Genomic DNA, 115343 nt, shown 5'->3' on the forward strand with positions numbered 1-115343 from the left:
CATGGGACTTTGTGGCGCATTCCTTACTGGTGATTTATTTAACTTATTCGTATTCTTTGAAATTTTGCTCATGGCATCTTATGTCCTACTTATTCATGGACAAGGCAGAGCACGATTCCAGCTTGGTATTCATTACGTTACCATCAACCTACTTGCCTCTGCCCTCTTCCTTATTGGTTTAGGTATTATTTATGGCAGCGTAGGTAGCCTGAATATGGCAGATGTTGCACGACTAATACCGTTACTTGAACCAGATCAGCATAGACTTGCCGTTGCAGGTGGATTACTTCTATTTATTGTATTTGGTATTAAAGCAGCCATGTTGCCTGTTGGTTTTTGGCTACCAAAAACCTATGCTGTTGCAACCACGCCTGTCGCTGCTATTTTTACCATTATGACCAAAGTGGGTATTTACGCAATTTTACGTGTAAATGGCACTGTGTTTGATGATGAATTAAGCCGCTCAATTTTACAAAATCTATTACTGCCAATTGGTTTAATAACATCAGTTTATGGTGCAATTTGCGCTGTTGGGGCTGAACGTTTAAGACGTTTTGTTGGCTTTATGATTTTGTCATCTATTGGCACAATCTTAATTGCAATTTCTTTATTCAATACACAAGCTTGGGCTGCGGCACTGTACTACTTAGTACACAGCACATTAATTGCTGCTGCATTTTATTTACTATCAGGATGGATTACATCTCAGCGTGGCGAATTTAAAGATCACTTTAAAATTGCACCGCAGATCAAACAACATAAAGTTGTATCTATTACCTACTTTATTATTGCCTTAATGATGGCGGGTTTACCGCCATTCAGCGGCTTCTTTGGTAAGGTATTCTTGTTACAAGCAACAGCTCAATCACCATATCAACTTGTTATTATTATTACTGTTTTAGTGGTGAGTTTGCTTAGCATTATTGCATTCACACGTGTAGGTTTTATTCTGTTCTGGCGTTCGACCAAACCAGAAGTTGATCCTAAAAAGCCTGAATATGCTAAGTATCAAGCATTACCTGAAGTTGCACCAAAACGTAATGATCATGCCATTTACATCTTACTTTCAGCTTTAGTTCTTTATGTTGTATTTGCAAATCCTATTTATCAATACATTTCAAATACGGCTACGCAAATTCAAAATAACGCATTATACGAAGCAACTTTCTTGAAAAAAGATGAGCATGGTGAGTTTATTAGCGTTCAACCTTTTGATGCAAAAAATTTACCTGAAACCAAATATGGTGGTGAAACGGTCGATCCAAATGCACATCTCATTCCTTATGTTATCTCTAAGGAAACGCTAAATGGCGAACACATTTCTGAATACAAAAAGCGTCAAATTTTAGAGCAAGATATTCAAGAAGATCATCCTGAAATAGACCAACTTAAACCTGCGGAGGAGCCATAATATGCAAAAAATATCTTTTGTTGATCGCTGGTTTCCCCACCCTTTAGTATCTGTACTCTGCGGTTTAAGCTGGATTATGCTTGCACAAAGCTTAGAGGCTGCAACCTTAATAATGGCTTTACTTTTAGCTTTTATTATTCCAAAGCTTCTTAGCCCATTCATCGATCGCACACCAAATATTAATTGGATGGAAGCGCTTAAATTATTCTTTGTTGTGGTTTGGGATATTATTATTTGTAATATCAACGTTGCTAAACTTGTACTTGGTCCAACTAAAAATTTACATCCAAAATGGTTCCGTGTTCCATTAGACACAGAACATGAGGAAGTAAACTCCATTCTCGCGATGATTATTACAACCACCCCAGGTACTGTTACCGCAGGTATTGACCAAGACCGTTGTGATATTTTAGTTCATGCACTTAGTACAGATGACATTGAAAATGAAATAAAGACAATTAAAACGCGATATGAACAACCGCTAATGCGCATTTTTGGCGTAAAAGTAGGAGATAAATCATGAGTATATTGCCCTATGCTTTAAGTATTTGCATGATTGCAATTACCATCTCCATGTTCTTATGCCTTGTACGTTTAATTATGGGGCCTTCAATTGTAGATCGCCTTCTAGCTTTAGATACTTTATTCCTTAATGCAATTTGTTTAATTGTCGTTTTAGGTATTTATTGGGCAAGTACTTCATTATTTGAAGGTGCATTATTGGTTGCCATGCTTGGCTTCGTTTCAACTACTGCTTTGGCTAGATATTTTACATCTGGTCATGTAATTGACTAGGAGCACACTATGCAACTTGTAATGGAAATTCTTGTTTCAATTTTTTTACTTATTGGTGCTTTCTTTATGCTTATTGGTGGTATTGGCATGGTCAGACTTCCTGACTTGTTCATGCGCCTACATGCACCAACCAAATCAAGCACTTTAGGCTTAGGTAGCTTCTTAATTGCAGCTATTATTTATTCTGCCTTTCAAGGACGCTTTGGTTTTGCAGAAATTTTAATTACGCTCTTTGCGTTTATCACAGCGCCTGTATCCGCGAACTTAATAGCGCAAGCTGCACTTCACTTACGTTTAAGATCTATGAGTGGTGATGTACCTGAAGCAATTAATCGCCCATTACCTTGGCAACGCACACGCAGACGTGCCTTTCATGCAAAAAGCCAATCTACTAAAGATGATATTAACTAAAAATCACCTTTTATTTAGATCATAAAAAAGCCACCCTAAGGTGGCTTTTTTTATAAATCAAAATGACTTATTCATCATCTTTCTTTGCTTCAGCTGGAGGTAAATCCTTCACAGCTTCTGCAATTAGACCAAACATATAGTTACCATAAGCATTTGTCTTATCGTAATGGAAACGCAAACGCGGTGTAATACGCGTTTTAATACGATGACCTAACTCATGACGCAAGAAACCAGATGCCTTGTTTAAAACATCTAAAGTTTCTTTATTTGCTTCTTCATTTTGGTCATCGCCAAGTTCACGTCCCATCACTGTTACGTAAACTTCAGCATATCCTAAGTCTGGGCTAACCTTCACAGCAGAGATGGTCACAAGACCACCTAAGCGTGGATCTTTAAGCTCCTGACGGATAAGCTCAGACAACTCGCGTTGTACTGTATCCGCCATACGCTTTAGACGTTGACTACCCGCCATTAAAGACTCCGTTTAATTAATTTAACATCGTACACTTCGATCTTATCTAGTGCTTTAATGTCTTTATAACCTTTAACCGCAAGACCACATTCCATACCAGCACGAACTTCTTCAACCACTTCTTTATAGCGACGAAGAGACTCAAGCTCACCTTGGAATACAACCACGTCATCACGTAATACGCGAATTGGTTTATTGCGATGTAATGTACCTTCAAGAACCATACAGCCTGCTGCTGCACCAAATTTACTTGAATGGAATACTTCACGTACTTGAGCAACACCAAGAATTGTTTCACGATGTTCTGGCTCAAGCTTACCGCTCATTGCCGCTTTAACATCATCAATCAATTGGTAAATGATTGAGTAGTAACGAATATCGATACTATCTGCATCTGCTTTTTGACGAGCTGCGTTATCTGCACGGACGTTAAAGCCTAGAAGAACAGCTTCAGAAGATTCAGCAAGTGTTACGTCAGACTCAGTGATTGCACCTACGCCCGAACCAATAATACGTACTTTAACTTCGTCAGTTGCAAGATCAGCAAGCGCAACATGTAAAGCTTCTAACGTACCACGTACGTCTGTTTTCAATACAACATTAACGATAGGCACATCTTTCTTGCCCATAGACGCCATGATGTTTTCAAGACGCATTGCAGATTGACGTTCAAGACGTTTTTGACGTTCACGATCCATACGAGCATCGGCAACTTCACGTGCTTTTTTCTCATCGCTTACAACAAGAACTTCGTCACCCGCCATTGGCGCTTCTGGAAGACCTAAGATTTCAACAGGAATCGAAGGACCTGCAGATTGAATACGTTTACCATTTTCATCTGTCATAGCACGTACGCGGCCGTAAGAAGCACCAGCAAGCACTAAATCACCAACTTTCAACGTACCGTTTTGAACAAGAATAGACGTTACCGCACCACGGCTGTTGTCTACACGAGCTTCAATAACAACACCTTGAGCTGCACCTTCTTCAGATGCTTTCAATTCTAACAATTCAGCTTGAATCGAAATAAGATCAAGTAATTCGTCAATACCCATACCAGAATGCGCAGAAACCATTGCAACTGGAACATCACCGCCCCATTGTTCAGGTACGATTTCTTTTACAGTTAATTCATTCAATACGCGATCTGGATCTGCAGACTCTTTATCCATTTTGTTGATTGCAACAATAATTGGAGTACCAGCAGCACGAGCATGATCAATTGCTTCAGCAGTTTGTGGCATTACACCATCATCTGCTGCTACAACTAAAACAACGATATCTGTTGCTTTCGCACCACGTGAACGCATTGCAGTAAATGCAGCATGTCCCGGAGTATCAAGGAAAGTAATCATACCCTTGTCAGTTGTAACGTGGTAAGCACCAATATGCTGTGTAATACCACCTGCCTCGCCTTGTGCAACTTTCGCACGACGAATACGGTCAAGAAGCGATGTTTTACCATGGTCAACGTGACCCATGATTGTAACAACAGGTGCACGAGTTGACTGAGCACCACGCGCTTCTTCAGCAGCTTCAAATAAGTTATCTTCTGCTTGTGTATCAGAAACTAGAACTGGGTTATGACCCATTTCTTCTACAATAAGTGCAGCAATTTCTTGATCAATCGCTTGGTTTTGAGTAACTAGCTCGCCCATTTTCATGAGTGATTTAATAACTTCACGTACCTTGATTGCCATTTTTGCAGCTAAGTCAGCAACAACAATGGTTTCACCAATTTCTACATCGTAAACTTGTTTCTTAACAGGTTTTTCGAAGCCGTGTTTATTTGAAGAACTTGTTTTCAAACCACGTTTAGGTTGTTTGCTAAAGCTTTGCTCTTCCTGACCACGACGACCACCTTTTTTCGGTGCGCGTGCAGTTGGAGTATTCGTACCACGTTTGATTTCGCGGTCTTCTTTCGCAAATGAATCTTCATATGCTTGACCAACTAAACCAGCCGCTAGTGGAGAATCATCCACTACACGAATAGTTGCAGTTGCATCATCTGAAGAGTACTTAGACGCCATTTGACGCATTTGCTCAAGTGTACGTTGTTGTGCTTCTTCAGCTGACTTACGACGTGCAGTTTCTTCAGCCGCTTTTAACTGTGCAGCTTGAGCTTCACGAGCACGCTTTTGTTCAGGTGTTTCTACTTGCTTAACTTGTGCTTTAACAACAGGTTTATTTGTAGATTTACGCGTAACAACAACAGCAGCTTTAGATACTTCTTGCTTTTCAGTTGTTTGTTTTGCAGCAGCACGCATCGCTTCTAATGCTTTACTTGCACCAGAAGATTGTGATGGTTTCTCAGCTTTCGCTGTAGATTTATTCGCAACATTTTGAGTTGCTTGTTTCGCTTGTTCTTCAGCTTTAGCCAAAGCTTCTGCTTTAATTTGTTCAGGATCTGGCTTAACAAATGTATGCTTCTTACGAACTTCTACATTAATTGTTTTAGCTTTACCTGATGTACTCGCCACTTTAGCGGTACTCGTAGTTTTACGTTTCAACGTGATTTGTCCTGCATTACCTGAGTCTTGACCATGAATTTTCTTCAAATGGTTGACTAAGGTACTTTGTTGTTCAGTAGAAATAATATCGTCAGCTTTACTTTGCGGTAAGCCAGCGTCACGAACCTGTTCCAGGAGCTTTTCAACGCTACGATTCACGCTGATAGCCAACTCTTCAATCGACTTGTCCGTCATATATTACCTCCTAGTTAAACCATGATTCGCGCGCTTTCATAATGAGTTGACCTGCTTTTTCAGCACCTAAACCGTCGATATCTTCGATATCATCAGTTGCTTGATCAGCAAGATCATCAATTGTTACTACACCACGAGCAGCAAGCGCATAAGCGATCTCTTGTGTCATACCTTCCATTGCTAGAAGTTCATCACTTGGATCTTGGATATTTTCTTGTTGTTTCAATGCGTCAGCTAAAGTAATTTCTTTCGCACGACTTTGTAGCATTTCTACAACTTCAGCATCCAATTCGATTTCATCGAATGTTTCAGCTGGTACATAAGCAATCTCTTCTAAAGAAGTGAAGCCCATTTCAACCAATGCCATCGCAAGATCTTCAGCAATATCAAGGCGACCAACAAACATATCTAAATACTGTTGAGCTTCGTTTTGCTGACGAGCACGATATTCGTCTTCAAGCATCATATTTAACTTGTAGCCAGTCAATTCAGAAGCTAAACGTACGTTTTGACCTTGTGAACCGATTGCACGAGCTAATTGATCGCTTGTTGCAAAAATAATATCTGCTGTACGTTCTTCTTCATCAATCACAATACCCGATACATCAGCAGGCTCTAAAGCACTTGCAATATATTGAGCAGGATCATCAGACCATACAACAACATCAATACGCTCACCATTTAACTCTGATTGAACTGCTTGAATACGTGTACCACGCATACCAATACAAGCACCTACAGGATCAATACGATGATCGTTTGTTTTCACAGCAATTTTAGCACGAACACCAGGCTGACGCGCAGCAGCTTTAATTTCAATAATTTCTTCAGAAATTTCAGGAATTTCTTTTGTCATTAATGAAATAAGCATTTCAGGTTTAGAACGTGACAATAATAATTGTGCGCCACGACCTTCACGGTTTACGCTATATAAAATTGCATTTACACGTTGCTTAGGACGAAGAATTTCTTTTGCAATCATTTCTTCACGCGCAAGATAACCTTCAGCATTTTCACCTAAGTCAATAATGAAGCCATCTTTGGTTTGTTTTTTAACTTCACCATAGATAAGTTCACCAACTTTAGCTTCATATGCATCAGCAATTAAAGCACGCTCTGCTTCACGAATTTTTTGAACAATTACTTGTTTCGCAATTTGTGCAGCAATACGTCCGAAGTCAATCGATTCAACTTCTAATTCACGAATATCACCAATTGACCATTGTCCAGGATCTACATCAGAAATCGCATCTTGGCATGCAGGCATTTCGTGATCTTCATCAGCTACAACTTCCCATTGACGGAAAGTACTATAGTCACCAGTTTTGCGGTCAATCTCTACACGTAAACGTGCTTCTTCAGAGCGTGTACCTTCATAGAATTTCTTTTTAGTTGCTGCAACTAGAGCTTGTTCGAGCGCTTCAAAAATCGCATCACGAGGTACACCCTTTTCGTTACTAACTGTTTCTACTACAGTAAGAATTTCGCGTGCCATGAGTCACCTATTTCGTCAGATTCTTATTTATTCAATTAATCTTGATAGATCAAATTCGCTTTATCAATATTGTGACTATCAATGTCCAATACTTGCTGCTTTTCAACCTCAACCTGAATCATTTCATTTTCAAGATCAACAGCGATGAGTTTTGCTTGAAATTTACGACGGTTTTCTACTGCACTAATCAAACGTAAGGCAACTTGTTGACCAATATACGCTGACATCTGCTCTAGTTGAAAGAAAGGTCGATCCCAACCTGGAGATGACACTTCAAGTGCATACTCACCAGAAATTGGATCATGTACGTCAAGCATCGCGCCTACTTGTTGAGTAACACGTACGCAATCTTGAACGCCAATACCGCGCCCTTGCTCTTCTTCACCATCTTCATTTGTGGTTGTCGCTACGCTTTCATCAACTGCTTTGTCGATATAAATACGTAGTAAAGAACGTTTACCCTGAGGTGTAAATTCAATACCCCAAAGATCTACATTACATGCTTGTACTGCTGGAGCAATAAGATCCTGAAGTACTTGAGTTTTATTTGATAGCTTCATTTACTCTCGTCAAATTTGTGAAATTAAATGGTCAAACGGCTACTACAAGCCAACACAAAACTATTGTAGTAGTGAAACATGACGATTTGACCAAAAAATTGTCGACACTACACGATAGATAACAAAAAAGGGCGTAATCGCCCCATTATTACACAGAAAACCAAAGTCCACTGTGCAAAAAGGCCCACCTTGTTGTGAGCCTCTCTTTAGAAACTTGGTAGCGGGAGCTGGATTTGAACCAACGACCTTCGGGTTATGAGCCCGACGAGCTACCAGACTGCTCCATCCCGCATCAACGTGCAAAAATTATATACAAAATACTAATCATTTTCAATCAAACTTTCAGTTTTTGCCCAATTAAGTCGCACCTTAATTGGAAGTGGTAGCGGGAGCTGGATTTGAACCAACGACCTTCGGGTTATGAGCCCGACGAGCTACCAGACTGCTCCATCCCGCAACAACATACGTTTTACTTTCAACTAAATTACTTTAATTGCTTTTTAAGTTCGCTTCTTAAAAAGATTGGTAGCGGGAGCTGGATTTGAACCAACGACCTTCGGGTTATGAGCCCGACGAGCTACCAGACTGCTCCATCCCGCAACAACATACGTTTTACTTTCAACTAAATTACTTTAATTGCTTTTTAAGTTCGCTTCTTAAAAAGATTGGTAGCGGGAGCTGGATTTGAACCAACGACCTTCGGGTTATGAGCCCGACGAGCTACCAGACTGCTCCATCCCGCATCAACAAATTTGCCGCTTAACACCAACTTAATTTCTGGATTAAAGTTGGTGCGGAAGGGGGGACTTGAACCCCCACGCCCGAAAGCACTACCACCTCAAGGTAGCGTGTCTACCAATTCCACCACCACCGCAGCAGAGTGGCATTCTAGTCGCATAAAACAAAAAAAGAAAGGCTTAAATAAGATTATTCGCCAGTTTTCGTTGTGTTTGGTGAACTTTCAGGCAATGTTGCTGGAACAGAGGTTGTTGTGTTTACTGATTTTAGACTATACGAATCTGTGGTTTGTTTCTTCGCAAACACAGCCAGTGTAAGACTTGTAACAAAAAACAATGCGGTTAAAACAGCAGTTAAACGAGTTAAAAAATTACCCGAACCAGATGCACCAAAAACTGTTGCTGCACCGCCACCGCCAAATGAAGCACCTGCATCTGCACCTTTACCATGTTGAACTAAAATCAAGCCAATCATTAAAATGGCTAAGATAATATGTACTACCAGCACAAATGTATGCATGCTGAACTCCTAATTATTTTGTATTTGCAAATGCTAGAGCAATTTTATGGAAAGACTCTGCATTTAATGATGCACCACCTACAAGCGCACCATTGATATCTGAACAGGCTGCTAACTCTACTGCATTTTCGGGTTTAACACTACCACCGTACAAGATCGCCATGCTTTTCCCATATGCCGTAATTTGGCTTAAACCTTCACGAATTTGTGCATGCATTGTTTGTGCATCGTCAGGAGAAGCTGTTTTTCCTGTACCAATTGCCCAAATAGGCTCGTAGGCAATAACAATATTGTGCCACTGTTCTGCTTCCACAACCGTTGCAATATCGCAAATTTGTTGTAACACGACTTGCTCAGCTTGACCACTTTCACGTTGTTCTAGGCTTTCACCCACACAATAAATAACTGTCAAACCTGCATTTAGAGCATTTTTAATTTTTTCATTAAGAATTTGAGCAGTTTCGCCAAAAATTTCACGACGTTCAGAATGCCCAACTAAAACATAGTCAATTTGACTATCTTTTAATAATTCAGCACTTACCTCACCTGTATAAGCACCTGTTCCTGCAATACGAGAAACATCTTGTGCAACAGTGTAGATCTCACGGTTAGAATCACTTAAGACAGACTGTACTGTCGTTAGTGCTAAAGTCACAGGTGCAACACCAATATGACATTTAGCAGATTCAATTGGAGTAATATCCAATAAACCCTTGAAATTTTGAATAAGTTGCTGAGCATCGGCTTGCATTGGATTCATTTTCCAATTACCAACTACCCACGGCGTAATCGTTGAACCCGACATACAATAACCTACAAAAAAACTATTTTAAAACCGAGCACATTCTACACGTAAAAATTATTTGTGCTTAAAAATTTATATGACTTTTAATCTATGACTTTATAATTTAATTTTCACGCACCAACCTACCAACTTACAGTTTTAGTATTTTTTCATAAATAGCTCACACTTATATATAAGACTTACTAAAGGATATTCATTTTAGCTGTGGCATTTTTACGTAACAAAAGTATAATTTTAAAATACCAATTATAAACATTATTTTTGAAAGGACCTTGGGGATGTCAGTCATACAATCTACGCCGAAATTCACCGGTTTTATTCGACGCCTTGTTGAAAATGGGGTTGTTGATGCTACATCAATGCAAAATGCCATCATCAATGCAAAAAAAGCCAATCAAGATATCATTCCTTATTTGACCCAAAATTTAAAAGTTTCTTCACTCACCATTGCTGAGACTATTGCTTTAGAATTTGGTGAACCTATTTTCGACTTATCTGTATACAACACAGATATGCTCGCAAAAGATGCTGTTGATGAAAAACTTATAATAAAACATCGTGTTTTACCTATTTTTAACCGAGGTAATCTTCTATATGTGGCAACCAGTAATCCCACAAATATAGAAGCGATAGATGCCATTCGCTTTAACAGTAAAATGAATGTTGAATCTGTTATTGTCGAGTTTGATAAACTAGATAAACTTATTGAAAATTTATTTGCAGATACAGGGAACTTTGAGTTTAGTGATGATGAGTTCGATTTAGATGTTGAAGAAGTTGATCCTAATCAAGAAAATCAAAAAGATGAAGACCCAACAGGTGATGAATCTCCAATTGTAAAATATATCAATAAACTCTTAATTGATGCTATTCGTATGGGCGCTTCAGATTTACACTTTGAACCCTATGAAAAATCTTATCGTGTTCGATACCGTGTAGATGGTGTATTACGTCAAATTGCAACTCCCCCACTACAGTTAGCAAACCGTTTAGCATCACGTTTAAAAGTAATGTCACAAATGGACATTTCAGAAAAACGTGTTCCGCAAGATGGTCGTATTAAATTAAAAATCTCAAAAACAAAAGCTATCGACTTCCGTGTTAACTCACTCCCAACCTTATTTGGTGAGAAACTCGTACTTCGTATTTTAGATCCATCTAGTGCGATGTTGGGTATTGATGCTTTGGGTTATGAGCCTGATCAAAAAGAACTTTTCATGGATGCACTTGATAAACCTCAAGGCATGCTATTAATTACAGGTCCTACTGGTTCGGGTAAAACGGTATCTTTATATACAGGTTTGAATATTCTAAACCGTGAAGATACCAATATTTCAACAGCCGAAGATCCTGTCGAAATTAACTTAGAAGGTATTAACCAAGTTAACGTTAATAATAAAATTGGTTTAACCTTCTCTGCGGCACTTAAATCATTTCTTCGTCAAGATCCAGATATTGTTATGGTCGGGGAAATTCGTGACCTTGAAACAGCTGAAATTGCAATTAAAGCAGCACAAACAGGTCATATGGTAATGTCCACACTACATACAAACAGCGCACCTGAAACATTAACGCGCTTAAGAAATATGGGCGTTCAATCTTTCAATATTGCAACATCTGTTAACCTTGTTATTGCACAACGTTTAGCACGTCGTTTATGCTCCCACTGCAAAGCTCCTGCCGACATTCCAGAACAAAGCTTATTAGAACTAGGATTCACCACAGAAGACTTAGCTGATCCAGAAACTAAAATTTATCAACCTGTAGGCTGTTCTGAGTGTCGTGAAGGTTATAAAGGACGTGTAGGTATTTATGAGGTAATGAAAGTTACACCAGAAATTTCAAAAATTATTATGGAAGATGGTAATGCACTTCAAATTGCAGAAGCCTCTGAAAAAGCAGGTTTTAGAAACTTACGCCGTTCTGGTTTAATAAAAGTCATGCAAGGGGTAACTTCTTTACAAGAAGTAAATCGTGTGACGAGTGAGTAAATAAAGATTTAAAATAAGGATAACGACACATGGCTGTCAAAAAAGCACAGATGATGCCCATCTTCATATATGAAGGAGTTGACCGCAAAGGGGCTAAACTTAAAGGGGAAATTCCAGCTCGCAATATGGCTTTAGCTAAAGTCACCCTGCGAAAACAAGGAATTACGATTAAATCCATTCGAGAAAAGAAAAAGAATATTCTCGAAAGTGTCTTTAAAAAGAAAGTAACAACATTAGATATTACGATCTTCACTCGCCAACTTGCTACCATGATGAAAGCAGGTGTTCCTTTAGTTCAAAGTTTTGAAATTGTTGCTGAGGGCTTAGATAACCCTGCTATGCGCGAAGTCGTATTGGGTATTAAAGGTGAAGTTGAAGGTGGTAATACTTTTGCTGGCGCACTTAAAAAATATCCTCAATATTTTGATAAACTTTTTTGCTCACTTGTTGAATCGGGCGAACAATCTGGTGCGCTTGAAACCATGCTAGACCGTGTAGCTATATACAAAGAGAAAAGTGAGCTTTTAAAACAAAAAATTAAGAAAGCTATGAAGTATCCGCTCACAGTTGTAGTCGTTGCTTTTGTAGTTACCATTATTTTGATGGTTAAAGTTGTACCTGTTTTTGAAGAACTATTTACATCTTTTGGTGCAGATTTACCTGCATTTACCAAAATGGTAGTAAACATGTCTGAATGGATGCAAAGCTATTGGTACATTTTAATTATTGGTATCGCTGCTACTGTAATTGGATTAACTGAGGCGAAAAAACGCAGTAAAAAATTCCGAGATCTTTTAGACAAAATGGCATTAAAAGCCCCAATTTTTGGTGATCTTGTTTATAAAGCAATTATTGCACGTTACAGCCGTACACTTGCAACAACCTTTGCCGCAGGTGTACCTCTGATTGATGCATTGGAATCGACAGCGGGTGCAACAAACAACGTTGTGTATGAAGAAGCTGTAATGAAAATTCGTGAAGATGTCTCAACAGGTCAACAACTTCAATTTGCCATGCGCGCAACTAACGTTTTCCCATCAATGGCAATACAAATGGTCGCTATTGGTGAAGAATCCGGTGCGCTCGATTCAATGTTAGAAAAAGTTGCAACACACTACGAAAATGAAGTTGATAATGCCGTAGATGGCTTAACAGCAATGATGGAGCCATTAATTATGGCTGTTCTTGGTGTACTAGTTGGTGGTCTTGTAATTGCCATGTACCTTCCAATTTTCCAAATGGGTTCTGTTGTTTAATGCACGAATTAATCTCTTATTTTATTTTAAATCCAACTGCACTTTATATTGCAGTTGGAGTTTTTAGTTTATGCATTGGTAGTTTTTTAAATGTTGTTATTTATAGAACGCCTAAAATGATGGAACAAGAATGGCGTACAGATTGCCAATTCTTATTACATCCTGAACAACCAATTATTGATGAATCAAAAATTACATTAAGTAAGCCTGATTCAACCTGCCCAAAATGCCAATCCCCTATTCGTTGGTATCAGAATATTCCTGTAATTAGTTGGCTTGCTTTAAAAGGAAAATGTGGGAGCTGCCAAAACCCAATTAGCATTCGCTACCCACTTATTGAAGTGTTAACTGCTGTTGCATCACTTATAGTTGTTGCAGTATTTGGCCCTACACTTCAAATGTTATTTGCTTTGGTATTTACCTGGGTTTTAATTACCCTCACATTTATTGATTTTGACACCCAACTTTTACCAGATCGATATACTCTTACCTTAGCTGCACTTGGCTTAGGTATAAACAGCTTTGCACTTTATACATCTCCCACTTCAGCAATTTGGGGCTATATCATTGGCTTCTTATGTCTTTGGATTGTGTACTACATCTTTAAATTAGTCACAGGCAAAGAAGGTATGGGTTATGGCGATTTTAAATTACTTGCAGCTTTAGGTGCGTGGATGGGACCAATGATGCTCCCACTCATCGTACTACTTTCATCGTTGGTTGGTGCTATTATTGGTATTATTCTAATGAAAGTTCGCAAGGAAAATCTTCCTTTTGCTTTTGGCCCTTATATTGCGATAGCAGGTTGGATTGCCTTTCTTTGGGGTGAAAAAATCATGCAATTATATTTAGGTCAGCTAGGTTAAATATGTCGTTCATTTTGGGTTTAGCAGGCGGTATTGGAAGTGGAAAATCGGCTGCAAGTCAGTGGTTTGAATCTCAAAATATTGTTGTGGTAGATGCAGATATTGTCGCTCGCGAAGTTGTAATGCCTGGACAGCCTACTTTAACTCAAATTCAGAAAACATTTGGAGATTGGGTTCTCCTTGATAATGGTGAACTCAATCGACGTGCTTTGCGTGAACATATTTTTAAAGAACCAACTGCACGTAAAGCCTTAGAAAGCATTACACATCCTGCTATTCGAAATAATATTATTCAGCAGTTAAATGCAGCACAAAGCCCTTATGTCGTTTTAGTTTCTCCACTTCTATTTGAAACGAATCAACATGAATTAACGAATCGTACGTTACTTATCGATGCTTCTGAAGAGCTACAAATTCAACGTGCATCACAGCGTGATGGGCAAAATATCGAACAAATTAAAAATATCATTCACGTGCAAATGCCACGTATTGAAAAACAAAAACGTGCCAATGATATTGTGCTAAATGATGGTCATTTAGATCATTTGTATAAACAATTGATTCCATTACATGAAAAATATTTAGCGCTATCAAAAAAGCAGTCTTAATTAGACTGCTTTTTTTGTTGCTCAAGTTGCTTTTGTAAACTGTCTTTTCGACCAAACCATCGCCAAGGTTGCAATGCACCAATTGCCATTCCAATTAGACCACATACAATTGCTAAACTTAACGGCTCTCCAAGTACAGGAACAGCAATAACCGCAGCAAGAAATGGCGCAAGCGTGACAATACTTCCCGTTTTAAATGCACCTAAGCGTTTAATCGCTTCAACATAAGTAAGCGTTGCAATAATCACAACACAAATACCGTGAAATAGAGTTTGTAATATAAGATGAATTGGCTCAGGTTCAGATAAATGTTTAGGTAAGAACAGTAAATAAATAGGTAAATAAACAATTGCCGACCAAATTGCGACACCTGACATTGCATGCCATGCAGATAATTTCCACTGTCTTAACAATATAGAGAAAATACCCCACCACATTGCGCTCAAAACAAATAGTAAATCGCCAAAGCCAAAAGCAACACCTGTTTCTCTATACATGAGCAAACTCATAGCACTAATAGAGGCAAGCATAATAATGACACTGAGCCATGTATGCTTATCGAAAGCATGCTTAAAAATTAAGAATCCTGCAAATGCTGTACATAAAGGAATAAAGCCATTTAAGAAGATTGCGGCATGCGCGGCAGGTACGTAATGAAATGCCGTATAAGCTGTTAAGCAATAACCAACCCCACCAATCATGGCAAGAATAAATGGCTCTTTTTTCCATAAAAAAGCGAGATCTTTCTTATAAATTAAAATAGGCACCAAAATCACAAAAGCTAAGGCGAAACGTAGCGCTGTAATATCCCACGCTTCAATTCCCCATTTCACATTTAATCTAGATGTTAAAGTGAAACCACCCCAAATCACCATGGTGATCAGGACGTATAAATAGCCTTGTGTTCTTGATGTCATTTACGCTCAGCTTTGAAAATTAAACATTACGTTGGCGGCAAGCTTCATACAAAGCCATACCTGTTGCAACACTTACGTTTAAGCTTTGCAAGTTCCCTGCCATAGGAATATAAACGGTTTGATCACATTGAGACTGTGTAATTGGGCGCAATCCTGTGTCTTCTGCACCCATCACAATACAAATACCCGTACCTGTGAAATCAAAATTCTGTATAGGTAATGCTTTTTCATCAAGCATTGTACCTATTACACGCACATTAAAGTCATCTTTCATTTGACCTAAAGTACGTGCCAAATTAGTCACCTGAATGAACTTCACTTTATCTGCACCACCCGCAGCTACTTTACGCGCTGTTGGAGTTAATGTTGCAGAGCGATCACGTGGAGCAATCACCGCTTCAACACCCATTGCAGCCGCAGTACGAATGCATGCACCTAAATTATGCGGGTCTGTAATATGATCAAGCGCAAGTAAAAGTACTTGTGGCTTTTCGTTTAAAAGTGCTTCAAGATCTTTTTCATTTAACGTTGGATGAGCACGAACAGCAGCAACAACACCTTGGTGGAATGGCTGACCTGCAAGCTTTTCCAATTTATCTCGGCTTGCTTGCTGAACGCTAATACCAAAAGGCTCTGCCAACTCAAGAACGCGTTTTAAACGCTGATCATCACGCCCTTTTAAAGCGAATAAAGTTAAAACTCGCTCTGGCTCAAGCTCCAACAATGACTCCACCGAGTGAACGCCATAAAAATATTCAGTTTTTGCCATGAACGACCTCTAACATTTGACTGATAATACAAAAAGAAAAATCCTGCAAAGCAGACTTTACAGGATTTATGCTGAAGCAATAGTTTAACCGATTTAGGTTGAAATTTCTTTGCTTGATTCTTGATTTAGTAATTAACCACCTAAGTGGCAAACATAATCTACAACTTCATCTGCTTCAATTTTGAAACGGCTGTTGCCAGGCACATAAAATGATTGTCCTGCACGGAACAATTCACTTTCTTCGCTGTCTGCAATACGTACACGACATTCGCCTGAAACAATTTCCATACGCTCAGGAACATGCGTTTCAAAAGTTAATTCTTGCTTACTTGGTAAAAGCACGCCCAAAGTTTTTTTCGTACCATCTTCAAATTGAACTGTATGACTTACGCACAGACCATCGAAGTAGACATTAGATTTTTTTACCACCGATACATGATCAAACTGAGCTGACATGCGTATTCTCCAAGTAACGCGTTTTATATTTTGAATTGATTCGTTTAACACGAACCAATCAATCTCTTTTAGGTAAACTAACACGCTTAAAACTTAAGCATAAATTATGCTTTTGTCTTTGCTTGCCCACCCCAATTTCATGAAATTTTAAAGCAACTACACAATAAGTACAAATCACTTTTTTAACAATCCCCACCAAAGTTTAAAACCTATTTTTAGTGAAAATTTGAATGACAATCATGTTTAAATTTATGTTCTTTAAATGAGTTAAACGCTAAGACTTTAAAATTGATAAAATTGTTAAATCTCTAATATTTTTACAAAGAGATGTTTAAAAGTGATGAAAAAATAAGATTTAAACTCGCTTTATAGCGTATATTTAGAAGGTAATCTCTTATTTTTAAAGGTCTGTTTAATTCTAAGAAGTATTATTTTTAGCACTATTTTAAGATAGAATTAATAGGGTCTTGTGACAAAAACAAAATTTGACGACCTTTAACTAACTCAAACTTTCCGCAGCTTGGATGCGTTTATGCTGACACATTTAACTCTGATTAATTTTGCCTTAGCCGAACACTTAGCTATTGATATTGAAAAAGGTTTCAACGTCTTAACAGGTGAAACAGGCGCAGGTAAATCTTTATTGCTTGATGCACTTTCTGCATGCCTTGGCGAAAGAACAGATACCAATTATGTGCGTTATGGTGCTGAAAAAGCAGATGTAACCGCAACATTCAGCTATAAAGATGGCAGCGCAGAAGCACTTTGGTTAAAAGAACAAGAACTAGATGATGAGTTAGGTGAAATTCATTTACGTCGCGTAATTTTCGCAACAGGTCGTAGTAAAGCATGGATTAATGGCAGACCAAGCAGTTTGTCTGAATTAAAAGAAATTGGACGATTATTGGTTCAACTTTATAGCCAACATAGCCAACAACAACTTTTAGAACCGCCTTATCCTAAACATTGGTTAGATCGTTATAGTAATTTTCATGCCCCTGCTCAAGCTGTTCGAGATGCTTATAGCAAATGGCAAAAAGATATTCGTCAACATCAAGCAGCATTAGACGCTCAAGCGACACGTAAACAACGTATTGATACGCTTAATCTTCAACTTGAAGAGCTTGAAGAAGTTGTTCAAGTGGACTATAGCGAAATTGAACAAGAGTTTGACCGCTTAAGCCATCACGAACATATCATGCAAGATTGCGGTTACGGTTTAACGGCTTTAGATGATGCTGAACAAAATATTAATCAAGAAGTTGCTTCTATTTTAAGACGCTTAGAATCACATTCTGGGCGTAGTGAAAAACTATCTGAAATTTATACATCTTTAGTCAATGCGCAAAGTGAATTAGATGATGCAACGTCTAATTTACGTCATTTCATCGACAAGCAAAGTTTCGACCCTGAACGCATGGAAGAGTTAAACTCTAAATTGGAAGTTTTCCATCGTTTAGCGCGTAAATATAGAACGCAACCTGAAACACTGAAAGAAGAATATGAAGCTTGGCAAACTGAATTAGAACAGCTTCATCAGCTTGAAGATCCTGAAACTTTAGCTGAACAAGTTGAGGCATCACATCAAGACTTCTTAGGAAAAGCACAGCATTTAGATGATATTCGTCGTGAAGCCTCACTTCCTTTAGCAAAACATTTAACAGAACAAGTCAAACAACTTGCACTTCCTGAAGCTCATTTTGAGTTTAAGTTTGAACCTTTAGAACAAGCATCAAGTGAAGGTTTAAGCTTCATTCAACTTCTATTTACAGCCAATAAAGGTATACCACCTCAACCTTTAGCTCGTGTTGCTTCTGGCGGTGAATTGTCGCGTATTGCCCTTGTTATGCAAGTTATGAATGCGGAAAAAACTGAATCTGAAGTTTTGGTATTCGATGAAATTGATGTTGGTATTAGCGGTGGTACAGCAGAAATAGTTGGACGTTTACTTGCAGGTTTGGCACAGCACGTTCAAATTTTATGTATTACGCATCAAGCGCAAGTTGCAGCACAATCAGATCAACATCTACTTGTGAAAAAACGCCAAACTGACCCAGCAAGCAGCACAATTTTAGACTTAGAAGAAGATGATCGCGTTTTAGAACTTGCTCGCATGACAGGTGGTATCGAAATTAACGAAACTACATTGCAACATGCAAAACAACTTCGTCAATTAAAGTTTCAACCTGCTTAAGTCGTTTGAAATAGATGAGAAATCATTTGTTGAAACATCAAAGCTCTTGTAACGTGTAAGTTAAATGACATTTGAACAATAAAATAAGGAGAGCAGCCTAGGTGCCGAAACAATATTTGATGCATCGTTGTCTTATTGCTCCACCAGATATGGATGATGAATTCTTTGCAAATACCGTCATCTATTTAGCTCGTCACGATGAAGATGGTGCTCAAGGGATTATTATCAACCGTCCGTCAGGTCTTCAAATTAAAGAACTTTTAAATGATCTCGATATTGAAGCAGATCATGTAAATCCGCATGAAGTTTTACAAGGTGGTCCTTTACGCCCCGAAGCAGGCTTCGTTTTACATACAGGGCAACCAACTTGGCATTCTTCAATAGCCATTGGTGAAAATGTGTGTATTACCACCTCTAAAGATATTTTAGATGCAATTGCACATAATGAAGGTGTTGGTCGTTACCAAGTTGCGTTAGGCTATGCAAGTTGGGACAAAAACCAATTAGAGCAAGAAATTGCACGTGGTGATTGGCTCATTTGCGATTCCGATATGGATTTAATTTTTAACTTACCTTATGACGACCGTTGGGATGCTGCCTATAAAAAAATGGGCGTAGACCGTACATGGTTATCTTCCGAGATTGGTCATGCCTGATTTATCTGCGCCACAAATGATTATGGCGTTCGACTTTGGTACTCAAAAAATGGGAATGGCCGTTGGTCAATCTCTGATTGAAAGTGCCAATCCCCTTGCTTTATTTCCAATGAAAGATGGCATTCCAAATTGGGATGAGCTTTTAAAAATTGTGAAACAGTATCAACCGACGTTATTTTTAGTCGGTCTACCTTTAAATATGGATGATACTGAATCTGAACTTTCAACGCGTGCGCGTAAATTTGCACGTCGTTTACGTCATCAAACAAACATTGAAACCTTAATGGTTGATGAGCGTTTAACAACTCGTGAAGCACGCGATGAACTGGATCATTACCAAGCACAAGGTCGTGGCAAAAAACTGTCAGCAGATAGTATTGCAGCAGCTTTATTCATTGAGAGTTGGTATCGAAACCCTGAAGGTTTAACGCCTTAAATATTAATTTAGTTATAAAAAAGCATCCAAATTTGGATGCTTTTTATTGCAATAAGCTTATTCTTTATACATTAATTTAATGAAAACTTATAAATTAAATTCTCTTTCAAAAGCAATGTTCGATCTTTATATTTTTGATATATAGTAACTCTTGTTCAGATGTTCTCTAATTTCAACTAAGTAGGTAACTATGGCAATTTCCAGTTTCGGTAAAATTCTCACAGTTTTAGATCTTTTTTCATTATCTCGCCCAATTATTAATGTCGATATTATTAGTGAGGAGCTTGGTTTATCTAAACCAACAAGTTACCGCTACTTAAAAGAACTCGTATCAGCTGAATTATTACAAAGAATTAGTGGTACATCTGGCGACTACACGCTTGGTTCAAAAATTGCCGTACTCGATTATATTTCTCGCACAACAGATCCTTTAGTACAAATTAGCATCCCTTTTATGCGCGAAATTGTAGAATGTACTGAATTTTCCTGCTTACTCACACACTTAAATTATGATTCTTGTATAGACCTTCATGATGAAGTTTATAAAAATGCATCGTTACTTTCATATGGTCGTGGTTGCCCTCGCCCAGTTTTTGTCAGTTCATCTGCAAAAATTATGATTGCGCATTTACCAAAGCAAGGAATTTTAGATTATTACCAACGCTTTTCTAAGCAACTTGCCGAAGTCGATTTCGCACACAGTGCAGATGATTTCTTAATGAAAATGAAAAAAATTAAGAAACAAGGATATTATTTTTCAAATGGCGAGCTCGATCCAAATATTGCTGCTGTTTCTGTTCCTATTAAATTTTCAACAAAAGAAGCACCATTAGCATTAACACTTTTGGCTTCTAAAAATCGCTTTGAATTTGTGAACTTGCAAAAACTCATTACAATTTTGCAGGAAAATGCAGAGTTAATTGAGAAAAAAGTTGCTAGCTCTATGAACATCTCAGAAACTCTAAGCTAGAACCAATGACATATAAATGCAAAAGCCCACGTTTATGTGGGCTTTTTTATGCTTCTGAATTTGGATAAAAATATCGAAATGTTAAATTTACTCTAGGTTCTAAAATTCTGGTCGATTTCATTAAAGCATGCTTCCAATATTTTTGGGTTTGCCCACGCATAACAATAAGTTGTCCACTTTGTAGCAACATATCAACTTTATGATCTTTAAATTTATGCTTAAAACTAAACTTACGCGTAGCGCCAAAACTCAAAGAAGCAATAACTGTTTCCTCGCCTGTTTTCGGTGACAACGCTAATTCATTATCGCTGTGCCATCCCATACCTTGTGTGCCATTTTCATATAAGTTTGCCAAGCACGAATTAAAAGAGTGTCCAACTAATTGCTCAATATGTTTCTTTAAACGAAATAATCCTGCATTCCACACCAAAGCTTCTTTTAATGTGCCTGAATATTGATATTGAAAATGTTCATCGCCATACCAAGCAATTTTTCGATCTGTTTTAAAGTACTTTCCATGTAAATGAACTTCGTCATTTTTCCATGCTAAATGCTGTAGAAAATATTGTAGATATTTCTCGCTTTGTTCTGTATTTAAAATCAAACCAAAATCTTTCACCACGCCATCGCAAGGTAAAATATTTTCTTTATGGTCGGGTTCAAATAGTTCAAAGTTCATTTTCAAATTATTTTCTAGGCTTTCAATTGAGCTTAACGCATTGCCTATTCACAAATCAAAACATCAAGCTAACTTGTCGAAATTCACATTCAGGAATAGACTTAAATTCATGTTTAAAAATAAGAATTATTCATTATGAATTTATGGCATCTCTTTCAAAAACTAAGACCATTTGTTCGACCATATAGACTTCTTGTTATTGCAACACTCATTCTTACACTTATTGGCTCTCTAACCGCTCAGGTGAATGCCCTTACGCTTCAATATGCAGTAGACAGCATAAATAAACTTGTAGAAGCAGGTTTGGGCTTAAGTGAAGGTTGGCATATTTTAATTACAATTACCGCAATATTATTGGGTAAAGAAATATTAAATGCCTTCGTTCAATTTGGACAAAAATTTTATGGCGAAAAATTAAGAATCTTTGTTTCACAAGATTTAGCGCAAGGCATTATTGAAAAATTCCTCACTTACCGACTGTCATTTTTCAATGAAGATAATAATCAGGCAGGTAAACTGCAAACCCGAATAGACCGTGGGATTGGCTCACTTACTCGTTTAGTTCAAATCTTTTTTATTGATATTTTACCTTTATTTACCAGTGCTTTTGTCGCTTTAGGTTTAATGTATTATGCCAATTTTTATGTGGGCTTGGTCGCAACAATTATTGTACCTATTTACTTTTGGCTTACCTATAAACAAGCACAAAAATTGGGTGGATGGCGACGTAATTTACGAGATGGACGTGAAAAAAAGAGCCAAGGCATTTTAGGTATTATTAACTCCATTACGGTCATTAAATCATTTAACCGTGAAAGTATTGAATCATCGAAACAACTTAAATTACAAAAAGAACTAACCGAAAATCAAATGCAAACTCGCCAAGTGAGTTTCTTATTCGATGGTTTAAAAACCTTTATTGAACAAATTGGTATTGTGCTCATTATTATTCTTACAGCTTATTTTGTGCTTGATGGGCAAATGAGTATTGGCATGATTATGTACCACGTTTTGTTATTCAATAACGTATCTGCGCCTATTCGCTCATTGCATCGTATTTATGATGAAGTTAATGACGCTATGATTTACTCAGAAAGCTTCTTTAACATACTAGAAGCAGACCATGAAATTGAATCAAGTGGAATAAAAAAACCATCAATTCAAGGCAAGTTTACCCTTGAAAATGTCAACTTTTACTATCCAAATGGGCACCATGCTTTAAAGAATATCAACATGGAAATTCGTCCCAACAAAATTACCGCATTGGTTGGCTTATCGGGTGCAGGAAAATCGACCCTCATTAGTTTGCTCGATAAATTTTATGAACCTAAAGATGGAAAAATTTGTATCGACGGCATAGATCTTCAAGATATAGATACGCATTATTTACGTGAACATATTGGATTAGTCTTACAAAAGAATCATATTTTCCAAGGTTCAATTTTCGAGAATATTCGTTATGGCAAAACCAATGCGACCTTAGAAGACGTTATTGTTGCGGCAAAAAAAGCGTCTATTCACGAACAAATATTACAGCTTCCAAATGCTTACGATGCCGATGCCTTAATGCTTTCAGGCGGTCAACAACAGCGTATTGCCTTGGCTCGAATGTTCTTAAAAAATCCACCAATTATTTTCTTAGATGAACCCACTGCAAGTTTAGATGCCATTGCAAGTGAGCAAATTAAACAAAGCTTAGATGAAATTAAACAAGGGCGAACTGTGATTATGATTTCACATAGCTTGTCGCAAATTATTGATGCCGATTACACCTATGTGATGAAAGATGGTGCAATTGCAGAACATGGCGAACACGATGCGCTTTATCATCAAGATGGTGTTTATAAGGAAATTTTTGATGCTATGGCAAAGAGCTTAAATATTGAAAAAATTGCCAAAACCTTTGAAGATGACGCTGAAGAAGAAACGCATAGTTAATTCACTATATAATTGAAAGAAATAAAAAAAGCTCCGATATTTCGGAGCTTTTTTACAAAATCTTTTACGGCTGTTTTAGGTACGGCCAAGCTGCTTTTAAGTAAATAAACATTGACCATAAAGTTAGAACAACAGCAGTGTATAACAATGCATATGCCAACATTTCTAAAGGCGGCCAATTCAGTAAAAATACTGAAATTGCAATCATTTGGAATGCAGTTTTATATTTGCCAACTGTAGATACCGCAACATTTGTACGTGCGCCAAGTTCGGCCATCCATTCACGTAAAGCAGAAACTGTAATTTCACGTGAAATAATCACAATTGCAGCAAATGCCATAGAAATAGAAGGTTGCCATTGCACAAGAACAATTAAAGCGGCTGCTACCATCAATTTATCTGCAACAGGGTCTAAAAAGCGCCCAAATGCAGATGTTTGATTCAGTGTTCGTGCCAAATAGCCATCGAACCAGTCCGTTACAGCAGCAACAACAAAAATTGCAGTAAGAATTAAGTGACGAGTCATACCACCAGTATGCTCATTTACACCAATTGCAGGAGGCCAATATGCCACCAATAAAAATACAGGAATAAGAGCAATACGCGCTAAGGTTAATATATTCGGAATATTCAGGATTCGACCTGTGGTCATAGACATCGCCAATTTTTCCCCTTCATGTAAAATTTAATTCACATAAATGCTAAGGTTTTATCCATCGTTAATAGCGCTCACTTTATACGAAATCCCGAACGGTGTCACGAAGAAAACACCCCCAAGCTTTCTGTGATATTTATGCCTTACTCATGCAAAATTTTATAAATTGTACGCGCCATCAAATCGCCCAAACCAGGAACCAAAGTCAGGTCTTTTTCAGAAGCTTTCAACACGCCTTGTATACCACCAAAATGTGTTAACAAATCACGTCGTCGTTTTGGCCCTAAACCCGGAATCACTTCAAGTATAGAAGAGCCTCGTTTTTTATCTCGTTTAGCTCTATGTTTAGTAATCGCAAAACGATGTGCTTCATCCCGAATTTGTTGAATTAAATGCAACGCTTTATGGTCTTCTGCTAATTGAATTTTTTCGCCATCTGTAAAGTGAAGCGTTTCCAAGCCGGGTTTACGCCCCTCACCTTTAGAAACACCCACCATAAAGGCTTCTAAACCTAGCTCTTGCATGACTTCCATTGCCATATGTAATTGCCCTTTGCCCCCATCTATAAGTAGCAAATCGGGCAACATATGTTTTTTATAACGACGCGTTAAAGCTTGTCGCATCGCAGCGTAATCATCGCCTGCGGTAATATCTGTAATAGAAAATTGACGATAATCACGTTTACGCGCACCGCCACTATCAAAAACAACGCAAGATGCGACCGTTTCCTCACCCATCGTATGTGAAATATCAAAGCATTCTATGCTGTCGATGGGTCTGCTAAGCACCTGTTCAAGCTGATGAAAACGCTCATTTAATTCAAAATGATTCGCAAGTTTTCCTTTAATGGCATGTTGCACATTCATTTGTGCAAGCTCGAGCCATTCTGCACGTGTTTCACGCACATTATGCTTAATATGAACTTTCTTTTCGAAGTGTTGATGCAATGCATCTTCTAGTTCTTTTCTATCTGGAATTTCAGTATTTACAATGAGTTCTGTAGGTACTTCATCTGCAACTTGGAAATAAAAGTTGGCTAGAAAGTCAGATAACATTTGCCCTAAATCATCGCCTTGCATATCTGGAAAATAACTTTTTCCACCCAACATTTTGCCATTACGCACATGCATAATTTGCACACATGTCACGCCTGCATGGTAAGCAATGGCAATAATATCTGCCTCACCTTTTACTTTATAAATAGCCTGTTGTGCCTGAACATCACGAAGCAATGCCATGCGATCACGGTAAAAAACAGCTTTTTCAAACTCTAAAGCTTCTGCTGCTGCTTCCATTTTTGAAATTAATTCTTGGTTTAATTCTTTGGTATCACCTTGCAAAAAACGAATCGAGTTATCAATATCTTCTTTATATACTTCTGGTGAAATTAAACCTACACACGGCGCAGAGCAACGCTTAATTTGATACTGCAAACATGGGCGTTTACGCTGTGAAAAATAGCTATTTTCACATTGGCGAACATTAAATAATTTTTGTAAAACAACCAAAGTATCACGTGCATTATAAGCACTTGGATAAGGTCCAAAAAACTTACCAACTTGATGCTTGCCTTTACCTCGCCCACTTGCAATACGTGGATAAGGCTTATCTGCCGAAACAAAGATATAAACGTAAGATTTATCATCCCGCAACATAATATTATATGGCGGACGATGCAGTTTAATCAGGTTTTGTTCAAGCAATAACGCTTCCGTCTCAGAACGGACAATTAGCGTTTCAATGTCATAAATACGAGCGACTAAGGCTTGAGTTTTCGGATGCTCAATGGTTTTTACAAAGTAACTCGATACACGATTTTTTAAATTCTTAGCTTTCCCGACATACAACAACTCACCATCTTTACCTAACATGCGGTAAACACCAGGTAAATTGGTCATATTCGCTAAAATTTTCTCAATATTATTTCGTGCGTTTTCGTTCACTCTGCGCCTTAATTTAGATTTAATCTATCGCTACATGATGTGCTGTTTCCACTCTAAATTTCAAGTCACTTTGAATATCATCATGCGTAAATATAATCTTTTAACGATGATCTGATTGCTAAAAACTATGAGTGATAAATCACGAATTTGATATGCTCAAAATAGCGAGATTTGAGATTTAACCACAATGACCACAGCCAATTCTACGATTCATGTTGTACAACCCAGCACATCCACTTTACGTACATCTGACAAAAATCGTTTGATTGGTCAGCCACGCTTTCACTTTGAACCAAACAAAGTCATGGAATTGCTTCGTTCACAAATTATTGGACAAGACCATGCACTCAATGAAATTGAAAAAATGTTGCATGTGGTTAAAGCTGATTTTTCAAGTCCAGAGCGCCCACTTGCTGTAACGCTGATGCTTGGTCCAACAGGTGTAGGAAAAACGGAAACTGTACGCTTAATTGCTCAAGCAATTTATGGACAACCCGATGCCTTTTGCCGTATTGATATGAATACATTGGCTCAAGAACATTATGCTGCCGCACTCACAGGCGCACCTCCCGGCTATGTTGGCTCTAAAGAAGGACATAGTTTATTTGATGAAACGGCAATTAATGGCAGCCATACTCGCCCGGGAATAATGCTATTTGATGAACTTGAAAAAGCTTCGCCTGAAGTTATTCGTGGACTAATGAACGTATTAGATACAGGAAAACTCACGTTAACTGCTGGTACTAAAACCATAGATTTTAGAAATTGTATGATTTTCATGACCAGTAATATTGGTGCGCAAGCTGCTCAACAATATTTAGATAAACTCAATGTATTGCCACAAAAAATTCAAAACTTATGCTTAAAGCGTGTACCGACTAAAACCATTATCGAAAAAGTCATGCAACGTAAATTTGATCCTGAATTTTTAAATCGAATTGATCGCACATTACATTATCAAGCGGTTTTAGAAGATGCCTTACCACGCTTAGTTGAAATTGAATTAGAGAAACTGAATAAACGCTTACAGCACCAAAATCGTAATATTCAACTGAGTTTAAAAGCCAAAGAATACTTTTATAAAGACCATGATATTCGGTATGGTGCACGACATTTAGCACGTAAAATTCGAACAGAACTCGAACCCATTTTGGCTATTTACTTTTTAAATCATCCAGAAAAAAACCACCTTGAATTAGATTATCAAGGTGGTCATTTTAAAATTATTGAGATGAACTAAAACTTAAATTTTAAGGTGCTAATTGCATATTTAAAGCATCACAAAATGCTTTTTGCTGCTTAGGAGAAACCAAAATAAATTTGTTTTCTCCATTTTTTGTATATTCAACTTTTAAACGATCTAGCGACAACGCTGGTGATGCAACTGAATTATTTGTCTTTGAAATTCGTTGAATATCTGTCAGTTGAATTTTCCACGTTAAAAACATGCAATGAATTGTTAAATATTTTTCATCTACAATATAGCGCGTATTAACGATCGGCCACCACAAAATAAACACCGTAATAACATACGTTGCTGTATGTACAGGATATGCCGCTATATTCCCCTTCGCCTGCATCGTTACAAGCAATTGAATAATTAAGCCTGTCATACAAACAATAAATGCCAACACCCACCATTCTTTTTTTGATCTAAATTTTTGCATGAATATTCACCTTCTTTTACTTCATTCTATACGATAATCCCACATGCTCAAAATGAATCACTATTACAAAAAACGGTTATAAAAAAACGCCCCTAGGAGCGCTTTTAATATCATACAAAGTACAATTTTTTAAAAAACATATGGTCGAACAAAAATCAGGAAGAATAATCCGAACATAATGAACCACTTCAAGAAGTAATAAAGACCTTTATTGGTTTTTTTCAATGCTTTGGCTTTAACACGAATTTGATAAATATAACCAAATGCCTTATTTAAGCCACCTGTTTTATCATTCGATTCATTTGGTGAACTTGCAGCAGTCATTACTTTTTTACCAAACCAATGATTAAAACGTTCCATCACTTTTGACTTTAAAGGACGCTCAACATCGGCAAAGAAAATAATGCGGTTCTGTTCTGTTTTATTTTCAGCATAGTGAATATAAGTTTCATCAAAAACGACACTTTCACCATCACGCCAAGAATAACGCTCGCCATCTACATCAATAAAGCATCGATCATCATTTGGCGTCATTAAACCTAAGTGATAACGCAATGAACCTGCATAAGGATCACGATGTCGCACTAAACGACTATCGGGTGCAAGCTCTGTAAACATTGCAGCTTTAATGCTTGGCAAGGTTCTCAAAAGTGCTGTCGTTTTTGGGCAAAGCTCAGCAGCAGATGGATGCGCAGAATCGTACCATTTTAGGTAAAAACGCTTCCAACCTGTTTTGAAGAATGAGTTAAAACCCAAATCATCGTATTTTTCAGAAGCCTTAATACCACCTTGTTCATACAAGGCTTTCGCTTCATCACGAATCATTTCCCAGTTTTCATCTAACACTTTCAAGTCTTTAAAATGTTGCGTATCGATATAAGGTTGATTAGGCACTTTCGAAAATTTGTACATTAGAAAGTTAATGGGTGCAAGAATTGTTGAATGGTCAAAAAATTGACGATAAAACGTGTGGCGAACCTTGCCCCGACGCTGGATATACAGTGCAGAAGCAACAAAAATTGCCAAAATAATCCACTTAATCATAAAACTACCTAAAGTCTTTTTAATTTGCCTTTAATAAAAGACATGAGTAATTGGTGAAATTATAACAAATTAAGCATGCAAATCGTGTTTGCACTTTTCAAATGCAGTGTTCTATTTTTGATATTCAATACATAATTTTTTATTCTATTGACATTTTTGACCAAAAATATACTCAAATAAAACTTGAATTTTCAGGCTAAATTCCAATATAAAATAGAACGAAACTATTAAAAATTTGAATTGAAACAATTATTTCTTAGTATCTACTTATTAGTGGCTGAATCTTAAAAATATCAATGCAAGAAAAGCTTAAATAAAATTTCATGACCCTTGCGTCACGGCTTGATACAACTTGTTATGTTCTTTTTGGATATAGTTATCGTAAGATTAGCGAAGTATACGATGCGCAGGAAAGCGCATACGCTTCAAAACATCAACTTAGAAGTCCTCCAAAATAAAGGAGATCAGGCATGATCCACGCTGGCAATGCCATTACCGTCCAAATGCTTTCGGACGGAATTGCAGAATTCCGCTTTGACTTACAAGGTGAGTCGGTCAACAAATTTAACCGTGCAACAATTGAAGATTTTAAAGCTGCAATTGACGCTGTTAAAGCAAATAGCGATGTTAAAGGTTTAATCGTAACAAGTGCAAAATCTACATTCATCGTTGGTGCAGACATTACAGAATTTGGTGCTAACTTTGCACAAGGTGAACAAGCAATTGTGGATTGGGCTTTGCCTGTTCATGACATCTTCAATTCTTTCGAAGATTTAAACCTTCCTAAAGTAGCTGCTATTAATGGCATGGCTTTAGGTGGCGGTTTCGAAATGTGCCTTGTTTGTGACTACCGTGTGATGTCTGAACAAGCGCAAGTTGGCTTGCCAGAAATCAAACTGGGGATTTTCCCAGGCTTTGGTGGTACGGTTCGTTTAAGCCGTGTCATTGGTATCGACAATGCAGTTGAATGGATGGCTATGGCTAATCCTAAAAAACCTGCTGCTGCACTTAAAGATGGTGCTGTTGATGCTGTTGTTGCTGCGGACAAATTACAAGATGCTGCTATTGACCTTGTTAAACAAGCAATTGCAGGTCGTTTAGACTGGAAAGCAAAACGCCAAGAAAAATTAGATCCTGTTAAATTAAGCCCTATTGAACAAATGATGGCATTTAACTCATCTAAAGGTGCGGTACTTTCTAAAGCAAATCCTGCGCAATACCCTGCGCCAAAATTACTTTTAGATTCGCTACAAGCAGGTGCAAGCCTTCCACGTGATGAAGCTTTAAAAGTAGAAGCTCAAGGCTTTGCGAAAGCTGCTGTAACTCCACAAGCAGGCGCGTTGATTGGTTTATTCATCAACGACCAAATTGTGAAAAAAACATCGAAGCGTTATGAAAAAGGCGCGCATCCTGTAAACCAAGCTGCTGTGTTAGGTGCTGGTATTATGGGTGGTGGTATTGCTTACCAAGCGGCAAGCAAAGGCACACCAATTATTATGAAAGACATTGGTAATCCACAACTTGCTTTAGGTATGAAAGAAGCAAATGGTTTACTGACTAAACAAGTTGAACGTAAGAAAATGAAGCCTGCTCAAATGGGTGAAACTCTTGCGCGCATTCGTCCTTCATTAAGCTATGACGAATTCAAAGACGTTGATATTGTTATTGAAGCTGTAACTGAAAATCCTAAAGTGAAAGGCATCGTATTGTCTGAAACTGAGAAGAAAGTTCGCGAAAACACGATTATTGCGTCTAACACATCTACTATTTCAATTACGCGTTTGGCTGAAAACCTAGAGCGTCCTGAAAACTTTGTAGGTATGCACTTCTTTAACCCTGTTCACATGATGCCATTGGTCGAAGTGATTCGTGGTGAGAAAACATCTGCTGAAGCAATCGCAACAACTGTTGTTCTTGCTCAGAAAATGGGTAAAACACCAATCGTTGTGAACGACTGCCCGGGCTTCTTAGTAAACCGTGTATTGTTCCCTTACTTTGGTGCGTTCGACCTTCTTCTAAAAGATGGTGCTGACTTCCAACAAATTGATAAAGTAATGGAACGTTTCGGCTGGCCTATGGGTCCTGCTTACCTGATGGACGTTGTTGGTATTGATACTGGCGTTCATGGTGCTGAAGTAATGGCGGAAGGTTTCCCTGACCGTATGAAGCCTGACTACAAAGGCTCTATTCAAGTGATGTATGAAAACAAACGTCTTGGTCAAAAGAATGACGTTGGTTTCTACAAATACGAACTTGACCGTAAAGGTAAAAAAGCCAAAGTGGTTGATCCAACGGCTTACGAGCTTGTGGCTTCTGTTGCAACTTCTGAAAAACGTGAATTTGATGCTCAAGAAATTATTGATCGTATGATGCTTGCATTCTGTAATGAAACTGTTCGTTGCCTAGAAGACAACATTGTTGCGACAGCTTCTGAAGCAGATATGGCGATGATTATGGGTGTAGGTTTCCCTCCATTCCGTGGTGGTCCTGCGCGTTACATCGACCAAACAGGTGTTGCTGAATACGTTGCACTTTGCGACAAATACGCTCACTTAGGTAAAGCTTATGAAGCGCCACAAATGTTGCGTGACATGGCTGCTAACAACAAAAAATTCTACGGTTAAGGAGCAACGTGAATGGCTACTTTAAATCCACGTGACGTTGTCATCGTTGATGGTGTACGTTCAGCAATGGGTAAAACCAAAAATGGTATGTTCCGTAATGTGCGTGCTGACAGCTTATCTGCTGAATTAGTTCGTGCATTGGTTGCTCGTAACCAGTTTGATACGAATGAAGTTGAAGATGTAATTTGGGGCTGTGTAAACCAAACGCTTGAACAAGGGATGAATGTTGCACGTAACATCGCTTTGTTGGCAGATTTACCAAAAACTGTTGCAGGTCAAACTGTAAACCGTCTTTGTGGTTCTTCTATGCAAGCAATTCACACGGCGGCTGCACAAATTGCGACTAACCAAGGTGATATTTTCATTATTGGTGGTGTAGAGCATATGGGTCACGTAGGAATGATGCACGGCATCGACCTAAATCCTGAAGCGTCTAAGCATTATGCAAAAGCGTCTAACATGATGGGCTTAACGGCTGAAATGTTAGGTCGTATGAATGGCATTACCCGTGAAGAGCAAGATGCTTTTGGTGTTGAATCTCATCGTCGTGCTTGGGCTGCAACGCAAGAAGGTCGTTTTAAAAACGAAATTATTGGTGTTGAAGGTCACGATGCTAACGGCTTTAAACAGCTTTGCGATATTGATGAAGTAATTCGTCCTGATTCTAACCTTGAAGCATTTGCTGCTTTGCGTCCTGTGTTTGACCCGAAAGGTGGTTCTGTAACAGCGGGAACTTCTTCAGCGTTGTCTGATGGTGCTTCTGCAATGTTATTGATGTCTGCTGAACGTGCTCAAGCTTTAGGTCTTAAGCCTCGTGCTGTAATTCGCTCTATGGCGGTTGCAGGTTGTGATGCTGCAATTATGGGCTATGGTCCTGTTCCTGCAACTCAAAAAGCGTTGAAGCGTGCTGGTTTAAGCATGGCAGATATTCAAACTATTGAGTTGAATGAAGCGTTTGCTGCTCAAGGTTTGTCTGTAATGAAAGGCTTGGGTATTTACGAGAAGCAAGACATTATTAACTTGAATGGTGGTGCTATTGCGCTTGGTCACCCATTGGGTTGTTCGGGTGCGCGTATTACCACTACGCTTCTAAACGTAATGGAACAACAAGATACGCAAATTGGTTTAGCGACTATGTGTATTGGTTTAGGTCAAGGTATCGCAACCATTATCGAACGTGTTTAATTTTTAAACACTTAGATAAAAATAAACCCCGCTTATTGCGGGGTTTATTATTTTAAATCAAATAGATATTGATAATTAATTGATACTTTTGTATATTTATCAGGCTCATACTATTGAGTATGAGGAAGGTAATCTGTTGTCAAGTATTGTAATCAGAAATGTTAGAGTAATTTCTAGCAGTTCAGATGATATGTTGCATACTGCTTGGAACCAAATACTGAATATAATATATAAAGTACTCCACAGAATGTAATCAATGCTTCTCATAGTATATTCCTTTCGTGATCTAAAGACGATGTAGAAGCTTTCTTCTAGAGGGTACGTAATTTTTGGGTACTTGGGTATGCTCAAGGATCTCTGTTCTTAGAATAGAGCGTTTCTTACGAGGATTATCGTCAGCCTTTCCTTGAGTTTTCTAATAATGAATATAGAGCCAAAATTCTTTAAAGATCGACAGAAAAATTATTTACATTTTGACTATCCTCTTTCTTCAGAAAAAACTTACCTATATGTCACAAATCCAGATAATGTGAAAAAACATGCATTCTACCCATTTATACACTTCAATTTAAAATCACAAAAAATTAAAAAAGATAAGACTCGAAAAATTAAGGAAAATGGCAAAAAAGATAGATACCCAATTGTCAAATGTGAACCCAAAATTAGAGAAATAAAGTACTCTGCACATATAGACGGTCATATTTATGCTTATTACGCATTTCTATTAACACCTCGTTACGAAGAAATGCTGATTCAAAAGCAACTACAAAATTCGGTCTTAGCATTTAGAAAACTTCCTAACTCTCCAAATAACATTAATTTTGCAAAACAAGTTTTTGATGAAGTAAAAAAACGGCAAAACTGTTCAGTAATTTGCTTAGATATAAAGAGTTTCTTTGATGAACTTGATCATGAATTATTAAAAAAAACTTGGAAAGAAATTCTAGATGTGGATACCTTACCAAGTGATCATTACAACGTGTTTAAATCAATAACCCAATATAGTTATGTAGAAAAAAAACTAGTTTATGAAAACCTAAAACTTTCAATCAATAGCCATCACAAAGATCTTAAACGCCTATGCACGAGTCAAGAGTTTAGAGAAAAAGTTAGAAGTAATAAAATCATAATTAAAAATAATAAGAAAAAAGGAATTCCTCAAGGCTCCTCAATTAGTGCTTTTTTATCTAATATTTATATGATGGAATTTGATGAAAAATTGAAAAAAGAGACTGATAAAGTTAATGCTAAATATTATAGATACTGTGATGATATTTTAATAATATGTGATAGAACAAATCAGTATCAACTATTGAGACTTTCTCAAAATCAAATAGCGAAAATGAAATTAATAATTCAAGATAAAAAAACCAAAATAGCTGAATTTTTAAATGGAACACGTATTTCTAAAGATGAACTTCAATATTTAGGCTTTACTTACGATGGCAATAAAGTGCTATTAAGGGATACAGGGTTAGCTAAATATTCTCACAAAGTTAATAAAGCAATTCGAATGACTAATAAACATTTAGTGCGAATTAATACATCAAGAATCAAAAGAGGTTTAGAACCTCTAAAAAGGCATAACAAACATATTTATCGCAGATTTTCATTTATTGGTAAAAGAAATTATATTAGTTATGCACTCAAAGCATCACGAACAATGCATGAACCTGCTATTAAAGAACAAATAAAGTCACATTGGTCTAAACTTAAAAATAAACTTCATGATAAAGAACTTCAAAATCATGAACATTATGAATATGTGATAGAAAAGTCGTAATACAAACAAAAAAGGATGCATCTGCATGAGCCTGTAAATAATTTTGTGTAATTGCTTTTCATAAATTTAAAGGTGATTGCTTAAGCGGTCACCGAATTCAATAATAAAGCGGCTCATGGCTAAACGCCAGTCGCGAATAGGCATATTCCACTTTTTAGACGCTGCATCAATTGCCAGGTAAATCACTTTACGTACAGAATCATCCGTTGGAAAGACTTTACGCTTTTTGATCGCCTGACGTATTACGCTGTTTAATGATTCGATCGCATTGGTGGTATAGATGGCTTTGCGTATCTCGGCTGGATAAGCAAAGAAGGTATTTAGATTCTCCCAGTGTGTACGCCAGCTTTTGCTGATCTGTGGGTACTTGTCATCCCATGTTTGGGCGAATTGATCCAAGGCCATCAAGGCTGCCTCTTCAGTAGGTGACTGATAAACGGCTTTTAAATCCTGAGTGACGGCCTTGTAATCTTTCCATGATACGTATTTCAAGCTGTTACGCAGCATATGGATAATGCACAGCTGGATATGGGTTTGCGGGTATACGCTGTTAATGGCATCAGGAAAGCCTTTTAGTCCATCCACACAGGCGATCAGAATATCCTGCAACCCTCGGTTTTTAAGCTCAGTCAGGACATTCAGCCAGAACTTTGCACCTTCATTCTCAGCCATCCACATGCCGAGCAGTTCTTTCTGTCCATCAAGATTAATGCCTAAGGCAAGGAATACAGCCTTGTTGATAACACTGCCATTATGACGGACTTTAACTACAATACAGTCCATATAGACGATGGGATAGAGTGCATCCAGCGGACGGTTTTGCCATTCAGCGACTTGCTCCTTAACAGCATCAGTCACCTTGGAAATAAGCGTTGGCGATACATCAGCATCGTACATTTCTTTGAAAGTAGCCACGATTTCACGGGTAGTCATGCCTTTGGCATAAAGGGATAGAATTTGGCTATCCATTTGCGTGATACGAGTCTGATTCTTTTTAATTAGCTGTGGCTCAAATGTGCCATCACGATCTCGTGGTGTGGTGATCTCAATCTCACCATCATCGCTCAGCACGGTCTTACTGGAATAACCGTTACGAGCATTTGAACCGTTCTTACGAGCATTCTTTTCATGTCCGAGATGTTCGGTAAGTTCGGCATTGAGAGCCGTTTCAACAGTGAGTTTAGTCAACAATCGGGTGAATTGATTGAGATCGTCTTCTGTTTTGATTCCTTTAGCAAATTCTGCTGCAAGGTCTTTTAGTTTTTGTTCGTTCATCATGTTGCCTGACTCCGTTGTGAATATGAACATAGCAAATTCAGGCAATTACACAATTTAATTTACAGTCTCATCTGCATCCTTTTTTACATCTCAAACTCTACAAACTCGCTTCTATCGCCTTCTGATTTTTCTGACTCACTTTTTTCATTTGCTTATCTAGCTCAAGCATTTCTTTATAAATCTGATTAAACTGTTTCACGTGATCATCCCCCTGAAACATAAACATATTGCTCTTCGCTTGCCACTTACTCTCTTTTAAAATGGCAAATAAAGCCTGCGCTTTCGCAAAACTTTGCTGTTCAAGCTCAAATAATTCTTGCCCATTATTCTGCTTCACCACTTCTTTAAAAGACTCGGTTAAATAACGACGAAAACGCTGGTTCACTTTTAAATGTTTTGCTTCGTTTAATGCCAACTCATCACGATGCACCATACTTTCTTGGTAACGAGTCATCACCTCTTTTACAGCAATAAACATAATTTCCGTTTCTTCATATTTATTCTTTTTGTCTTTATCTAAACGGTTTACATCTAAAAACTTATCCCAATTTAATGCTTTTAATTCACGTAAATACGTATTTCGAGCTTCTGCACTTTGCACCATAAAATTCAGCACAAAATCTGCCATAATTTTATAATCATCATCTAAATTTGAAGTGTTTAAATCTACAGAAATAGGTTTTTGCCACTTTTGCGCAGCCTCAAAAATCAATTGACCTTCATCTTGTATAACAGATTGATAAACCTCTAATTGTGCTAGCTCATTTTGTTGTACTTTATATTGATAAATCATATATCCAAAAATACTGAATGTTGCCGCAGCAATAACCAACACTACACGTTTCATTTTTTCTCCTATACAAAAGTATAGTCAATTTGAGCCTTATAATTGCATGCTTTTTATACAAAACACAATCACCAATCGCAACAACACTTTATTTTTAAAGGTTTTATAAAATTAGAATAAATTGCATATATAAGTTACTTTTTTATGATGATTTGTACGTTTAACATCTAATTATGAATTTCATGCTTTAATTTATACAAACTATCCCCACTTTAAAAATAAGTAATGAAAAGAGAATACTCATGCGCGTAGATATTTGGTCAGATGTGGTTTGCCCATTTTGTTATATTGGTAAAAAAAGATTAGAAAAAGCAGCAACAGAAGCAGGTGTAGAACTCGAAGTTCATTGGCACAGCTATCAATTAGACCCAGAAGCTCCTGTTCGCCAAGAAGTTTCAAACTCTGAACGTTTGGCACAAAAATATGGTCGTACGCTTGCTGAAGTTGAAGAAATGCAACGCAATATTGCAACTATGGCAAAAGAAGAAGGTATTGAATTTAACTGGGAAGGTGCAAACTCAGGCAATACATTCAATGCACATCGTCTTATTCACCTTGCTCAAAGCAAAGGTTTAGGTTCAGAAGCAAAAGAAGCGTTCTTCTTTAGTTATATGACACAAGGTTTAGCAATTGGTGAGCGTGAAACAATTGAAGATGTTGCGTCACGTATTGGTTTAAACCCTGTAGAAGTAGACGATCTTTTAGATTCTGACGCTTATGCAGACTTCGTAAAATTTGACGAAGAAGTTGCTCGTGAACAATTACAAGTAACAGGCGTTCCCTTCTTTGTATTTGACCAACGTGTTGCTTTAGCAGGTGCGCAACCTACTGAAGTATTTAAACAAGTGATGGAAAAAGCATTAGAAGCTCCAGCAACAACAGAAGCAAATACTGAAGATGCACCAACTTGTGTAGATGATGAATGTGAAGTCCCAAAACAATAAGTCTATTTATATAAAAAAAGCCATCAATTTTGATGGCTTTTTCTTTGCATTTTCAAATTGATTGATTATTATAAAAAACGTAACAAAATTTTTCTTAAAAAATACGGTTTGAATTCCTAAGTTTTTATACAAAAACTTAAATTTACTTAATTTTTCAGGTTCATTATGCACTTATCTTTGTTACAAGCACTTATAAGAAATGAAGTTCCACCTCAAACAATTCATATTCAACAATTATTTGAAATGTCTGAAAAATATCAAGATCCTCTTTCTTCAGAATATAAACTGGTTGAATTAGCGTTAAATATTGTTTTGGGTAGTTATCTAGAAAAGGCGCATAAACTCCTTTGAGCTACTGAATATGAATAACATAGAAAAAACAAAGTACATTGAAGAGCTGAAAGAGTTAACGACAAGCTTAGAGCACGGCTCACTTTCACTTTTTGAAACAGCTCAGGCTAAAAAGCGCATTCAAGATATTTGTACTTTGTTTGATGAGCCCATTTTTCAAAAATACCTTCCACAAAATGCTATAAAAAATGAAGTGAAAATTATTGAGTCCACGCTTTCTCAAAGAGGAACTCATAATTACACTTTAGCAGTTCAAGAGCTCAAAAAACCTGAACCAGAGCCACCAATAGAAGAGTCAAAACCATTAACAACAGATGAAGCTTTAAAACCCGAAAATTTACAACAAGAAACCCCAATTTTAAGTGATATTCCACCAATACAAACAGCTACGCCTAAGCTCGAAAATGTAAATATTGATGGTACAAACTATTCTGTTAAACCTATTCTTTTAAAAAATAATGAAACTTCTCTTTATGAGTTTTCAATTTCAGAGCACTCAAACAATATTGTTCTCATCAATGAAGCCAATATCGAAAGCTTAATTAATCATCCAATTTTTATGGCTGAAGAAACAACAGATACAAGAAGCTTCACTCAATATATTATTTATATGGGTGCAGAAAGTGAAATAGAAGCTATTGCGTCACTAAAAGCCTATAGCCAAAGCCTATCTTGTGAAATTTCAGCTATTCGTCAATTAAAGTGGCAAAACTTAAAAAATGCTTTAAATAGCAACGATACGCTTTTTAAAGCATATATTTCATCGAATACGATTGTTTGGCAACAAAGCCAATACCTCCCATTTATTCCTAAAAATTTGGTTTCAAATAGAAAGTTTATTTTCTTTGAAGAAGATGAAGCACAAATAAACACACCTTTATTATTTTTAGAAGAACGTGGGAAAATTCGTTTAATTTGTGGCACAAATCGCTTGCTGCTAAACGAACAAGACCTTGCTTATCCGTTTATAACTTTTACACGGCAGCAAGGTCTAAATTGGCAAATGATTCAAGAAATAATAACGTCATTACCACAACCTATTGTTACGCTAGATTTACTTAATGCCTTACAGAAAAAAATAGAAAATCCTTAAATTTTAGCCCATCAAATGAGATGGGCTTTTGCATATATAACAATCGAACACATTTATATTTTCACAACATGCAACAAGGTGGTTCTAACGAATAGAATGTTTTTTCTGCGAAGATTTTTCATCCATTTTCGCTTTGTCTAAACGTTGATTATCCACAAAAGGGTTAATATCTACATGACTTAATGCTTTACTAGTAGATGTAACTGATTTAGAAACAACATTTTTTTCCGATACATTTGCAAGTGCAGCTTGCATAGAAACCAATGGAATACTAAAAAATGCAACGAGAGATAGAAAAATTTTCATAAATTAAATTCCAAAATTAAAACATCGTTATTATAGATTAATACTTATTTTTTAATCTTATTTTTAGATCTAAGTGTAGACGTATTTTCTTATTATTTACATAGGTAATTTGAATAATATATCGCCAAGAATATTCCATTTTTAACATTTTATTTAATAAAAAAAGCCTCCCTAAGGAGGCTTCTTAAACTCAATAGAACCTAATCATTACTTCAATAAAAGGCTATTAATACGCTTAATATATTCAGCAGGATCATCAGGTAAACCGCCTTCTGCAATTAATGCCTGATCAAAAATCACATTTGCCAAGTCATCAAACTGTTCAGAGCTTTCTAACTTTTTCACCAATGGATGTTCAGGGTTAATTTCTAAAATTGGTTTAATTTCAGGTACTGGCTGTCCTGCTTGTTTTAGCATGCGTAACAACTGCGGAGATAAATCACCATCACTTGTCACTAAACATGCTGGAGAATCGACAAGACGAGTTGTTACACGTACTTCTTTAGTCTTCTTGTTCAATGCCGAAGATAGCTTCTCTACAACAGGTTTAAATTGTTCTGTTGCTTCTTCCAATGCCTTTTTCTCTTCTGCATCTTGAAGATCGCCTAAATCTACCGCACCTTTTGCCACATTTTGCATTGGCGTACCGTCAAATTCATGAACAAACTCCATTGCCCATTCATCTACACGCTCAGACATCAACAATACTTCAATGCCTTTTTTCTTGAATAACTCAAGTTGTGGAGAGTTTTTCGCAGCATTTAAGCTATCTGCAGTCACGTAGTAAATGGCATTTTGCCCTTCTTTCATACGTGCTTTGTAATCTGCCAATGTTGTTGAAACGTCATCATTGGTTGATGTTGCAAAACGTAGAAGTTTTAAAATACGGTCATGATTCACTAAGTCTTGACCCAAGCCTTCTTTCAATACAGAACCAAATTCTGCATAGAAAGTTTTGTATTTCTCTTGGTCTTTTTCGTCTTCAGATTTAGATAAACCATCTAACATTGTGAGAATACGACGTGTGTTACCTTCACGAATTGTCTTAACATCTCGGCTTTCTTGAAGTAATTCACGACTTACGTTAAGCGGTAAATCTGCACTATCTACAATACCTTGAACAAAGCGTAAGTAGTTTGGAATCAGGTTTTCTGCCTCATCCATAATAAATACGCGTTTCACATACAGCTTAATGCCTGGTTTTGCTTCACGTGTAAAAATATTGCCTGGTGCTTTGCTTGGAATATAAAGCAATTGCGTATATTCAGTGCTACCTTCAACACGGTTATGTGCCCACGCAAGTGGCGCTTCAAAGTCATGACTTAGGTTTTTATAAAACTCTGTGTATTGCTCTTCTGTAATTTCAGATTTATTACGTGTCCATAAAGCACTTGCAGAGTTAATTGCTTCCCATTCGTCAGTCTTAACATATTGACCGCCTTGAGGTTCTTCGCCTTCCACAACTTCTTCTTGTTGCCAAACTTCTTTTTGCATTTCAATTGGCAAGCTAATGTGATCTGAATATTTATTAATAATATTCTTCACTTTGTAGCTTTCTAGGTATTCGAGTGCATCATCACGTAAATGTAAAATGATGTCTGTACCACGACTTTCTTTTTCAATTTGCGCTACTTCAAAATCACCTGTTCCGCCACTTACCCAACGAACTGCTTCGTTTGTAGCGGCACCTGCACGACGTGATTCAACCGTAATTTTTTCAGCAACAATAAAACCTGAATAGAAACCAACACCAAATTGACCAATTAATTGCGCATCTGACTTTTGGTCGCCAGAAAGCTTAGACATAAAGTCTTTCGTACCTGATTTTGCAATCGTACCCAAGTTATCAATGGCTTCTTGTTGAGTTAAACCAATTCCGTTATCAGAAATTGTAATTGTTTTATTGTCTTTATTTAGGCTTACACGAACATGTAAGTCAGGATCATTTTCATAATATTCAGGATGATTAATCCCTTCAAAACGTAATTTATCACACGCATCAGATGCATTCGATATCAATTCACGTAGGAAAATTTCTGGGTTTGAATATAGAGAATGCGTCACTAAATGTAATAGCTGAGCCACTTCAGCTTGGAAACTATGTTTTTGTGCGCTTTGCTCGCTCATTCATTACTCCTTAAATTCATTACATTGTTTTGGATACATAATGAATTGGAGCTTAGCGCTTATTTTTCAATAGCAAATTTAAAAAAATTAGAAAGGACCTTTTTTATAAATACGTTGTAAATAAATATCGAGTTGTTGCTGACGCATTTTATAAACTTCATTTAAACAAGCTTCAGCTTTACCACAACGATCACGCATAGCTAACCACTTCACCTGTTCATCTCGAATGACAGATCGGGTTCCCATTGGCACCAATTTATTGACTATTTTATAAGTGGTTGCCATTTTAACATCTGCATCATTCACAGCTAAGCTTTCACAAATTGCATGCTCTGTACTTGTTTTTGCATGATTACAATCGAAACTTGCCGCATAAGTTTGTGTCAGAAAAAAGCTCATTATCATGAGCAGAGATTGAATAAATATTTTCATTATTTCTCTTATCTTTATTTATATATTCTTTAATAAACTATCTGCACATAACAAGATATTCAATACAGCATCTACATCATTTTTGTTTTCTATTTGCAATAAAAAAGCCCCATCAAAAGATGAGGCTTCAAATATTCTACATTTCTAAATTCTTAGAACTTGTAGCTATAACCTAATGTATAGATTACAGGATCGATATCTAAGTCAAACTTAGTAGTTTTATTAACAGTTACTTCTGGGCTTAAATCAGCATAACGCACATCTAGGAAAACACCCCAATTTTTTGCATCTGCAGGTTGGAAGTTAACACCTACCTGTGCAGCATAACCATAGTCTTCTTTAACTTTCACTTTAGCACTAGCTAAATCACCTGAAGTTTCTTCATCCCATGGAATAAATGCCGTAACACCTGCGCCTACATATGGTGTAAAGCCTGTAGAGTTTTTAAAGTGGTATTTAGCAGTTAACGTTGGTGGTAAATGTTTGATGTTAACACCTGCATTTACATCACCCTTAACAGTAATGTCATGATTAATAGGTGTAGCCAATAACAACTCTGCAGAGAAATTATCATTAAAGAAATATTCTACAGACGGAGTAAAAGCAAGTTCGTTATCTGCTTCTACAACACCAACACCAGCAACATTTGTGTTCTGAGTTGGAGCGATTACAGAACCACCTACTTTAACTTGCCATTGACCAGCCATAGCAGAAGCAGACATACCCATTAATGCAATAAGAGCAACTTGTTTTAGCATTTTTAAAATACCCTTGTTATGAATAACATTATAATAAACATGTGTATTAATATTATGCAATAGATATTATTTTGTTAATATTTAATAAGTTTATATCTTATTGTTTTTTATTAAAATTTATTTTAATTTGACTAATAAGGTTGGTTTTAAATCCAACCTTATTAATCTAATATTTTTTATTTTAATCCTACTAAATTTATCAGAAATAAATATATATTCACTTCTAATATATTTATAAAGATTAGATTATAAAACCATTGCTGCAATCCAACCAAAAATCATTAGTGGAATGTTGTAGTGAATAAAAGTAGGTACTACGCTGTCCCACATATGGTCATGTTGACCATCCATATTCAAACCTGATGTTGGACCTAATGTAGAATCTGAAGCTGGCGAACCTGCATCACCTAGCGCTGCTGCTGTACCAATAAGTGCAATTGTTGCAGCAGGGCTAAAGCCAAACTGTAAACATAACGGTACGTAAATAATGGCAAGAATAGGTACTGTTGAAAATGACGAACCAATACCTAATGTAATAAGTAAGCCAATCAAAAGCATCCAAAATGCTGCTAAGCCTTGAGTATCACCAATCCATTGAACAGATGCTTGTACTAAAGCAGGTACCTGATTTGTCGCTTCAATAACTGATGCAAAACCTTGCGCAGAAATCATAATAAAGCCAACCAATGCCATCATACGCATACCACTTACAATTACATCATCTGCTTCTTTCCATTTGAAAATACCTGCACAACTTAAAATAGCAACACCTACAAGTCCTGCTAAAATCATTGAATCAGATATCACTTGTACAAACAGCGTCATAACGACAGCTATAGCCGCCATAATCAGTGTAAATTTAGCAACTAGCGGTTTGCCATTTTCATCACTTTTTACACTATTAGAAATCGTATTCTGCGAAGATTTAACGTTTAAATCTGAATATTCTCTTGGTTTACGATAACTAAAAAATACCGCAATTAATAAACCAATAAACATTCCCAGCACAGGAATAAGCATCGCATGTGGAATTTGATCATATGAAATGCTGAAACCGTATGGCTTACCAAATGTATTGATGTTTTGCCCTAAAATATCATTCAGGAAAATCGCACCAAATCCAAAAGGTACTAACATGTAAGTACCAACAAGACCAAAGGTCAACACACAAGCAATTAAACGACGGTCTAGCTTTAAGTGGTTAAACACGCTAAGTAGCGGTGGAATCAATACTGGAATAAAAGCAATATGCACTGGAATCACGTTTTGCGAGCATATAGCAGCAAGAGCAATAGTACCAAAAATCATATATTTCACACGATTTTGTGCTTTAACATCACTATTACCTTTTAAAGTAGTAATGAGCTTATAAGCAAGCAAATCTGGCAAGCCTGAACGAGCTAAAGCCAATGCGAATGCACCCAACACACCATAGGCAAGCGCAATTTGCGCACCATTACCTAGACCATTATTGAATGCTTCAATTGTTCCATGGATACCAAGTCCAGCTAATAAACCACCAGTTACCGCACCAATAATTAATGCAAATACGACAGGAACACGAGCCAATGACAATCCAAACATGACTGTAATGGCAGCAAGAATTGCAAACATAGAAAATAGTAATTTTTAAAAAAGAAGTATTTTATCAGAGTTTCCTATTAAATTTACTCCAGTTATCTGCTTACAATTTTATATCTAGCTAATATAAAATATTGACGATAAAAGATTCAAACATTCCATTAAATTTCATCAACTAAAATTCATTTTTTGGTAAATATAATTTAAATTGAACAAGTGGTTTTAATATCTATAAACATAAAAAAGCGCAAATCATTGCGCTTTTTTAAAACAAGACTCAAAGAAACTTCTATTTCTTCTGCTCAATAGCAGCACCTGCACCGCCACCCAATGCACCACCTATAGCCGCACCAGAATTACCACCTAGCACTTCTTTTCCTATAATGGCACCTACAGCACCACCAACGCCACTATAAGTTGCATTACGGTTTGAGCCATTCTGAGTTTTGCTACCAACAGCAGAACCTGCGCCAGCTCCTGCAGCAGCACCAACACTACCGCCCACTTTATTTCCCACACCACCACCAACTGCACCGCCTAAAGCTGCGGCACCAATACGTTGTTGGTTTGTACTCATATTTTCACAGCCTGCCAACATAAAAGCTGAAGCTGCAACCACGCTTGTCATCATTACTAATTTTTTCATAGCGCCTCTCCTTTTGTTCAATTTATATTAGCCATTTTTTAAACAATGAATAATGAATTTATGTAAGTAAAATATTGTGAATGTTAAGCTTAAATTCAGAAATAAAACCTTAAAAATTCATCAACATTCACTTATGGATTTTCATTAATAATCAGCATATCACGTGTTTTTTCACCATTTTCTGTTGTTACAACATGTGATACTTTTTTATTCGCCTCTACACCTGTTGCCTCATTCAGTTTAAGTGTACGTTTAACAGGTTCAGATTGATCCTTTTTAAACTCTACACCTTCAGCATCAATTTTCTTATTTTTAGAAAGTACTTCCCCACCTTGTGTAATTGTTGTATTCAGCTCAATTTTTGAAGTTGGTACAATTACACCACCCTTTTTCACAACAGGAATAGATAATTTCTTTTCTGAAAATTGTTGTTGATCATCATTAAATTCAACTTCTCGTGCAACAACATCTTTGCCTTTATTTGTTACTTCAAAAATTGTAGCTTCTACATGGCGCGTTGCATTTTGACCTGCAATTTTACGAATCACTTCTGTTTTAAGCACTGGAACAACAGCTTTATCTTCAACAGTAATGGTATGTGGCATAGGTGCTGCCATTGTAAATGTAGATAAACCCAACACTGCTAAGCCTAAAATTGTTTTATTTAACTTCATGTTTAATCCCTCAATTAATTGTCATGATCTTTTACTTATTTAATATATGAAAAATAACGTATTTTTAAAAGTGTTTATTTTAGATATAAAAAAGGCGCCCTAAGGCGCCTTTTCATTCAATCATTTAACGTTGAATTAAAATTCTTCGTTAAATGCTTGGCTTAATGCTTGATCTACGTCAGAGAAATCATTTACAAGCTCAAACTCAGCAGCTTCAGATTCTTGACGACGACGTTCTAAGTGGTAAGCAAGACCTGTACCCGCTGGGATCAGACGACCTACAACAACGTTTTCTTTCAGACCGCGTAAATCATCTTCTTTACCTGTTACAGCAGCTTCAGTTAACACACGAGTTGTTTCCTGGAACGATGCAGCAGAGATGAACGAGTCGGTAGAAAGCGATGCTTTTGTAATACCCATTAATTGACGTTCAAACTTAGCAGGGAACTTGTTTTGAGCAAGTACAGCTTGGTTTTCGCCAACAACACGGATGTATTCCACTTGTTCGCCTTTAATAAAGCTTGTATCGCCACCGTCAGTGATTTCAACTTTACGCAACATTTGACGTACGATTACTTCAATGTGCTTATCGTTAATTTTTACACCTTGCAAACGGTATACATCTTGAACTTCGTTCACGATGTAGTTTGTAAGCGCAACTTCGCCTTTCAAACGTAAGATGTCATGTGGGTTTTGTGGACCATCAGAAACAGTCTCACCACGGTTCACATGCTCACCTTCGAACACGTTCATCGTACGCCACTTAGGAATTAACTCTTCATAAATTTCAGAGCCATCATCCGGAGTAATCACAAGACGATTCTTACCTTTAGTTTCTTTACCAAAGCTTACAACACCAGAAATTTCAGCAAGAATTGCATGCTCTTTCGGTTTACGTGCTTCGAATAAATCGGCTACGCGTGGAAGACCACCGGTAATATCACGAGTACGTGAAGATTCTTGTGGTACACGACCAATTACATCACCCACACCAATTGTTTCGCCATCACGGACAGAAAGAATTGTGTTTTGTGGTAAGAAGTAGAACTGTTCGCCACCATCTGTAGTATCCAATACAACTGCTGGACGTAAATCTTTACCTGACGCAGGACGTGAAGTCACTGGTAAGATTTCGATTGTTGTCATACCTGTTGCATCATCAGTTTTAGAGGTAACAGTTACACCGTCAGCAATTTGGCTGAAGCGTACTTTACCGGCAACTTCTGTTACAAGTGGATGTGTATGTGGATCCCAAGTTGCAACGATACCGCCAGCTTCAATCGTTTCACCATCTTTAAGTAAGATAGACGCACCGTAAGGAAGTTTATAACGTTCGCGCTCACGACCAATATCATCCGCAATACCAATCTCACCTGAACGTGAAGTTGATACCAAATGACCTTTAGCGTGTTGTACTGTTTTCACGTTGTGGAAACGTACTGTACCTTTATTACGAACTTGTACGCTGTTTGCAGCAGAAGTTCTGCTTGCAGCACCACCAACGTGGAACGTACGCATTGTTAACTGTGTACCTGGCTCACCAATTGATTGAGCAGCCATTACACCCACAGATTCACCTGGATTTACCAAGTGACCGCGAGCAAGGTCACGACCGTAACATTTCGCACATACGCCAAATGTAGATTCACAAGAAACTACTGAACGTACTTTAACTTCATCGACACCAGCTTCTTCTAGGAATGCTGCAATTTTCTCATCGATAAGCGTATTACGTGGAAGAATAACTTCTTCAGAACCTACACGTTTTACATCTTCAGCAACAACACGACCAAGTACTCGGCTACCCAAGTTCTCAATTACATCACCACCTTGAATGAACGGAGTCATTACAAGACCGCCTAAAGTACCGCAATCTGGCTCAGTAATTACTAAGTCTTGCGCTACGTCTACTAGACGACGAGTTAAGTAACCCGAGTTTGCTGTTTTAAGTGCTGTATCGGCCAAACCTTTACGTGCACCGTGTGTTGAAATGAAGTACTGAAGTACTGTCAAACCTTCACGGAAGTTCGCTTTAATTGGTGTTTCAATGATCGAGCCATCTGGCTTAGCCATCAAACCACGCATACCCGCTAACTGACGAATCTGAGCTGCCGAACCACGGGCACCTGAGTCAGACATCATGTAAATCGAGTTGAATGATTTTTGCTTCTCATCTTCACCCTGTTTGTTTTTAACAGTTGTGAAAGATAAGTTATCCATCATCGCTTTCGCTACTTGGTCGTTTGTACGCGCCCAAATATCGACAACTTTATTATAACGCTCACCAGCAGTTACGAAACCTTGTTCAAACTGTTGTTCGATTTCACGAACTTCAGCTTCAGATTTCGCAATAATCGCTTCTTTATTTGGTGGAATTAACATGTCTTCCATACCAACAGAAACGCCTGAACGAGTCGCTTGACGGAAGCCCAAGTACATCAATTGGTCAGCAAAGATAACTGTATCTTTAAGACCTAATTTACGGTAGCAAGAGTTAATTAACTTAGAGATGTTCTTTTTGTTCATCTCAAGGTTAATTTGTTGGAAATCCATACCTTCAGGAACAACTTCCCAAAGTAAGCAACGACCTGGAGTTGTATCTACAACAATCGTTTGCTGTTCACGGTTACCATCTTCGTCAATTACAGTTTGATGTACACGTGCTTTAACACGAGCGTGTAAATCAACTTGACCTGTTGCAAGTGCACGGTTTACTTCGTCAGTATCCGCAAACACCATGCCTTCACCTTTGGCATTGATTGCATCACGAGTGATGTAATACAAGCCTAAGACAACGTCTTGAGAAGGTACGATGATTGGCTCACCGTTCGCTGGAGACAAGATGTTGTTTGTAGACATCATTAACGCACGAGCTTCTAATTGAGCTTCAAGTGTTAATGGAACGTGTACCGCCATTTGGTCACCGTCGAAGTCGGCGTTAAATGCCGCACAAACTAACGGATGAAGACGGATCGCTTTACCTTCAATAAGAGTAGGTTCAAATGCTTGAAGACCTAAACGGTGAAGTGTTGGCGCACGGTTCAACATCACTGGATGTTGACGAATTACAGATGCAAGAACGTCCCAAACTTCTGGAGTTTCGCGCTCAACCATTTTCTTCGCAGCTTTAATGGTTGTTGCTTGACCAGATGCTTGTAGTTTAGCGAAAATGAATGGCTTGAATAATTCAAGTGCCATTTTTTTCGGAAGACCACATTGGTGTAAACGTAATGTAGGACCTACAGTAATTACCGAACGACCAGAATAGTCAACACGCTTACCAAGTAAGTTTTGACGGAAACGACCTTGTTTACCTTTGATCATATCTGCCAAAGATTTAAGAGGACGTTTGTTCGAACCTGTAATTGCGCGACCACGACGACCGTTATCAAGCAATGCATCTACAGACTCTTGTAACATACGTTTTTCGTTACGTACGATAATGTCTGGAGCCGCAAGGTCAAGAAGACGTTTTAAACGGTTGTTACGGTTAATTACACGACGGTAAAGATCGTTCAAGTCAGAAGTCGCGAAACGACCACCTTCAAGAGGAACTAACGGACGAAGATCTGGTGGAAGAACTGGAAGTACAGTCAACACCATCCATTCTGGTTTGTTGTTAGATTCTTTGAACGCTTCCATCAACTTCAAACGCTTAGAAGCTTTTTTAAGCTTAGTTTCTGAAGTTGTATTAGGAATTTCTTCACGTAAACGAGAAATTTCGTTTTCAAGATCGATGTCTTTCAACAAATCTTGAACTGCTTCTGCACCCATTTTCGCAGTGAATTCATCACCGTGCTCTTCTAACGCATTGAAGTATTCTTCATCGTTAAGAAGTTGGTATTTCTCAAATGGAGTCATACCAGGGTCAGTTACAACATAAGATTCGAAATACAATACGCGTTCAATATCACGAAGCGTCATATCAAGTAATAAACCGATACGGCTTGGTAATGATTTCAAGAACCAAATATGTGCAACTGGAGAAGCTAATTCGATGTGACCCATACGTTCACGACGAACTTTCGCAGTTGTTACTTCAACGCCACATTTTTCACAAATGACGCCTTTGTATTTCATACGCTTGTATTTACCACACAAGCACTCGTAATCTTTTACTGGACCAAAGATTTTGGCACAGAACAAACCATCACGTTCTGGTTTGAACGTACGATAGTTAATGGTTTCAGGCTTTTTAACTTCACCATGAGACCATGACTTAATCATTTCTGGTGACGCAAGACCAATACGGATGCGGTCAAACTCTACAGGAGCATGACCGTCTGAATCCGTCTTTTTGCGCATGATATCGAGCAAGTCTTTCAATTTTTTTCTCCGTGTGTTGTGGAGATTTTCACTCAACAACTGGGTCACAAATATTGTTTTTTAACTGAAAATCCACCCTTGCCCCTTTTCAAAGGGTGAGAAGCACTGCTTCGCAAGGGGGATTAAATGGAACTAATTAGTCACCATTTTTCAGTTCAATGTTGATACCTAAAGAACGGATCTCTTTGGTCAATACGTTGAACGATTCTGGCATACCCGGATCCATATAATGGTTTCCATCTACAATGTTCTTGTAGATACGAGTACGACCTTCAACGTCATCCGACTTAACTGTAAGCATTTCTTGGAGCGTGTAAGCTGCACCATATGCTTCAAGTGCCCAAACTTCCATCTCACCGAAACGCTGACCACCGAATTGTGCTTTACCACCAAGCGGCTGTTGCGTAACTAACGAGTAAGAACCAGTAGAACGCGCATGCATTTTGTCGTCTACCAAGTGGTTAAGTTTCAACATGTACATGTAACCAACAGTTACAGGACGGTCAAAACGCTCACCTGTGCGTCCATCATACAATACTGTTTGACCAGTACGTGAAATGCCCGCAAGTTCTAATAACTCTTTGATTTGACCTTCATCAGCACCATCAAATACAGGAGTTGCTAAAGGAACACCTTTACGCAAGTTCTTAGAAAGTGCTAGAACTTCTTGGTCAGTTAAGCTATCAAGATCTTCTTGCTCGCCACCAACTTTGTTGTAAATCTTGTCTAAGAATTCACGAAGTTCCATGATTGTACGTTGCTCTTGCATCATCTTGTCGATTTTTTCGCCAAGACCGCGAGCAGCCATACCCAAGTGAGTTTCTAGAATCTGACCCACGTTCATACGTGAAGGTACGCCTAGCGGGTTAAGTACGATATCAACTGGAACACCATTTGCATCGTGTGGCATGTCTTCTACTGGTAGGATGTTTGATACAACACCTTTGTTACCATGACGACCCGCCATTTTGTCACCCGGTTGGATGCGACGTTTAACAGCTAAGTAAACTTTAACAACTTTCAATACGCCAGTTGTAAGTTCATCACCTGTAGAAAGTTTGCGTTTTTTCTCTGCAAATTTCTCATCAATTTCGAAGCTCTTCTCTTTCAAGAACACTTGAATTTGAGTTAAACGTTCTGCAATTGCTTCATCAACTGGTTGGATATCCAACAAATCAACTAGCTCTAAACCTGCCAACATATCTTCAGAAAGTTTGTCGCCACGTTTAGTTGTACCACCACCGTTAGATTCTTTACCAGTCAATAAACGAATGATACGTTCACGAGCAGCTTCTTCGAAGATTTTGAACTCTTCTTTCAAATCTTTACGGTATGCATCAAGTTGTGCTTTTTCAATTGCTTGAGCACGTTCATCTTTTTCAAGACCGTCACGTGTAAACACTTGAACGTCAATAACTGTACCTTTAACGCTTGAAGATACGCGTAAAGATGAGTCTTTAACGTCAGCAGCTTTTTCACCGAAGATTGCGCGAAGCAATTTTTCTTCAGGTGTTAACTGTGTTTCACCTTTAGGCGTTACTTTACCTACAAGGATGTCACCAGCAGCAACTTCAGCACCGATATAAACAATACCTGATTCATCAAGCTTAGAAAGCGCAGCTTCACCTACGTTAGGAATATCCGCAGTAATTTCTTCTGCACCTAACTTAGTATCACGAGCAACACATGACAATTCTTGAATATGAATCGAAGTTAAACGATCTTCTTGAAGAACACGCTCAGATAATAAGATCGAGTCTTCATAGTTGTAACCGTTCCAAGTCATGAACGCTACGCGCATGTTTTGACCAAGAGCCAATTCACCGCCATCTGTAGATGGACCATCAGCTAATACATCACCACGACCAACTTGATCACCCATGCTTACAAGCACTTTTTGGTTGATACAAGTGTTTTGGTTCGAACGTGTGTATTTGATCAGGTTGTAGATATCTACACCTGCTTCACCAGCGATCATTTCATCTTCGTTTACACGAATAACAACACGAGAAGCATCTACATATTCAATACGACCACCACGGTTCGCGATCACACACACACCAGAGTCATGTGCTACGTTCGCTTCCATACCCGTACCTACGAGTGGTTTGTCAGCGATTAACGTAGGAACAGCCTGACGTTGCATGTTTGAACCCATTAATGCACGGTTGGCATCATCGTGTTCAAGGAACGGAATTAGTGACGCAGCTACAGATACAACCTGCTGAGCAGATACATCCATATGCGTTACTTTTTCTGGAGGCATACGTACGAAGTCACCTTGGTGACGTACAGATACAACTTCTTCCGTTAAGTTACCATCTTTATCCATTGCAGAATCGGCCTGTGCAATTACAGTTCCAACTTCTTCAATAGCAGATAAGTATTCGATATCCATGGTCACTTGACCATTAATAACTTTACGGTAAGGCGTTTCTAGGAAACCAAAGTTATTACATTTCGCGTAAACAGAAAGCGAGTTGATCAAACCAATGTTTGGACCTTCAGGAGTTTCAATTGGACATACACGACCGTAGTGAGTTTGATGTACGTCACGTACTTCAAAGCCCGCACGTTCACGAGTCAAACCGCCGGGACCAAGAGCCGATACACGACGTTTATGCGTGATTTCAGATAATGGGTTGTTTTGGTCCATGAACTGAGATAACTGGCTTGAACCAAAGAATTCTTTGATTGCAGCAGCAACTGGCTTCGCATTGATTAAATCTTGCGGAGATAAGTTATCAGTTTCAGCTTGGCTTAAACGCTCTTTAACAGCACGCTCAACACGAACTAGACCAACACGGAATTGGTTTTCTGTCATTTCACCAACAGAACGAACACGACGGTTACCCAAGTGATCGATATCGTCTACTTCGCCTTTACCGTTACGAATTTCAATTAATGTTTTTAAAACATCAGTAATATCTTCGTTCGATAAGATGCCTTCAACTTCACGTGACTTCTGATCTGTACCAACTTCGTAAGGACGACCTAAACGACGGTTGAACTTCATACGACCTACAGGAGATAAGTCATAACGTTCAGAAGAGAAGAACAAGTTGTTGAATAAGTTTTCAGCAGCTTCTTTCGTTGGTGGCTCGCCCGGACGCATTACTTTGTAGATTTCTACAAGCGCTTCTTCACGACTTGTTGTCGTATCAGCACGTAAAGAATCTGCAATGAATGAACCACGATCGATGTCATTTGTGAACAGAATATTGAACTGCTTAACGCCGCCTTCTGCAATCTTAACCATGATTTCATGGCTCAATACTGTGTTTGCAGCAATAACGTCGCCATCACGTAAAGCGATGTCTTCAGCAGTAATACGCTCGTACAAGTATTCATCAGGAACTGAAAGCTTAGTTAAGCCAGCAGCTTCCATTTGACGAACATGACGTGCATTAATACGTTTACCTTGTTCAACAATCGCTTTGCCGTCAGCATCAAGAATGTCGAATTGAGCCATTTCACCACGTAGGCGTTCAGGCACAAGGTCAATTTGGTAGCTACCCATGTCTAGGTATACAGGAACTTTCTCAAAGAATAAATCTAAGATCTGTTCGTCTTTATAACCTAAAGCACGAAGTACAACAGTTGCTAATAATTTACGACGACGGTCAATACGAACATATACTAAATCTTTCGCATCAAACTCGAAGTCTAACCATGAACCACGGTAAGGAATGATACGAGCAGAATAAAGGACTTTACCACTTGAATGTGTTTTGCCTTTATCGTGATCGAAGAATACGCCTGGCGAACGGTGCAATTGAGATACAATTACACGCTCAGTACCGTTAATAACGAAAGTACCGTTATCTGTCATGAGTGGCATTTCACCCATGTACACTTCTTGCTCACGCACATCTTTAATAGATTTTGTTTCGCGATCTTTAAGGATCAAACGAATTTTTACGCGCATTGGTGCCGCATAAGTTGAGCCACGAAGAATACATTCGCGAACATCAAACTCAGGCTTACCAAGACTATACTCAACAAATTCTAAAGCAGCATTGCCAGAATAACTTTCTATAGGGAAAACTGAACGAAATGCGGCTTGGAGACCGATATCTTCGCGGTTTTTTGGTGTTTTGCCATCTTGAAGGAATGTTCTGTACGAATCGACCTGAATCGAAAGCAAGTACGGAGCATCCATCACACTCGGCAATTTACCAAAATTCTTACGGATCCGTTTCTTTTCGGTATATGAGTATGCCATCTGGAGTCCTCGGAAAGTAAACTAAACCCGCCTGCAGAACGGGTTTAGAAGGAATTACGCAGGTCGATATGACCACCACCTTGTTCAAATGCTGCAATTTTCAGTGGTATTAAAACGCTTAACAATATTTTTAAACATGGAAAAATATTGGTAAGCATTTAATTTTATTCAATTATTATAAATGTGGTGCTTTTTGCATCACGCAAACAAAAATCGAGCCGATTATTGTAACGCAAAAAGGCTGATGACCCAAGAGCCATCAGCCAAATTTCGGGGTTAATTTTTCATTAGCCCCCTAGCGAAATTACTTAACAGTAATTGTAGCGCCAGTTTCTTCAAGTTTCTTCTTAAGTTCTTCAGCTTCTTCTTTAGAAACAGCTTCTTTAAGAATAGCTGGAGCGCCTTCAACCATGTCTTTAGCTTCTTTTAAGCCAAGACCAGTAACTTCACGAACTGCTTTAATTACAGCAACTTTGTTCGCGCCGAAAGAAGTCAATTCTACGTTGAATTCTGATTGCTCTTCAGCAGCAGCAGCAGCAGGACCTGCAGCTACAGCTACAGCAGCAGCAGATACGTTGAATTTTTCTTCGAAAGCAGAAATAAGTTCAACAAGTTCAAGAACAGTTTTTTCAGCTACTGCGTTTAGGATTTCTTCGTTTGTTAAAGCCATGAGATTAACTCCAAATGGGTATTGAATGATGTGTGTTTAAGTTTGAGCTTATGCAGCTTCTGACTCGTTTTTCTCGTTGAGTGCTGTAAGTAAGCGACCCAATTTCGAAATAGGAGCTTGAAGAACGTTTGCAAGCATAGTAAGCGCTTTCTCTTGGTTCGGAAGATTAGCGATAACGCTAACTTCAGCACCTTGATAAAGTTTGCCATCAAATGCAGCAGCTTTAAGTTCAAATGCTTTATTAGTTTTAGCGAATTCTTCGAACAAACGTGCAGCAGCACCCATGTCGTCTTCAGAAGTCGAGAAAGCTAAGATTGTTGGGCCAACAAGAGTTTCGTTCAAGATAGTGAATTGAGTATCTTGAAGAGCACGTTTAGCTAAAGTATTGCGTACAACACGTGTAGCAACACCTAGTTTACGAGCTTCAACACGTAGAGCAGTTAATTGCTCAACTGTTAAACCTTGGTAGTCAGCAACAACAGCAGCAAACGCTGTAGAAGCAACTTCAGCTACTTCAGCAACGATCTGTTTTTTGCCTTCGATAAGAAGAGCCATTGTAAAACCTCCTAACGGTGATTTATGTACTTACTCGAAGTACACTCCCAATTCGTAAATTCATTTCTGAACTTACACGCGGAGGATGAACAAATCACACCACCGCGTCTACGCAGGCTGGAAAATTAAGAAGGAAGTAAACTCCCCTCGCCTGAGGTCTTTGACGCTGATAAACAAATATTTATCAATTCAAAGTTTGCCTAAGTTTGCAAGAAGTCCGAGACCGGTTTCTTCTTGCGTAAAAATCAAAGCGCTGCTTTGATTTTTACTCAGGGCTTTAAAATTCTGTAATAAGTCGAAACTTATTTAGAAACGTTTGCAACATCAACAGTAAGACCAGGACCCATAGTTGAGCTCAAAGTGATCTTTTTGATGTAAACGCCTTTAGATGTAGCAGGCTTCAAACGTTTTAAGTCAGCAATTAAAGCTTCAACGTTCGAACGAACAGCAGTAGCTTCAAAACCTACTTGACCGATCGCAGCATGGATAATACCAGCTTTGTCTACGCGGTAACGCGCTTGACCAGCTTTAGCGTTTTTAACAGCATTAGCTACGTCAGGAGTTACAGTACCCACTTTAGGGTTTGGCATTAAGCCACGTGGACCAAGAATAGTACCCAACTTACCAACAACGCGCATCGCATCTGGAGCAGCAATTACTACGTCGAAGTCAAGGTTACCAGCTTGAATGCTTTCAGCTAGATCATCAAAACCAACAACGTCCGCGCCTTCAGCTTTAGCAGCTTCAGCAGCAGCGCCTTGAGCAAACACAGCAACACGTACAGTTTTACCAGTACCTGCAGGAAGTGTAGTCGCGCCACGAACAACTTGGTCAGATTTACGAGGATCAACACCTAGGTTTACTGAAACATCCAAAGATTCTTTGAATTTAACAGCAGGTAGGCTTGTTAATACTTGTACAGCTTCTTCCAAAGTGTAAACTTTGTTAGCTTCAATAGCAGCTGCAATCGCTTTTTGACGTTTAGTTAATTTAGCCATGTCTTAAAGCTCCACTTCCAAGCCCATAGAACGCGCAGAACCAGCAATGGTACGTACACGTGCGTCTAAATCAGCACCAGTTAAATCTGGCTCTTTAGTAGTCGCAATTTCTTCCAATTGAGCACGAGTCAACTTACCAACTTTAGTTTTGTTAGGTACAGCCGAACCCTTTTGGATACCAGCAGCTTTCTTAAGAAGAATAGCAGCAGGAGGAGTTTTCATGATGAATGTGAACGACTTATCGTTGTACACAGTAATCACTACAGGAATTGGTAGACCAGCTTCAACTTTTTGTGTAGCAGCATTGAATTCTTTACAGAATGCCATGATGTTAACACCACGTTGACCTAGTGCAGGACCAATCGGTGGAGATGGATTCGCTTTACCAGCTGGAACTTGCAGCTTGATATAGCCGTCAATCTTCTTAGCCATTTCAAATTACCTCTGGGTACAAACGCCGATTAAGGCTCCCCAACGTTTTCAAGTAACGATAACCGTTACAACAACAATGCCCGATCTTAGAAAAATCGGGCGTTTTTAACCAATTAAAATTAAACTGATTTTTCGACTTGACGAAATTCCAATTCAACTTGAGTTGGTCGGTTAAATACATTAATAGTCAGTGTTAAACGTGACTTTTCGTATAGAACTTCTTCCACAACACCTTTAAAGTCAGTGAATGGACCGTCCACAACAAGTAATTCTTCGCCTGGTTCAAACATCGTCTTAGGACGAGGTGCTTCACCAGTATTACGCACGCGAGCTAAGATTGCATCAGCTTCTTTTTGAGTAATAGGTGCAGGTTTTTCTGCAGTACCACCAATAAAGCCAAGTACTTTTGGACACTCTTTCACGATATGCCAAGTATCATCATTCATTTCCATTTCGACTAACACATAGCCAGGAAAGAATTTACGCTCAGACTTACGCTTTTTACCTTCCTTCATTTCCACTACTTCTTCAGTAGGGACAAGGACTTCACCAAAGCTATCGGCAACAGCGCTACGCTGGATTCGATCATTAAGCGAACGCATCACTTGTTTTTCATAACCTGAATAGGCATGAATAATGTACCAACGTTTCATAGCTCTCTTACCCGATAATAAACTTCATTAGCCAGCCTAAAATATAATCAAAACACCACAAAACAATTGCAGCAATGATTACAACCAATAAAACTTGCCATGATGTGGTCACAGTTTCATTTTTGGTTGGCCAGGTCACTCGACGCAACTCAATTCGCGAATCTTTTAGTAAGCGAACAAAGCCTTTGCCTTGATGGGTGGCGTATAATAAACCTAAAGCGGCTACGATACAAGCCAAAATCACACCAACCCGAACCCAAACATCATTCGCTGGCGCCCAATATCCTGGCAAATGTTGATTTGTCAGCATTGCAGCGATAAATAAAATTATAGAAAAAATCCATAAAATATAGTCTATCGGCGAACTAGAGCTTACGATTTCAGCAGAATTATTTCTTTGAGGGATTGGCGCTTCGCTTAATGCGTCACGCGATTTATCATTCGACATTTTTGTACTCGTCGTAGAACTCGCGACTTATTATATGACCAATTTAACCAGCATCAAGTTTTTTTTTAAAAATGGCAGGCCAGGAGGGACTCGAACCCCCAACATTCGGTTTTGGAGACCGACGCTCTACCAATTGAACTACTGACCTACAAAACAAGCTGGAGCCGAAGCCCCAACTTGAAATACCATTAGCGATTATGCAGTTACTTTAGCAACTACACCAGCACCAACTGTACGACCACCTTCACGGATCGCAAAACGTAGACCTGGGTCCATTGCGATTGGGTGGATTAATTCTACTGCCATTTCTACGTTGTCACCAGGCATAACCATTTCAACGCCTTCTTGAAGAGAGATAGCGCCAGTTACGTCAGTTGTACGGAAGTAGAACTGTGGACGGTAACCGTTAAGGAATGGAGTATGACGACCACCTTCTTCTTTAGAAAGCACGTATACTTCTGCGTCAAATTTAGTATGCGGCTTGATTGCACCTGGTTTAGCAAGTACTTGACCACGTTGAACGTCTTCACGTTTAGTACCACGTAGAAGAACACCACAGTTCTCGCCCGCACGACCTTCGTCAAGAAGTTTACGGAACATTTCTACGCCAGTTACAGTTGTTTTAACTGTATCTTTAATACCAACGATTTCAACTTCTTCACCAACACGTACAATACCAGTCTCAACACGGCCAGTTACTACTGTACCACGACCTGAGATAGAGAATACGTCTTCGATTGGCATAAGGAATGGAAGATCGATAGCACGTTCTGGCTCTGGAATGTAAGAATCTAGAGCTTCAACAAGAGCTACTACAGCTGGTTCGCCGTATTGACCTTGGTCACCGTTAAGTGCAGCTAAAGCTGAACCACGGATGATTGGAGTGTCATCGCCAGGGAAGTTGTAAGCAGAAAGAAGTTCACGAACTTCCATTTCTACTAATTCAAGTAATTCTTCATCATCCACAAGGTCGCATTTGTTTAAGAATACAACAATGTAAGGTACGCCTACTTGGCGAGAAAGAAGGATGTGTTCACGAGTTTGTGGCATTGGACCATCAGTCGCAGCACATACAAGGATCGCGCCATCCATTTGAGCAGCACCAGTAATCATGTTTTTAACATAATCGGCGTGACCAGGACAGTCTACGTGTGCGTAGTGACGAATTACTGAATCGTATTCTACGTGTGAAGTATTAATTGTAATACCACGTGCTTTTTCTTCAGGTGCAGAGTCAATTGCAGCGTAGTCTTTCGCTTCGCCACCAAAAGTTTTTGCACATACAGTTGCAATTGCAGCTGTTAAAGTTGTTTTACCATGGTCGACGTGACCAATTGTGCCCACGTTAACGTGTGGCTTATTACGTTCAAACTTAGCCTTAGCCATGAGATTCTCCTCGTTTACGTCGACACAACTCTAAGATTGCTAAAATCGACTAATCGCCTAAAAAATAGACACCCTAAATACTTAAAAAGCAGACTAAATAGCCTGCTTTATTTAACTTTGTGACAAAATCACTAAACTGTAATCTGGAGCTCTTATCGAGATTTGAACTCGAGACCTCTCCCTTACCAAGGGAGTGCTCTACCACTGAGCTATAAGAGCAAATTTTCGCTTCAATGGAGCGGGAGACGAGGGTCGAACTCGCGACATGCAGCTTGGAAGGCTGCCGCTCTACCAACTGAGCTACTCCCGCACGATGTTGGCACATCCACTTATTGAAGTCTTAAATTGGTGGTGAGGGAAGGATTCGAACCTTCGAAACTTTCGTAGCGGAGTTACAGTCCGCCCCCTTTGACCGCTCGGGAACCTCACCATTTACACTTACTTCCAGTGTCGTTCTTTTACTTAACTCAAAACTCCTAAGATGGTGCCGGCACACGGATTCGAACTGTGGACCTACTGATTACAAGTCAGTTGCTCTACCAACTGAGCTATGCCGGCGTTTCTTAGCGTTTCGTACGTTTCGTATCGGAACGGTGTGCAGTTTAGCAAAACTTAGAATCCGTGCAAGTGTTTTTTTCAAAAAAAACGTTAAAAACTCACAAAATCAATCCATTTGACGATAATTCAACCGCTTTGATCACTGCGCGAGCTTTTATTTGCGTTTCTTGCCACTCAGATTCAGGATTTGAGTCTGCAACAAGCCCCGCTCCTGCCTGAACAAACACCTTATTTTCACGAATTACGCATGTTCTAATTGCAATAGACATGTCCATTTCGCCATGCCAGCCTAAATAACCAACAGCTCCACCGAAAATTCCACGTTTTACAGGTTCAACTTCGTCAATAATTTCCATTGCGCGAATTTTTGGTGCACCAGAAAGTGTTCCCGCAGGGAAAGTTGCCTTAAATACATCTAAAGCATCTACATCATCTCTAACTTCTGCTTGAACATTAGACACAATATGCATGACATGCGAATAACGCTCGATCACCATTTTATCTGTAACTTGTACCTTTCCAATTTTTGCAATGCGACCCACATCATTTCGTCCAAGATCGATCAGCATCAGATGCTCTGCAATTTCTTTTTCATCTGATAGTAAATCTTGCTCAAGCGCTAAATCTTCTTCTTTGGTTTTGCCGCGTGGTCGTGTACCCGCCAATGGGCGAACCGTTGCAATACCATTTTCCAAACGAGATAAAATTTCTGGTGATGAACCAACAATATGGAATGGTTTTTTATTTTCTAAGGTTTTCCCTTGCACCAAGAACAAATATGGCGATGGATTTAAATGACGTAGGGCGCGATAAACCTGCAATGGCTCACCATCAAAGTCCGAAACCATACGATGCCCAGGAACAACTTGCATCACATCGCCTGCGCGAATGTATTCTTTTACAGTTTCAATTGACTCTAAATACTTCTCTTTACCTGTAAGCGACTCAAAATGCGGTGCTGTGTGCTTTTCTGCTTTAAGGCTAATTGGTGTTGCTAGAAGCTCTTCTAAAGCATCTAACTCCGCCTGTGCTTTTGTATAAGCATCTGTATCGTTCACATCTGCATGAACAATTAAAAACAAGGTATCTTTCAAATTATCAAAAACGATGACGGTTTTAGAAAGCATCATCCAAATATCAGGCAAACCTACAGGATCTGCTTCTGGCATATTCTTTAAACGAGGTTCGATATAACGAACTGAGTCATAACCAAAATACCCAACTAGACCACCTGTAAAGCTTGGTAACGCAGGTAAATCCTTTTGTGTTGGAACTTTATATTGCGCTTGAAAATCACGGATATATTGAAATGGATCTACACATTCTTGTTTTACGATAGTACCATCTGCTTGCTGAACCGTAAGCTGACCTTCATTGCACGAGAAAACTGTAGATTCCCCCAAACCAATAATGGAGTAGCGGGCCCAGTTTTCACCACCCTCTACAGATTCAAAAAGATAAGCCTGTTCGTGAGATTTTAATCGTGCGAATACAGAAAGCGGTGTTTCTGTATCTGCTAAACGCTGACGATATACAGGAATAAGATTGTAGCCTGCATCTTTTAATAAGTTAAATTGAGCTTGAGTAGTCATGTTTTTCTCTAAAAAATTTCTTAATGGACGATGTTCATTTAATTCGGTTTTATTTAACTGAGCTTCGCCATCGAAAAACCACACAAGTACTCATTTTCAATATTCCTTCATTTACCGTTGCTTTACGCAATTAATTCTCTAAGATCATCAACAACTTGCTGTGGCTGACATTCTAAAATATTTTCACCATGATTATAGCCATAGCTAAGCACAATACAATCTACTCCTGCACGGCGAGCGGCTTCGACATCATTGCTTGAATCGCCAATCATGAGTACTTGCTCTTTAGTCACTTGGTAAGTTTCTACACAGTGAAGCAGTTGTTTAGGATGTGGTTTGCGCTCTGCAAATCGATCACCACCAATTACATCTTCAAAATAATGATCTAAAGCCAATTCTTTAATAATTGCTCTTGCAGGCTGTTCAGGCTTATTGGTCACGCAAATTAGTTTTTTATGTTGTGCTGAAGCCCAATCTAGAAATTCAACAACACCATCAAAAGGTAAAGTTTCCACACAAGGTTCTGCATTATAAATTTTTAAGAATGTTGCAAGTAATTGCTCATGTTGTGTTGCATCAACCTGCCCTGTGATATGTTCCAAAACGCTATCACAAAAAATTGCTGTGCCCTTACCCACCCAAACACGAACCTGCTGCTCTGTCACAAGTGGTAAATTCAATTCTTTTAAGCTCAAATTCATTGCACGATATAAATCTGAAGCAGAATCGACCAAAGTGCCATCTAGGTCAAATAAAATTACTTCTCGACTATTAAGCTTTGCGACAGACATTTTCACTCCACAATAAAAAAGGCATGCGATTGCATGCCTTCGATTGTATGCTAAACCAACGTTATTTAAACAATACAAATGCAATAATTGCCAAAATAACAATCGCGATAACAGCCACCAAACCAACTGAAGCATTTTTTTGTGCTTCTTTTTCCTCTTCTACGCAAACCGCAGGAATTTCAACTTCACATTCCTCACGTTTCATAGGCGCAGTTAAATCTACATCAGCAGGAATTGGCGCAGGTTTTGGAATACCAACATTTGTTGGCATACCTTCTTTAGTGACTTGAACACTTGCATCGCGTGCTTTTAAGTCTGGCATACCCTGCTCATTCATTTGCTGTGCAGGTGTAAGTTCCTCTTGCTTAGCCGCAGTTTCAGATGTCGCAATAGCTTCTGACGGCTGTTGAATAGCTTGTTTTACTTCTTCTTTATCTGCCACGACAACAGGTTGAAGTTCTACACCTTGCATAAATGTAGGCTTTTCAATTTTTTGCGCTTCTTGTAGTACAGAAAATTTTAAACTTGCAAACTGAACAATATCTTCAGCTTCAATAAGAGTCTCTCCTTCAATACGGACATCATTTACAAATGTTCCGTTTGAAGATTTCAAATCTTGAAGCCAAAGCTCATTATTTTTCAATAAAAATGCTGCGTGCTTACGTGAAATTTCAGAAGATTGTAAAATAATATCTGAATCTTGATGACGACCAACCAACATATCACGGTCAATGAGAATCTCTTGCCCTGTGAACTCACCTGTAATGGCCTGCAATTTCCAAGTCATAAAAAGCTACTCAATAGTGATTTTGAATTATAATATCACGCTGAATGATTAAAATAGCTTACGGTTTTATAAACTCAATACAATTTAAAACCATCAAACATAAAAAAACCAAGTTCATTAAACTTGGCTTTTAAAATAAATACTTTTCAGCGCATTATTAATTAAAAAATTAGATAAGAAAATCTTCTAACTTTGCACCTTTTTCAAGTTGTGCAACTAACCAGCGAGGTTGTTTACCACGACCAGTCCAAGTTTCTTCAGTATTACCCTTATTGCGGTATCTAGGTTCTACTGCTTTACGTGTGCCTTTTTTACGTTTAACAGAACCAAACTCAACAATTTGCTCTACAGATAAACCAACACTTTCAGCAATTGCTAAAATTTGATTATATGCATCTTCTATTGCTTGATCTTTTTTAGATGCAATTAAAGCTTCAGCTTCAAGCTGTAAACGTTTTAACTGTTCAACAGACATATTACTAATATCTGGCATTATAAACTCCAATTCCTAAATATTGATTTTATTAATTAACTCAGCCATATTATTTATATAAATAAAAAAATTCAATCATTTAAAGTCAACAAACTACAATTAAAAACAATTTATTATTTCTCCAATTTACTCAATTAGGTGATTAATCTCATTTTCTAATTGCTTAATTTTATCTTTAATATAAGTGGGTATTTGTACTTTTTTCATATCATTTTTATTTACACATACAATTACAGCCTCACCCGTTGCAACGATATTACTCAGCTTTTCACTCCAAATAGAATAATGCATTCTAAATGCACTATTTCTTATTTCATCTACACGCGCGCCTATTTTTAACCGATCTGGATATAATACAGGTTGAATATATTTACATTGATTTGATGCAACAACTGTATAAATATCTTGCTCAAAAATATTTAATTTATCCAAATAACATAATCGAGCACTTTCAATATATCGATAATAAATTACATTATTAACATGCCCAAAAGCATCCATATCACCCCAAGCAACTTGTTGCTCATATATCACGGGATAATCTTTAAGTGCAGTCATTATTCACCTTATATTTTAATTGCTACATGATTCGCATTATTCTCAAAAATCAAATTAAGCTGCTGAACTAAATGATCTTGATCTTTTAAAGTCGATTTAATTCTTAAATAGTTCATTAACACATGATCAGGATAAAGTGTTAATAATTGCTCTGCTTCTGCAAAACGACCTTGCTCTTGGAAAACATGCCATTTCACAAAACTTAATACAGGCAATGCAGGATATTTCGCTTCCCAATATTCAATTTTTTGTTCAATCGTTGCATAATCTGGGTTCTGCTTTAATACTTGCTGCTGGAACCATAAGTAGAAAACTTCCTGATCAAATTGAGTTCCTAACAAATATTCTGCAAGCTCTTCATGCTGTTCACTTAGCTCTGGTAAGCGTGAAAGTACTTTTAACCAAAGCACATTCACCTCATAACTTTTTTCAGAAATATTATTAGATAAAGCCAAATAACGTTGCTTTAAATCTTCTAAATTATCAAAACTTGCTTGATCAAACTGTTTAAGTAACTGCTTTAACCAGTCAACTTTTTTATCGATATTTAAATGACCATATTTGGTTGAGCGTAAATAATTCCACGGAAATGCAACTGCAAAAGCGCCCCATAAATCTTGTAATGTGCGCTCATACGAGTTTTTAACATCATTTAACCAAGGTGATAATTCATGCTGATTTAAGAACTCAAGATGCGTTAGCGCCTTCTCAGCATCATTCTGTGCCAAGTAAATACGGATGCGTTGAATTTCCGCCAACTCAAATGCCATTGCATTGGTTTGTTCTAACGATATAAGTGCCTGAGGTAAATTGCCTTGTACATATTCAAGTTGAGAATCAATAACACCCTGCAATAAACCTGAATTTGAAAATACAGTTTGAATGAAATCTTTCTGATCAATTTCCGCATCTAAAAGCGAAATAACAGCCAATTGCTCATATGGATGCAAGTTTTTAAAGTCAAAAATAACTTCATTTTTACGCTTTTCACGCATGAAGTATCTCTTACTTAGCACCCATAATATTTGTATAAATAAACTGGTTAAAATTGTTAAAAAGAAAATAACCCAAGTATTGGTTTGTATTTGTAAGTCACGCCAATAAATATAAACATAACCTGCACCATAGCCATAATTTAATAGGCTCAAAATGGCAGTAAAAATTAAAATAATAAGTGCATAAGCAAGAACAACTGTTTTCATAACTTAGCCCATTAATGCTCGAGTACTTAATACAGGAACTGGAATAGAGGTCATTCCATCAAGCATTTTAATTTGTTGAACAATTTGTTTAGCAACCTGATCTGGTAATTGCTCTAGCAACTGAATAATATCGGTTAATTCTTGATGATATTGAACAAATTGACCTTGAGATAATGCTTCACGTGCAATAAGTAATCTTAACTGTGCTTCTTTTAAAATTACTGAGCGCTGCATTAATTGCTGTGCTGGTTTTTTAGTAGATTCAACAAAAAACCATTTTTGCCAAAAGTATCCATTTTCAGGCTGTGAAATCGTTAAATTAGGTTGAATAATTTCTTGTTTAAGCTCTGAATTTAACTTCAAAATTAACTGATTAATTTGCTGTTGTTGTGCATCACTATTTATTACATATTGCTTAATCGTTTGTACGTCTTTATTAATAACTTGATGCAAACTATTTTTTAATGATGGCGCTAAAACATAATCATTAATTTGTTGATTAAGTACCAATAATTTCTCTACTGCATAATGATATTGATGCTGTCTTAATGCAAATTCAACCAAATTTAATTGCTGTTTAATCATATCATTCGGCTGAATATGCGTATCAACATCGGTTGTTTTTTTAGATTCAATAGAATTGCTTTCATTCGGTTCACGCTTAATTGCCACCAACTGATCATTTAAGCTCGAATTTGTTTTTTCTAACTTATTAACCACTTGCTGCAATTGAATTTGCTGTTCCGATATTTTATATACGTCATAACTTAATTTAGCGACTACAGCCAAAATAATTATGAGCACAAAAATATAAAGCTTTTTCATGATTTCCCTTGAGCAACAATAATTTGTTGCATGATTGAATCTATTTTTAAATTGGCTAATTTTGTAATTTTAAAACTAAGCTTATTTTGCTTTTGATCATTAAGTAACAATTGAAATAATCGCTCCCCAAGTACCCAATAATCAGCTTTATTTAGAATATCACGATTATTTTGAATTAATTCAATCCAATTTAACCAACTTGCCTCACTACTCACCACCATTTTATAACTTGGTGATTGTATTAACCGCTGTTTTATTGTTTCTATATCTTGCTTAGACTGCTCAGGACATTGACGTTCATACAAAATAAAATTAAGAACCTTATGCCCTTCTGACATTAAAGTATCCATCATAAATTGACGACCACCTTCACCACGCCAAAATGCAATCTCAGTTTGAGCATCTAAAGATTTTAAAACCGATAAATTCAGCATACCTTCCGATGTTTCAACATCTGGAATAAAGCTTTCAACACCATAGTCGAGCAAACTTTCAGCAGTCTTTTGACCTACAGCAATCCATTTCAAATGTGCTAAATCAGCCAATTGAATATCTAATTGTTTTAGATATTTCATGCCAATTTCAACAGCAGTTGGACTCACTACTACAATAACTTTTGCAGAGAAAAGTTGCTGATATAAGTACGTTAACTCGCTTGATAAAGGACGTGCAATAAGTTCTAACAATGGAAGTTCAATAACTTCAATAAACTGTTGTTGCAAAGCCACCGTTAATGGCTTTGCACGATCTTGAGGACGGGTATTAATAAAAAGCATATTAATGTAATGCTTTTAAAAGCTCACCTGCACCCAATGCAAGTAATTCTTGAGCCAATTGAACCCCTAGCTTTTCAGCATCTTCAGGCTGACCTTTTAAATTCACTTGAAGTAAGGTTTCACCATCTACGCTACCTACACGACCCTCAATGGTTAATTGACCATCTTGTAATGTCGCATAGCCTGCAATTGGAACTTGGCAACCACCTTCTAAATATGCATTAAATGCACGTTCTGAACGTACACAAACATTCGATTCTTCATGCATTAATGGCAAAATTAAATCTAAGACTGCTTGATCATCTTCACGACATTCCAGACCTAATGCACCCTGTCCAACGGCTGGTAAACTCACAACTGGATCAAGCGTATGGCGAATTCGATCTGCCAACTCCAAACGCTTTAAACCTGCACTTGCAAGAATAATTGCATCATAATTGCCCGCATCTAATTTAGATAAACGTGTACCTACGTTGCCACGTAAATCAATAATTTCTAAATCTGGACGTGCTTTTAAAATTTGGCATTTACGACGCAAGCTAGATGTTCCAACTTTTGCACCTTGCGGTAAATCATCAAAGCTTGCATAAGCATTTGAAACAAAAGCATCTAGAGGATCTTCACGTTCACAAATCACTGCAAGTGTTAAACCTTCAGGCAATGCCATTGGAACATCTTTCATTGAATGTACAGCAAGGTCTGCTCGACCATCTAATAATGCAGCTTCTAATTCTTTTACAAATAAACCTTTACCACCAATTTTTGCCAGTGGCGTATCTAAAATTTTGTCACCTTGCGTAACGAAAGTTACAAGCTCAACGGTTAAATCTGCATGTAACGCCTCTAAACGCGCACGAATATGTTCTGCTTGCCATAAAGCAAGTGGGCTTTGTCGAGTTGCAATTTTAAGGGTTTTCATTATGCCAGCTTAAATAAATGATTGAGTATGCATGTAAACTTAACTTGAAATCTTAAAAATGCAAGTAAATTGAACTTTTGCTTGTGTCAAAATTTATATTTAAGCCAATTAAATTTTTTGTAGACGCTCTCTTAGAAGCGGTAAATGTCGACGACTTACGGATAATTTTTCTTCCAAGCCATGACATCTCACTTGATATTGCCCTGAACTCACAAGCTCTAAACCGCTTAAAAAACTAACAGAAACCAAGGCATTACGATGAATTCGAATAAATTCATCGCCAAACTCTTGCTCTAAATCCTTCAAAGTTTCATCAATAAGAACACTGCCATTCTTATGACGAACGGTGACATACTTTTGATCTGCTAGAAAATAATAAATATTTTCCACAGGAATAAGCTCTACACCTCGAAAGGTCTTCGCCACGATTTGTGTGCGCTGATTATTTAATTCTTCCATATTTTCTTTTTGTTTTATGTTACTCAGCTGAGCTTGAGTAAGCTTGGTTAATTGATCTAACACCAGTTGTAAATCTTGTTTTAGCACAGGTTTGAGCAAATATCCATCTGCTTGAGATTTAAAAGCATTTAGTGCGTATCCATCATATGCCGTACAAAAAACAATCGCAGGCATTAAACCCAATTCACGCAAACGCTTTGCACAGGTTAAGCCATCCATTTCTGGCATTTGAATATCAAGTAAAATAACGTCTGGAGAGTAAATTTGTGTAAGTTCAATGGCTTCTTGACCATGTGATGCAGTCGCAACAACTTTATGTCCAAGCTGCTCAACTAATTTTGATAATCTTTGTACTGCTAAAGATTCATCATCACAAATCAATATATCCATACATTCATCTACCCAATTAATTTTCCAAAATTTAAGAAACCTGAAACGTATTATTTGTATCTGTACTGAACCACTGTTGTGTATATTTGATTGCTTGAAAATGTTCTAAATGTCACAGAACTTCCATAATAGGCTTGCAAGCGCTGTTTAATATTTTTTATTGCTATCCCATGACTTTGACACTGTGCAACATCATTAATTATAAAGGGATTTGTCACCACTATATTGACATGATTATCTAAAACTTCAACCAATATACTAATGGTGCTTTTGGCTAAAATTTTCTCTACACCATGAAAAATACTATTTTCAAGTAGTGGCTGTAAAGTAAGCAGAGGAATTTGTGTTTGATTGAAAAGCTGCTTATTTTCAAATTTCCAATCTACATTTAAGCGATCACCCAAGCGAATTTGTTCTATTTCTAAGTATTTTTGGCAAAGTTCAATTTCATCGGCCAAACTTACAAGCTTGAGTTCTTGCAAGCTTGCACGAAATAATCGAGATAAATTTAAAAGCATTTGCTCTGCTTTATCTGGATCTATCGCAATTAAACTAATAACGTTGTTTAAACTATTAAATAAAAAGTGAGGATGTATCCGTGCTTGTAAGGCATCAACCCTTGAACGTAACTCACTATTTTGCTGTTGCACCCACTGTTCACGCACATATAAGTATCTAAAGCAAAATGCGCCAAGCAATATGCCATAACCCAAGTGCAATCCAATATTATTGAATAATGCATTCAAGCTTAAATTTTCTAAGCCAAGGTTTTCACCTAAATGTATAAAGAAATTAAGCCCAACACTTGTTGAAAAAATAATCAATTGCAACAACAAAAAACCCATAACAAATGATTGTGCCAAATGCACTTTTATAAGCGTTTTCTGAAAGTATTCAACCAAAGTCACAAAGCACAAAAGTACCCAATCTATATAAAGCACATATTGAATAAAACGCTCAAAGCTTAGCCCTGACCATCCCTGCGCTTCTGCCAAGACCAAAACCAATGCCAATAAAACACTGCCAATAAATAATTCAATTAAATATTGCCAACGACCTATTTTCGTTAAAAAATAGATTGAATGATTTTCCCCCTGCATATGTGCAAAAGTTTGATCGACTTGTTTTTCGGTAACTGTTTCCGAATTTGCTATACTACTTTGCATATTATCGCTTTTTATTCTATTGAGCCGACATGACCACATCTTCTAATTCCTCAAATCCGTCACAAACCCAAACATCGGGTATGTGGGGCGGTCGTTTCTCTGAAGCTACTGATGCATTTGTTGCTGAATTTACAGCATCTGTTCAATTTGACCAACGCTTTTATAAACAAGATATTGCAGGTTCTATTGCACATGCAACTATGCTTGCAAAAGTTGGCGTTTTAACTGAACAAGAACGTGATGACATTATTAATGGTTTAACCACTATTAAATCTGAAATTGAAGCGGGCAACTTTGAGTGGCGCATCGATTTAGAAGATGTTCACATGAACATTGAATCTCGTTTAACTCAGCGTATCGGTATTACGGGTAAGAAACTACATACAGGTCGTAGCCGTAATGACCAAGTTGCAACTGACATCCGTTTATATGTACGTGATGAAATTGATGCGATTTTACAATTACTTGAAAAATTGCAAAAAGGTATTTTGAGCTTAGCGGCTAAAAACACCAATACAATTATGCCTGGTTTTACGCATCTTCAAACTGCACAGCCTGTGACTTTTGGTCATCATTTAATGGCTTGGTTTGAAATGTTAGTACGTGACTCTGAACGTTTAATTGACTGCCGTAAACGTGTAAACCGCTTACCGCTTGGTTCTGCTGCGCTTGCAGGTACAACCTACCCAATCGAACGTGAATACACTGCTGAACTTTTAGGTTTTGAAGCTGTTTGTGAAAACTCACTTGATGCAGTTTCTGACCGTGATTTTGGTATTGAATTCAATGCTGCGGCATCTTTAATTATGATGCATTTATCACGCATGTCTGAAGAAATGATTCTTTGGACTTCGGCTCAGTTCAAATTTGTGAACATTCCTGATCGTTTCTGCACTGGCTCATCAATCATGCCACAAAAGAAAAATCCAGATGTTCCTGAATTAATTCGTGGTAAAACTGGTCGTGTTTATGGTGACTTAATGAGCTTATTAACGCTTATGAAAGGTCAACCATTGGCTTACAACAAAGACAACCAAGAAGATAAAGAACCATTATTCGATGCAATTGATACGGTTCGTGGTTCTCTTATGGCATTTGCCGACATGATTCCTGCATTGGTTCCAAACATTGAAATCATGCGTGAAGCTGCGCTTCGTGGTTTCTCTACAGCAACAGACCTTGCTGACTACTTAGTAAAAAATGGCGTTGCTTTCCGTGATGCTCATGAAATTGTAGGTAAAGCTGTTGCACTTGGTGTTCAAGAAGGCAAAGATTTGTCTGAATTAACTTTAGAGCAACTTCAACAGTTCTCTGATTTAATTCAAGCAGATGTGTTTGAAAAAGCTTTAACACTTGAAGCATCAGTAAATGCACGTAACCACATTGGCGGTACAGCACCTGCTCAAGTAGAAGCTGCTATTGCTCGTGCATATACTCGCTTAGAAAGCCTTTACGCTTAAATTTTACGTTTAATTCGGAGTATTGATATGTCTCGACAAGTATTTTGCCGTAAGTATCAACAAGAAATGGAAGCTTTAGATTTTGCACCTTTTCCAGGTGCAAAGGGTCAAGAATTATTTGACACGGTTTCTAAACAAGCTTGGCAAGAATGGTTGAAGCACCAAACGACACTTATTAACGAAAAGCGTTTAAATGTGTTTGAACCAGATGCTAAAAAATTTCTTGAAGAACAACGTGAAAAATTCTTCAGTAATGATGAAACTCTAGAAAAAGCTGAAGGTCTAAAGCCTGAGTAATTTTTAGAGCATCGCTCTAAAATTACGCAAGACAAACACCGAAGGTGTGCGTAGGCTTTAATCTGAAAAGAATCTCCAAATTTGGGGATTCTTTTTATTAACTTATTAAGGCATAAGAAAAATGGATAAAAATCACACTAATCTTAGAACCAAAGAAAAGTCTTTAAATATTTATACCACCTAGAAATTAACGTATATTTTTAACTTAGATAAACAATAAATCCATAAAAATAATATGTGTTTATTCTGTAATAATCAGCAACTTTTATTTATAAAACATTACATTAGAATACAATAAACCACATGATTTAATCTTAGTCCTTTCCTATAATAAATCATATAGACGGTATCTATCTCCATTGATACTGTACTAATTTTAGTCTCAGACTTCCCCCAAAGTCTGGGATTTTTTTTATTCTTTTTTTAGTCATTATAAAAAAGCCTCTAAATAACTAGAGGCCTTAAAAGTGTACTTGGTAATTTTTTAGAATTACTTTTCCTGTACTTTTTCTTCAATTTCTTTAACGTCTGTATGACGCACATCTAAACCTTTTACCATATAAATCACTTGCTCAGAAATATTTCGTGCATGGTCGCCAATACGCTCTAAAGAACGTAATACCCACATAACGTTCATTACACGTGAAATATGACGTGGATCTTCCATCATATAGGTCATTAATGTACGCATTGCAGATTGGTATTCACGGTCAATATCACCATCTGCCAATAACACACGTAATGCTTGGTCTACATCTAAACGTGCAAAAGCATCTAGTGCATCATGAATCATAATGCGGACTTGATTACCAATATGGCGCGTTTCCATGTAACCACGTGGCGAACCACCTTCCTCACATAAATTTTGCGCAATACGTGCAATTTTTGCTGCTTCATCACCAATACGCTCTAAGTCTGTATTGGCTTTAGACATTGCAATTACCATACGCAAATCAATTGCAGCAGGATGGCGTCTAGCTAAAATTAAAGTTAATGCTTCATCAATTTCCGTTTCATATCGATTCACGACATTGTCTTGAAATTGCGTTTCAATTGCTAAGCTAGCATCTGTATCAAGTAATGCACGAATTGCACTTGCGACCTGTTGTTCAACTAAGCCGCCCATCGTCATAAATTTTGTATTTACATCTCTTAATTCTTCGTTAAATTGAGAAGAAATATGATGATTCAGCACAGGATTGGTTGGACTCAAGGAATATACTCCACGACAACAGACTTATAAATTTATAATGAACAATATTAAAGCACATCAATGATGAACTTTTTATGACAAAGCACATCATCTTTTAGACTTATTTAAATTGCCTAAATTTCAAAATTATTTGGCAATCAACCAAGCATTCATTTCTTTCAGCACTTGCTCATTTAACTGACCTATAGATGCTTTAAGCCTTAAGACATTTACCACATAATCATACTTTGCATTTAAATAATCTTGCTTTGTCGAAAATGCATTTCGCTGTGCCAAAAGTACATCAACCATGGTTTTTAAGCCTTCGTTATATTGTGCTTTCGATGCTTTTGACACAATTTCTGAAGATTCCATTGCCGCTTTTCTTGCTTCAAGTTTCGCTTGGTCAGTTTCAACTTGTAGATACGATTTTTTAACATCCGTATTGGCTTTTAAAATGGCTGCATCTAATTGAGCCTGTGCTTTTTTTGCATTTACTGCTGCTTTTTGCACATTCTTTTTGACACGTCCACCGCTAAAAATATTCCAGTTTACTTCTACGCCAATCTGATCAAATTCACCATTTTGAGACATTAAACTTTCTGGACTTTGCTTGTTATATCCATAAGTTCCGACTGCTTCAATTTGAGGATACTTTGCAGCGCGCTCAACACGCACACCATCTTCGGCATATTGATATTGCAAACGTGCTTGTTGCACATTTAAATTTTGACGTTGTGCTAAGTCTGTCCAATCTTGAAGCTTTTCAGGAATCGGTTTTTGAAACTTAAAATCATCTCGAAGAACAGCTAAATTTTCACGATACGGCCCAATCAGTTGTGACAATTGTTCTTGCGCTAAAACCAATTGAACATGCGTTGAAATTCGATTTGCACGTGCATTTTGATATTGAGCATTTGCTTCACTCACATCACTTTTTGCAACCAATCCTTCTTTTAGTTTGGCATTCATCATATTGAGTTGTTCAAGCAAAGCTTTTTCTTCTTGTAAATATGCGGCTGTTAAAGCTTGCTGTCTAAGCACATTAAAATAAGATTCAGACACATTTAAAATATGATCTTGCCGCTGAACTTTTAACGTTACTTCACTTAAATTTACCGAGGTTTTAACCTGTTTCAGCCCTTCCCAAGCATCCCATCTAAACAATGGTTGTCTTGCTGTAATTGAGGCTTGTCGGGTAGTTGAAGATGATGACATCAAATTATCTGAATTTACTTCGGGTGCGCCAGGTATAGAAATGCTATTCATATCCTGACTTTTTCTTGTGATATTTCCAGCTAAAGTAACAGTTGGGAGTAAGTTCCCTTTTGCTAAACCTAAATTCAGTTGATCTGCTTCATATTGAAGAGCATTTGCTTGCCAATTTGGATCTGAATTTTTAGCACGATCGTAAGCACTTACCAAATCTAAAGCATTTACCCACGGGCTTATGACAGCAAGAGATAAAAAGCATAAAAAGTTTTTCTTCATTGTATTGTTTAAACCCTTACGAAATTTAGTCTAGTTGCCAATAACATCTTGTATTCAATCAATAACATCACAATTTTGAAAGCTTAAACATCCTTTTTATGTATATTTTTCATTTATTTTCAAATCTAGACAGGCTTTCACACTCAATTACTACAGCAACAACATTTGTTACATTCACATGCACATACTTACCAAACCAACTCATAAATCCACAATCATTCTTCATGTTTCAAAGCTAAGATTGTTTCAGTTAGTTTTATATTCTTTATGCAAGAGTTATAGTGAAATATAAAGTTTTTTACATCGCAATTATTTTAAGTACTTTGGGCTTTATGCTTAGTTTAGTTGCATGTCAAAAATCTGCTCCTCCGCCTATAAGTGCCGAAGAAAAACACGAGGCTCCTGTACAACTAGACTTGACCCATTTATGTGAAAATTTAAGTAAAGAAATGCAAGAGGTTGATAATACACGTACAACTTTTGCACTTGAACAAATCAATCACGATTTAAAAATTTGTATTCCATTGGTCGATCTAAAACAACAAATGCACTTAATGCATTTAAGCAACCAAATGTACAATAATTTTTTAACCGTTAAACGCTGATGTGGTTCCGTTAATTAGACCACTCAATCTAGTTTTATAAGTGATAAATCCGCTCTAAATATTTAAATTATGCTGCCATTACTTTTGGTAAATGTCGATCATAAAATTCATTTGGTGTTGCCTTATTCAAGCTTGAATGAGGACGTATCGTGTTATAAAAATCCAAATATTCAGCAATTGATTGTTTTGCTTGTTTAACCGTATCGTAAGCCTTCAAATAGACTTCCTCATGCTTCACACTGCGCCATAAACGCTCAATCATTACATTATCCATCCATCGTCCTTTCCCATCCATACTGATACGGATATTTCGCAATTTTAACTCATTCAAAAATGCCTCGCTTGTGAATTGACTGCCTTGGTCTGTATTAAACACCTCTGGACAACCATATTTCACAATTGCTTCTTGCAACGCATCTATGCAAAAGTCTGTTTCCATACTGATCGATACACGATGAGCCAGTACTTTACGACTATGCCAATCTATAATTGCACACAGATAGACAAAGCCTTTAGCCATAGGAATGTACGTGATATCTGTACACCAGACTTGATTAGAGTGATCGATGACCATGTTTTTCAACAGATATGGGAAAATACGGTGTGCAAGATTAGGCTTACTGGTATTGGGTTTTGGATACAAGGCATGTATTCCCATCAAGCGCATTAAACGTCGGACTTTACGCCGACCTATTTTATGTCCTTGACGCTGTAGCATATCTCTTATCATTCGACTGCCCATAAATGGGTAGTCGAGATGAATTTCATCGATTAGACGCATCAAACTCAAATCAGTTGATGAAATCTCTTTGGGCTTGTAATACAACGTACTGCGATTGATTTGAATCAATTGCGATTGTTGTCGTACCGAAAGTTGATGGGTCTTATCGATCATTTTTTGCCGCTCAGCTGCCCTATTTTTCTGAGCGCACCTTCTAAAAAATCAATTTGCAATGCCTGATGTCCTATCTTGGCATGTAGAGCTTTGAGGTCAATCTCAGGTTCTTGTTGTGCTGTTGGTCGTGAAAAAATATTGATTGATTGCTCAAGCAGTTGATTTTTCCAATCAATTATTTGGTTTTGATGTAAGTCGAATTGAGTAGAAAGTTCAGCGAGTGTGTGGTCGCCTTTAATTGCTGCGAGAGCAACTTTAACTTTAAACTCTGCTGAATGATTACGACGTTTTCTTCGTGTCATGGTTGACTCCAAAAACAAGCATTTCCCATGCTTATTGGGGAGTAGATTATCACTTATAGGCGTGGTCTAAAATCCTAGAACCACATCAACGCACATCAAAAGAACAAAAAGCCTTTGAAAGTCATGCTTTAAACATGGCTCAATATCCAACTATTCAACAAAGCCATCATCAAGAATTTAGTTTAAGAGATCAATATTTACTTAAACATAAAGGGCAAGCTTATGTTGAGCTTCATGAAAATACCCAACAAAACTTAGTTTATAGACGAAATCCGCAATATCTTGCTCGTATATTTGCCCCATATTTACCCCAAGCAGAGCGAGTATTTATAGAAAATCTAGCTCAACAAAACATGCAAAACCTATTTTATAATCAAGATATTACTATCGATGCAAATGAGTTATTAGAACGTGCTTTATTTTGGGAGGACTATGTAAATAAGTATCCTAAAAGCCAATTCATTAAAGAAGCTCAATATTTATATCAAGCGTACAGTCAGCTTTTGTTTAAAGGTGTGTCGGTTAATCCTGTTTCCGAATCATATCTAGGTGAATCCTCAATTAAAAGCGATCATTTATCTGCAATAGAAAAGCTATCAAAATTAAATAAATCTCAACTTTCAAATCAAGCAAGACGCTTCCTCAGTTTTATTCAAATGAATCTAAATGAAAGAACAAAATTAACAGGTTTTGAACATCCAAGTGCTCAACTCAATCAATATTTAAAACTCAAATCTGTTCAATTGAATCAACCATTCGATTGCTTTTCAGATGCGATTTGCTACAAAAATTAATCTTATTTTTGAATCTACGCATCCATACATCTATCCATTCATTAAAAGCAGTTGAAGATTAAACGAGCACTGTTTTTCCTTCAGCTTCATGCTAATATCCTCGCATCGCTTGACGGAGCGCGAGTAAAAACTCGCTGAGATCATCTAAATAAAGCCCAAAGCTTTTGTTTGAAGATGAGTACCGTTGAACCTGATCAGGTTAATACCTGCGTAGGAATCAAGCCCATCTAAAAACTTAGCCTCAATTTATCTAAATTTTACAAGATAAAACCGCCACGTTTTTGGTCGCGCTTGATTCGTTGATGTCATTCATAAGGATCATTGCAATGAACCAATTAACGAATCTCACTGCTTCTGAAATTTCTGCTCAACATGAGCAAGATGCAAAAGATTTAACTCGAATTTTACCTGCTTCTAAAAAAGTTTATATCCAAGGTTCACGCCCAGACATTCAAGTTCCCATGCGTGAAATTGAACTTACGGATACACCAACAGGCTTAGGCGGTGAAAAAAATCCACCTCTCATGGTGTATGACACTTCTGGCGTTTATACCGATCCAAACGTAACGATTGACCTTAAAAAAGGTTTACCTAGTGTTCGTGAAGCATGGATTGAAGAGCGCGGAGATACTGAACGTTTAGAAACACTGACATCTCAATTTGGTCAAGAACGCTTAAAAGATATTCGTACTGCTGATATTCGTTTTGCACATATTCAAAAACCAAGACGTGCCAAAGCAGGCAAAAATGTCACGCAAATGCATTATGCAAAACAAGGCATTATCACACCTGAAATGGAATACATTGCCATTCGAGAAAACCAAAGACAACGTGATGGCGTAGATATGCGCCAACATGCAGGGCAAAATTTTGGTGCGCAAAATTTACGTGAAATTACACCTGAATTTGTGCGTCAAGAAGTTGCATCTGGTCGTGCCATTATTCCTGCAAATATCAATCATCCTGAATGTGAACCGATGATTATTGGACGTAATTTCCTTGTGAAAATTAATGCCAATATTGGTAACTCTGCACTTGGTTCAAGCATTGATGAAGAAGTTGCCAAAATGACATGGGCAACACGTTGGGGCGCAGACACCATCATGGATTTATCTACAGGTAAAAATATTCATGAAACACGTGAATGGATTATTCGAAACGCACCTGTCCCTATTGGTACCGTACCCATTTATCAAGCACTCGAAAAAGTAAATGGCGTTGCCGAAGACTTAACTTGGGAAATTTTTAAAGACACGCTCATTGAACAAGCCGAACAAGGTGTCGATTACTTTACTATCCATGCGGGCGTACTTTTAAGATATGTACCTCAAACAGCCAATCGCCTCACAGGAATTGTGTCACGTGGCGGTTCAATCATGGCGCAGTGGTGTTTAGCACATCATAAGGAAAATTTTTTATATACGCATTTTGATGAAATTTGCGAAATTATGAAAGCTTATGATGTTTCTTTTAGTTTAGGAGATGGCTTACGCCCCGGCTGTGTTCAAGATGCCAATGATGAAGCACAATTTAATGAACTTAGAACCTTAGGTGAATTAACACATAAAGCTTGGGAACATGATGTTCAAGTGATTATTGAAGGTCCAGGTCATGTGCCAATGCATATGATCAAAGAAAATATGGACTTACAGCTTGAAGTTTGTAAAGAAGCACCCTTTTATACACTTGGACCATTAACGACCGATATAGCTCCAGGTTATGACCACATTACCTCTGCCATTGGTGCTGCAATGATTGGTTGGTACGGCACCGCAATGCTTTGTTATGTCACGCCCAAAGAACATTTAGGCTTACCAAACAAGAAAGATGTAAAAGACGGCATCATCACCTACAAAATTGCAGCTCATGCCGCTGACCTTGCAAAAGGACATCCGGGGTCTCAAGCACGTGATAATGCTCTTTCAAAAGCACGTTTTGAATTTAGATGGGAAGATCAGTTTAACTTAAGTTTAGATCCTGACACTGCACGTAGTATGCACGATGAAACCATGCCAAAAGAAGCACATAAATCTGCACACTTTTGCTCTATGTGTGGACCTAAATTTTGTTCGATGAAAATCACCCAAAATGTGAGAGAGTATGCTCAAAATCAAAATGCTGAGATTAATTCCGATCAAAATAGTCAAGAAATTGAAACTGGTCTCAAAGCCATGAGTGACGCGTATTTGGAACAAGGACAAAAGTTGTACCATAAAGTGTAAATGATCAGAAAACTGTTTGTATTCATCAAAAACTCAGTTAGGATGAAATAAGATTTTATTTATCCTAATGAATAAATTATGAATATTATTAGACAAGCAACTTATGAAATTAACGACTATAAAATTCATCAACGTGAATACTTATATCGTGGTTTTCTTCAAGTTGAAAAAGTGAGTTTATCTCATCGATTGTTTAATAAGACTTCATATACACCAACCATTCAACGTGAACTTATTCACCGTCCTGAAGCAGCTGGTGTTTTACTCTATGATGATGAACAACAAAAATTTGCTTTAATTGAGCAATTTCGAGTAGGTGCTATGGATGATGAACAATCTCCATGGCAACTTGAAATTATTGCAGGTGTACTCGATGGAGATGAAACACCTGAAAGTTGCATCCGCAGAGAGGCTCTTGAAGAATCTGGATGTGAAGTAGATGATTTAGAACATCTCTTCACATTCTACCCTTCAGCAGGTGCTTGCTCAGAACTTTTTCACTTATATAGTGCAAAAGTAAAATTGCCAAAAGAAGGTGGGATTTTTGGCATGCCCGATGAAGGGGAAAATATTCAACTTCATTTAATTTCATACCAAGATTTAAACACACTTTTAACAAATGGACGCTTGAGAAATGCACCTGTCATCATGGCTTTACAATGGTTAAAACAACATATTAAAACCATAAAGAATGTCTAGAGGGGATGGACATGGCTTTAACAGAAAACAATAAGCAAAATGATTTAACAGTCATACAAATCTCAGATACCCATCTGATGAATAAAGATAATTTAGAATTTTTACAGATGAATCCATCTGCAACTTTTCATGCTGTGATGAAAGATCTTCAACAAAAATATCCACACGTAAATTCTATATTTCATACAGGAGATTTGGCTCAAGCACCTGTTCCTGAAACTTATGAAACGTATATTAATTTTATGAATAGTTTGGGAATTCCGTATTATCAAATTCCTGGCAACCATGACAAAGCTGAATTTTTCCCCTTTCATCACAATCAAAACCAAGTTCATGCCATTAAAATAGGCTTTTGGACTGTTATTTTATTAAATAGTGCTGTTAAAGGTCAGGTTCATGGTTGGATTGAAGATGAACAATTACAACAACTTGATACCCTTTTAGCAGAACATAAAGATCAACACATTATAATTACCTGCCATCACCATCCTTTAGAAATGGATTCTCGTTGGATAGATAATCACAAACTTAAAAATAGTGAAAGTTTCTGTGAAATATTCAAAAAATATTCAAATATTAAAATGGTACTTTTTGGACACGTACATCAAGAATCTATCAACCTTTGGAATAATATCCATTTTTACTCTACGCCTTCTACGTGCGTGCAATTCAAGCCAAAAAGTGAACAATTTGCTTTAGATAGTTCTGCACCGGGTTATCGTGTATTACATTTAAAGGAAGATGGCACTTTTAGCACTGAAATACATAGAATTGATACATTAAATTTGAAAATAAATTTAGAAATTTCAGGTTATTAACTTTTAATTTCATCTCGAATGCTTTATTTTATTGCCTTCAAAAGGAATAATGATGGGTCAAATCCAAAACATCAAAGACTATCAAAATACATAAAAAGTCTATATGATGACGACCCCCAAAGAACGTTTATCTATGTGGGGAGTGTGGAAACAGACACTTGCATATCACCATATTTTTTGCGTATTAATATACGTATATGATGAGGAATGCCTTACATGGCGAATGACAATCAAAATCAAGTCTTGGACGAGCAAACAAATATTGTAGAAGAGAAATCTACAAAAAAAGTGCGTAAACCGAAGTCAAAAGCATCAGAAAGTGGCCCAGCTGCTAGCTTATTTGGTATTGAGCCTTATCAGCCTAAAAAAAATGAAGAGTATATGTCCGAAGGACAGCTTGAACATTTCCGCAAAATTCTTTTGGCGTGGAAAGAAGAGCTTATGTCTGAAGTTGACCGTACTTTGAATACAATGCAGGATGAAAATACTGCCCTTCCAGACGTAAATGACCGCGCGACACAAGAAGAAGAATTTGCGATTGAATTACGTACACGCGACCGTGAACGCAAACTAATCCGTAAAATCGAGCAATCTATTGAAGCGATCAAAAACGATGATTACGGTTTCTGTGAAACTTGTGGTATCGAAATTGGTTTACGTCGCTTAGAAGCACGTCCAACTGCAACACTTTGTATTGACTGCAAAACTTTGGCAGAAATCAAAGAGAAGCAAAATAACGGTTAATCGTGACTGTTGAGAGCTCTTCAACCGAGCACAGCTCGGCTCTTGCGAAGCGGCGAAACGATGTTTCGCTAAATCGCTACTCAGGTCGGTTCGCGCCATCGCCAACCGGCCCTTTGCATTTTGGGTCTTTAATTACCGCAGTTGCGAGCTATTGCGATGCGAAAGCACATCAAGGGCTTTGGCATGTTCGTATTGAAGATACCGACATTCCCCGTATTTACCCCGGTAGTGAAGAACACATTCTTCGGGCAATAGATGCTTTTGAATTTGAGCCCGATTCAGACATCATTTTTCAGAAAGATCGCTTAGATATTTATGAAGATGTCATTCAGCAATTACATAAAAAAAATATGGTCTATGCATGTCAATGCACTCGTAAAATGTTAGGTTCTAACCACATTTATGTAGGAACTTGCAGAGATCTTGCACTTCCATTTCATGATCAAGCAATTCGTGTAAAAGTTTCAGATCATGACATTTGCTTTCAAGATCATCTGCAAGGACAACATTGTTCAAATTTAAAAACAGATCTTGGTGATTTTGTTTTAAAGCGTCGTGATGGCATTATCAATTATCAACTTGCTGTTGTTGTAGATGATTTTTTACAAGGAATGACACACGTTGTTCGTGGTGCCGATTTACTAAACAACACTGAACGTCAAATTTGGCTTGGACAATTACTTGATTATCCGCGCCTTGAATATATTCATTTACCGCTTGCGATGAATGATCAAGGTCAAAAGTTATCTAAACAAAATATGGCTCAAGCACTCGATTTATCAAAACCGTCAGAACTACTACAACAAGCTCTACACGCTTTAAAACAACCTGCTATTGAATTAGATCAGCCACATAAAATGTTGCAACAAGCAGTCGCTCAATGGAATTTAGATCTTATCCCGCATCGTACTCATTTAGATGGTGTTTTTATTTAAATAAAAACATAAAAAAACCGAGCTTAATCGCTCGGTTTTTTTTATTGAAACTTATAACTAACCTGAGTTCGATGAAATCCACTTAACCTTTTAGCATATTTTGGAAAGTTGGCTTATTGGGGTTCAAACAATAAGCCACTACAGCAGCCATGATATTCACCATGAAGTTATTTACCGAACGATGACGTGAATGTTCAAGTTGATGTAAATTTTTTAATTGATCATTCACTGTTTCGATCAATCCTCTTCTGCAAAGTAATTGTTTTTCTTCTTCAGTTTGGATGGGTTTATTTTTCATATTCCGACGTGATGGGGTCAATATTTTCAGTCCTCTTGCTGCTAAAGCTTCGGCTTTTGCTTTGCTCAAATAGCCTTTGTCTCCGAGTAGGATCCCTTTTAATTCTTGAGTTAAAGATTCTAATATAGCAACATCATGAACATTTCCCGATGTCAGCTTGAGATTAATAATTTCACCTAAATTATTGATAACGAGATGTAATTTAAAACCATAAAACCAACCCGTGCTACTTTTTCCACGACCGGCCAAGCCTTTAAATACACGATGCCTTTTAATCCGAAGATTATGGCAAACTACCAATTTAGTGGAGTCAATGATACTGATTCCCGTATCTTTTCCTTTCACCTGATGGAAGAAACTACTCAGAGCTTGCAAACAACGGGGCATGATTTCAATAAATCGGTTGTAGCTAAGCAGTTTAGGAAAAGCAGATTTCCAGAATGGAACGATCATTTGGCAATAAAAATATTTGAAGAATCTAAAACCGGATTGATGAAATAAAATGACAATGGTCATTGCTTCAGACAAGCTTAAAGCTGACTTTTTCAACCTGGTTTTTTGATTAGAAATTAAAGCTTTCTCTAAAGATTCATTAAATTTTTTGCAGAAATCATCCAAAATACAAAATAATTCGGTAATATGATCCATTGAGAAGCCTTGTTTTATAACATTTTGTCTTGAGAACCAATATGTTACAAAAACAGGGCTTTTTTTCTACTCTTTTTTTATATCGAACTCAGGTTAACTAGAAACTAGATTCTTCCCGACTCATATTTTTACCATGTGTGGTTGATTCAATTTTTAAAATTAAACTAATCATTACCGCACAAACGATAAGTGATGAACCACCATAACTAATAAATGGAAGCGTCAAACCTTTGGTTGGTAACATCCCCATGTTCATTCCTGCATTTACAAGAATCTGCATAAGGAAAATAATGCTAATACCATAAGCCAAATAGCCTGCTCTTAAGTACTGATTTTTTAAGGCGCGATGCCCAATCATAATACAGCAAACAAGTAGAATGAATGAAAGCGTAAGAACGGTTGAAATGCCTATAAATCCAAACTCTTCACCTAGAATTGCAAGCATAAAATCTGTATGTGCTTCAGGTAAATAAGACATTTTTTGAATACTGTGCCCTAAACCAACCCCAGACCATTCCCCACGACCAAAAGCCATAAGTGCATTGGAAAGCTGATAACCCGCACCTAATGGATCATTCCAAGGGTTTGAGAAAGACATTAAACGTGCCAAACGGTACGGTTCAAATAACACAAGGAAAACAAACGCAGCAATAATTGCACCACAGGCAATCGCAAACTGAATAAGTGGCGCACCAGCTAAAAAGAAAACACCTAGCATTGTTAATGCAATTACAACTGTTGCACCTAAGTCAGGCTCTGCCATAACCAAGCCCACTGTAGCCGCCATAATAACGCCAAGGCGAATAAGCCCTTTAATATTATTACGAACTTCTGCTGCACGCCTTACCACATAATCTGCCGTAAATATTGCCATCATCAGTTTTGCAACTTCAGATGCCTGCAAAGTAAAGCCTGCAACACGAATCCATCGTTTTGAACCATTAACCTCTGTACCGACAGCTAAAACCGCCACAAGCAAAATAATGGTAATAATCCAAAGGAAGAATGTATTGTTAAACCATAAGTTGAGTGGAAATTTATATGCGATTAATGCTGCAACGGAAGCAACAAAAATTGAAATGCTGTGCCGTGTAACATAATGAAATGGGTTTTCATGCATACGATCTGCATAAGGCATAGAAGCTGAAGCTACCATGATCGTCCCAATGCAAAGCAACGCCAATACACAAAAAATCAGTACATTACGAACATTTATTTCAGCAGGCATTTTAAGTGCCCACTGATCATATATTTGAGTTATTTTATTGATAGTTGTCTGAGCAAACCCAGCCATATCAGCCTTCCTATTATTCTTAGTTTAGCGCGTTAACGAGTTCTACAAACTGATGACCACGTTGCGGATAGCCCGTAAACATATCAAAACTTGCACATGCTGGTGAAAGCAATACAACATCATTCGCTTGTGTATTTTTTTGGCATAATTCAACAGCTTCTTTAAATGTTTGTGCATGTAATAAAGTTGTTGTGCCCTGAATTGCTTGTTCAATGATTGGCGCATCTTCACCAATTAATACTGCAACCTTAACATATTTAGTTAAAGATTCGCGTAGCGCAGTAAAGTCCTGCCCTTTGCCTTGTCCACCTAAAATAATGGCAAGTCTTCCACCTTTAACTTCAATTGCAGCACCTAAACCATCAATTGCCGCCAAAGTTGCACCAATATTTGTGCCTTTTGAATCATTGTAATAACGAACCTGTTTCACTTCTTTTACAAATTCACAGCGATGCTCTAGACCTTTAAATGTCTTTAATGTTTCAAGCATTGTGTCTAAAGGCAAGCCTATAGCCTCACCTAAAGCCAAGCATGCCAAAGCATTCGCAACATTATGCGTACCTTGAATATACATATCTTCGCTTTTTAATAAACGCTCACGACCACGTGCTAACCAAATTGTGCCGTCAGTATCTTTCAAAATACCAAATTGATTCATATCTGGTGCATTTAAACCAAAACTCTGCATTGGTGTTGCATCTGGAACCAATGGACGTGTAAGTGAATCATCACGGTTATAAACTACTTTTTTCACGCCTTGGAAAATACGATGTTTTGCAGTGTGATAACCAAACATATCGCCATGACGATCTAAATGATCTTCGCTCATATTTAGTACGACAGCGACATCTGCATTTAAGTTAGATGTTGCTTCTAGCTGAAAGCTTGATAACTCTAAAATATATAGCTCAGGATCGTCATTGGTTAAATCGAGTGCTGGACGTCCTAAATTACCGCCTACAGCAACTTTCTTACCCGCTGCTTGCGCCATAATACCAATTAGCGTCGTTACAGTACTTTTGGCATTTGAACCCGTAATAGCAACAATAGGTTTATCTGTAGCACGGCGTAAAATTTGAATTTCACTTACAACAGGAATGCCTTGCTTAACGGCTTCCTGAATTTGCTCAATTTTAGGATCTAATCCTGGACTAATAACAATTTCTTCAGCGGATAGTAATAATTCTAAATCGAGCTCACCGAAGCTTGTTTGAATTTCAGCGGGAATTTGATCATGCCCAGGCGGGTTTTGACGTGAATCGGTTACTGCAACACGATAGCCTTGTTTATGCAAAAAATTAACGGCTGCCACACCTGAAATACCCAACCCAGCAACGACTTTTAAACCACCACGCTGTATCAACATTTTTGCACCATATTTTTGATATATTTTAGAACTGCTGAAATGTTAGCACTTTGATGTTTTATTTGCTTTTTCTGTTTTAACTTTCTTTTCATTTTTTTGTGTCAGTGCGTAAAAAAGCCATCTTTCTAGATGGCTTTTTTAGGTCTATATTTTTTATAGATTTAAATTACTTCCACTTTACAGCTTGTACTTCAGTTTTTTGCTGCGCAGGTGAATCTGTTGCAGCACAGCCACAGCTACCGCCACAACCTGCAGCCATTGCTGGTTTTAGCCATTTAGCTAAAGTTGTCCAACCTTTTGACTCACATGCACTTGAAAGCGATGTAAAGACTGAATTCGATGTCTTAGGAAAAACTTTCTTAAAAACAACGATCGCACTCCAAATGACCAATGCAGCAACAATTAGAATTTCAATCATCTCAATCTCCTTTCACTTCGTTATTCAGCAAACTTAGCCAAAATAATGTGAAGCAATTTGATAAGTAAGGAACGACATGAAGTATGCCAAACCAAATAAGTAAACGGTCATTACACCCACAGTTTTCCATGAACCTGTTTCACGCTTAACTGTTGCCAATGTTGCCAAGCAGTGTGGTGCGTAAATAAACCAAACAAGTAAAGATAAACCTGTTGCTAAAGACCAACCCAAATCACCGCTACTAATAAGTGCAGATAAACCTTGAGTCATTGCGTCTTCATCTACAACAGATAAAGCGTAAACCGTACCAAGTGCAGCAACTACAACTTCACGCGCAGCCATTGCAGGAATTAAGGCAATACAAATTTGCCAGTTAAAACCAAGCGGTGCGAAAATTGGTTGAATCAAATGCCCTAACATACCTGCAAAAGAGTAGTCGATATCTGGCATTGTTGCGCCATCTGGTGCTTGCGGGAATGTACATAAGAACCAAAGCAAAATAGACAATGCAAAGATGATTCCACCTACACGTTTTAAGAAAATTTTTGCACGGTCTAATAAACCAATCCACACGCTTCTTAAATCTGGAAGACGGTAACTTGGTAATTCCATAAGCAATGTATGTTGAGATTTGTCTTTTTGGAAAAATTTCAGAACAGTTGCAACAACAAGAGCACTCACAATACCTGACATATATAAGCCAAATAAAACAAGACCCTGAAGATTAAACACGCCCCATACTGAATATTCTGGAACAAATGCTGCAATTAAAAGTGCATACACAGGTAAACGCGCTGAACACGTCATCAATGGCGCAACAAAAATAGTTGTTAAACGATCACGTGGATCACTAATACTACGTGTTGCCATAATGCCCGGAATTGCACATGCAAAACTTGAAAGTAATGGAATAAATGCACGACCACTTAAGCCTGCTTTGTACATTAGTTTATCAAGCAAGAATGCTGCACGAGGTAAATAACCCGACTCTTCAAGGACTAAAATAAAGAAGAACAGAATTAAAATTTGTGGCAAGAACACCACAACACCGCCTGCACCAGCAATGACACCATCAACAACCAAGCTATTTAAAAGTGGATGCGAAATAAACCCACCTACAAACTCACCAAGCCAACCAAAGAAGCCTTCAATGCCATCCATGAATGGTTCTGCCCAAGCAAAAACTGCTTGGAAAATCACAAACATCATGACTGCAAGGCTAATTAAGCCAAATACTGGATGAAGGAAAATTTTATCTAGGAAATCAGAACGTTTATCTTCATGGTCAACATAATTCACAACATCCGCTAGAATTTTTTCTGCTTGTTCGTGATGTGAACCTGTTAAGCCATTTAATTCTGTATGTGGCTTTTCGTATTTACCTTGATCTAAAGCATTAAGTAATGCTTCAACACCAGAATTTCGCACAGCAACTGTTTCAACAACAGGTAAACCTAAACGTTCTGAAAGCTTTTGCGTGTTAATTTGCATACCACGACGACGAGCTTCATCCATCATGTTGAGTACGATTAGCATTGGTCGACCCAATTCAATCATTTCTAGTACTAAACCAAGGTGAAGTCTTAAGTTCGTTGCATCAACAACACAAAGGAAAGCATCTTGCTCACCTTCTTCAGCAATTTTTCCTTGTACAACATCACGCGTAATTGCTTCATCAGGACTTGTAGCATTTAAGCTATATGTTCCCGGCAAATCTAGTACGCGAACTGCTTTACCTGAAGGCAAAGTAAATTGACCAACCTTACGTTCAACAGTTACACCCGCATAGTTTGCAACTTTTTGACGTGTTCCTGTTAAATGGTTGAATAATGAAGTCTTACCACAGTTTGGATTCCCTACAAGGGCAATACGTAACGCATCACTCATGTAAGCGCTCCTTCAATTTCAATTTTTTCAGCTTCAACTTTACGTAGGGCAAAACGAGTAAATCCAACTTGAATTAAAATTGGATCTCCGCCAAAAACACCTTTAGTAATTACCTGAACTTTCGTACCAGGAATAAAACCAAGTGTCTCCAAGCGACTTGCTACAAGATCTGGTGAACTTGTATCATTCGTTTCACGATGTACTTGTTGAATGACAGCAGATTGTTTAACTTTCAAATCAGATAGGCGCACGCGTCTAACCCTTTACGTTTTTTGAACAGTATACATTCAAATGAGAATAATTCACAAATCTGATTTGATTATGATTCGCATCTATTTTATACAGCATCGACAGTCCCCCATAATTAAATTACAGTGTGAAAAATCAATAATTTTATCGATTTGAAATACTTAAAAGTTGATTCAAACATGTTAAACAAAAAGCCTCGTATACCCACCGCTGTAAGCATTCCAGAAGAATTTAGTTTTCTACAAGGCTTTAGAGACTACCTAATTGCTCAAACTGTGAGCCCGCATACCCGAAATGCGTATTTATCTGACCTTATTCAAGCGGGAGAGCTACATCAATCTTCCATGCCTAATTGGACGAGTGATGATATTTCCGATGTACTTTTAGATTTAACTAAACAAGGTAAAAGTCCAAGATCTATTGCACGTACGCTTTCTGCATTACGTTCTTTTTTTAAATTTTTAAGAGAACAGAAACTTCGTAGTGATAATCCTGTTGCAACGCATAAGACCCCCAAGCTTGGTCGTGCTTTACCAAAAGATTTATCTGAACAAGATGTTGAAGCTTTAATTCATGCACCTGATACAAATACAGCGCTAGGTTTGCGCGATCGAGCAATGTTCGAGGTTTTATATGCGTGTGGCTTACGTGTTTCTGAACTCATTAATTTACGTTTAGAACTCATTAATTTAAAACAAGGCTATGTACGCATTGTTGGTAAAGGGAATAAAGAACGCCTTGTACCTTTAGGACAAGTTGCATCTGATTGGATTGAACAATATTTAAATATTGCACGCCCTGCGCTTCATAAAAGCTCAACCGATTATTTATTTTTAACGCAACATGGCGGCATTATGAGCCGACAAAATTTTTGGTACGCAATTAAACGCTATGCTTTGCAAGCAGGAATCTCAACAGAGCTTTCGCCACATACGCTTAGACATGCATTCGCAACTCATTTGTTAAACCATGGTGCAGACTTGCGCGTTGTCCAAATGTTATTGGGTCATAGTGATTTATCAACCACACAAATTTACACACATGTCGCGCAAGTGCGTATGCAACAACTGCATGCACAGCACCATCCACGTGCCTAGATACACAACGATTGCATTTATTAGACTAAGAAGTTCTATATAGAGTTCAGAATTTTGATATTCTATTTGCCTATTTTATATCTACAAAGAAGAAAGGGTTACCTATGACTTTTACCCGCTCTAAACTTTTTATCGCATCTGCTCTTGCGACAACTGTTGCTTTAAGTGCTTGTTCAAATGCAAATAACGATGAAAATAAGCAAGCTCCTTTAACTGCGAGTACGCCTGCTACGGGTGAAGCTTCAAATCTTTCTGAAAGAAATGCACAACAACGCTTAATAACAACTTTGGGTGAGCATTTCAAAAAAGTAGGTATTCCTGCCAAAGTTTTAGATGTTAAAGCAACCGAAGTGCCTAATTTATATTGGGTAAGCTTAGAAGGTATGCCTTCTGTATACGCAACGAGCGACGGTAAATATATTATTCAGGGCGATATTGTCCGTTTAGGCGATAAACAACTGCATAACGTAAGTGACAGCCTTCAAGCCGAAGTAAATAAGCAATTACTTTCTCAATTAAATAAAAAAGATTTAATTGTTTATAAAGCTAAAGGCAAAACTAAGCATGTTGTATATGTCTTTACCGATGTAAGTTGCCCTTATTGCCACAAATTACATGAACATATGAACGAAATTAATGCTAAAGGTATTGAAGTTCGTTATATCGCATGGCCTCGTGGCGAACAATTCATGCCAACAATGGAAAGCGTATGGTGTAGTTCAGACCGCCAAGCTGCGTTTAACCGCGCAATTAGAAATGAACAATTAGAACCTGCAACGTGTAAAAATCCTGTTCAAGATCAATATAAATTAGGCTTAAACATGGGCGTAAATGGTACACCTGCAATTTACAATCAAGAAGGTGTTTACCTTGGTGGCTACCTAACTCCAGAAGAGTTAGACACCCGCTTAAATAACTAATTTTTATATATTAAATTACTGCTTTTTATGGGTAAAGATAAAGTTATTTTTACCCTAGAGTATCAGCGTTTTTTTAGCTATGATCTAAGCTCGCTTATAACCGATTAAATTTTGGAGTGTGACGTGAAACCAGTTCGTCTGGCTATACTCGGTCTAGGAACCGTAGGTGGTGGAGCCCTTAAACTATTACAAGAAAACGCTGCTGAAATTAGACGTCGCACCGATCGTGAAATTCAAATTACGCATGTTGGTACTCGTCGTCCACGTCCAGATCTAAACCTTGCAGATTCCGTAAAACAAAGCGCTGATTTAATGGACATTGTTCGTCAGCCCGATGTTGATGTTGTTGTTGAAGTTATGGGTGGAATCCATCCTGCTTACGAACTCATCATGGAAGCAATGAAACACGGTAAGCATGTCGTTACTGCGAACAAAGCTTTGCTTGCTGAACATGGTACTGCCCTGTTTAAAGCTGCCGATGAATATAAAGTACAAATTGCATATGAAGCGGCAGTTGCTGGCGGTATTCCAATTATTAAAGTCATTCGTGAGGGCTTAGCAGCAAACCGTATCGATTGGTTAGCTGGCATTATTAATGGTACGGGTAACTTCATCTTGTCAGAAATGCGCGAGAAAGGACGTACTTTTGACGATGTACTGAAAGAAGCGCAAGAACTTGGCTATGCAGAAGCAGATCCAACTTTTGACGTTGAAGGCATTGATGCTGCACACAAGTTAACGCTACTTGCTTCAATTGCTTTTGGTATTCCTTTACAGTTTGATAAAGTCTTTACTGAAGGCATTAGCAAAATTACAGCACAAGATGTTAAATACGCAGAAGAATTAGGTTTCCGTATTAAACATTTAGGTATTGCTCGTCGTGCTGAAACAGGAATTGAACTTCGTGTTCACCCAACTCTAATTCCTGCTGAAGAATTATTGGCAAACGTAAATGGCGTTAAAAATGCTGTACTTGTGCAGTCAAACGCTGTTGGTCCAACGTTGTATTATGGCGCGGGCGCAGGGGCAGGTCCTACAGCATCAGCTGTTGTAGCAGATATTGTAGATATTGTACGTGACATCATTTACACAGAAGATGGTGCAGGCACAATTCCTCAATTAGCATTTGAAAATCTCACAGACTTGCCTATTTTAAGCCGTGAAGAAATGACGACTGGCTACTACATCCGTATCAATGCCGACGATCAAACTGGTGTACTTGCAGAAGTTACTTCTATTTTAAGTCGTAATGGCATTAGCATTGATGCCATCATGCAACAGTCACGCTTAAAAGACCTCATTCCTATTGTTATCCTGACAGATCCTGTTAAGGAAGCGAAAATGGATGAAGCGTTAAAGCAAATTCAAGCACTTCCAGTGATTCATGGCGAAATTGTACGAATTCGTTTAGAATCGCTTGATAATTAATCGGGTTGGGGGAGTATTTCCCCTCGCCAAGCACTATCCACAATTGGAACATCATCATGTCGAATGCCAATCGTTATACTGGTTTAGTTGACCGCTATCGCGACCGTTTACCAGTGTCTGCAACTACCCCTGCCGTATCACTAGGCGAAGGTAATACCCCACTGATTAAGCTTGCGAATATTCCGCGCATTATTGGCAAAAATGTTGAAATTTATGTGAAGTATGAAGGCTTAAACCCGACTGGTTCATTTAAAGACCGTGGTATGACCATGGCTGTAACAAAAGCTGCTGAAGAAGGCTCTAAAGCAATTATCTGTGCATCTACAGGTAACACTTCAGCTGCGGCGGCTGCCTATGCTGCTCGTGCGGGTATGAAAGCGTTTGTTTTAATCCCTGAAGGCAAAATTGCCATGGGTAAAATGGCGCAAGCGATGATGTATGGTGCAATCACTATGCAAATTCGCGGTAACTTTGACGATGGTATGCGCCTTGTTAAAGAAATTGCAGACAAAGCACCTGTAACAATTGTGAACTCAATCAACCCTTACCGTTTGCAAGGTCAAAAAACCATTGCTTACGAAATTGTTGATGAACTAGGTCGTGCACCTGACTATCACTGCTTACCAGTAGGTAACGCAGGTAACATCACTGCACACTGGATGGGTTATACAGAAGCTGTTGCAAACCAACCTGCTGGTGAGTTTGAACAAGTTGTTTATGATCCTGCAACTGATGCATTCACAGGTCCAAAACCTGCCGGCTTACCAATTATGGCAGGTTACCAAGCTTCTGGTGCTGCTCCATTCTTACGTGGTGCTCCTGTTGAAAACCCTGAAACTGTAGCAACTGCAATTCGTATTGGTAATCCACAAAGTTGGAACCATGCAAAAGCTGTAGTCCGTGATTCAAATGGTTGGTTCGATGAACTTACTGATGCTGAAATTTTAGAAGCACAACGTTTGCTTTCTATGTATGAAGGCGTATTTGTTGAGCCTGCTTCTGCTGCTTCAGTAGGTGGTGCAATCCGTGATATTAAAGCGGGTAAAATCAAAGAAGGTTCAGTGATTGTTTGTACTGTTACAGGTAACGGCCTGAAAGATCCTGATACAGCAATCAAACAATGTTCTGATGCTGTAATGCTTTCAATTGATGCAACTTTAGATCAAGTTCGCGATTCAATTTTATCTAATATGTAATTTATTTTAGATAATTAGATCAAAAAAATCCCTGCAAATGCAGGGATTTTTTTATAGAAAATCTTTAAGTGTTGAGTCAACTCAAAGATCTTCTTAAATTAGAAATTAAATGCTTTTTGGTAATTGGCTTGCCCAGTTCATTAGGCGAATAGCATCGTTATTACGTGCTTGGGTATTGTTTGCACCTAAAATAACAACAACTGCAGGACGATTATTTAACGTGGTATGCATTACAACGCAACGACCAGCTTCGTTAATATATCCAGTCTTAGAAATATTAATATTCCAACCGCCATTACGTACTAAAGAGTTCGTATTGTTTGACTTCAATACACGGTAACCCAAATTAAAATCATAACTTGGTGTTGTAGAGAATTGACGAATCACACTGTATTGAGATGCAGCAGAAACTAAAATACCCAAATCACGTGCAGAAGATACATTACGTGGGTCTAAACCGCTCGATTCAACATAATGAGTCGATGTCATACCCAAACTACGCGCTTTTGCATTCATCGCGGCATAAAATGCATTACGCCCACCTGGATATGTACGCGCTAAAGCAGCCGCAGCAGGATTTTCTGACTTCATTAAAGCAAACAATAAGGCTTCGGCACGATTCATTTTATCGCCAACACGTAAAGTAGAACTAGAGTTCTTACCGCCTGCACCTGCGAAATCAATTTGCTGTAAAGTAATTTGCTCTGACATATTTAAACGAGCATCTGCCGTTACAACAGCTGTCATTAATTTTGTAATAGATGCAATAGGAAGTGATGTATTGGTATTCTTGCCAAATAATACTTCACCCGTTTGTGCATCCATAATTAAAGCAGCACGAGCACTTACAGTAGGCTGATCAGAAAAATTAGAAGTATCTACAATTTGTACTGTTTTAGGTGTAGATTGAGCAGCAGCTCCGCTACGAACAGTTGTAGTTACATTCACCGAGCCTTTAGGTGATGGCTCGTTAAATGATGATGCTGAATTTGCAGAAACATCCCCATTTAACAATAAATTAGCTTCTTCAGATGACCAACTAATATTTGCTTGACCTGAATTCCCAGAAGAATTCATTACTATTTCAGCAAAACCAGTTGAACTCATACAAAGCAGTAATGATGCACCCAAAGCATTCATTAGCAGTTTTTTAGTATTTTTCACGAATATTTACTCAACTTATGGAGGTAATATACATTTGCTTATTACCTCAAATATGCCTTACATTTAACACAAATAATGAGCAATAGACAGCTCATTAGCAATTGCATACATGTTTTCAATTAATATTGATAATAGGATTGCTAATTTTGCCATTTCATTGCAAGCTTATTTTGCGATATGTAACAAAAAAGATGAATAAACTAGAGGGAGATTGCGGGTGATCACAGTTTTAGTAGTAGATGATCATGAATTAGTGCGTACTGGCATTTGTCGGATGCTAGAAGACCATGCTGAAATTGATGTCATTGGCCAAGCTGAATCTGGTGAAGAAGCAATTAATCTTATCCGTCAAAATGCCCCAAATGTTGTTCTGCTTGATGTAAATATGCCTGGTATTGGTGGTGTTGAAACAACACGCCGCTTATTACAGTCATCACCAGACACAAAAGTCATTGCAGTCAGTGGTTTAGCTGAAGAACCGTATCCTTCATTATTATTAAAAGCAGGTGCGAAAGGCTACATTACAAAAGGTGCACCTGTTACAGAAATGGTACGTGCAATTAATAAGGTTATGCAAGGTGGTAAATACTTTAGTGCCGATATTGCGGAACAGTTAGCAAGTTCATATTTATCAGATACTCAGCAGTCTCCTTTCGACAGCTTATCTGAACGTGAAATGCAAGTTGCAATGATGGTTGTAAACTGTATTAGCACTCAAGAGATTGCAGATAAACTCTTTGTAAGCGTAAAAACTGTAAATACTTACCGCTATCGAATTTTTGAAAAACTAAGTATTGATAGTGATGTAAAACTCACACATTTAGCAATGCGTTATGGCTTAATAAAACCTTAAATAACGTCTGAGTAACGTATAGGCTTATGTATTCTAATTACAGTAATTCTGAGCACAACAGATACAGATTGGGGTTATGGTATGGAACATACCGCCTCATCATTGCACTTTGTTTATTCTTCGTTTTCTTTTTGACTTATCAGAACCTACAGCATGACTATGGTCATCCCTTACTGTATTTGTCATCTGTTAGCATTTACATTTTTTTAAGCCTTGCACAATTAGTCTTCTATAAATTTTATTCATTTCATATTGTTCGACAAATCACATTATTTTTCGCTATAGATGTCATACTTTTTAGCGCACTTACATTTGCTTCAGATGGCCCAAGTCTACATATCAGCTTATTATTCGCAATTGCCATCTTTGCCGCATCTTTACTTTTAGAAGCCAAAAAAGCACTATTTATTACACTTGTCGCTGTTATTAGTGTCGTGTATCAGCAGTTTTTAAGTGGGCTTTTTTCTCTAGCCTCTCTAAATAATTTGAGTATTAGCGCACTTCTTGCAATTTTATTTATTGTTGTCTACATTATTGGGCAACTTACGATCCGTCGATTTCAAGTACTTGAAAATTGGAGTTTTACTCAATCTTTAGAGATTAACAAACTACAAAATATTAACCGCTATATTCTCGAACAAATTGAAACCGGCTACTTAGTTTTAGATGAAAATTGTCATATTGCTCTAAGCAACCCCGCGGCTCGTGAATTACTTGGTATTAGTCCACTCTATACCATTGATCCATTTCCACTTTATAAAGCACAACCAGATTTGTTTGAAATTTTAAAATTTGATCAGCTTAAAGATGGCGAAAAATTCGAATTTGAATCGCAACAAAGTAATTCACATATTCACGTAAAGGTTCAAAAATTAATTGTACCTCACCAAACACTAACTCTCTTAGTGCTACAAGATTCAAAACGAATCAATCAACATGCACAGCAACTTAAACTTGCATCTCTAGGGCAACTATCTGCAAGTATTGCCCATGAAATTCGTAATCCTCTTGCAACCATTGTCCAAGCAAATAATCTTCTCGAGGGCAGCGACGATCTTCAACAAAAGCAACTCATAAAAATGGTGAACAAACAGGCTCAACGGATAGATAAAATTATTCATGACACTTTAAGCATGGTCAAAAACAACGAAACACATACTTCAACCATTCATTTAAATACTTTTATACCTGCATTTATTCAAGATAATTTGCTTGATATTGCAGATAAAATTCAAGTGAATATAGAAGCATCTTCATTTATTAATTTTGATGAATCACAAATTCAACAAGTGCTTATTAATCTTATTCGAAATGCAATACGACACAATAATAAAGACAGAAGCCATATAGAATTAAATATTTATAGCCATGAGAGCTATATCAGACTTGATGTAATTGATTTTGGTGAAGGTATTTCGCATGAAAATATTCGCTCGCTATTTCAACCATTTTTTAGTACCGAAATCACAGGAACTGGTTTAGGATTATACTTATCGCATAGTTTTTGTGAGGCAAACCAAGCTAAACTGAGTTATGTAGAAAAACAATGTGGGGCATGCTTTAGAATTGAATGCCCCCGTATAGTAATAAATTAGTTTTGGGGAAATATTTTGGATTCAGCACCACTTATCTTACTTGTTGATGACGAGGAAGATTTATGCACGCTTATGTCTATGACATTATCACGTATGGGCATGCACACACATGTTGCCCATAAAGTTAGTGAAGCAAAAGTATTACTCTCAAAAAATAATTATGATGCTTGCCTTACAGACTTCAATTTACCCGATGGGAATGGCGTAGAGCTTGTTGAGCATATTTCAAAAAACTATCCAAACATCCCAATTGCAGTGCTTACTGCTTATGGAAACATGGATCTTGCAATTTCTGCATTAAAAGCGGGTGCTTTTGATTTTGTAAATAAACCAATTAAGCAACAACACCTACAGCAACTTCTAGATAAAGCCCTAAATAAGCCTCTAGCATCTACCGAAAGTAATAATGAAAATTTACTTGAATATAAGATGCTCATTGGTCAATCGGCACCCATTCAGCAATTACGCTCAACCATTAAAAAAATAGCACGCTCTCAAGCACCTGTCTTTATTACAGGTGAATCTGGCACAGGTAAAGAAGTTGTTGCTAATTTAGTACACCGTTTAAGCAACCGTAATGAAGGACCTTTTATTGCCATTAATTGTGGTGCAATTCCATCAGATCTTATGGAAAGTGAGTTGTTTGGTCATAGAAAAGGAAGTTTTACGGGTGCAACTCAAGACAAGCAAGGTCTTATTCAATCTGCACATGGTGGTAGTTTGTTCTTAGATGAAATTGCAGAACTTCCTCTGAACATGCAAGTGAAACTACTTCGCGCAGTTCAAGAAAAACGCATTCGCCCAGTCGGTTCAGACACAGAAATTGATGTAGATTTTCGTGTTATAAGCGCAAGTCATCAAGACTTAGAAAGCATGGTACATCAAGGACGTTTCCGCCAAGATTTATTCTTTCGTATTCACGTGATGGATTTGGTTTTACCCCCGCTTAGAGAGCGTGGTAATGATATTTTATTATTGGCAGAACACTTCATACAGCGTGTTTCTCAAGAGTGGCGCATTTCGCCCAAATACCTTTCAGATAAAGCAAAAATCTTTTTACTTGAACAATATTATCCGGGAAATGTACGTGAATTAAGAAATATTATTGAACGTGCAATGACCTTAAGTGATGAGCAATCTATCGACCTTAAGCACTTACAAAGCACACCTCTAAAACAGTTTTCAATACAAATTGAAGAAAGCCCTGAAATAGTTGAAACATCGACAAATTCAGCGGGAGGTTCAACTAAATTGCCTGTTGAAGGCTTAGAAGCTTATTTAGAAAAAATTGAAAAAGAAATTCTGCTCAATGCTTTAAATTTAACGCATTGGAATAGAACACTTGCAGCTAAAAAGTTAGGAATGACTTTTCGGTCTTTACGTTATCGCTTGAAAAAATTCGGGCTAGATACTGACGAAGAAGCTTAATTATTTATGCTGAATCAATAATTCTGCAATATATTCTATATACGCCTCTTCTTTCATATCGGGCTGTAATATATATTTTTGATTGGGTTGTATCCCCACACCCTCAATCATTGCGCCTTTAGGCGTGTAGTAATGTGACACTGTCATTTGTAAGGCTGAGCCGTTCGACAGTGCAAATAATTTCTGTACGACACCTTTACCGTAGCTTTTATCTCCCATAACCCATGCACGACCATGGTCTTTTAAAGCTGCGGTAAATACTTCTGCGGCAGATGCTGAGCGATTATTAATTAACACACCCACTTTTAACTTTTGAAATTCAGAACCTGGCAATGCTTGGAATTGCTGATCGCCTTCCGAACGACTTTTTGTAGACACAATAATGCCTTGATTCAGAAATAAATCTGCACTTTCAACCGCAGCAGATAACAAACCACCAGGGTTATTTCTTAAATCAATCAAAACACCTTTCAAACGTGATGATGCATATTGCTCAATAAGGTTCTTAATTTCATTGGCTGTATCTTGCTGAAATACTTGTACTTTAATAACAAGTATTTGGTTATTTAAAAGTTGAGCCTGAACATCTGTTTCTATTTTCTTATTTCTTACAATGGTGATTGGAACACTTTTATCTGTCAGTTGAATATTTAAAGTAGAACCGACTGCACCTGAAAGTAAATTACGTACTTGATCGTGATTTAATTTTTTTAATTCTTGATCATCAATTTTAAAAACAATGACCCCATTTTTAAGCCCGAGTTTTGCAGAATCTGCATCGGGTTTCAGACCATGAATCACCCATTGATGTAATTGTGGATCGAAGACTAAATCAAAATCGACAGAAGCAAACTCACCTTCCGTATATTGTAAAAGTTGTTTGTAATCTTCAGGAGACAAATAACGCGAATAATGATCTAAACCTGACACTAAACCTTTAATGGCCTGTTGGAATAAATCTTCATCATTTTTTTCGGCAACATAATTATCTTTAACAATGCCGTATATTTGGACAAAGCTTTGAATTGCCTCTACAGGCACTTCCGCATATGACTGTTCGTCATCTAAAGTTAAAACATCAGGCTGCTTGAGCGTTGGTTTAGCCCAAGCAGTAGAAAGGCTCAAACACATGAAGCATGTTGTTATTATAGCAACAAGAGTGCGTTGAACCATTCATTCACCTTTATTTATTGTTTATGGCAATGTAATTAAATTACGACCTTGCATTTCTTTAGGTACTGGAATTTGCATTAAGTTTAATAATGTTGGCGCAACGTCAGCTAACACACCACCTTCCGCGATTGTAGCTTGCGTAGGACCAACATAAATAAATGGCACAAGTTCCGTTGTATGTTGAGTATGAACCTGACCACTTACGTAATCTTGCATTTGCTCAACATTACCATGATCTGCTGTCACAATCATATGACCTTTTTGTGCCATAACTGCTTCATACACTCGACCTAAACATGTATCTACAGCTTCTACGGCTTTAACAGCAGCATCAAATTTACCTGTATGCCCTACCATATCACCATTTGCATAGTTCACGACCAATAAGTCAAACTCACCAGAATTAATTGCAGCAACCAATTCATCAGTTACTTCATATGCACTCATTTCAGGTTTTAAATCATATGTTGCAACATTTGGAGATGGAATAAGAATACGTTTTTCACCAACATATTCATCTTCACGACCACCACTGAAGAAGAATGTTACATGTGCATATTTTTCAGTTTCAGCAATACGTAATTGTGTTTTGCCTAAATCAGATAAGTATTCACCAATTGAATTTTTTAACGCTTCAGGCATATATGCCACAGGCGCATCAATTGTTGCTTGGTAACGTGTAAGCATGACAAATTTAGATAAATTTGGAACAACTTTACGTTCAAAACCTGCAAAATCTTTTTCTACAAATGCTTTCGTAATTTCACGTGCACGGTCAGCACGGAAATTCATAAATACGACGCTATCACCGTCTTGAATTTTAGCAATTTCGCCAATGCGCGTTGCTTTTACAAATTCATCTGTTTCTTCCGCAGCATACGCAAGCTCTAAACCTTCAACAGCAGTTGCAACTGTACGCGCTGCTTCACCTTCTGTAAGTAAACGATATGCTTGCTCAACACGATCCCAACGATTGTCACGATCCATTGCAAAGTAACGACCAATCATCGTCACAATACGACCTTGACCTGGATACTGAGCAAAAACAGCATCTAACTTTTCAAGCGATGGTTGAGCACTTTTTGGTGGTGTATCACGACCATCTAAGAATGCGTGTAAATAAACTTTTGCACCACGTTTTAATGCAAGTTCAACCATTGCAACAATATGATCTTCATGTGAATGTACGCCACCTTCAGACAACAAACCTAAAATGTGGACTGCACCATTTGTCGCTTTTGCTTTTTCTACAGCATCAACAAGTACTTCATGTTCGAAGAAATCACCTGTACGAATATCTTTTGTAATACGAGTAAAGTCTTGGTACAAAACACGTCCTGCACCTAAGTTCATGTGACCAACTTCTGAGTTACCCATTTGTCCATCTGGAAGACCAACATCTTCACCTGAACCAGAAATTAAACCATGCGGATGCTTTTCCTGCATTGCAGTCAAATTTGGGCGTTTTGCTGCTAAAAAAGCATTATCTTCAACCTCTACGCGGTGCCCCACACCATCCATAATGACTAAAACGTGAGGAATTTTGCCAGCAGTTGCAACCGTCATGATATACACTCTTTTCTGTTTACAAATTAATCGATATATTTTACCGAAATTTCGATAAAGACTCTATGTCCTATCGATGGTTTAAGCCACTGATGAACATTGTTTTATTCAATTCAAAGCATTTTTAACGTGCGCGGTGAAGTAAATAACCACCTATCGCAAAAATGAAAAGAATTGGTAAAAATACAAACCATGCTGGAGATGGCGAATACACCAAACTTGCATATCCTAAAAAGTCTTGCAGATAGTAAAAACCTAATCCTGTAAATAAGGCGATAACTAAACGAAAACCCATAGATTGTTGGCGTAATGGACCAAAAATAAATGAACACGCAATAACAACCAAAGCAATCAATGCAAATGGAGATGCGAGTTTCTGCCAGAAAGCAAGCTGATAAGTTTTAGGTACTTGGCTATATTCATGCATATAGCTTGTGAAACTAATGAGCTGACTTGGAGATAATTTATCAGGATCAATCGTTACCATATGCACATATTTTGGCTGTAAAGCCATTGCAAGTGGTTGTTTGTCCGATTGCTCCAACACCGCATTACCATTTGGTAATACATCCGTTCTATTTACATTTTCTAATGTCCAAGCGCCATCTTTCACAAAATTACCTTGCTCGGCAGTCGTAACGCCTCGCATATTGTAATTAGAATCTAAATCAAGAACTTGAATGTTTTTTAGCTGACCAGATGAGTTTGCATAATCAATATAAATAAAACGCTGACCTTCACGTGTCCAATATCCACGTACTGAACCTAAATCCGCAACTTGATGATGCTTCTTCGCGCTTTCTGCTTGTTCATTCGTATATGGTGTAACCCATTCACTTAGTGCAAAAGACAACGCCACCAAAATTAAAGCCGAACGAACCACCCAACCTACAATACTCCACAAGCTAATGCCTGCAGCGCGCATAATGATTAGTTCACTATTTGAAGCCAATGCCCCCAAACCAAGTACAGCACCAATTAATGCAGAAATAGGAAGAATTTCATATAAATATGTTGGAGCACCCCAAAGAACATATTTCAATGCATCTAAAGCACCATAACCTTCTTTTAATGAACCCAATTCACCTAAGTAGGTGAAAAGAACCTGTAAACCAGCCAAAACGAGTGTTGTTCCTAGCATTGCTAGAGCAGTTGTTTTGGTCACATGTTTTGCAACAATACGGCGTGCTAACATTTTTAAGACCCCACTCGTTGAATTTGTTTCTTAATTTTTGGTGCAAGGCTTGGCTTTCGTAAAAACAGTATTGCAACACCTGAATAAATGAATAACGCTACAGGGTACGCCCATGCACCTAATTCTTCTTTACTAATACGAGTTTTAATTGCCATTAAGACCACAATTAAACTGGCAAAAATTAATAATGCAGGGAATAATTTTAAATAACGACCTTGACGTGGACTAACTTCAGAAAGTGCAAGTGAAAGAATAAGTGCAACAACCATCGCAAATGGAACATATACACGCCACCATAACTCGCTAGAAACCACAGCATCATCTCTATTTTGCCAAAGCTTAGATGTTGGTAAAGCTTCAACTTCCGTACTCTCAAACTTCGCTTCTTTATTATTTTCTAAACGTAAACGATAAGACTGAAATTCAATATGCGTATATTTAGGGCTATTTGCAAAAATCTCGTAACGGCGACCTTCAGTTAAATCGACCACATTGGCACTGTCATTTGGCATTTCAATTCGAGTTGCTTCTTTTGCCAAAATCACCACATCTGGTTGCCCTTCTCTATCTGCTTTTTGATAGAAAAAAATATCTTTTAGATTTTTACGATCTTCGGACAAATCACTCGCATAAATAGTATATGCACCTGAAGATACAAATTCTTTAGGTCGAACCAAGTCAAAACCTGTTCTTACGGCTTGAGCAGATGTTAACTCCTCAAACTGACGTAATCCCCATGGTGCAGCCCATAACATTAAAAATGATTGAACAGCTAAAAACACAACCGTCATAGGAACAAGTAAGCGACCTAATTTATTACGGCTAATACCACTGCTGTTAAATACAGCCATTTCATGGTCGACATATAAACGACCAAAAACTAGCATTAATGCAATGAAAAAGCCTAAAGGAAGAATTAGCGTTAAAAATTCAGGTAAGCGATAACCAATGATGCTAAATAAAATACTAGCGTCTAAACGACCTTGTGCCGCAACGCCAAAATATTTGATCAAACGACCACCCATCATGATCAAGGTCAATAAGGAGACCACCACCAATGATGTCGATACAACTTGCTTGACCAGATAACGTCGAATAATCAAATTAATTCTTCCAAAAAAACTGGGTAAAAAAACCAACACTAGTTTACCCTAATGTTGAAAATATAGAACTATACTCATGTTGCACATTGAAACGCTATTCATCAAAATGCTTCAATAGAACTAAACCTTACAAAGGCATGAAAATCGCATATGAAACTCAGTATTAATCAGTCATTCCAAGAGAATGCATCGAACCAATCTTTGTTGATATTAGTTGATTCCGAACAAGTTCAACATGCTACTAACACATATCAAATCAATAACTTAAATACCATTATTGAATCAACACAATTTAAAGCAACACTTGCTGAAACTTTACCTTTAATTGGTCAGGTTTCTCATTGTACTCACAGCGTATTTGTTGGTATTGGTAAAGCAACTGAGCTTAAAGCTGCAAAATTATCAAAAATTGCTCAAACAATTATCAAGTCTTCACAAAAAAAATTCAAACAGATTAGTGTTGATATTTCTGCACTTCCTCAAGAATTACATTATTTATTCGCTTTGAGCCTCACTCAAGCGGCTTATTCTTTTGATGAGTACAAGTCTAAAAAGAATGAATTTATTCTTGAACAAGTGAATTTAATTGCAACAAATAGCCCACTTAATCAGCAACAATTAAACCTGATTGAAGCAATTCAATCTGGACAAAATTTTGCACGCGATTTGGGTAACCGTCCGGGCAATATTTGTTTCCCAGAATATTTAGCCGACCAAGCACAAGCTTTAGCGGCAGAATACCCGAATTTACTTAAAGTCACTGTATTAGATGAGCAACAAATGGCTGATCTAGGCATGGGTGCTTTCCTTGCTGTAAGTAAAGGCTCAGATCGTCCTGGTCGTATCATTACGCTTGAATATCAAGGTAATCGTGAAGAAGCACCTGTTGTACTTGTCGGTAAAGGTGTGACATTCGATACAGGTGGTATTTCACTTAAACCAGGCTTAGGCATGGATGAAATGAAATATGACATGTGCGGTTCTGCATCTGTATTAGGAACAATTCGCGCATTATGTGAATCTGAACTACCAATTCATGTTGTTGGCGCAATTGCTGCGGCTGAAAACATGCCTTCAGGTCATGCAACTCGTCCGGGTGACATCGTAACAACAATGAGCGGTCAAACTGTTGAAATTTTAAATACAGATGCCGAAGGTCGTTTAGTTCTTTGCGATACGCTAACCTATGTAAAACGCTTTAATCCTGCACTTGTTATTGATATTGCAACATTAACAGGCGCTTGCGTAGTTGCTTTAGGCTCTGTATTAACAGGTCTATTTACTCCAGATGATGAACTTGCAGCTGAATTAAATGCCGCAGGTCAAAATTCATTTGACCGTGTATGGCGCATGCCAGTTCTTGAAGACTACCAAGAACAACTCGATTCTCCATTTGCAGATATTGCCAACATTGGTGGTCCTAAAGCAGGTTCTGTAACAGCTGCTTGTTTCTTAGAGCGCTTTACACGTGACTATCGTTGGGCGCATTTAGACGTTGCAGGCACAGCTTGGACTTCTGGTTCAAATAAAGGCGCTACAGGTCGTCCTGTTCCGCTATTAATGCAATTCTTGGCAAATCGCGTTCAATCGAATGGCTAAAATAAGCTTTTATCTATTTGAAAAAAGTCCTGAACGGCAAGTAGAAAGTACTTGCCGTTTATGTCGTAAGATTTTAAAAAAATCTGAGAAAATTTGGTTGCTGTGTGAAAACTTAGAGTTACAACAGCAACTTGATGACCGCTTATGGAGTTTTGATGCGACTAGCTTTATTGCGCATGGAATAGATGATGCCAATGCACCTATTTGCATTTCAGCAAAGCTTCCTGAACAATCAGATTGGATCATTTTTAATTTTAATGACCAAGCACTTGAACAATTTGAGAAATTTAGTCACATTATTGAGATTATTGAAAATAATGAAGTGGCGAAACAACTCGGTCGTGAAAAGTTTAAACAGTATCGCCGTTTTGGAATAGAACCAAAAACTTATAAACTCTAAGCTATAAAATAAAGGAGAAAGATGGTGGCATTAAATGTCGGACAAGATTTTAAACAGCGTTGGTTAGAAGCACCCGAAGCTGTGCGTCAAGCATATCTTGATGACCTCCATCGTATCTTCGATATTCTAAAACCTGAAGTTCAATTACAAGCTTGGATTGAACGAGACAAGCAAGAACAGCAAAAGTCTTTGCAAAAAATTGATGTCGCTTATGCAGAATTAAAAGCACAATTAATTGAAGAAGCGCGTATTCGCCATCAACAAGCTTTAGAAAAAAAGCTAGAAGATAAACGTGCTGAAGAAGCCGCTTTTGCCAAACAACTTCAACTGGATGAAGAGCGAAAATTTGCTGAACAAGCGAAAGAACTTCAAATTATTCGTCAAGATTTAGTTCAAGAAACGCAAAGCTACACCAATCGCTATGAAAAAAACCCTAAGAATATTGCAGATAATTTATCTGTAAAAGATAGTGAAATGTTATCTGAACTTGATAGCGTTCGTATTCGCTTGGAATTAGAAGCAGAAAGTTTAATTGAACAAGCAGTTACTGTATTTCGAGCGAAATTACATGCAGCAACTCAAGAAGAAATTGAATATATTTTGAAAAGTTCGAAATTTTCAGATCAATAATTTAATTTTATATCTATCAAAGATCTAAAGTACTTCAAATAAGGTACTTTAGATCTTAGCTTTATAATTTTTATAATTAAAATAAATCTACAACCGCATGTAGCGTATGACCTAAGCCATAGCCAATACCAAGCAATGCACCAATCCAAAGCATACCACCAATAATATTGTATGCAGTAAATGATCCAAAATTCATATGTGTAGCACCCGCTGCAAATGGTGCAAACGAACGAACAAATGGAACAAAGCGTGCAACTAAAATCGTTTTTCCGCCGTGCTTGGTAAAATAATGATTCGTTTTAACTAAATATTCAGGTTTAAAGTAACGTGTATGTTTGTTGAAATACTTAATACCTAAAATGCTACCTGTATAATAATTTACGGTATAGCCCAAAGTACTTGCAGTAAATAGCGTAATCGCCATGTAATGTAAATGAATCACGTCTGTTGTTGAACATAGCGCACCTATTGCTAGAAGCAAGCTATCTCCAGGCAGGAAAAACATGAATACCGAACCTGTTTCTGCAAAAATTACCAAAAATAAAATTGCATAAATCCATACGCCATAGTTTTCTAACAATACTGGCAACCACTGTTCAAGGTTCAGTAAAAAATCAAACATCTACACCTTTCCCAAATTTACACTTCTTCTATTTAAACACTAAAATGCACTAAAAAATAAAAAAACAGTCTAATTTTTCAACTAGACTGCTTATTTTTCACTCTAATAGCTTATTTTAAAAAGCCATTTTCAGCAAGGAAGTCCATACTAATTTTTGATTGTTGTTTTGTTTCAGCAGCTTTATTACCTAGTAATAAACGCTCTATATAACGTGCTAAAACATCAACCTCTAAATTTACTTTAGCACCTACTTGCCAAGTACCGATATTGGTTCTTTCCGCTGTATGTGGAATTAAATTAAGGCTAATCACATTTCCACGCAAATAATTGATCGTTAAACTAATACCATCAACAGTAACCGAGCCTTTTTCTGCCAAATAACGTGCAATTTCTACAGGCGCAGTCACTTCATAATAAATTGAACGAGCATCTGCTTTAACAACTGTAATTTCGCCAACAGCATCTACATGTCCACTTACAATATGCCCACCAAATCGTGTAGTTGGAAGCATCGCTTTTTCAACATTTACACGTTGACCAACCTTCCATTGACCTAAAGTTGTACGATTTAAGCTTTCTCGAGAAACATCAGCTGCATACCAATGATCCCCCCAGTCCGTAACTGTAAGGCAAATACCATTGGTCGCAATTGAATCACCCAAATGCACATCTGACATATCGAGGTCTGTTTGAATGCGTAAACGAACATCTCCGCCTACACTTTGCAAACTTTCAACTTTTCCAACGCTTTCAATAATGCCTGTAAACATAGGTTTTCTCAAATATTGTAGACTTTTACCATAATGCCAATTGCGTGCTAACACCTGTCGTGTCTACACCGCCTAGTTCTGCAAAATGATGTAATTGACCAAGCAACTGACGAATTGGTGGTCCAGATTTACCATGCGTATCGGTAATCACAATAAACTCTAGCACGCGCGCTCTTTCTGACTGACGCTGTTTACTCACGCGATAGCGCGGCACATCTTGCGTTAAAAGTGTTACACGTCCACGTTTTAAGTTGGCTTGTAATAAATCTGTCGCGCTAATATTACCATCGGTAGAGTAGCTCGTCAGAATATATCGTGCATTGATCGTTGCCAATAAATTTTCATAAGCTTCTTGAGCATGTTTAGAAGAGTTATATGGACTTGGTCTTTCTTTACGCCAAGCGCGGTCAATACCACTCTTAAAACCCTTAGTATCTGGGGTTGGTAAATTGTTTTGATCCCAAAGCGTTAATGCATTTAAAACATGGTAGTTACTGCTATACGCATGTTGATTATAAGGTGGATCTAAATAAGCAACATCTACTTCAAAGCCACTCATTTGGTTTGCTAAGTGTTGAGCATCTACACACCACACTTCAGCCGCAGGTTTTTTTCCATCTGCATGTGGATCTATATTTTCACAAAAACGACTTGGCGTTAACCAAAGTAAAGATTCAATACGCTCTAATGCCGTTTGCGTTTTACCGCCCCATCCATGATGAAAGCTTTTAAATACGCCAGATGTATTACTCACAAAACTTGCTGAATATAATAATGGAGCAAGTAAAGCAGACATCTCTACATCATTAATTGCACCTTGTGCTTGCCATACTGCAATTTGCTGACGAATCGCATCAATACGCATACCATTACGACGTTTAAAGAATAGACGATCTTTTGCAGGGTCATAAACTTCATCATCTCTTGGACAAAGATTATGCGTGACCCAACCTTTTACCCCAGGTAAACGGTTTAGATAATCAATCGCTTTTTGATATCCACCAAGTTCTTTAAATTCAGGCGCTTCTGTACAAGATAAAATTGCACTATTTAAAGCATGGCTATACGGTTCCCAATCATTGGCAATAACGCGATAACCATTTTGACGTGCCAAGCGTGAAACCACACCTGAACCTGCAAAAAAATCTGCAAAAATAGGCGAGCGACCATCTTTTCGATTTAAAGTTCCCGTACTCTCAAGCGCTTCTAAAATCAGATGTAATAAACGACGTTTGTTTCCTAAATAAGGAACCAATTGATGGAAAAGGTATTCATCGGTAGTACGCGCCGCATGACGACGCTTGTGGTAAACCGTAGACTCTGGATTCATACTGTCTCTTGAGAAGAAGGAATGAGTTTTAAACAAACATCATTCCCTACTTGGGTAACATCTATAAGCTTAAAACGAAGTTGCTCTGCCATAAGGCTAAATTCCGCGTTAAACATTGCACGAGCGGTTTGCCCTAAAAAAGTGGGCGCAACATAACTAATTAATTCATCTACTAATTGCTCTTTTAAAAATGCAGTTGATAGCGTTGCCCCTGCCTCAACCAATACATCATAAATTTGATATTGCTGTGCTAGAGTTTGTAATAGTTCTTTTAAAGGCTGAGTTTGTAATTGAATCACACCTAAATCTTCAAGTTCTTTACGATATGGCCCCATCACCATTACAGTTTCAGACTGCTCTAAAATTTTAGCTGTTAATGGCAAACGCCCTTGTCTATCTAAAACTATACGTAAAGGCTGAACAACTGTAGATAGATCTTCTACACCATTCAGTTGTCTTACATTAAGCTGACAATCATCGGCTAAAACAGTTTCAATACCTGTAATCACAGCACCTGAAATTGCACGCCAATGTTGAACATCTTGTCGAGCTTCACGCCCAGTAATCCATTTAGACTCACCTGAAGCCATTGCAGTGCGACCATCTAAACTTGATGCAACTTTTAACCGCACATATGGCATGCCTGTTGCCATTGTTTTTAAGAAACCTAAATTAAGTTGATGCGCTTCTGCTTCACAAACGCCCACTTCAACATCAATACCTGCATCTTTTAAAATTTGTACGCCTTTACCTGCCACCAAAGGATTTGGATCTGGGCAAGCAACAACAACTTTTGCCACACCTGCCTCAACCAAACCTTTTGCACAAGGAGGCGTTCTACCATAGTGCGCACAAGGCTCTAGAGTGACATAAGCTGTTGCACCTTTCGCATGTTCGCCAGCTTCTCGCATTGCAAACACTTCTGCATGGGGCTGACCCGCTTTAGGATGAAAACCCTCACCCACCAATTGACCATTTTTAACAATGACACAGCCAACGTTTGGATTAGGCTTTGTTGAATATTGCCCAAGTTTTGCAAGCGTGATGGCACGTTGCATCCACACCTGATCTTGGTGTTTTGGATTTTGAATGAACTCAGACATGGTGTACAAATCTCTAAACTTAATCTTGAAGATCACGTTGTTGCATTTGCTCAATTTGGCGACGAAATGCTTCTACATCTTGGAAATCTTGATAAACAGATGCAAAACGTACATATGCAACATGATCTAAAGCAAATAATGACTGCATGACAATTTCGCCAATGGTCCGAGATTTCACATCTCGTTCGCCAAGTCTACGAATTTGTAAGTGGATATCACTTAATACTGTTTCGATTTGCTCTTGAGTTACAGGACGTTTTTGTAAAGCATGCATCAGTGAACGGCGCATTTTAGCTTCATCAAAGGGTTCACTTTTCCCATCCGATTTAATGACGCGTGGCATTACAACTTCGTATGTTTCAAAAGTTGTAAAACGCTCACCACAACTAATACATTCACGACGTCGACGAATTTGACAGCCTTCAGCAGCCAAACGCGAATCTATCACTCTACTATCTTCGGCGTTGCAAAAAGGACAATGCATAGCGGTTTTATTAAACAAATTTCAATGAGTTTAGAGTGTAGCAAAAATAATGGTATTTGTAGAGTATTGTTCTAGATATGGAAATAAAACAGCCCTTTCGGGCTGTTTTATACTATATGTTGATAATATGTTTTTATTATTCTACACGTTCGCCATGTTGACTTAAGTCTAGACCCATACGTTCATCATCAGATTCAACACGAATACCAATAACAAGGTCAATCACTTTAAGAATAATGAAAGTCATCACACCAGAATAAACGATTGTTGCTAATACGCCTTCTGTTTGCACCCATAATTGTGCAAGCATATTTTCTGGTACAGCATCGCCCATAATGAATTCGCTTGCAAATACTGCTGTTAATAATGCACCAACAATACCACCAACACCATGCAAACCAAATGCATCTAATGAGTCATCTGCTTTAAGTACACGTTTCAATGCTGTAATACCCCAGAAGCATACTACACCACCAATAAGACCCATAATTAAACCACCGCTTACAGTTACAAAACCTGCCGCTGGAGTAATCACAACCAAGCCTGCTACTGCACCTGAAGCACCACCAAGTACAGATGCTTTACCGCGTACAAGTTTTTCTACAAGTAACCATGAAAGTGCTGCCGATGCTGCTGCAACTTGAGTTACAACAAGTGCATAACCTGCTGAACCATTTGCACCTAATGCAGAACCACCATTGAAACCAAACCAACCTACCCAAATTAAGCTTGCACCAATAACAGTTAATGTAAGGTTATGCGGTGCCATAGATTCACGACCTAAGCCCATACGTTTGCCTAGCATGTAAGCCGCAACTAAACCTGCAACGCCTGAGTTAATGTGTACTACTGTACCACCAGCAAAATCTAGCGCGCCATCGCTACCTAACCAACCACCGCCCCATACCCAATGAGTAATTGGCGCATATACAACTACAACCCAAATTGCGATAAATGCAATGAAAGCTCCAAATTTCATACGCTCTGCAATAGAACCACTAATAATGGCTACAGTAATAATGGCAAAGGTCATTTGGAAAATAACAAAGAGAATTTCAGGAATTGTGCCCGATAAGGCTTCTGTAGTAATACCAGATAACATAAATTTATCTAGGCTACCGATAAAAAGATTACCCTCACCAAATGCAAGTGTGTAACCAACAATAACCCACACAACACTCACTACAGCTGCGGCAACAAAGCTATGCGCCATAGTACTTAATACGTTCTTTTTACGTACCATACCGCCATAGAATAATGCTAAACCTGGAATTGTCATTAACAGAACGAGAGCAGTAGATACTAAAATCCACGCTGTATCACCTGTATCTAATTTTACTTCTTCTTCAGCAGGTGTTGGTACTTCTTCTACAGATGCTGCAACAACAGGTGCTTCTTCTGATACAGCAGATGTTGTTTCAACCACTGTTACTTCTGATGGATTTGGCACTGATGCAGCTTCTTCAGCCCATGCAACAGAACCACCTAAAAGCGCGCCTGATAAACTCAGCGCAAGTAGCATCTTTTTCATTCGTGTCCCCCGACCTAGTTTTTTTGAGTTATTAGGTACTCAGCAAACTTTATGCCAATTTATTAAACGGCATCTGCACCTGTTTCACCTGTACGAATACGGATGACTTGCTCTAAGTTAGTTACGAAAATTTTTCCGTCACCAATTTTTCCTGTACTTGCAACACGCGTAATTGATTCAATTACTGAATCAACCATTTCATCGCTGATCGCAATTTCAATTTTTACTTTTGGTAAGAAATCAACAACATATTCCGCGCCACGATAAAGTTCAGTATGACCTTTTTGACGACCAAAACCTTTGACTTCAGTTACAGTGATCCCTTGAACACCAATATCTGACAATGCTTCACGCACGTCATCAAGTTTAAAGGGTTTTACAATAGCAGTTACTAGCTTCATGTTTGTTTTCCTTCGGCTTGTTTCACCAGTAAGGTTTTATGTTCAATTTTCATGCCAAAATTTTTAAAGTCGGGGGAAAATAAAAATTCAAGCATGTCTTTTTCGTCATTATATTCTATACCTATAATTATGTTTATACGCTAGTAAATCCTCATTTTTACTAGAAGAATTTCGATTTTAATTATTGAATAAAACCATCTTATACCGAAAAGCTATAGTCTATATTTCAGTCGTGTTATACACTGCTATAACGATGCTTCACCTTAGAGAAAACAAATGATTGAAACCTTATTACAAGCAATTTTGGAACAAGTTGATCTTCCTAAAAAAGATATTGAACACAATTTACGCGCACTCTTAAATGAAGCTGTAACTAAAATGGATTTAGTTTCAAAAGATGAAATTGAGCGTCAAAAAACAGCATTAAATAATGCTAATCTTCGCTTAGAGGAGTTGATGAAGCAGTTAGAGTCTTTAGAGAATAAATTAAAAAATAAATAATAAGCACCAAATTTGTGCATATAAAATCAAAATACATAAAAAAATAACGCACTATAATGGATCACAATAAATGTCGTTTGCCAAAATTTATACTCGGGGGCTGCTTGGCCTCCACGCTCCTTCTATTGAAGTAGAAGTTCATATTAGCCAAGGACTTCCATCTCTTACGATTGTTGGTTTGCCTGAAGCCGCTGTACGCGAAAGTAAAGACCGTGTTCGCTCTGCAATTATTAATAGCGGATTTCAATTTCCAACTAAACGATTAACCATTAATTTAGCGCCCGCAGATTTACCTAAAGATGGCTCACGTTTAGATCTGCCCATTGCTTTAGGAATTCTAATAGCATCTGGACAACTTCCAGAGAACAGCACCAATGGTTTTGAGTTTATTGGTGAACTAGCTTTAGATGGTCAGCTCAGACCAATTACAGGTACATTAAGTATTGCAATTGCATGTCAGCAAGCAAACCACAAACTGATTTTACCTGCACAAAATGCACAAGAAGCATCTCAACTGCCTATATTTGAAGTATTTTCAGCAGAACATTTGAAACAAGTTTGTAACCATTTAAATAATACTCAACCATTAAAAGCCTTTGAAAATAAACAGAGTTTTCAAATTAATAAATCTAAATACGATTTATCGGATGTTAAAGGTCAATTACGCCCAAGACGTGCTTTAGAAATTGCTGCTGCAGGTGGTCACTCATTGCTATTTAAAGGTCCTCCTGGAACTGGGAAAACCTTATTGGCTTCTCGCTTATCAAGTATTTTGCCGCCTTTAACAACACAAGAAAATTTAGAAGTCGCAAGTATTTATTCTGTTGCAAATGCAGCACATTATTTTGGACAGCGCCCTTTTAGGACACCACATCATACAGCTTCTGCTGTTGCACTTGTTGGCGGTGGCTCACATCCAAAACCGGGGGAAATTACGCTTTCACATTTAGGCGTTTTATTTTTAGATGAATTGCCTGAGTTTGATCGAAAGGTTTTAGAAGTTTTACGTCAGCCATTAGAAGCAAAGGAAATTGTTATTTCTAGAGCATCTAGACAAATTACTTTTCCTGCGAACTTTCAACTGATTGCAGCAATGAATCCTTGTCCTTGCGGATATGCATTTAATCAAGATGTCCGTTGCCAATGTTCAGCCGATGCCATCAAACGATATCAAAACCGAATTTCGGGTCCTTTATTAGATCGTATTGATTTACATATAGATGTTCCGCCTCTTCAAGCTTCAGAATTACAAGATACAAAACCTGTTGAAGATTCGGAAACAGTCCGCCTGCGTGTAATCGCGGCTTATAACTTTCAAATTGAAAGACAAAATTGCCTCAATATGGCTTTAAGTCCTAAAGAACTAGAGAAATATGCAACTTTAGATATTCAAGCTAGCAAAATCATTGAACTTGCACAGCAGCGTTTAAATCTATCTGCTCGTGCGTATCATCGAGTTTTACGCGTTGCAAGAACCATTGCAGACTTAGCGCAAAGTGAAAATATTCAAAGCACACATCTTACCGAAGCCTTGTCTTATAGAAGTCAACACGCCTAAACAAAAAGCCCGTTACAGATTTCTGCAACGGGCTTAAATAAGTTTTTACTTTATTGAAACTAGAAAGATTTCGTCAATGTAAATACTGCACCAGTTTCTACACCACGTTTGTAAGCACTAGATTCCCCTTTAGTTTCTGTATCTGTACCAACAGCAGCTAACTCAGCACTGAAACCTGAAATAGATTGAAATTCGTAAGTGGCACCCACTTTCCAATCCCAAACATGATCAGAACCATTTTTCACATCGTTAAAACCAACTGCAGCAACACCACCAAAACCAGCACCGAATGGTACAGAATAGCTTGCATTTAAGTACCAAGCATCATCACCCGCACCTAAATTATCATCTGTATAATAAACATAAGTTGATACACTATCACCTTCTGCAACTAGGCTTTCAAAGCCTACACCCGCATAGTATTCAACAAAATTATTATCACCGTGACCAGGGTAAGCATAGTACCAAATACCAACATCTAACGTAGGTTTACCAGCAACATTCTCAAATGTTTTGGTGTAACCAATGTAAGGATCTAACTCTAAATGTACAGTTTGATCTGCTCCATTTTTATCAATATATTCATAGTTTACATTCGATCCCCAAACACCAGCGTATAAACCGGTTGAGTGATCTAATTGAAAGCCAACTTGTACAGCTGGATCGTTTTGCGTTTGTGTTAAACCACGAAAACGATAGTCAGTTGTCATTGCCGCAGAGCCACTAAACTCCAATCCTAAAGGTAATGATGGTGCTTCATCTGCGAAAGTTACAGTAGAAGCAGAAGCAACCAAAGCCAAGCTCAATGCCTTTAAAGTGAATTTCATTGTCTATTTCCCCCGATGTCGTTATAACGACTCTTTTTGATTAATTTGAAAACTCAAAATAGAGTTAGCAATAGCTATGCCAATTATTCAAAAAGATACGAAAGAGGTCTAATAACAGATGAAATAAAGCTTTGGAGCTTAATTTAATTAAATAATTTCTTAATATGCACTTCATTACTTTAGATGTTAAATATAGGAAATTGCATCAAAAATAAACAAAATTAGATAATACGCTTTACATTCTTTAAAATTTGCACAAAAATAAGCCACACATAAGTTAAGATAAAATAACAATATTTAGACAAAATCTTCTTTATATATATTTTATTTGTGATCTTAGTTTATTTTTTTATACCCAAAGTGCTTATAAGTCATATATATTATGTTTAGTTAACAATGTTTTTGATTAAATTAAATTCATGTTTTCTATAGGCAAAATATAAACCTCATTGGAAGAGTGT

General features: G+C 37.7%; 106 protein-coding genes, 10 tRNA genes and 1 riboswitch (1 of these 117 running past the window's edge). Of the genes, 41 read left to right on the plus strand and 75 right to left on the minus strand.

Features of this window, described 5'->3' with window-relative positions; genetic code table 11:
- The 4 genes in view from MZO21_RS11165 to MZO21_RS11180 are tightly spaced (at most 9 nt apart) and all read left to right on the plus strand, a layout consistent with a single transcriptional unit that may run on beyond the window.
- On the plus strand, window positions 1-1411 hold the 3' portion of the coding sequence (locus MZO21_RS11165) for a monovalent cation/H+ antiporter subunit D (protein ID WP_154772064.1). The gene continues 398 nt to the left of window position 1, outside the view; the window shows 1411 of its 1809 coding nt (coding positions 399-1809); its start codon lies off the left edge, out of view; the stop codon is at window positions 1409-1411.
- Window position 1412: 1 nt separating this feature from the next.
- The gene (locus MZO21_RS11170) at window positions 1413-1934 is read left to right on the plus strand and encodes a Na+/H+ antiporter subunit E (protein ID WP_248101918.1); all 522 of its coding nucleotides are present in this window, start codon (window positions 1413-1415) and stop codon (window positions 1932-1934) included.
- Entirely contained in the window at window positions 1931-2206 is a 276-nt protein-coding gene (locus MZO21_RS11175) for a monovalent cation/H+ antiporter subunit F (protein ID WP_154772016.1), read from the plus strand. Before MZO21_RS11170 ends, MZO21_RS11175 begins: the two co-directional genes overlap by 4 nt.
- A 9-nt stretch (window positions 2207-2215) precedes the next feature.
- The gene (locus MZO21_RS11180) at window positions 2216-2617 is read left to right on the plus strand and encodes a Na+/H+ antiporter subunit G (RefSeq protein ID WP_154772015.1); all 402 of its coding nucleotides are present in this window, start codon (window positions 2216-2218) and stop codon (window positions 2615-2617) included.
- Window positions 2618-2684: 67 nt separating this feature from the next.
- On the opposite strand, the gene MZO21_RS11185 is transcribed toward MZO21_RS11180, so the two are convergent.
- The 11 genes from MZO21_RS11185 to tpiA form a co-directional block, all read right to left on the minus strand.
- Window positions 2685-3089, minus strand: coding sequence for a ribosome-binding factor A (locus tag MZO21_RS11185; protein ID WP_154772014.1), 405 nt, complete (start codon window positions 3087-3089; stop codon window positions 2685-2687).
- Entirely contained in the window at window positions 3089-5794 is a 2706-nt protein-coding gene (gene infB / locus MZO21_RS11190) for a translation initiation factor IF-2 (RefSeq protein ID WP_154772013.1), read from the minus strand. Before infB ends, MZO21_RS11185 begins: the two co-directional genes overlap by 1 nt.
- A gap of 10 nt (window positions 5795-5804) precedes the next feature.
- Window positions 5805-7289 (minus strand): transcription termination factor NusA, encoded by a 1485-nt coding sequence (gene nusA / locus MZO21_RS11195; protein WP_154772012.1) that lies wholly within the window; start codon window positions 7287-7289, stop codon window positions 5805-5807.
- Window positions 7290-7324: 35 nt separating this feature from the next.
- Entirely contained in the window at window positions 7325-7849 is a 525-nt protein-coding gene (gene rimP / locus MZO21_RS11200; protein ID WP_154772011.1) for a ribosome maturation factor RimP, read from the minus strand.
- 215 nt (window positions 7850-8064) lie between these two features.
- A tRNA-Met gene (locus tag MZO21_RS11205) sits at window positions 8065-8141 on the minus strand.
- 88 nt (window positions 8142-8229) lie between these two features.
- A tRNA-Met gene (locus MZO21_RS11210) sits at window positions 8230-8306 on the minus strand.
- A gap of 66 nt (window positions 8307-8372) precedes the next feature.
- Window positions 8373-8449, minus strand: a tRNA-Met gene (locus MZO21_RS11215).
- A gap of 66 nt (window positions 8450-8515) precedes the next feature.
- Window positions 8516-8592 (minus strand) — tRNA-Met (locus MZO21_RS11220).
- A gap of 46 nt (window positions 8593-8638) precedes the next feature.
- Window positions 8639-8723 (minus strand) — tRNA-Leu (locus MZO21_RS11225).
- Window positions 8724-8776: 53 nt separating this feature from the next.
- Window positions 8777-9106 carry a preprotein translocase subunit SecG gene (secG, locus tag MZO21_RS11230; protein ID WP_154772010.1) on the minus strand — a complete coding sequence of 110 codons (330 nt, stop codon included), beginning with the start codon at window positions 9104-9106 and terminating at the stop codon, window positions 8777-8779.
- 13 nt (window positions 9107-9119) lie between these two features.
- Entirely contained in the window at window positions 9120-9911 is a 792-nt protein-coding gene (gene tpiA / locus MZO21_RS11235) for a triose-phosphate isomerase (RefSeq protein WP_154772009.1), read from the minus strand.
- Between the two features lie 278 nt (window positions 9912-10189).
- On the opposite strand from tpiA, the gene pilB reads away from it, so the two are divergent.
- The 4 genes from pilB to coaE are packed head-to-tail and all read left to right on the plus strand — an operon-like array spanning window position 10190 to window position 14632.
- Window positions 10190-11902, plus strand: coding sequence for a type IV-A pilus assembly ATPase PilB (gene pilB / locus MZO21_RS11240; RefSeq protein ID WP_154772008.1), 1713 nt, complete (start codon window positions 10190-10192; stop codon window positions 11900-11902).
- 29 nt (window positions 11903-11931) lie between these two features.
- The gene (locus tag MZO21_RS11245; RefSeq protein WP_248103368.1) at window positions 11932-13158 is read left to right on the plus strand and encodes a type II secretion system F family protein; all 1227 of its coding nucleotides are present in this window, start codon (window positions 11932-11934) and stop codon (window positions 13156-13158) included.
- The gene (locus MZO21_RS15125) at window positions 13158-14024 is read left to right on the plus strand and encodes a prepilin peptidase (protein WP_282441558.1); all 867 of its coding nucleotides are present in this window, start codon (window positions 13158-13160) and stop codon (window positions 14022-14024) included. The genes MZO21_RS11245 and MZO21_RS15125 overlap by 1 nt, the downstream gene beginning before the upstream one ends.
- A gap of 2 nt (window positions 14025-14026) precedes the next feature.
- Window positions 14027-14632 carry a dephospho-CoA kinase gene (coaE, locus tag MZO21_RS11260; protein WP_248103370.1) on the plus strand — a complete coding sequence of 202 codons (606 nt, stop codon included), beginning with the start codon at window positions 14027-14029 and terminating at the stop codon, window positions 14630-14632.
- On the opposite strand, the gene MZO21_RS11265 is transcribed toward coaE, so the two are convergent.
- The 3 genes from MZO21_RS11265 to MZO21_RS11275 all read right to left on the minus strand — a co-directional run bounded on the left by MZO21_RS11265 (window position 14629) and on the right by MZO21_RS11275 (window position 16774).
- Window positions 14629-15549: a DMT family transporter gene (locus MZO21_RS11265; protein WP_248103375.1), complete on the minus strand. Its 921-nt coding sequence runs from the start codon at window positions 15547-15549 to the stop codon at window positions 14629-14631. The two genes, coaE and MZO21_RS11265, sit on opposite strands and share 4 nt — an antisense overlap.
- Window positions 15550-15568: 19 nt before the next feature.
- The gene (gene rlmB / locus MZO21_RS11270; RefSeq protein WP_248103377.1) at window positions 15569-16318 is read right to left on the minus strand and encodes a 23S rRNA (guanosine(2251)-2'-O)-methyltransferase RlmB; all 750 of its coding nucleotides are present in this window, start codon (window positions 16316-16318) and stop codon (window positions 15569-15571) included.
- Window positions 16319-16450: 132 nt separating this feature from the next.
- Complete coding sequence (locus tag MZO21_RS11275; protein WP_154772002.1) at window positions 16451-16774, minus strand: pyrimidine/purine nucleoside phosphorylase; 324 nt, start codon at window positions 16772-16774, stop codon at window positions 16451-16453.
- Between the two features lie 532 nt (window positions 16775-17306).
- On the opposite strand from MZO21_RS11275, the gene recN reads away from it, so the two are divergent.
- The 4 genes from recN (at window position 17307) to MZO21_RS11295 (ending at window position 21030) form a co-directional block, all read left to right on the plus strand.
- Entirely contained in the window at window positions 17307-18968 is a 1662-nt protein-coding gene (recN, locus tag MZO21_RS11280) for a DNA repair protein RecN (protein ID WP_248103380.1), read from the plus strand.
- A gap of 101 nt (window positions 18969-19069) precedes the next feature.
- Complete coding sequence (locus tag MZO21_RS11285; RefSeq protein WP_248103383.1) at window positions 19070-19624, plus strand: YqgE/AlgH family protein; 555 nt, start codon at window positions 19070-19072, stop codon at window positions 19622-19624.
- Window positions 19617-20060 carry a Holliday junction resolvase RuvX gene (gene ruvX, locus MZO21_RS11290; RefSeq protein WP_154772000.1) on the plus strand — a complete coding sequence of 148 codons (444 nt, stop codon included), beginning with the start codon at window positions 19617-19619 and terminating at the stop codon, window positions 20058-20060. The genes MZO21_RS11285 and ruvX overlap by 8 nt, the downstream gene beginning before the upstream one ends.
- A gap of 190 nt (window positions 20061-20250) precedes the next feature.
- Window positions 20251-21030, plus strand: a complete 780-nt coding sequence (locus MZO21_RS11295) for an IclR family transcriptional regulator (RefSeq protein WP_248103386.1) — start codon at window positions 20251-20253, stop codon at window positions 21028-21030.
- 46 nt (window positions 21031-21076) lie between these two features.
- Here MZO21_RS11295 and MZO21_RS11300 read toward each other — a convergent pair whose 3' ends face one another.
- Window positions 21077-21709, minus strand: coding sequence for an alpha-ketoglutarate-dependent dioxygenase AlkB family protein (locus MZO21_RS11300; protein WP_248103389.1), 633 nt, complete (start codon window positions 21707-21709; stop codon window positions 21077-21079).
- A 135-nt stretch (window positions 21710-21844) separates the two neighbouring features.
- Between MZO21_RS11300 and MZO21_RS11305 the strand changes: the two genes are divergently transcribed.
- Window positions 21845-23647: an ABC transporter ATP-binding protein gene (locus MZO21_RS11305; protein ID WP_248103392.1), complete on the plus strand. Its 1803-nt coding sequence runs from the start codon at window positions 21845-21847 to the stop codon at window positions 23645-23647.
- A 64-nt stretch (window positions 23648-23711) separates the two neighbouring features.
- Here the strand turns inward: MZO21_RS11305 and pgsA are convergent, their stop codons facing one another.
- Both pgsA and uvrC read right to left on the minus strand, forming a co-directional pair.
- A complete protein-coding gene (gene pgsA / locus MZO21_RS11310) occupies window positions 23712-24299 on the minus strand; it encodes a CDP-diacylglycerol--glycerol-3-phosphate 3-phosphatidyltransferase (RefSeq protein WP_154772061.1) in 588 nt (195 codons plus the stop codon).
- A gap of 146 nt (window positions 24300-24445) precedes the next feature.
- Window positions 24446-26245, minus strand: a complete 1800-nt coding sequence (uvrC, locus tag MZO21_RS11315) for an excinuclease ABC subunit UvrC (protein WP_248103395.1) — start codon at window positions 26243-26245, stop codon at window positions 24446-24448.
- A gap of 187 nt (window positions 26246-26432) precedes the next feature.
- Between uvrC and MZO21_RS11320 the strand changes: the two genes are divergently transcribed.
- Complete coding sequence (locus MZO21_RS11320) at window positions 26433-27485, plus strand: AAA family ATPase (protein ID WP_248103398.1); 1053 nt, start codon at window positions 26433-26435, stop codon at window positions 27483-27485.
- A gap of 10 nt (window positions 27486-27495) precedes the next feature.
- Here MZO21_RS11320 and MZO21_RS11325 read toward each other — a convergent pair whose 3' ends face one another.
- On the minus strand, window positions 27496-27912 hold the full coding sequence (locus tag MZO21_RS11325; protein ID WP_248103401.1) for a PH domain-containing protein: 417 nt from the start codon (window positions 27910-27912) through the stop codon (window positions 27496-27498).
- A gap of 129 nt (window positions 27913-28041) precedes the next feature.
- Window positions 28042-28956, minus strand: a complete 915-nt coding sequence (gene lpxO / locus MZO21_RS11330) for a lipid A hydroxylase LpxO (protein ID WP_248103404.1) — start codon at window positions 28954-28956, stop codon at window positions 28042-28044.
- A 470-nt stretch (window positions 28957-29426) separates the two neighbouring features.
- Here lpxO and fadB point away from each other — a divergent pair, with 470 nt between their 5' ends.
- The 3 genes from fadB (at window position 29427) to drt2 (ending at window position 34548) form a co-directional block, all read left to right on the plus strand.
- Complete coding sequence (gene fadB, locus MZO21_RS11335) at window positions 29427-31580, plus strand: fatty acid oxidation complex subunit alpha FadB (protein WP_248103407.1); 2154 nt, start codon at window positions 29427-29429, stop codon at window positions 31578-31580.
- Between the two features lie 12 nt (window positions 31581-31592).
- Window positions 31593-32765 carry an acetyl-CoA C-acyltransferase FadA gene (gene fadA, locus MZO21_RS11340; RefSeq protein ID WP_248103410.1) on the plus strand — a complete coding sequence of 391 codons (1173 nt, stop codon included), beginning with the start codon at window positions 31593-31595 and terminating at the stop codon, window positions 32763-32765.
- A 421-nt stretch (window positions 32766-33186) separates the two neighbouring features.
- The gene (drt2, locus tag MZO21_RS11345) at window positions 33187-34548 is read left to right on the plus strand and encodes an antiviral reverse transcriptase Drt2 (RefSeq protein ID WP_248103413.1); all 1362 of its coding nucleotides are present in this window, start codon (window positions 33187-33189) and stop codon (window positions 34546-34548) included.
- Window positions 34549-34614: 66 nt separating this feature from the next.
- Here drt2 and MZO21_RS11350 read toward each other — a convergent pair whose 3' ends face one another.
- The gene (locus MZO21_RS11350) at window positions 34615-35823 is read right to left on the minus strand and encodes an IS256 family transposase (protein ID WP_032028744.1); all 1209 of its coding nucleotides are present in this window, start codon (window positions 35821-35823) and stop codon (window positions 34615-34617) included.
- Window positions 35824-35923: 100 nt separating this feature from the next.
- A complete protein-coding gene (locus MZO21_RS11355) occupies window positions 35924-36673 on the minus strand; it encodes a hypothetical protein (RefSeq protein ID WP_248103577.1) in 750 nt (249 codons plus the stop codon).
- A 242-nt stretch (window positions 36674-36915) separates the two neighbouring features.
- On the opposite strand from MZO21_RS11355, the gene MZO21_RS11360 reads away from it, so the two are divergent.
- The 3 genes from MZO21_RS11360 (at window position 36916) to MZO21_RS11370 (ending at window position 39061) form a co-directional block, all read left to right on the plus strand.
- Complete coding sequence (locus MZO21_RS11360) at window positions 36916-37617, plus strand: DsbA family oxidoreductase (RefSeq protein WP_248103574.1); 702 nt, start codon at window positions 36916-36918, stop codon at window positions 37615-37617.
- 165 nt (window positions 37618-37782) lie between these two features.
- Window positions 37783-37968 (plus strand): hypothetical protein, encoded by a 186-nt coding sequence (locus MZO21_RS11365; RefSeq protein ID WP_154771979.1) that lies wholly within the window; start codon window positions 37783-37785, stop codon window positions 37966-37968.
- A gap of 10 nt (window positions 37969-37978) precedes the next feature.
- On the plus strand, window positions 37979-39061 hold the full coding sequence (locus MZO21_RS11370) for a hypothetical protein (RefSeq protein ID WP_248103571.1): 1083 nt from the start codon (window positions 37979-37981) through the stop codon (window positions 39059-39061).
- Between the two features lie 84 nt (window positions 39062-39145).
- On the opposite strand, the gene MZO21_RS11375 is transcribed toward MZO21_RS11370, so the two are convergent.
- The 32 genes from MZO21_RS11375 to MZO21_RS11530 all read right to left on the minus strand — a co-directional run bounded on the left by MZO21_RS11375 (window position 39146) and on the right by MZO21_RS11530 (window position 69833).
- On the minus strand, window positions 39146-39367 hold the full coding sequence (locus MZO21_RS11375; protein ID WP_248103568.1) for a hypothetical protein: 222 nt from the start codon (window positions 39365-39367) through the stop codon (window positions 39146-39148).
- Window positions 39368-39574: 207 nt separating this feature from the next.
- Window positions 39575-41494 carry a molecular chaperone HtpG gene (gene htpG / locus MZO21_RS11380; protein ID WP_248103565.1) on the minus strand — a complete coding sequence of 640 codons (1920 nt, stop codon included), beginning with the start codon at window positions 41492-41494 and terminating at the stop codon, window positions 39575-39577.
- A gap of 87 nt (window positions 41495-41581) precedes the next feature.
- The gene (locus MZO21_RS11385) at window positions 41582-41926 is read right to left on the minus strand and encodes a lysozyme inhibitor LprI family protein (protein ID WP_248103562.1); all 345 of its coding nucleotides are present in this window, start codon (window positions 41924-41926) and stop codon (window positions 41582-41584) included.
- A 152-nt stretch (window positions 41927-42078) separates the two neighbouring features.
- Window positions 42079-42684 carry an OmpW/AlkL family protein gene (locus MZO21_RS11390; protein WP_248103559.1) on the minus strand — a complete coding sequence of 202 codons (606 nt, stop codon included), beginning with the start codon at window positions 42682-42684 and terminating at the stop codon, window positions 42079-42081.
- A gap of 246 nt (window positions 42685-42930) precedes the next feature.
- Window positions 42931-44298, minus strand: coding sequence for a Na+/H+ antiporter family protein (locus MZO21_RS11395; RefSeq protein ID WP_248103557.1), 1368 nt, complete (start codon window positions 44296-44298; stop codon window positions 42931-42933).
- 256 nt (window positions 44299-44554) lie between these two features.
- Window positions 44555-44911, minus strand: a complete 357-nt coding sequence (locus tag MZO21_RS11400; protein ID WP_154771973.1) for a DNA transfer protein p32 — start codon at window positions 44909-44911, stop codon at window positions 44555-44557.
- Window positions 44912-45042: 131 nt separating this feature from the next.
- Window positions 45043-45585 carry a hypothetical protein gene (locus tag MZO21_RS11405; RefSeq protein WP_248103554.1) on the minus strand — a complete coding sequence of 181 codons (543 nt, stop codon included), beginning with the start codon at window positions 45583-45585 and terminating at the stop codon, window positions 45043-45045.
- Window positions 45586-45720: 135 nt separating this feature from the next.
- A complete protein-coding gene (gene rpoC, locus MZO21_RS11410) occupies window positions 45721-49911 on the minus strand; it encodes a DNA-directed RNA polymerase subunit beta' (protein WP_154771971.1) in 4191 nt (1396 codons plus the stop codon).
- Window positions 49912-50047: 136 nt separating this feature from the next.
- Complete coding sequence (gene rpoB, locus MZO21_RS11415) at window positions 50048-54136, minus strand: DNA-directed RNA polymerase subunit beta (RefSeq protein WP_154771970.1); 4089 nt, start codon at window positions 54134-54136, stop codon at window positions 50048-50050.
- A gap of 304 nt (window positions 54137-54440) precedes the next feature.
- Entirely contained in the window at window positions 54441-54806 is a 366-nt protein-coding gene (rplL, locus tag MZO21_RS11420; RefSeq protein ID WP_154771969.1) for a 50S ribosomal protein L7/L12, read from the minus strand.
- 48 nt (window positions 54807-54854) lie between these two features.
- Complete coding sequence (rplJ, locus tag MZO21_RS11425; RefSeq protein ID WP_154771968.1) at window positions 54855-55361, minus strand: 50S ribosomal protein L10; 507 nt, start codon at window positions 55359-55361, stop codon at window positions 54855-54857.
- Window positions 55362-55663: 302 nt separating this feature from the next.
- Window positions 55664-56359 carry a 50S ribosomal protein L1 gene (gene rplA / locus MZO21_RS11430; RefSeq protein WP_154771967.1) on the minus strand — a complete coding sequence of 232 codons (696 nt, stop codon included), beginning with the start codon at window positions 56357-56359 and terminating at the stop codon, window positions 55664-55666.
- Between the two features lie 3 nt (window positions 56360-56362).
- Window positions 56363-56791: a 50S ribosomal protein L11 gene (rplK, locus tag MZO21_RS11435; protein ID WP_004868049.1), complete on the minus strand. Its 429-nt coding sequence runs from the start codon at window positions 56789-56791 to the stop codon at window positions 56363-56365.
- 119 nt (window positions 56792-56910) lie between these two features.
- The gene (gene nusG, locus MZO21_RS11440; RefSeq protein WP_154771966.1) at window positions 56911-57444 is read right to left on the minus strand and encodes a transcription termination/antitermination protein NusG; all 534 of its coding nucleotides are present in this window, start codon (window positions 57442-57444) and stop codon (window positions 56911-56913) included.
- Between the two features lie 7 nt (window positions 57445-57451).
- A complete protein-coding gene (gene secE, locus MZO21_RS11445) occupies window positions 57452-57892 on the minus strand; it encodes a preprotein translocase subunit SecE (protein WP_154771965.1) in 441 nt (146 codons plus the stop codon).
- 72 nt (window positions 57893-57964) lie between these two features.
- Window positions 57965-58040: transfer RNA gene (locus MZO21_RS11450), tRNA-Trp, on the minus strand.
- Window positions 58041-58087: 47 nt separating this feature from the next.
- Window positions 58088-59278, minus strand: a complete 1191-nt coding sequence (gene tuf, locus MZO21_RS11455; protein ID WP_154771964.1) for an elongation factor Tu — start codon at window positions 59276-59278, stop codon at window positions 58088-58090.
- Window positions 59279-59422: 144 nt separating this feature from the next.
- A tRNA-Thr gene (locus MZO21_RS11460) sits at window positions 59423-59497 on the minus strand.
- Window positions 59498-59512: 15 nt separating this feature from the next.
- A tRNA-Gly gene (locus MZO21_RS11465) sits at window positions 59513-59588 on the minus strand.
- A 36-nt stretch (window positions 59589-59624) separates the two neighbouring features.
- Window positions 59625-59708: transfer RNA gene (locus MZO21_RS11470), tRNA-Tyr, on the minus strand.
- 52 nt (window positions 59709-59760) lie between these two features.
- A tRNA-Thr gene (locus MZO21_RS11475) sits at window positions 59761-59836 on the minus strand.
- A 98-nt stretch (window positions 59837-59934) separates the two neighbouring features.
- Entirely contained in the window at window positions 59935-61428 is a 1494-nt protein-coding gene (trpE, locus tag MZO21_RS11480; RefSeq protein ID WP_154771987.1) for an anthranilate synthase component I, read from the minus strand.
- A gap of 122 nt (window positions 61429-61550) precedes the next feature.
- Window positions 61551-62219: a phosphoglycolate phosphatase gene (locus MZO21_RS11485; RefSeq protein WP_154771963.1), complete on the minus strand. Its 669-nt coding sequence runs from the start codon at window positions 62217-62219 to the stop codon at window positions 61551-61553.
- A gap of 61 nt (window positions 62220-62280) precedes the next feature.
- Entirely contained in the window at window positions 62281-63006 is a 726-nt protein-coding gene (locus MZO21_RS11490; RefSeq protein WP_154771962.1) for an FHA domain-containing protein, read from the minus strand.
- A 169-nt stretch (window positions 63007-63175) separates the two neighbouring features.
- Window positions 63176-63502, minus strand: a complete 327-nt coding sequence (locus tag MZO21_RS11495; RefSeq protein ID WP_171501195.1) for an H-NS family nucleoid-associated regulatory protein — start codon at window positions 63500-63502, stop codon at window positions 63176-63178.
- Between the two features lie 123 nt (window positions 63503-63625).
- The gene (locus MZO21_RS11500; RefSeq protein ID WP_248103836.1) at window positions 63626-64057 is read right to left on the minus strand and encodes an acyl-CoA thioesterase; all 432 of its coding nucleotides are present in this window, start codon (window positions 64055-64057) and stop codon (window positions 63626-63628) included.
- A gap of 8 nt (window positions 64058-64065) precedes the next feature.
- Window positions 64066-65259 carry a heme biosynthesis protein HemY gene (locus tag MZO21_RS11505; RefSeq protein ID WP_154771959.1) on the minus strand — a complete coding sequence of 398 codons (1194 nt, stop codon included), beginning with the start codon at window positions 65257-65259 and terminating at the stop codon, window positions 64066-64068.
- Between the two features lie 3 nt (window positions 65260-65262).
- Complete coding sequence (locus tag MZO21_RS11510; protein WP_154771958.1) at window positions 65263-66084, minus strand: hypothetical protein; 822 nt, start codon at window positions 66082-66084, stop codon at window positions 65263-65265.
- Window positions 66081-66860, minus strand: coding sequence for a uroporphyrinogen-III synthase (locus tag MZO21_RS11515; protein ID WP_154771957.1), 780 nt, complete (start codon window positions 66858-66860; stop codon window positions 66081-66083). Before MZO21_RS11515 ends, MZO21_RS11510 begins: the two co-directional genes overlap by 4 nt.
- 1 nt (window position 66861) lies before the next feature.
- Complete coding sequence (gene hemC / locus MZO21_RS11520; RefSeq protein ID WP_154771956.1) at window positions 66862-67779, minus strand: hydroxymethylbilane synthase; 918 nt, start codon at window positions 67777-67779, stop codon at window positions 66862-66864.
- A gap of 108 nt (window positions 67780-67887) precedes the next feature.
- Window positions 67888-68628 carry a LytR/AlgR family response regulator transcription factor gene (locus tag MZO21_RS11525; protein WP_248103838.1) on the minus strand — a complete coding sequence of 247 codons (741 nt, stop codon included), beginning with the start codon at window positions 68626-68628 and terminating at the stop codon, window positions 67888-67890.
- 50 nt (window positions 68629-68678) lie between these two features.
- Window positions 68679-69833, minus strand: coding sequence for a sensor histidine kinase (locus tag MZO21_RS11530; RefSeq protein WP_154771954.1), 1155 nt, complete (start codon window positions 69831-69833; stop codon window positions 68679-68681).
- Between MZO21_RS11530 and argH the strand changes: the two genes are divergently transcribed.
- Window positions 69824-71254, plus strand: coding sequence for an argininosuccinate lyase (gene argH, locus MZO21_RS11535; RefSeq protein ID WP_171501191.1), 1431 nt, complete (start codon window positions 69824-69826; stop codon window positions 71252-71254). The genes MZO21_RS11530 and argH overlap by 10 nt on opposite strands.
- Window positions 71255-71281: 27 nt before the next feature.
- Window positions 71282-71551 carry an oxidative damage protection protein gene (locus MZO21_RS11540; RefSeq protein WP_154771953.1) on the plus strand — a complete coding sequence of 90 codons (270 nt, stop codon included), beginning with the start codon at window positions 71282-71284 and terminating at the stop codon, window positions 71549-71551.
- Window positions 71552-72041: 490 nt separating this feature from the next.
- Here MZO21_RS11540 and phoU read toward each other — a convergent pair whose 3' ends face one another.
- Together phoU and MZO21_RS11550 are read right to left on the minus strand one after the other, a co-directional pair.
- On the minus strand, window positions 72042-72764 hold the full coding sequence (gene phoU / locus MZO21_RS11545; RefSeq protein ID WP_154771952.1) for a phosphate signaling complex protein PhoU: 723 nt from the start codon (window positions 72762-72764) through the stop codon (window positions 72042-72044).
- 126 nt (window positions 72765-72890) lie between these two features.
- Window positions 72891-74234: a TolC family outer membrane protein gene (locus tag MZO21_RS11550; protein ID WP_154771951.1), complete on the minus strand. Its 1344-nt coding sequence runs from the start codon at window positions 74232-74234 to the stop codon at window positions 72891-72893.
- Window positions 74235-74515: 281 nt separating this feature from the next.
- Here MZO21_RS11550 and MZO21_RS11555 point away from each other — a divergent pair, with 281 nt between their 5' ends.
- Window positions 74516-74839, plus strand: a complete 324-nt coding sequence (locus MZO21_RS11555) for a hypothetical protein (protein ID WP_248103840.1) — start codon at window positions 74516-74518, stop codon at window positions 74837-74839.
- Between the two features lie 67 nt (window positions 74840-74906).
- Here MZO21_RS11555 and MZO21_RS11560 read toward each other — a convergent pair.
- Window positions 74907-76036, minus strand: a protein-coding gene (locus MZO21_RS11560; RefSeq protein WP_089024817.1) for an IS3 family transposase whose coding sequence is annotated in 2 segments (ribosomal slippage) — window positions 74907-75784 and window positions 75784-76036 — 1131 coding nt in all. Because the reading frame shifts where the segments join, the coding sequence is not laid out codon by codon here.
- Between the two features lie 134 nt (window positions 76037-76170).
- On the opposite strand from MZO21_RS11560, the gene MZO21_RS11565 reads away from it, so the two are divergent.
- From MZO21_RS11565 to gluQRS, 6 genes are all read left to right on the plus strand, one after another.
- Complete coding sequence (locus tag MZO21_RS11565; protein WP_248104131.1) at window positions 76171-76830, plus strand: hypothetical protein; 660 nt, start codon at window positions 76171-76173, stop codon at window positions 76828-76830.
- A 103-nt stretch (window positions 76831-76933) separates the two neighbouring features.
- Window positions 76934-77064, plus strand: a riboswitch (TPP riboswitch).
- A gap of 92 nt (window positions 77065-77156) precedes the next feature.
- Window positions 77157-79052 (plus strand): phosphomethylpyrimidine synthase ThiC, encoded by a 1896-nt coding sequence (thiC, locus tag MZO21_RS11570; protein ID WP_154771950.1) that lies wholly within the window; start codon window positions 77157-77159, stop codon window positions 79050-79052.
- Between the two features lie 78 nt (window positions 79053-79130).
- Window positions 79131-79751 carry an NUDIX domain-containing protein gene (locus MZO21_RS11575; protein WP_154771949.1) on the plus strand — a complete coding sequence of 207 codons (621 nt, stop codon included), beginning with the start codon at window positions 79131-79133 and terminating at the stop codon, window positions 79749-79751.
- 5 nt (window positions 79752-79756) lie between these two features.
- Window positions 79757-80569 (plus strand): 3',5'-cyclic-AMP phosphodiesterase, encoded by an 813-nt coding sequence (gene cpdA, locus MZO21_RS11580; RefSeq protein WP_407060866.1) that lies wholly within the window; start codon window positions 79757-79759, stop codon window positions 80567-80569.
- 216 nt (window positions 80570-80785) lie between these two features.
- Window positions 80786-81313 carry an RNA polymerase-binding protein DksA gene (dksA, locus tag MZO21_RS11585; protein WP_154771947.1) on the plus strand — a complete coding sequence of 176 codons (528 nt, stop codon included), beginning with the start codon at window positions 80786-80788 and terminating at the stop codon, window positions 81311-81313.
- Window positions 81314-81315: 2 nt separating this feature from the next.
- Complete coding sequence (gene gluQRS, locus MZO21_RS11590) at window positions 81316-82248, plus strand: tRNA glutamyl-Q(34) synthetase GluQRS (RefSeq protein WP_171501190.1); 933 nt, start codon at window positions 81316-81318, stop codon at window positions 82246-82248.
- A gap of 82 nt (window positions 82249-82330) precedes the next feature.
- On the opposite strand, the gene MZO21_RS11595 is transcribed toward gluQRS, so the two are convergent.
- The 6 genes from MZO21_RS11595 to MZO21_RS11620 all read right to left on the minus strand — a co-directional run bounded on the left by MZO21_RS11595 (window position 82331) and on the right by MZO21_RS11620 (window position 88410).
- On the minus strand, window positions 82331-83194 hold the full coding sequence (locus MZO21_RS11595) for an IS982 family transposase (RefSeq protein WP_004679438.1): 864 nt from the start codon (window positions 83192-83194) through the stop codon (window positions 82331-82333).
- Between the two features lie 97 nt (window positions 83195-83291).
- Window positions 83292-84488, minus strand: coding sequence for a putative lipid II flippase FtsW (gene ftsW, locus MZO21_RS11600; protein ID WP_154771946.1), 1197 nt, complete (start codon window positions 84486-84488; stop codon window positions 83292-83294).
- A 19-nt stretch (window positions 84489-84507) separates the two neighbouring features.
- Window positions 84508-85854, minus strand: a complete 1347-nt coding sequence (gene murD / locus MZO21_RS11605; RefSeq protein ID WP_154771945.1) for a UDP-N-acetylmuramoyl-L-alanine--D-glutamate ligase — start codon at window positions 85852-85854, stop codon at window positions 84508-84510.
- Between the two features lie 166 nt (window positions 85855-86020).
- Window positions 86021-86272, minus strand: coding sequence for a DUF6587 family protein (locus MZO21_RS11610; protein ID WP_154771944.1), 252 nt, complete (start codon window positions 86270-86272; stop codon window positions 86021-86023).
- A 33-nt stretch (window positions 86273-86305) separates the two neighbouring features.
- Window positions 86306-88159: a ferrous iron transporter B gene (feoB, locus tag MZO21_RS11615; RefSeq protein ID WP_248102336.1), complete on the minus strand. Its 1854-nt coding sequence runs from the start codon at window positions 88157-88159 to the stop codon at window positions 86306-86308.
- Window positions 88156-88410 (minus strand): FeoA family protein, encoded by a 255-nt coding sequence (locus MZO21_RS11620; protein ID WP_171501189.1) that lies wholly within the window; start codon window positions 88408-88410, stop codon window positions 88156-88158. The genes feoB and MZO21_RS11620 overlap by 4 nt, the downstream gene beginning before the upstream one ends.
- A 177-nt stretch (window positions 88411-88587) precedes the next feature.
- Between MZO21_RS11620 and xerD the strand changes: the two genes are divergently transcribed.
- From xerD to thrC, 4 genes are all read left to right on the plus strand, one after another.
- The gene (gene xerD, locus MZO21_RS11625) at window positions 88588-89505 is read left to right on the plus strand and encodes a site-specific tyrosine recombinase XerD (protein ID WP_154771942.1); all 918 of its coding nucleotides are present in this window, start codon (window positions 88588-88590) and stop codon (window positions 89503-89505) included.
- Window positions 89506-89609: 104 nt separating this feature from the next.
- Window positions 89610-90425 carry a DsbC family protein gene (locus tag MZO21_RS11630; RefSeq protein WP_154771941.1) on the plus strand — a complete coding sequence of 272 codons (816 nt, stop codon included), beginning with the start codon at window positions 89610-89612 and terminating at the stop codon, window positions 90423-90425.
- 123 nt (window positions 90426-90548) lie between these two features.
- Entirely contained in the window at window positions 90549-91853 is a 1305-nt protein-coding gene (locus tag MZO21_RS11635) for a homoserine dehydrogenase (protein WP_171501188.1), read from the plus strand.
- A gap of 56 nt (window positions 91854-91909) precedes the next feature.
- The gene (thrC, locus tag MZO21_RS11640; RefSeq protein ID WP_154771939.1) at window positions 91910-93049 is read left to right on the plus strand and encodes a threonine synthase; all 1140 of its coding nucleotides are present in this window, start codon (window positions 91910-91912) and stop codon (window positions 93047-93049) included.
- A gap of 105 nt (window positions 93050-93154) precedes the next feature.
- On the opposite strand, the gene MZO21_RS11645 is transcribed toward thrC, so the two are convergent.
- A complete protein-coding gene (locus tag MZO21_RS11645; protein WP_171501187.1) occupies window positions 93155-94213 on the minus strand; it encodes a serine hydrolase in 1059 nt (352 codons plus the stop codon).
- A gap of 217 nt (window positions 94214-94430) precedes the next feature.
- Here MZO21_RS11645 and gacA point away from each other — a divergent pair, with 217 nt between their 5' ends.
- The 3 genes from gacA (at window position 94431) to MZO21_RS11660 (ending at window position 98089) form a co-directional block, all read left to right on the plus strand.
- Window positions 94431-95066, plus strand: a complete 636-nt coding sequence (gene gacA, locus MZO21_RS11650; RefSeq protein ID WP_171501186.1) for a response regulator transcription factor GacA — start codon at window positions 94431-94433, stop codon at window positions 95064-95066.
- A gap of 26 nt (window positions 95067-95092) precedes the next feature.
- The gene (locus MZO21_RS11655; protein WP_248102334.1) at window positions 95093-96661 is read left to right on the plus strand and encodes a two-component system sensor histidine kinase NtrB; all 1569 of its coding nucleotides are present in this window, start codon (window positions 95093-95095) and stop codon (window positions 96659-96661) included.
- 72 nt (window positions 96662-96733) lie between these two features.
- Window positions 96734-98089 carry a sigma-54-dependent transcriptional regulator gene (locus MZO21_RS11660; protein WP_248102339.1) on the plus strand — a complete coding sequence of 452 codons (1356 nt, stop codon included), beginning with the start codon at window positions 96734-96736 and terminating at the stop codon, window positions 98087-98089.
- Here the strand turns inward: MZO21_RS11660 and MZO21_RS11665 are convergent, their stop codons facing one another.
- From MZO21_RS11665 to lptF, 4 genes are all read right to left on the minus strand, one after another.
- Window positions 98090-99262, minus strand: a complete 1173-nt coding sequence (locus MZO21_RS11665; protein WP_248102331.1) for a S41 family peptidase — start codon at window positions 99260-99262, stop codon at window positions 98090-98092.
- A 21-nt stretch (window positions 99263-99283) separates the two neighbouring features.
- Window positions 99284-100828, minus strand: coding sequence for a 2,3-bisphosphoglycerate-independent phosphoglycerate mutase (gene gpmI / locus MZO21_RS11670; RefSeq protein ID WP_154771934.1), 1545 nt, complete (start codon window positions 100826-100828; stop codon window positions 99284-99286).
- Window positions 100829-100952: 124 nt separating this feature from the next.
- Window positions 100953-102023, minus strand: coding sequence for an LPS export ABC transporter permease LptG (gene lptG, locus MZO21_RS11675; RefSeq protein ID WP_248102328.1), 1071 nt, complete (start codon window positions 102021-102023; stop codon window positions 100953-100955).
- Between the two features lie 2 nt (window positions 102024-102025).
- Window positions 102026-103126: an LPS export ABC transporter permease LptF gene (gene lptF, locus MZO21_RS11680; RefSeq protein ID WP_248102325.1), complete on the minus strand. Its 1101-nt coding sequence runs from the start codon at window positions 103124-103126 to the stop codon at window positions 102026-102028.
- Window positions 103127-103276: 150 nt separating this feature from the next.
- On the opposite strand from lptF, the gene MZO21_RS11685 reads away from it, so the two are divergent.
- Genes MZO21_RS11685 through blhA form a run of 3 tightly spaced genes read left to right on the plus strand, consistent with a single transcriptional unit; the run spans window position 103277 to window position 105755 of the window.
- On the plus strand, window positions 103277-104725 hold the full coding sequence (locus tag MZO21_RS11685; protein WP_248102324.1) for a leucyl aminopeptidase: 1449 nt from the start codon (window positions 103277-103279) through the stop codon (window positions 104723-104725).
- The gene (locus MZO21_RS11690; RefSeq protein ID WP_248102321.1) at window positions 104718-105125 is read left to right on the plus strand and encodes a DNA polymerase III subunit chi; all 408 of its coding nucleotides are present in this window, start codon (window positions 104718-104720) and stop codon (window positions 105123-105125) included. Before MZO21_RS11685 ends, MZO21_RS11690 begins: the two co-directional genes overlap by 8 nt.
- A gap of 21 nt (window positions 105126-105146) precedes the next feature.
- Entirely contained in the window at window positions 105147-105755 is a 609-nt protein-coding gene (blhA, locus tag MZO21_RS11695; protein WP_248102318.1) for a cell division protein BlhA, read from the plus strand.
- A gap of 76 nt (window positions 105756-105831) precedes the next feature.
- Here blhA and MZO21_RS11700 read toward each other — a convergent pair whose 3' ends face one another.
- The 7 genes from MZO21_RS11700 to glnK all read right to left on the minus strand — a co-directional run bounded on the left by MZO21_RS11700 (window position 105832) and on the right by glnK (window position 111996).
- Entirely contained in the window at window positions 105832-106377 is a 546-nt protein-coding gene (locus tag MZO21_RS11700) for a VTT domain-containing protein (RefSeq protein WP_154771928.1), read from the minus strand.
- A 110-nt stretch (window positions 106378-106487) separates the two neighbouring features.
- Window positions 106488-107147, minus strand: coding sequence for a riboflavin synthase (locus MZO21_RS11705; RefSeq protein WP_154771927.1), 660 nt, complete (start codon window positions 107145-107147; stop codon window positions 106488-106490).
- 25 nt (window positions 107148-107172) lie between these two features.
- Entirely contained in the window at window positions 107173-108477 is a 1305-nt protein-coding gene (locus MZO21_RS11710) for a DNA adenine methylase (protein WP_154771926.1), read from the minus strand.
- Window positions 108474-109580 carry a bifunctional diaminohydroxyphosphoribosylaminopyrimidine deaminase/5-amino-6-(5-phosphoribosylamino)uracil reductase RibD gene (gene ribD, locus MZO21_RS11715; protein ID WP_154771925.1) on the minus strand — a complete coding sequence of 369 codons (1107 nt, stop codon included), beginning with the start codon at window positions 109578-109580 and terminating at the stop codon, window positions 108474-108476. The genes MZO21_RS11710 and ribD overlap by 4 nt, the downstream gene beginning before the upstream one ends.
- A 19-nt stretch (window positions 109581-109599) precedes the next feature.
- A complete protein-coding gene (gene nrdR / locus MZO21_RS11720; protein ID WP_154771924.1) occupies window positions 109600-110064 on the minus strand; it encodes a transcriptional regulator NrdR in 465 nt (154 codons plus the stop codon).
- 136 nt (window positions 110065-110200) lie between these two features.
- Window positions 110201-111595 (minus strand): ammonium transporter, encoded by a 1395-nt coding sequence (locus tag MZO21_RS11725; RefSeq protein WP_248102315.1) that lies wholly within the window; start codon window positions 111593-111595, stop codon window positions 110201-110203.
- Window positions 111596-111657: 62 nt separating this feature from the next.
- A complete protein-coding gene (glnK, locus tag MZO21_RS11730; protein ID WP_086174160.1) occupies window positions 111658-111996 on the minus strand; it encodes a P-II family nitrogen regulator in 339 nt (112 codons plus the stop codon).
- A gap of 276 nt (window positions 111997-112272) precedes the next feature.
- Here glnK and MZO21_RS11735 point away from each other — a divergent pair, with 276 nt between their 5' ends.
- Both MZO21_RS11735 and MZO21_RS11740 read left to right on the plus strand, forming a co-directional pair.
- On the plus strand, window positions 112273-112497 hold the full coding sequence (locus tag MZO21_RS11735) for an accessory factor UbiK family protein (protein ID WP_248102312.1): 225 nt from the start codon (window positions 112273-112275) through the stop codon (window positions 112495-112497).
- Between the two features lie 70 nt (window positions 112498-112567).
- Entirely contained in the window at window positions 112568-114055 is a 1488-nt protein-coding gene (locus MZO21_RS11740) for a YifB family Mg chelatase-like AAA ATPase (protein WP_248102309.1), read from the plus strand.
- 59 nt (window positions 114056-114114) lie between these two features.
- On the opposite strand, the gene MZO21_RS11745 is transcribed toward MZO21_RS11740, so the two are convergent.
- Window positions 114115-114882 carry a TorF family putative porin gene (locus MZO21_RS11745; RefSeq protein WP_248102306.1) on the minus strand — a complete coding sequence of 256 codons (768 nt, stop codon included), beginning with the start codon at window positions 114880-114882 and terminating at the stop codon, window positions 114115-114117.
- Between the last annotated feature and the right edge of the window lie 461 nt (window positions 114883-115343).

The sequence above is a fragment of the Acinetobacter portensis genome, assembly GCF_023158935.1.
GTDB classification, from domain to species: domain Bacteria; phylum Pseudomonadota; class Gammaproteobacteria; order Pseudomonadales; family Moraxellaceae; genus Acinetobacter; species Acinetobacter faecalis.

Excerpts from the sequence above, each read along its gene's own strand:
- blhA (WP_248102318.1), top strand. The coding sequence starts at position 105,147 with ATGGTGGCATTAAATGTCGGACAAGATTTTAAACAGCGTTGGTTAGAA.
- cpdA (WP_407060866.1), top strand. The coding sequence starts at position 79,757 with ATGGACATGGCTTTAACAGAAAACAATAAGCAAAATGATTTAACAGTC.
- secG (WP_154772010.1), bottom strand. The coding sequence starts at position 9,106 with ATGCATACATTTGTGCTGGTAGTACATATTATCTTAGCCATTTTAATG.
- lptG (WP_248102328.1), bottom strand. The coding sequence starts at position 102,023 with ATGTTAGCACGCCGTATTGTTGCAAAACATGTGACCAAAACAACTGCT.
- MZO21_RS11405 (WP_248103554.1), bottom strand. The coding sequence starts at position 45,585 with ATGAAGTTAAATAAAACAATTTTAGGCTTAGCAGTGTTGGGTTTATCT.
- MZO21_RS11295 (WP_248103386.1), top strand. The coding sequence starts at position 20,251 with ATGGCAATTTCCAGTTTCGGTAAAATTCTCACAGTTTTAGATCTTTTT.
- MZO21_RS11355 (WP_248103577.1), bottom strand. The coding sequence starts at position 36,673 with ATGAAACGTGTAGTGTTGGTTATTGCTGCGGCAACATTCAGTATTTTT.
- argH (WP_171501191.1), top strand. The coding sequence starts at position 69,824 with ATGACCACATCTTCTAATTCCTCAAATCCGTCACAAACCCAAACATCG.
- tuf (WP_154771964.1), bottom strand. The coding sequence starts at position 59,278 with ATGGCTAAGGCTAAGTTTGAACGTAATAAGCCACACGTTAACGTGGGC.
- MZO21_RS11265 (WP_248103375.1), bottom strand. The coding sequence starts at position 15,549 with ATGACATCAAGAACACAAGGCTATTTATACGTCCTGATCACCATGGTG.
- MZO21_RS11705 (WP_154771927.1), bottom strand. The coding sequence starts at position 107,147 with ATGTTTACAGGCATTATTGAAAGCGTTGGAAAAGTTGAAAGTTTGCAA.
- MZO21_RS11710 (WP_154771926.1), bottom strand. The coding sequence starts at position 108,477 with ATGAATCCAGAGTCTACGGTTTACCACAAGCGTCGTCATGCGGCGCGT.
- xerD (WP_154771942.1), top strand. The coding sequence starts at position 88,588 with ATGTTAAACAAAAAGCCTCGTATACCCACCGCTGTAAGCATTCCAGAA.
- rplK (WP_004868049.1), bottom strand. The coding sequence starts at position 56,791 with ATGGCTAAGAAGATTGACGGCTATATCAAGCTGCAAGTTCCAGCTGGT.
- MZO21_RS11365 (WP_154771979.1), top strand. The coding sequence starts at position 37,783 with ATGCACTTATCTTTGTTACAAGCACTTATAAGAAATGAAGTTCCACCT.
- MZO21_RS11485 (WP_154771963.1), bottom strand. The coding sequence starts at position 62,219 with ATGTCTGTCGCAAAGCTTAATAGTCGAGAAGTAATTTTATTTGACCTA.
- rimP (WP_154772011.1), bottom strand. The coding sequence starts at position 7,849 with ATGAAGCTATCAAATAAAACTCAAGTACTTCAGGATCTTATTGCTCCA.
- tpiA (WP_154772009.1), bottom strand. The coding sequence starts at position 9,911 with ATGTCGGGTTCAACGATTACGCCGTGGGTAGTTGGTAATTGGAAAATG.
- nrdR (WP_154771924.1), bottom strand. The coding sequence starts at position 110,064 with ATGCATTGTCCTTTTTGCAACGCCGAAGATAGTAGAGTGATAGATTCG.
- MZO21_RS11490 (WP_154771962.1), bottom strand. The coding sequence starts at position 63,006 with ATGACTTGGAAATTGCAGGCCATTACAGGTGAGTTCACAGGGCAAGAG.
- MZO21_RS11505 (WP_154771959.1), bottom strand. The coding sequence starts at position 65,259 with ATGAAAACAGTTGTTCTTGCTTATGCACTTATTATTTTAATTTTTACT.
- MZO21_RS11385 (WP_248103562.1), bottom strand. The coding sequence starts at position 41,926 with ATGAAAATATTTATTCAATCTCTGCTCATGATAATGAGCTTTTTTCTG.
- secE (WP_154771965.1), bottom strand. The coding sequence starts at position 57,892 with ATGTCGAATGATAAATCGCGTGACGCATTAAGCGAAGCGCCAATCCCT.
- MZO21_RS11375 (WP_248103568.1), bottom strand. The coding sequence starts at position 39,367 with ATGAAAATTTTTCTATCTCTCGTTGCATTTTTTAGTATTCCATTGGTT.
- MZO21_RS11400 (WP_154771973.1), bottom strand. The coding sequence starts at position 44,911 with ATGAAAAAATTAGTAATGATGACAAGCGTGGTTGCAGCTTCAGCTTTT.
- MZO21_RS11745 (WP_248102306.1), bottom strand. The coding sequence starts at position 114,882 with ATGAAATTCACTTTAAAGGCATTGAGCTTGGCTTTGGTTGCTTCTGCT.
- ruvX (WP_154772000.1), top strand. The coding sequence starts at position 19,617 with ATGCCTGATTTATCTGCGCCACAAATGATTATGGCGTTCGACTTTGGT.
- MZO21_RS11550 (WP_154771951.1), bottom strand. The coding sequence starts at position 74,234 with ATGAAGAAAAACTTTTTATGCTTTTTATCTCTTGCTGTCATAAGCCCG.
- hemC (WP_154771956.1), bottom strand. The coding sequence starts at position 67,779 with ATGAAAACCCTTAAAATTGCAACTCGACAAAGCCCACTTGCTTTATGG.
- MZO21_RS11530 (WP_154771954.1), bottom strand. The coding sequence starts at position 69,833 with ATGTGGTCATGTCGGCTCAATAGAATAAAAAGCGATAATATGCAAAGT.
- MZO21_RS11515 (WP_154771957.1), bottom strand. The coding sequence starts at position 66,860 with ATGCTTTTTATTAATACCCGTCCTCAAGATCGTGCAAAGCCATTAACG.
- rplJ (WP_154771968.1), bottom strand. The coding sequence starts at position 55,361 with ATGGCTCTTCTTATCGAAGGCAAAAAACAGATCGTTGCTGAAGTAGCT.
- drt2 (WP_248103413.1), top strand. The coding sequence starts at position 33,187 with ATGAATATAGAGCCAAAATTCTTTAAAGATCGACAGAAAAATTATTTA.
- MZO21_RS11540 (WP_154771953.1), top strand. The coding sequence starts at position 71,282 with ATGTCTCGACAAGTATTTTGCCGTAAGTATCAACAAGAAATGGAAGCT.
- MZO21_RS11395 (WP_248103557.1), bottom strand. The coding sequence starts at position 44,298 with ATGTTTGCAATTCTTGCTGCCATTACAGTCATGTTTGGATTGTCATTG.
- MZO21_RS11690 (WP_248102321.1), top strand. The coding sequence starts at position 104,718 with ATGGCTAAAATAAGCTTTTATCTATTTGAAAAAAGTCCTGAACGGCAA.
- MZO21_RS11610 (WP_154771944.1), bottom strand. The coding sequence starts at position 86,272 with ATGATTGAAATTCTAATTGTTGCTGCATTGGTCATTTGGAGTGCGATC.
- MZO21_RS11575 (WP_154771949.1), top strand. The coding sequence starts at position 79,131 with ATGAATATTATTAGACAAGCAACTTATGAAATTAACGACTATAAAATT.
- feoB (WP_248102336.1), bottom strand. The coding sequence starts at position 88,159 with ATGAGTGATGCGTTACGTATTGCCCTTGTAGGGAATCCAAACTGTGGT.
- MZO21_RS11525 (WP_248103838.1), bottom strand. The coding sequence starts at position 68,628 with ATGGATATATTGATTTGTGATGATGAATCTTTAGCAGTACAAAGATTA.
- gpmI (WP_154771934.1), bottom strand. The coding sequence starts at position 100,828 with ATGACGGTTGCAACTGCTGGCAAAATTCCTCACGTTTTAGTCATTATG.
- MZO21_RS11185 (WP_154772014.1), bottom strand. The coding sequence starts at position 3,089 with ATGGCGGGTAGTCAACGTCTAAAGCGTATGGCGGATACAGTACAACGC.
- nusG (WP_154771966.1), bottom strand. The coding sequence starts at position 57,444 with ATGAAACGTTGGTACATTATTCATGCCTATTCAGGTTATGAAAAACAA.
- dksA (WP_154771947.1), top strand. The coding sequence starts at position 80,786 with ATGGCGAATGACAATCAAAATCAAGTCTTGGACGAGCAAACAAATATT.
- coaE (WP_248103370.1), top strand. The coding sequence starts at position 14,027 with ATGTCGTTCATTTTGGGTTTAGCAGGCGGTATTGGAAGTGGAAAATCG.
- rpoB (WP_154771970.1), bottom strand. The coding sequence starts at position 54,136 with ATGGCATACTCATATACCGAAAAGAAACGGATCCGTAAGAATTTTGGT.
- nusA (WP_154772012.1), bottom strand. The coding sequence starts at position 7,289 with ATGGCACGCGAAATTCTTACTGTAGTAGAAACAGTTAGTAACGAAAAG.
- MZO21_RS11665 (WP_248102331.1), bottom strand. The coding sequence starts at position 99,262 with ATGGTTCAACGCACTCTTGTTGCTATAATAACAACATGCTTCATGTGT.
- MZO21_RS11180 (WP_154772015.1), top strand. The coding sequence starts at position 2,216 with ATGCAACTTGTAATGGAAATTCTTGTTTCAATTTTTTTACTTATTGGT.
- MZO21_RS11300 (WP_248103389.1), bottom strand. The coding sequence starts at position 21,709 with ATGAACTTTGAACTATTTGAACCCGACCATAAAGAAAATATTTTACCT.
- rplL (WP_154771969.1), bottom strand. The coding sequence starts at position 54,806 with ATGGCTTTAACAAACGAAGAAATCCTAAACGCAGTAGCTGAAAAAACT.
- MZO21_RS11245 (WP_248103368.1), top strand. The coding sequence starts at position 11,932 with ATGGCTGTCAAAAAAGCACAGATGATGCCCATCTTCATATATGAAGGA.
- thrC (WP_154771939.1), top strand. The coding sequence starts at position 91,910 with ATGTCGAATGCCAATCGTTATACTGGTTTAGTTGACCGCTATCGCGAC.
- thiC (WP_154771950.1), top strand. The coding sequence starts at position 77,157 with ATGAACCAATTAACGAATCTCACTGCTTCTGAAATTTCTGCTCAACAT.
- MZO21_RS11660 (WP_248102339.1), top strand. The coding sequence starts at position 96,734 with ATGTCTATGACATTATCACGTATGGGCATGCACACACATGTTGCCCAT.
- recN (WP_248103380.1), top strand. The coding sequence starts at position 17,307 with ATGCTGACACATTTAACTCTGATTAATTTTGCCTTAGCCGAACACTTA.
- glnK (WP_086174160.1), bottom strand. The coding sequence starts at position 111,996 with ATGAAGCTAGTAACTGCTATTGTAAAACCCTTTAAACTTGATGACGTG.
- MZO21_RS11685 (WP_248102324.1), top strand. The coding sequence starts at position 103,277 with ATGAAACTCAGTATTAATCAGTCATTCCAAGAGAATGCATCGAACCAA.
- MZO21_RS11510 (WP_154771958.1), bottom strand. The coding sequence starts at position 66,084 with ATGAAAAAGCTTTATATTTTTGTGCTCATAATTATTTTGGCTGTAGTC.
- pgsA (WP_154772061.1), bottom strand. The coding sequence starts at position 24,299 with ATGACCACAGGTCGAATCCTGAATATTCCGAATATATTAACCTTAGCG.
- htpG (WP_248103565.1), bottom strand. The coding sequence starts at position 41,494 with ATGAGCGAGCAAAGCGCACAAAAACATAGTTTCCAAGCTGAAGTGGCT.
- MZO21_RS11390 (WP_248103559.1), bottom strand. The coding sequence starts at position 42,684 with ATGCTAAAACAAGTTGCTCTTATTGCATTAATGGGTATGTCTGCTTCT.
- lpxO (WP_248103404.1), bottom strand. The coding sequence starts at position 28,956 with ATGATTAAGTGGATTATTTTGGCAATTTTTGTTGCTTCTGCACTGTAT.
- MZO21_RS11700 (WP_154771928.1), bottom strand. The coding sequence starts at position 106,377 with ATGTTTGATTTTTTACTGAACCTTGAACAGTGGTTGCCAGTATTGTTA.
- trpE (WP_154771987.1), bottom strand. The coding sequence starts at position 61,428 with ATGACTACTCAAGCTCAATTTAACTTATTAAAAGATGCAGGCTACAAT.
- MZO21_RS11325 (WP_248103401.1), bottom strand. The coding sequence starts at position 27,912 with ATGCAAAAATTTAGATCAAAAAAAGAATGGTGGGTGTTGGCATTTATT.
- MZO21_RS11275 (WP_154772002.1), bottom strand. The coding sequence starts at position 16,774 with ATGTCAGCTCAGTTTGATCATGTATCGGTGGTAAAAAAATCTAATGTC.
- rplA (WP_154771967.1), bottom strand. The coding sequence starts at position 56,359 with ATGGCTAAATTAACTAAACGTCAAAAAGCGATTGCAGCTGCTATTGAA.
- MZO21_RS15125 (WP_282441558.1), top strand. The coding sequence starts at position 13,158 with ATGCACGAATTAATCTCTTATTTTATTTTAAATCCAACTGCACTTTAT.
- MZO21_RS11655 (WP_248102334.1), top strand. The coding sequence starts at position 95,093 with ATGTATTCTAATTACAGTAATTCTGAGCACAACAGATACAGATTGGGG.
- MZO21_RS11175 (WP_154772016.1), top strand. The coding sequence starts at position 1,931 with ATGAGTATATTGCCCTATGCTTTAAGTATTTGCATGATTGCAATTACC.
- MZO21_RS11370 (WP_248103571.1), top strand. The coding sequence starts at position 37,979 with ATGAATAACATAGAAAAAACAAAGTACATTGAAGAGCTGAAAGAGTTA.
- MZO21_RS11740 (WP_248102309.1), top strand. The coding sequence starts at position 112,568 with ATGTCGTTTGCCAAAATTTATACTCGGGGGCTGCTTGGCCTCCACGCT.
- MZO21_RS11360 (WP_248103574.1), top strand. The coding sequence starts at position 36,916 with ATGCGCGTAGATATTTGGTCAGATGTGGTTTGCCCATTTTGTTATATT.
- MZO21_RS11350 (WP_032028744.1), bottom strand. The coding sequence starts at position 35,823 with ATGAACGAACAAAAACTAAAAGACCTTGCAGCAGAATTTGCTAAAGGA.
- MZO21_RS11500 (WP_248103836.1), bottom strand. The coding sequence starts at position 64,057 with ATGACTGCACTTAAAGATTATCCCGTGATATATGAGCAACAAGTTGCT.
- MZO21_RS11565 (WP_248104131.1), top strand. The coding sequence starts at position 76,171 with ATGGCTCAATATCCAACTATTCAACAAAGCCATCATCAAGAATTTAGT.
- MZO21_RS11305 (WP_248103392.1), top strand. The coding sequence starts at position 21,845 with ATGAATTTATGGCATCTCTTTCAAAAACTAAGACCATTTGTTCGACCA.
- murD (WP_154771945.1), bottom strand. The coding sequence starts at position 85,854 with ATGTTGATACAGCGTGGTGGTTTAAAAGTCGTTGCTGGGTTGGGTATT.
- MZO21_RS11320 (WP_248103398.1), top strand. The coding sequence starts at position 26,433 with ATGACCACAGCCAATTCTACGATTCATGTTGTACAACCCAGCACATCC.
- ftsW (WP_154771946.1), bottom strand. The coding sequence starts at position 84,488 with ATGGCTGGGTTTGCTCAGACAACTATCAATAAAATAACTCAAATATAT.
- MZO21_RS11170 (WP_248101918.1), top strand. The coding sequence starts at position 1,413 with ATGCAAAAAATATCTTTTGTTGATCGCTGGTTTCCCCACCCTTTAGTA.
- fadB (WP_248103407.1), top strand. The coding sequence starts at position 29,427 with ATGATCCACGCTGGCAATGCCATTACCGTCCAAATGCTTTCGGACGGA.
- pilB (WP_154772008.1), top strand. The coding sequence starts at position 10,190 with ATGTCAGTCATACAATCTACGCCGAAATTCACCGGTTTTATTCGACGC.
- rlmB (WP_248103377.1), bottom strand. The coding sequence starts at position 16,318 with ATGGCAAAAACTGAATATTTTTATGGCGTTCACTCGGTGGAGTCATTG.
- MZO21_RS11630 (WP_154771941.1), top strand. The coding sequence starts at position 89,610 with ATGACTTTTACCCGCTCTAAACTTTTTATCGCATCTGCTCTTGCGACA.
- fadA (WP_248103410.1), top strand. The coding sequence starts at position 31,593 with ATGGCTACTTTAAATCCACGTGACGTTGTCATCGTTGATGGTGTACGT.
- MZO21_RS11595 (WP_004679438.1), bottom strand. The coding sequence starts at position 83,194 with ATGGATCATATTACCGAATTATTTTGTATTTTGGATGATTTCTGCAAA.
- MZO21_RS11725 (WP_248102315.1), bottom strand. The coding sequence starts at position 111,595 with ATGAAAAAGATGCTACTTGCGCTGAGTTTATCAGGCGCGCTTTTAGGT.
- infB (WP_154772013.1), bottom strand. The coding sequence starts at position 5,794 with ATGACGGACAAGTCGATTGAAGAGTTGGCTATCAGCGTGAATCGTAGC.
- ribD (WP_154771925.1), bottom strand. The coding sequence starts at position 109,580 with ATGTCTGAGTTCATTCAAAATCCAAAACACCAAGATCAGGTGTGGATG.
- MZO21_RS11735 (WP_248102312.1), top strand. The coding sequence starts at position 112,273 with ATGATTGAAACCTTATTACAAGCAATTTTGGAACAAGTTGATCTTCCT.